Raw genomic sequence first — 115,343 nt, 5'->3', positions numbered from 1 at the left:
CCCGAAACCGGTCAAACAGAACGATTGAACGGTCAGGTGTTGCTCCCTGGAATGCCCGTTGAAGCGTTCATCGAAACGGATGCGCGAACGCCGTTGTCTTATCTGATCAAGCCGATGGCGGACTACTTCGTGCGGGCGTTCAGAGAGTAAGCTCGGATCAGTGGCGCAGTGACCGCGCGCAGGCGCGGTCGCGATGAGATATGGATCAGGCCGCAAACAGATTTTGCTTCAGATCCTGATCCAGTTGCGTATCGTTTTCGATCAATGCCTTGATCGCCGGGCGGGACAGAACGCGCTGACGGTAGGCCTCGATATTCGGATAAGTGGTGTGATCCACTTGCGCATAGCCGGACAGCACAAAGAACCAGGTCAGATAGGCGTCCGCTGCCGAAAATCTCTCACCCAGCAGATAAGCGCGCCCGTTCAGGTGGTTTTCCAGTACCTCGAACCGAAGCGGAGCAAGCGCGCGCACGCGGTCTTTTACCTCGTCGGTGGCCTCCTGATAGAACACGACACGGAACAGGCCTTTGTGCAGCTCGGTGGCGCAGAAAGCCAGCCAGCGCAGCATCTGGAAATACTCGGGGCTGGTCGGGTCGACGCGGAAATCCGTGTTCTGTGATTGCGCCTGAATCCAGGCAATCACGGTCGAGGTTTCAGTCAGCCTGGTGCCGTCTTCCAGTTCCAGAACCGAGACCTGACCCAGCGGGTTGATATCATACAGCGATCCGCCGGCTGCCAATTCCTTGGTGGCCAGATTGAGGGGGGCAATATCCAGATCGACCCCGCCCTCGGCCGCAGCAAAACGTGCGGCCAGAGAACAGGTGAGGGGGGCGTGGTAGAGGGTGGTCATGGTAATCTCCGTTACGTACTGCCGCTTATGCCGCAGCCAGATAGTCGGCGGTGGTCACAACTTTGGCATAGGCAAAGGACAGCGCAGACATATACGCCTTGTGCACCTGTTCCGCCGGGATCACTTCGCCATTGAACTCCAGATCGCGGGAAGAGCAGGCATCCTCGACCACCGTGACGTTCAGGCCGATATCGGCGGCGTTACGGGCGGCGGCGTCGATGCACATGTGGCTCATGTCGCCAGCGATGGTCACATCGCTCACCTCATGTTCTGCCAACAGTGCCTGCAGATTGGTATCGCGAAAGGCGTTGACGTAGTGCTTTAGCACCTTGTGTTCCCCCTCCTGCGGGGTGACCGAGCTGTGGATTTCGGCGCCCGGTGTGTTCGGCGCGAAGAAGGGTGGGTTGTCGATCTGGAACTCGTGATGCACATGCACGACCATCTGCCCGGCATCGCGGGCCTGCTGCAGCAACCGAGCGGCGTTGGCAGCGCTGTCTTCGATCTTGTGCAGCTCCCATTTGCCGCCCGGAAAATAGTCGTTCTGAATGTCGATCAGGATCAATGCGGATCTAGTCATCTTGGTCTCCGTTTCTCGGTCTGTATCCAGCGCTGATTTAAGGCACCGGTCGCCGTAAGTTGACTGGCGCATTGGACATAAAACGCGTTAAATCTGACAAATGACACAACCCGCTCTGACCATCGGCCTTGCCGCCTATCCCGAGGCTCAAAACGCCGCGATTCACGGGTTGCAGGACCTGTTTGCCGTGGCCAACCGGTTCCAGCAGAACCATTCCGTACGGCCACGCCTTGTGGAAACGCAAGTCATTCGAAATTTCAACAGGGATGACAGCCGGTTAGAGGCATTGATCCTGCCTCCTGCTCTGGGCCAGCGCATCAGCGGTGCGAAAGAACAAGCCCTGGTTAACTGGATTCAGCGCCATCATCGCCGGGGTACATTGATCTGTTCGATTTGCGCTGGCGCATTCCCGCTGGCAGCCACCGGCCTGTTGGACGGACGGCAGGCAACAACCCACTGGGCACTGGCGACAGACTTTGCCAATCAATACCCTCAAGTGCAGCTGCAGGCAGACCGGCTGCTGATCGACGATGGCGATATCATCACCGCCGGAGGCTTGATGGCCTGGACCGATCTGGGCCTGCGTCTGATCGCACGCTTTATGGGACCTGCTGTGATGCTGCAGGTCGCACGGTTCTTCCTGATCGACCCGGGCGAACGAGCCCAAAGCTTCTACAGCTCATTCTCGCCCAACCTGACCCATGGGGACGATGCCATACTTCGCGTGCAACATTGGCTTCAGATGCGATATGCAAGTTCGGTTACCGTGTCCGAAATGGCCCGTACCGCGCGCCTTGAACCGCGCACTTTCGGACGTCGGTTTCAATCCGCGACCGGGCTCAGCCCATCGGAATACCTTCAGCAGCTGCGTGTCGCCAAAGCCCGCGAACGGTTGGAGCTGTCGCAGGCCAGCATCGAAACCATTGCACGGGCGGTGGGTTACATGGATATCTCGGCCTTCCGCCGCATGTTCCACAAGATTGTAGGGCTGTCGCCGGGAGAGTACCGAAAACGGTTCTCACCGGCGAAAGCCTGACCTGACGTCAACGCCAGGGACAATCATCAGGCCAATAGCGAATGTATGGCCGTTAATCGCAACATGTTTGAGCGTTCAGACATGTGGCCGAACACTCAAACTGCAATCATCGGGACTGCTTAGGAGCGCAAACGCTTACCTTCGGGATCGAAAGGCGCATCCTTCAATATACGTGCAGTATGCGGTTTACCCAGAACCTGGATCACCACCTCATCCCCGGGTTGCGCGACATTCGGGTCGGCATAACCGATCGCCAATGACTTACCAACGGAATAGCCATAGGCACCCGAAGTCACCCGGCCAACTGGCTTACCATCTGACGTGAAGATCGGCTCACCTCCGGTCGCGTCCGCATCCTCGCTCACATCTAGCTCGAACAGTGACAGGAGTTCGCGCGGGGCGTTGTCTTTGACCGCCAGATAGGCCTCCTTATGCAGGAACCCCTTGTCCAACTTGATCAGGCTGGCCAAACCGACCTCTTGTGGCCAGTATTCCTGAGAATACTCCCTGCCCCAGGAGCCATAACCTTTTTCAATGCGCAGCGATCCCAGCGCGCGACCGCCAACCGGCCCGCCGCCACAGTCTTTTGCCACTTCGAGAAGGGCGGTGTAGAGGGCGACCTGATCCTCTTGCGCGCAATGCAGCTCCCACCCCAGATCACCGGTAAAGCTGACCCGGATGGCCACACAGTCCACTCCAGCAACGGCTATTTTCCGGGACCTCATGAAGCGAAACGCCTCGTTGGACAGATCGGCATTGGTCAGGCGCGCCAGCCCCTCGCGCGATTTGGGTCCTGCAATGTTGAAGCCCGCGATACGATCGGTCGCGATTTCGAGCGTGGTGCCTTCGGGCAGCGGCACCATGTTGAAGAAACGTTGATGATAACGCTCGGCCATACCAGAACCGATCATCATGTATTCATCATCATCCAGTTTGGTGATCGTAAAGTCGCCCGCAACGCCGCCGCGTACCGAGATCAGCGGCGTCAGGCAGCTGCGCCCCACTTCGGTAGGCACGCGATTGGCCACGAGACGGTCCAGCCAATCATAGGCGCCCGGCCCCTTGATGACGTAATTTGCGAAGTTCGAGATGTCGATGACACCTACATTTTCGCGTAGCATCCGCACCTCGCATCCAACCGGATCAAACCAATTCTGGCGCGTAAAGCCGTTAGTCTCTTCTGTGCCAGGTTCATCAGCAAACCAAAGCGGATGTTCCCAGCCGCAGTTCAGGCCAAAGACGCAGCCCATTTCCTTCTGCATTTCATAGGCCGGGCGCACACGGGCCGGGCGACCAGCGCTGCGCTCCTCGTTCGGGAAATGGATCTTGAAACGGTGGGTATAGGCGTCCTCGACCCGTGCCTTGGTGAACTTCTTGTCAGCCCAGTCACCAAAGCGGGCGAGATCCCAGGCGAACATGTCGTATTGAGGCTCGCCTTCGATCATCCATTGCGCGGCCAGCAGGCCCAGCCCCCCCGATTGTGAGAAGCCAGGGATCAGCCCCCCGCACAGGAAGTAATTCTTCAGCTCGGGCACCGGCCCCCACAGCATATTGGCATCTGGCGACCAGATCATGGGCCCGTTGATCACCCGTTTGACCCCTGCCGTTGCAGCAACCGGCACACGTTCGGTGGCGCGAATGACATTCTCCATGATCCGGTCCAGATCATCGGGGAACAAATCATGAGCGAAGTCCAACGGCGTGCCCTCTTCCGCCCAAAACTTCATGTTTTTCTCATAGGCACCGATCAGCAGCCCGTTGCCTTCCTGACGGAAGTAATACTCGCCATCCCGGTCGGCGATTGAGGGCAGACGACGGCCCAGATTGGCCACCTCGTCGATGGTTTCGGTCACAAAATACTGGTGCTCAGTCGGTTGCAGCGGCAACGTCAGCCCCGCCAGAGCCGCTACCTCTCGACCCCAGAGACCGGCAGCATTGACCACCCATTGAGTGTGAATGTCGCCCTTGGGCGTGCGCACGATCCAGCTACCATCAGGTTGTTGTTCGGTCGCGATCACCGGGCAAAACCGTTCAATGGTCGCACCCATGGCCCGAGCTCCGGCGGCATAGGCATGAGGCACGCCTGACGGGTCCACGTTGCCGCCATCTGGTTCGTACATGATGCAACGAATGTCATCGAACTGCGCCAGCGGGTGAAGTTCCTTCGCCTCTTCACGGCTGACCTCATGGAAATTCAGGCCATAGAAACGCGCCTTGGCCTCCTGAAGACGCAGCTGGTGTTCCCGTTCTTCGGTCTGAGCAAGATAAAGCGATCCGGGCTGGAACACGCCGCAGCTTTGACCGGTTTCCTTCTCCAGCTCTTTATACAAGTTCATCGTATAGTGCTGAATGCGCGTAATGTTGTTGTTGTCGTGTAACCCGTGGATATTCGCCGCCGCGTGCCAGGTCGAACCGGATGTCAGTTCGTCGCGCTCCAACAACACAACATCGGTCCAGCCGAGCTTGGCCAGATGGTACAGGATCGAGCAGCCGGCCAGCCCGCCACCGATAACAACAGCTTGTGCATGAGTTTTCATGAGTGTTTGTCCTTTGGCACACCGCTGCTCAAGCGGCGATCTCTTTCATGACAGCTAGGAACTTGGCGACTTCACCGATCGAGTTGTAGTGGCACATCGAAACGCGCACACAGGCGTCAAAGCCCAGCGGCGTCAGGATGTTGCCGGAGTAATGGTCCGCCTTGCGCAGATGCGTGCGGATCCCTTGTTCGTTCAGCTTTTTAACAACCTCAGCCGAGTCCACACCTTCAACGCGCAGCGATACCAGACCCTCGCGCGCTGGATTGTCGACACCCCCCAGAATGGTGACCTTTTCCATCTCGGCCAGACCACTAAGGTTCCCGGTGCCGTGGATCATGGCATCGGTCAGCGCCTTTTCCTGAGCGTGAATGGCATCGCCTGCCGCCAGAAACTTGCCGCGCCGATCGGTGGCATCGCTCACCTGACTGCCCAGCCATTCGAAATAGGACACGACGTCGGACATGGTGGCATAAGCTCCGGTGTCGCGCGTGCCCATTTCCCAATTGCCTGCGGGACCATCCAGCAAAGCATTGTGCTCGAGTTGGGTCAGACGGTCAGAAATCCACGCCACGCCGTATCCATGGCGAGAAAAGACTTTGTACGGAGAGATCACGTATCCATCGATATCGTAGGCAGTCAGATCAATCCGGCCATGAGCTGCATGCTGAATACCATCCACGATGATGAAGCAGTCCGGCGCGACAGCGCGAATGGCCTGCGATACAGCAGCCACATCCACCCCCATTCCCGTTACGGGCGAGGTGTGTAAAATCGTAGCCACCTTGGTATCCGGCGTCACAGCAGTGGCATAAGCCTCGGCGGTTATGGTGCCCGTGGCGTCATCATGGCGTATCAGTACATGTTCCTGCCCTGCAATACGGGCCCAGCGGTCACAAGCCGACCGCGTCGCCGGATGCTCCAGAGTCGATCCCAGCACAATACCGGAATCAGTTCCCAGGCAGGCGTTCATGATCAACCGAAACAACAGTTCGGTTCCGCTTTCGCCTACAAAAAACTGCCCGCCGGGCGCGTTCATGAAATCCCGCATATCCGCCTTGGCTGCATTGATCGTTGCAACCAGCGCATGAGACCCCGGGTTGTCACGCCCCTGATTGTCCGGGATCGCGGCATAACGAACAGAACTATCCAGCACGGAATTCAACGTCAGCGCCCCTCCGGCGTTTTCGAAGAAAACCCGCTCACCCTGTTCGGGACAATGATCGATCTGAGCGAAACGGTTACGGACCTGTTCCTGCAGGCTTTCAGAAAATTGGCTCATGTAGTTGTGCCCGTGCGTGGTGGATGTGGTGTTGCTTTCGCCAAACTTAGTGTGGTTCGCGACCTAAGACTTGCAAAATAATACAGGCCAATGCATCCGAAAACTCTGTGCAAGAGCTTCGACAATTCCGATGCACCTTTCAAACGTGGCTTTACATTTGGCTTGTCCTTCAAAGTGAACAAAGCAGGTCCGGCGACTGAACCGCGCCAGCGCACCATTGGATTTCGTGTTCGTTCTGGCGCCGGAATATGCTGATCATCCATGTCGGGCATTGGTCTCCGAAGCAGCCTTCACCAGCCAATCCTGAAACAGGCGAACTGGGGGTGTTACGGATTTTCCCCTGAGCTTGACGTAGTAGGCCCAAGGGCTATCCAGATCAAATTCCAGGGGCTCGATCAGCAACCCACGCTCCAGGTAGGGTCGCACAAGTGATTTAGGCAAGGCCACGCAGCCCAGCGATTTGGCGGCGAGTTCCATCGCGAGATTGGAGGCATTGGTCCGAGGGCCCTCTTTCTGATTGAGATCCTGAAGTCCAAACTCTGCCGCGATCTTTTCCCAATATGCGGGCCTGCCCAGAATGTGGATCAAACGCGCATCCTGCAATTGCTGCGGCTCGGTGAGCGCGCTGCCCCTCACCTCGAAACCGGGCGCACAGACTACGGTCAACTTGTCCAACCACAATCGCGTCAATCCGTCTGCCACGTCATCAACATGATTGAGCGTGATGGATAAGTCCGAGACATTTGGTTCGACATCAGTCCAGATCGTGCCATGTACGGTCAAAGCGATATCAGGGTGGACCTCTGCGAACCCTTGAATGACGTCAGGCAGCCAGTTCTCTGCCAGACTGACCGGGCATGAAACGACCACGGTTCGATTGTGCGAGCGCTGGACAATCGACTGCGTCGCTGCATCGATCTCCTGCAGCGCATGACGCACCGATGGCAAATAGGCTTTCCCCACATCCGTCAGCGACAGTGACCGCGGATGCCTCACGAATAGCGGGCGTTTTATGAACTCTTCCAACGAACGCACATGATTGCTTACGGCTGACTGGGTACAGTTCAACTCTTCAGCCGCACTGGTGAAACTCAAATGCCGCGCGGCAGCCTCGAATGAGCGCAAGAAGGAGAGGTGAGGCAGAGTCATCATAGCGGGCACATCCGAGACAGGTATCAGGCCAATTAGGCCGCATAATCCGAAGCATTTCGCCCATTTGCGACCTCAGAACTGGTTCGTTCGCGACACGACTGTTCGATAGTCACAAAAAATCCGGTGCCATAGCCCGCAGTTTGTTTTCGTGCCGCATACCGAAAAGAGGTCTAAATTGGCCAGAGACATCCGAATTCCAAACCTCAACGCATGCAGGCAAGCCGTGACGGACACTTTTGATAAGGTTGCAAGTTTTACCCTTGCCAGCAAGGTCGAGGATTTCCCCGATACAACACTGCAAGCGGCAGCGCTCATGCTGCTGGACACGCTGGGCATCACAATCGGGTCTGGTCCCATGGCCGCCGGAACAATTGCCCGGGATACGGCTCGGGCACTCTATGGTGCGGGCGAAGACGCACTTGGCGCGCGAATGGTTTTCGACGGCCGCCGTGTCAGCGTGGCCGGTGCAGCCTATGCCGCGGCCACCCAGACAGACAATCTGGATGGGCATGACGGGTACAATCCTACCAAGGGGCATATCGGCGTTGTGATCGTCCCCGCTCTGATGGCGCTTGCCGAGACGGTCGATGATTTCTCGGGTCCCGAAGCACTGGCCGCAGTCACCATCGGCTATGAAATCGCCGGACGTGCGGGCATCGCTCTGCACGATACTGTAAGCGATTATCATACTTCGGGAGCGTGGAACGCCTTGGGGGTTGTTGCGCTTGCCGCACGGATGCGCGGCCTTGATGCAAATCAGATGCGTCAAGCAATGGGCATTGCAGAATATCACGGCCCCCGCAGCCAGATGATGCGCGAGATCGCCAATCCAACCATGCTGCATGATGGCTCAGGCTGGGGCGCGCTGGTGGGCGTATCTTCGGCCATTTTGGCCGAGAAAGGTTTCACCGGAGCGCCTGCAATCACCATCGAAGCTGACGATGTCGCCCCGCATTGGCAGGACCTTGGTCAGTTCTGGCAGATGGAGCGTCAGTACGTAAAACCCTATCCGATCTGTCGCTGGGCACATGCTGCCATTGATGCAACGCGCGCATTGATGCGCGAACACGACCTGAGCCACCACGACATCGCGTCCATTCAGGTCAACACGTTCCATGAAAGCGCCTGTCTGTTCCAGGGCATGCCCGACGACACCTCAAAAGCACAATATTCCCTACCCTTTGCGGTCGCCACGATGGTCGCCCACGGGCGTATCGGGGTCGAACATATCACCGGAGCTGGCCTCTCGGACCCGCTGGTGGCCTCGATTGTTGATCGCATTTCCATAGCCGAGACGGCGCGCCATTCGGACCGTTTTCCCAAAAGCCGCTTCGCCGATGTCAGCATCGTGCTGAAAGACGGAGGTCAGCTGGACTCGGGCGATGTACATGCCCGCGGCGGTCCCGAAGCTCCGATGGATCGAGACGAGGTTATCGGCAAGTACATGGAATTTGCCGCACCATCGCTGGGCGAGGCCCGGGCTGCCGCCATTCGTGAGGCGGTGCTGGGGCTGACCGATCCGACCTCAAAGTTCTCGGATCTGGGCGCATTGATCTACGACGCGCCTGACAGGGCGTAAGCGGAACCAATGCAATGCCTTTGAGTCTGTTGAAATACACGCTGTCGGACACGTACCCAGAGACCGAAGATATCCCGGCCACGCTCGATCTGAAGCCCAGCCATGATGCCTTGATCAACAGTGGTGGCATCCACAATCTGGCCTATGCCCAAAGCCAGATCGCCCAGATCCGCGTCGGCCGTGTTGAAGCGACCTCATGGCGCTCTGAGCATCAGGGACAGGACAGGTTCTGCATCTTCGTCGACATCTCATCCACTGCTTTTCACCCAGACGACTGAAACCGCTGCTCAGGAATTCAACAAAGAGGTCGCGTTGTGAAATCCCCCGTTACCATTCTGCACACAGACAACCCCGAGGCATCAAAGGCCGTGCTCACCCAACAGCATCCGGATCTGGAAATCCACACCTGCGACAGCTACGAGGCTCTGCCCCAAATGATCGCGGATACGCAAGCCGAGGTGGTCTATTCCGTCCGCTTCGCGGGCACGCCCGACTTCCCCCGTCAGGCGTTGATTGATGCCCCCAGCGTAAGATGGGTCTCGGTGGGTGGATCAGGAACGGATCATATGAACCCGTGGGATACAGAGACGTTCACCGTGACCAACGCCGCAGGCGTCGCAGCGGATATGATGGCGCAATATGCGTTGGGGGCAATGCTCCATTTCTCGCTGGACATTCCCGGGTTCCGAGACGCTCAAGCACGACGGGACTGGATTCCGGGCAAGGTCGAACCGATCGACGGTAAGACCGTGTTGATCCTGGGCCTTGGTCAAACCGGTATGGCCGTCGCAGCCCGGTGCAAAGCGATGGGTTTTTCCACGATCGGCGTGCGTGCGCATCCCAAAGATACTCTGAATGTTGACGAGGTGCATGGCATGGACGCCCTGCCCGACCTTTGGCCGCGGGCCGATTTTATCGTTGCCTGCGTGCCATTACTGGACAGCACCAAGGGTCTGGTCAACGCCTGTGCTTTCGCCAGGATGAAACCCAGCGCGGTGATCATTGACGTCTCACGCGGGGGCGTGATTGACGAGGCTCCACTGGTCCACGCGTTGGAGACCGGCGCCTTGAAAGGGGCTGCTCTGGATGTCTTCGCCATCGAACCTCTGCCTGCAGAGCATGTGCTGTGGGGGTTCAGTAACGTGATCATTACCCCGCATTGCTCATCGGTTTACGAGGGCTGGGATCTCAAATCCGTTGAGATGTTTTCAGACAACCTCTGGCGATATCGCAAGGGCGAAGCGCTGACAAATATCGTCAACCCGAAACGAGGATACTGACATGGCACGAGAAAGACGCAGCGCCCGTTGCGGTGGTCGGCGGGGCAAAAGTGATCGCAGCAGTGCAAGCATCCAGCAGCTGCCCTGGCAAAATGTAGTCAACACACCCCCCAAAATGGAACTGCTGAGCGAAGAGCAGTTGGATCAGCTGCACGCGACCTCGATGCGTATCCTGTCCGAGGCCGGAATTCGCGTTATGGGCGACAATGTGATGGACCTGTTCGAGAAGGCCGGAGCATTGGTGGACCGTGATACCAAGACCATCCGCATTGACGAAAGCATCGTTACCGAGGCGCTGAAAACCGCCCCCGAAACCTTTACGCTGACAGGCCGTAACCCGGATAAGCGTATCACGATGGGAGGCAACCATGTCAATTTCGGCCTCGTCGCGGGCCCGCCGAATGTACATGACTGCGTCAACGGTCGGCGGCCGGGCAACTATGAAGATTACTGCAACTTCATCAGACTGGCCCATCACTTCAACGCCATCCACCTGATCGGCAATCAGGTGACCGCACCGCTTGAGATGCCCGCCAACAACCGGCATCTGGACACCTATGACGCCAACCTGAGCTATAGCGACCTCAGCTTTCACTCCACGGCGATTGGACGGGGCCGTGCAATTGACGGCATCAACATGATGGCGATAGCACGCGGCATGACGCTGGAAGAGATGCGTACCGATCCGGGACTCATTACGATCATCTCGGTCAACTCTCCGCGCCTGTTCGACGACGCGATGGGTGACGGTTTGATCGCCATGGCCGAGCATGGCCAACCGGTTACGATCACACCGTTCACTTTGATGGGGGCAATGACCCCGGTCACCCTTCCCGCCGCGCTGGCGCAACAGAATGCTGAGGCGCTGTTTGGCGTCACCCTGACCCAGCTGGTCAATCCCGGCACGCCGGTGATGTATGGGGCTTTTACCTCGAATGTAGACATGCGCTCGGGTGCGCCTGCCTTCGGTACACCGGAAAACACCAAGGCCAACATGATCAGCGGCCAGCTAACGCGGCGATATGGCATTCCGTACCGGACCTCGAACGCCAACGCCTCGAACGTGGTTGATCTGCAGGCAGCGTATGAGACGATGATGGCCACATGGGGTGCCGTTCTGGGCGGGGCAAATCTGGTCTATCACGCGGCCGGATGGCTCGAAGGTGGACTGACCGCATCCTATGAGAAACTCGTTATGGATGTGGAAATCCTGCAGAACATGATCGAGTATCTGAAGCCGCTGAAATTCGACGAAAGCGAGCTTGGATTTGATGCGATCAAAGACGTGCCTACCGGCGGCCATTTCTTCGGCACCGAACACACGATGGAGCGTTACGAGACCGCGTTCTACGCTCCGATGCTGTCCGACTGGCAAAACCACGGCGCGTGGGAGGCCGCAGGATCAAAAACTGCACTGAACCGGGCAACCGAAATCTGGCAACAAGCGCTGCGGGAGTATGAAGAACCCGTGATGGACCCCGCGATCCGCGAGGAGTTGGACGCCTATATCGCCAAGCGCAAAGAAGAGATTGGCGGGGACGAACCGTAGGAACAAAAAAAAGGCCGGGTCATCAGCCCGGCCTTTGTTTACAGAAGGTCGAACAAACGCCCCGGCACATTACCCTGCCGAGGCAAGTCCAAGGCTCGCATCAACGCAAACATCATCGCTTGGTTCGAGGTCACAACCGGTTTGTTCAATGTCGCCTCAATCCGGTCGACGGCTTCGACGGCACGCATATCGGTGCAACTGAGTACAATGGCCTCGGCCTCGGGGTGGTCGGCCTGACAGGCCAGATCGAACACCTCGTCAGGGGTCAGCTCACCCTGACCATAGTTTCCCAGCTCGCGGCCAATATCGGCGCATTTAACCGTTGTGATCTGGTTTTGAGCCAGAAAGTCCACCGCTTGCATGTTTATCTCGCCAAGATAAGGCGAAGAAAAGCCAACCTTGGTCACACCCAGCGTCTTGATGGCGTCCACCAAAGCCCCAGCCGCCGTGAACGACAGCGCGCCCGATCCGGCCTTGATGTCTTGTGCCAGTTGCTCGTCGAACGACGGACCATGGGTCAGCGTCGCAGAGGTACAACCATACAGCACCACATCGGGCCGCACGCCCGAGATCATCTTCAGGTCATGGCTGATATCAGATGCCCCAAGGCCAGCCATCTGATCCGAGCCGGGGATCTCGTCCACGTCATATCCACCCATGCGCTGGAAATGCACCGTTGTATCCGGGCAACGCATCAGCATCATATCCGCTTCGAGATTGGTGTTGGTGAAGGGCACCAACACGCCGATCTTAGCCCGTGTGCGGGTCTCATGTGTCATGACGTCACCTCTTTCAGAACGGCCAGACAGCGGTCCATGATGTCCTGCTCGCATATCGTGGCGCGCAAACAATCACCCAGACCATAGCCCCCCATGCCGCGCATCAGCAGCCCTTCGGCCCGCAGGGCAGCGTCCGCCCTTTGCGCGGTTTCAACATCTGCAAATCGGATCAATACGAAATTGGTATGGCTGGGTGCAACAGACAGCCCCAGCGCCCGGCACCCGTCGGCAAAGCGATCCCGAATGGCAGCAGTTTTCGCCACCGTTTCGCGCATATGTGCCTGATCGCGCATCGCTGCCGTGGCCATGGCTTGCGACGGGGTCGAGACATTGTTGGGGTTCAGCAACTTGCGCACCTCATCCGCAACCGCAGGTGGGAACAGACCCCAACCCGCGCGCGCGCCTGCCAGTCCATAAGCCTTGGAGAAGGTGCGCATGACCACAGTATCTCCACGATCCACCAACGCGAATATCTCGGCGGGGTCCTGAGACTGATCGGCGAACTCGGCATAGGCTTGGTCGACCACCAGCAAAACATCTTCCGGCAGGGCATCGCGCAGACGGATAATGTCTGCATTCGGGATCAGAGTACCGGTCGGATTTCCCGGGTTGCAAACGAAGACGATCCGCGTCTCGGGTACGACAACTGCCAGAATGTCATCGACCGAAACGGTCAGACCCACCTCGTGCGCTTTCACATAGTCCGCCCGCACCTGCGCCGTCGCCGAGGCCACATAGGCATAACCGTAATCCGTGCCCAGCACGCGGTCACCCGGCCCGGCAAAAGCGCGGATAAGGCAGCCGATCAGTTCCATCGACCCGGCCCCGCACAGGATATGCTCAGCCGTCACATCATGCGTTTCGGCAATCGCCGTGCGAAGCTCGGGCCAGTCGGGATCGGGATAGAGCGGCATCTGCTGCAGTGTCGACTGCCCCGCCGCGATTGCTGCGGGGCTTACCGGAAAGGCACTTTCGTTCTGGGCCAGAGAAACGGTGTCCGGACCGCCCAGATCAGCCAAGGCGTAGGCAGCCATCTGCCGGACATGATCAACCGCCCGGATCATGACGCACCCCCATAGACCTTCGCGCCTTCATCCGTGACCAATCCGCGCTTAAGATCCAGCGCCAGAGCCTCTGGATCTCTCTTGACTGGATCGCCGAATCCGCCGCCGCCGGGCGTATCGAAGATCAGATAGTCATCACCTTCCACACGCAACTCGCCCTTGCCAGGGATGTCGCTATCACCATCGCGGAACCGGATGCGCCCCGGCGCACCGGGTTGTCCGCCCATGCGACCAAGGGCCGGGAATTTCAGACGTTCGACAGAAAGGAACACAATGAACGGGGCATTGTTGGACGAGGTCATCTCAATCCTCTGACCCAATCCACCGCGATACTGACCGGCACCACCGGAATCAGGCAGCAGTTCGCGCCGCCACATGATCACAGGGGCCACACTTTCGGTGATCTCGACCTGAGAACCGAAGACCCCCGATGGATAAGCAGTCGCCGACAACCCGTCAGCATGGGGCCGCGCGCCAGTGCCACCGTTGTGCACGGGTTCGATTGCAAACTCGCGCCCACCATTTGCCGCGACTTCGGGCGCATGGCGCATAGGTAGGTCGAACATGCACGAGGCACCTTCGGCAGGAACCTGATCCGGCAGTGCCCGATGCAAACAGCCCAACACCAGATCGGGGGTCACCTGCCCCAGCGTATGACGCATCGCCACCGGCACCGGGCGCTGCGCATTCAGGATGCAACCTTTGGGGCCATCGACGGTAAATGGTTCCAACGAACCCGCGTTGTTGGGAATATCCGGCCCGACGATGCAGCGCAGGGCAAAGACCGTGTACGCCGTGGCATAGTTCAGCGGCACGTTGATGCCCTTTTTCGAACAGCCCGACGTGCCGGTGAAATCCACATGCATCCCGTCCTTGGTGACGGTCAGAGTGGCGTGCAATTCCAACTCGTTCTCGTAGCCATCCATGCGAAGAACGTTCTTGTAAACGCCCTCGGGCACTTCGGCGATGGCCTCCAACGCGCCCTTACGCGAGGTGTCGATGATGTAGTTGCCCAGCGTGTCCAGATCATCGATCCCGAATTCGTCCATCATCGCAACCAGACGGGTCACCCCGGCCTCACAACAAGCGATCAGGGCGTAGATATCACCCTCGTTGGCGATCGGCTCGCGCGAGTTGGCGCGGATGATGTCCATCAGCAGCGCGTTGGGCGCCCCTTCTTCGACCAGTTTGCAGGGCGGGATCAACAGCCCTTCGTCGTAGATATCCGAACCTTCGGGACCCATACCAAGACCGCCCAAATCCACCAGATGCGAGGTGCAGGAGGTGAAGCCAACCACTTTACCATCCTTGAAGGCGGGCATCATCAGCAGGAAGTCATTCAGATGCCCCGACGCCAACCAGGGGTCATTGGTCATATAGATGTCGCCGGGTTTCATGTCCTGCAATGCAAAGCGCGCGCGCAGATGCAGCACGGCTTCGGCCATCGTATTGATATGGCCCGGTGTACCAGTCACGGCCTGAGCCAACATCCGGCCGTTGACGTCAAATATCCCGGCAGAGATGTCACCGCATTCGCGTACGATGGGCGAGAAAGCAGCGCGGATCAGGGTCTGACCCTGTTCTTCGACCACCGCCAACAGGCGGTTCCACATCACTTGCAGGCGGGCGGTGGAAAGTTCGGCAGTCATCATGCGCCTCCTTTCTGGTCTTGAACAAGGACAAGGTTGCCGATGGCATCCATATGTGCCGAGAAATCGGCGGATACGAGCGTGGTGGTTTGTGGTTCGTGGATCAATGCAGGGCCCGAGACGTGATCGCCGGGTTTCAGATCAGCACGAGCCACAAAAGCCGCGTCTTTTGCTTTACCATCGACATCACAAGTGATGGGGCGTGTTTCAGTCACGACGAACACCGACCTATCAGGCGTTCCCGGCACCGGCGGCACTGCGCTATCGGGGGTGGCGACGCGCACCGCCCAGTTCAGAATCTCAATCTTCATCCCCGGCACGGGGCGCGAGAATTGTTTGCGATACTCTTTCTCGAATGCAGCGGTCAGAGGGGTGATATCCTCGACCGACAGTGCCCGATCAGGGAGGGTGATCTCGATCTCGTGCCCCTGCCCGTTGTAACGCATGAAGGCGGTGCGTTGGATCTCGGTCGGCGCATCGCCTGCGCCTTGGGCCACGACTTCCTTTGCCTCCGCAATCATAACGTCGAACAGACGGTTCACGCCGTCCATATCCATACTGTCCAGCAGTGAATAGCGCGAGCGGACGATCTCGAACGAAACCGGCGCAAACAGGAAGCCCACCGCAGACCCGACGCCCGGATTAGGTGGGACCACGATGCGCGACACACCGGCAGAGCGTGCCACCCGACTGGCATGCAGAGGGCCGTTGCCGCCAAAAGCGATCATCGTGCGCGGTCCAAGGTCCTTGCCGCTTTCCACTGCATGCATCCGCCCGGCGCTGGCCATGCTCTCGTCCACGATACGGCTGACTCCGTCGGCGGAGCCCACAGCATCAAGGTTCAGCTTTTCACCAATCACACGGGTCAGTGCAGCCTTGGACCCTTCGGGATCGAGTTGGATATGCCCCTCGGCGAAGGTATCTGGCACAATGTACCCGAGGGTGATGTCGCTATCGGTCACGGTGGGATCGGTGCCTCCGCGCATGAACGCCACTGGCCCCGGTTCAGACCCGGCCGATTTCGGGCCAACGGTCAGGCGGCCCAAGCGATCCACACCCGCGATCGAGCCACCGCCAGCGCCGATCTCGATCATCTCGATCACCGGGATGCGCACGGGCATGCCCGACCCCTTGATAAACCTTGCGGCACGCGCGATTTCGAATGACCGCGAGGTTTGCGGGCGTGCGTTGTCGATCAGGCAGAGCTTCGCCGTGGTGCCCCCCACATCAAAGGACAGAACCTCGTCCAAACCAGCCCGTGCGGCGATGCGCGCGGCCAGAATGGCCCCACCCGCCGGACCGGATTCGACCAAACGGATGGGAAACCGGGCAGCCGTCTCGACCGTACACATGCCACCACCTGCAGTCATCATCAGGATCGGACAGGTGATCCCTTCGGCCTCGAACTGGTCGACAAAACGGGCCAGATAACTCTCCATCAACGGCTGAATATAAGCGTTGGCCACGGTGGTGCAGAGCCTGTCAAATTCGCGCGCTTCCGGACTGACATCAGAAGAAATCGAAATCGTCAGATTGGGGCGATGCTCGCTCAGGATTTCTCGCAATCGCCGTTCGTGAGCAGGGTTGGCATAAGCATGCATCAAACAGATGGCGATGGCCTCGGCCCCGCTTGCATCAATCTCGGCAAGCAGGCCATCGACCTGCGTTTCATCAAGGGGGATCAGCACCTCACCCTCGACAGACATCCGTTCACTTATGGTCAGGGATCGTTCCCGCGGGACCAGCAGGTCCGGATTTTCCAAGTTGATATCGTATTGGGAATACCGCCGCTCGTACCCGATATCGAGGATATCGCGAAAACCTTCGGTGCAGATGGTCGCCACAACGGCCCCGCGCCGTTCGATCAGCGCGTTGGTTGCCAGGGTGGTTCCATGGATGAACCCAGTCACCTCAGCCAGAGACCGGCCAGATTGCGCCATGACACGAAGTGCGCCCTCCATAGCGCCTTCAGCAGGGTTTTGATGAGTAGTCAGGGTCTTGGTCGAGGCCAACATGGTCTCGTTACCGGAAACCAGAACTGTGTCGGTAAATGTGCCGCCAATATCAATGGCCAGGCGCAGCGCAGTCGTCATGTATCATCCCGTGTTCTTGTGAGTGTAAGCAACAAAAGCACCCTTGCGGGTGGTTACCAACACATCGGCACAAGGTCACAACCGGTTGCACGGCGGCCCAAGCAGCTGGGGATGATCTGACAAGTCATGCAGGCATAATGCGTGCTGACGCGTTGGCTACTAGCGAGTTTGCGACAAAGCGGCCTGCAAGCGACAAAATTCTCGCTATCGGGCAGAATAGGCTACCAGGTCTAGCCTGTAGATTTACGGGAACTTGTCCCGCGAACCATCATCGACCGGGGTTTGGCCTGGAATAAACGCTGTTCGCCATGCTCCAGACCGTATCAACCCATTTCGTATAGTTGAGACGCCCAAGCGAGCACGCTCTCCCCGCGATAGCGTCGCTTGGCTGCCATACTCCTCCCTTGCCCTCGCGTTTCACCTGATGCAGACTTTTACGTAGAGGAGGAATGCCTGTTTCACCGCTGCGCCTACTCGTGAACAGCCCAGCACGGTTTCATGCTTTGGGAGGACTCTATCATGACATCCAAGACCGCGGGTCCCACGCCACCCGACAATCTGTCGCCGCAGCAGCAAGCCATGCCTGAAGTCAACAGGCTGACGGTGGATGATATCACCGCATCGCTGAAGGATGGCTTTTCTGACTTCCTCGCGCGCCCCTTGATGAGTGGTTTTTTCGGCCTGTTCTATGCGGTTTTCGGCATCCTGTTTGTGTGGTGTCTGGTCTGGCTCGGAAAGATCTGGATGATCATTCCTGCAGCGGTAGGCTTTCCGCTGGTGGCACCATTCGCTGCCGCCGGGCTTTATGAAATGTCCCGTCGGTTGCAGAAGGGTGAGAGTTTCGGCTGGTCCGAAATCCTCACTGTCATGGCCAATCAACGCAAGCGTGAAATGGGCTGGATGGCCTTTGTCACGCTGTTCATTTTCTGGGTATGGACCTACCAGATCCGCCTTTGGCTGGCGATCACCCTGCAGAAATCATCCTTCTCGGATTTTGAAGGGTTTTTGAACATCGTATTCTTCACACCGCAGGGCTGGACCTTTCTGGCGATCGGCACCTGTGTCGGTGCCTTTCTGTCGGCTGTCCTGTTCTCGGTGACCGTTGTTGCCATGCCCATGCTGCTCGACCGGGAAACCAATTTCGTATCCGCCATGTTAACTTCCATCCGCGTCGTCACCGAGAGCCCCGTGGTCATGCTGAGCTGGGCGGCGATCATCTCGGTCACCATGCTGTTGTCGTTGGTTCCGGCATTTCTTGGCCTGATCTTCACCCTGCCAATCCTCGGCCACACCACATGGCATCTCTATCAGCGGGCTGTGTCACCGGCAGAGGTGTGATCACTAGATTCCCAACCTATAACAACTGGTTGCGGGGCTATGTACGATACGTGCCGCGAAATCTCTGTTCACGACATCGCGAACACGATCTCAAACCGTGCTCCGCTCTCTGAAGGTATCAACGAGATCTGCGCGCCATGTGCCCTCAGAAGATTTTCCGCGATTGCCAGACCCATGCCTGTGCCCCCTTGTTCGCGAGCCGTCGTGAAGAAAGGCGCAAAAATCCGGTCCCGGTTGCCCTCGGAGATCCCCGGACCATCATCCTGTACGATCAATTGTCCCGGCGCCGCGCTGAGCACCACCTGACCCGCCCCGTGGCGGCAGGCATTGTCCAACAATTGCTGTAAAACCACTTGCAGGCCTGATGCGGCCAGCGGCAGACGTTCGTCAACGCTTTCAAACCGAAGGGGCAGGTCCGGGAAACGTGCACGCAGATCTTCTGCAAGCTCTGCCAGCGTACATGTTCCGTGATGCTCTGGTGCCCGTGCGGCAGCGACACGGTTGAGGGCGCTGAGCTGGGTTTGCATCTGATCGCTGGCACCCAGAATCTGTTGCAGCAACGCACGGTCTTGATCCGTTAGCCCCTTGGCCTCCTCCAGCAACTCCGCCGCTGCGCGGATCGAGGTTACCGGTGTTTTCAGCTCATGCGTGACATGGTCGGCGAAACTGCGGATCGAGGTTTCACGTCGTTGCAGAGTTTGAGCCATACCGAGAACCGAGCCGGCCAGACGGGACAGTTCCTGCGTGCCATAGTGCCGAGGCGGGTCCGTGCGTTGACCACGCTCGACCGCCCCGGAATAGGCGGCTAATGCCGAAATCGGCCGAAGCAACAAGCGCACCAACAGATATCCCAGTACGCCGGTGGCCAGTCCAATCAGGCCCGCCAACAAGACTGCCGCGTTGCGAAAGCCGACCTCGGGGCCAAGATAGCGCAACGCGATGAGGCCCAGCAACGACAGAACCAGCGTTCCCGCCAGTGCGCCGCCAAGCACAAAGCCCAACGATGGGCGCCACTTGCGCCTCAGCTCGGCCATGCGCCCATCCGTAGGCCGATGCCATGCACGGTTTCGATGGCGCTGGCCCAACCGTTTTCGCCCAGTTTGCGGCGCAAGTTGCGCAGATGGCTATCCAGCGTTCGGTCCGCAATCGCGCTGCCCGCACCGTAGATCGCATCAATCAATTGCGGGCGCGAGACGATTGCCTCGGGCGTTTGCATCAGGCGGCGCAGGATCGATAGCTCGGTCGCGGTCAGGGTCAGCGGTGCCCCATCGAGCTTGGCGGAATGACCTGAAGCATCCAGTTCGACCGGACCATGGCGCAGAATGGCCATCACACCTCGGGTCGTGCTGCGTTTCAGGATCGCCTTGATCCGCGCCACCAATTCGCGCGGACTAAAGGGTTTGGTGACGTAGTCATCCGCCCCAAGCTCGAGACCCAGAATCCGATCAACCTCATCATCGCGAGCCGTCAGGAACAGGATCGGCACTTCTGAGCGCGCGCGTAGCTTGCGACAGACCTCAAGGCCATCCAACTCGGGCAACCCGACATCCAGCACCACCAGATCGGGGGCTTCGCGCATGGCATGGGTCAGCGCCATTTGCCCGTCGCGGGCGGTGACAACCTGATAGCCCGCGCGTTCCAGCGTAATCGAGACCAGCTCGCGCAGGCGCGGGTCGTCATCCACGACGAGGATTTTCATCAGATGCCTCCGGCTTCGCTTCGGTGGTCAGATTACGGATCACTCGATCCGCGCGAAACCCCCATTCCCGCCAATTGGTGATCTGTGGGGTCCATGCGGAACAGCCTGTTGGGCGCGGAGAGCGCGCGAGCTCTGCGGCGGCCATTGGGCCAAGCCGACAGACATAATATGCGTCGTAACGCTGCGGATGGTTCAGGTTCTCGCGCGCGATCAGCGCTGCAAAGTTCACGAAACAGCAGGCATAGAGCACACCGAACCCCAACCCGGCGGATCGCACCAGCAGCCATCGGTTCGATTTGCCCCGCAAGATTTGCCAGCCAGTCAAACACAGCCCGGCGGCCACCAATGCCATCCAGATCGCTGCATGTACCCGCAGATAGGTCAGCCCGTAAGCCTCGACATAGAGGGATAAGCGCATGAGGGACGAGATCACCAGCAACACGTTCTGACCTAACCACAGCATCATCCAACGGGTCAGACCCTGCCGCTCAGCTAGAAACGGGCGGGCGGCCAATGCGAAGGCTCCAGCCAACAATGCGGTCGCCAGCAGGGGATAAGCGCCGCGATGGGCATATTCCGCGTGGCCCATACCCTCGGGAAGCTCTGCATTTCCCCAAAGAAACGCCACATCCATGATCGTTTGAACCGCCAGGAGCAGATTGAACGTTATCAGCGCATTGGCGACGGACCCGGCATTCAAACCAAACCCGGGCAGAGACCGGCTGCGTTGAGGTCCAACACGCGGGGCCAGCAAGCCGGGCTGTATTGCCACGGCCAGAAACGGCCAGATCACCATCGAAGCCCCGAGCCAGAACAGAACCCGGTCAAACCGGAGGTCGAAGCGCCACAGCCTATCAAGCCAATCTGACAATACCGGATTTGCCGAGACCATGAGAGAGATCAGGATCAAAGCTCCGCCAACCGGGAAACCCCAAGCCCGCAGCAATCTCAAAATCGCTCCGTCAGCACGCGATACCGTCTGACTATGCCGGATCGCTTCAATTGCCTGCCGGATGGCGAGAAACGGGACTTGCGACAGAAATCTTCGATAAGACGCGCCACTCCATTGGCCCAAAACAGCCCAACACAACGCAACAGTCGAACCGCCCAACAGGAAAGCAACCGATAGGGCCTGCACATATTCCACGACCGGCAGAACGCTCAGGACCAACAAAACCGCAGGCCCGATCAGCCCGGTGCGCCTGCCCAGAAGCAGCCATACGACGCCCGCCACAGCCAGCGCGAATATGGCCAGCGACACCCCCGGTGCATAATCCAGAAACAATACATCCGCCAACGCGACAAGAATTGCCAAACCTCCAACAGCGTGGCGTTTGCCCGGCCCCAAGCTGCCGTCGCTCCTGTTGCCTTTCTGCTCGGGCGCATCAAACCACCAGCTGTCCTGCAAAACCGACGCGGGAACTCCGCGCACGATGAACTGTCCCATATCACTGCTCCTTTTTGTTATGGTGCGGCCTTTGTCTGGTGGCCTTAGGTGCAGATCACCGCACAGCACTCGTGCAGTTTTCGTGCAGAGCGGGGTTTATGGCTGAAACCCCCTTCCCCTCGCCTGTCCCTCTGGCTAAGACGGTCCCCCAACCGTCTGTCAGGAGGCCCCTTTGGACCGCATCGCCCGCACCATCGCCACCGAGATCAATGCCCGCCCGGAACAGGTAGGGGCCGCGGTCAAATTGCTGGATGAGGGGGCAACGGTGCCCTTTGTCGCGCGCTACCGCAAAGAGGCGACCGGCGGGTTGGATGACACACAGTTGCGTACCCTGTCCGACCGGCTGACCTATCTGCGCGAGCTTGAGGCCCGGCGCGAAGCGATTGTGAACTCGATCAAGGATCAAGGAAAGCTGACCGATGATCTGATCAAATCCATCGCGCAGGCCGAGACCAAGGCGCAGCTGGAAGACATCTACCTGCCTTACAAGCCCAAACGTCGAACCAAAGCTATGATCGCCCGTGAAAATGGCCTTGAACCGCTTGCCGATGCCATTCTGGCAGAGCGCTCGGCAGATCCCGAAGCATTGGCCGAAGGGTATTTGGGCGACGCCGTCCCGACCACCAGGGACGCCCTGAACGGAGCACGCGACATCATCACCGAGCGGCTGACCGAGAATGCTGCACTTTTGGGAGAGCTGCGCAATTTCATGCAGCGCGAGGCATTGTTGACCGCCAAGGTGATCGAAGGGAAAGAACAGGAAGGCGCGAAGTTCAGCGACTATTTCGATCATACCGAGCTTTGGGCCAAAACCCCTTCGCATCGGGCGCTGGCGATGCTGCGCGCTTCGAAAGAGGGGATTGTAACGCTGGATATCGCGCCCGAGCCCGAAGCCGGTGCCGCGCGGGCTGAGGCGATGGTCGCTGCCCATCTGCATACAAGCGGTGATGGCCCCGGTGACAAATGGTTGCGCAAAGTTGCCGGCTGGACCTGGCGCGTGAAACTGTCGCTTTCGATGATGGTCGAACTGATGGCCGATCTGCGCAGCCGCGCGCAGGATGAGGCGATTCAGGTGTTTTCGCGCAATCTTAAGGATTTGCTGTTTGCCGCCCCTGCAGGCGCGCGCGCGACGCTGGGTCTGGACCCGGGCATTCGCACCGGCGTCAAGGCCGCTGTTGTGGATGAAACTGGAAAGGTCGTGGCAACTGATACGCTTTATCCGTTCCAACCCAAGAACGACCTGCGCGGAGCCCAAGCCGCCATCCTAAACCTGATTGCCGCCCACAAGATCGAGCTGATCGCCATCGGCAACGGCACCGCCAGCCGCGAGACCGAGCGGATGGTGGCTGACACACTCGCGCTGCTGCCCAAAACGGTCAAGGCACCCACCAAAGTTGTCGTGTCCGAAGCCGGGGCCTCGGTCTATTCGGCCTCGGAACTGGCGGCACGTGAGTTCCCGGATCTCGATGTCTCGCTGCGCGGCGCGGTCTCGATTGCCCGCCGTCTGCAAGACCCACTCGCCGAGCTGGTGAAGATCGAACCCAAAAGCATCGGTGTAGGCCAATACCAGCACGATGTGGACCAGCACCGCCTGTCTCAATCGCTGGAGTCGGTGATCGAAGACGTCGTGAACGCAGTGGGCGTCGATCTGAACACCGCCTCAGCGCCCCTGCTGTCGCACGTTTCGGGCCTCGGGCCCGGTCTGGCCGAAGCCATCGTGACCCATCGCGACATCAACGGGGCCTTCACCGCGCGCAAGGACCTGCTGAAGGTGGCGCGGCTTGGTCCCCGTGCCTTTGAGCAATGTGCAGGCTTCTTGCGTATCCGCGAAGGGGCGGAACCGCTGGACGCCTCATCCGTCCACCCCGAGGCTTATGACGTCGCCCGCCGCGTTGTCGCCGCATGTGGGCGCGATATTCGACAGATCATGGGCCATGACGGAGCCTTGAAGGGGCTGCGGGCCGAACAGTTTGTTGATGATACATTCGGCCTGCCGACCGTGCGCGATATCTTTGCCGAACTGGAAAAACCGGGCCGGGATCCGCGGCCCAGCTTCAAGACCGCTTCGTTCACGGACGGGGTCGAGGAAATCACCGATTTGAAACCCGGCATGGTTCTTGAAGGCACCGTCACAAATGTCGCCGCTTTCGGCGCATTCGTAGATATCGGCGTGCATCAGGACGGATTGGTACACGTTAGTCAGTTGGCCGACCGTTTCGTCAAAGACCCGCATGAAGTGGTCAAGACCGGTCAGGTCGTCAAAGTGCGAGTGGTTGAGGTGGACGTACCCCGCAAACGCATCGGGTTGACGATGCGCAAGGATGGTGGTGCCTCGGCGCGCGAAGATAAAGCCGCGCGCGGGCCGCGCAAACCCGCGCCTCATGGCAAACCCAAGAGCGTTCGGAGTGGAAAGCCAGACCACAGCACGCAAAACAGCGCCTTTGGCGACGCACTTCGGGATGCGCTGAAATCCAAGTAGCCATTGCGGCTGAACATCAGGCGCTGCACTCACGCTGTATCGTCGATTGATGAAACCGGGCCGCTGTTGTTCCAAAACGGCCCGCGCATCTCTGCCATACTCAGCTCAAATCAACCATTTGCAAGCCAGTCTCCCATATGTAAAATCTCCAATATCAAGCAAAACATAAGAAATTCTTATAGCTATACCCACGAGGATCCGATGCGCCACAGTCAGCTCAAAGCCTTCCACAATGTTGCGCTCCATGGTGGGTTCTCGACTGCGGCCGAAGCGCTATTTCTGACCCAGCCCGCAGTTTCTGAGCAGGTGCGAAAGCTGGAACAGGATCACGATCTGCTGCTGTTTCAGCGCGAACGCAGACGCGTTTCTTTGACACCTGAGGGCGAGAAGTTGTTTCGCTTTACCAAGCAATACTTTGAAATCGAAAGTCAGATCGAGGACTATCTGTCGGAATCGAAAGCGTCGATTGACGGCGAATTACGGATCATCGCTGACTCGGCCCATCATCTGACGGATTACCTGGGCCCATTTCGTGCGATGTACCCCAACATCACGATCATGGTTCGATCCGGAAATACGAATGAAATTCTGGAAGAACTGCGAGCTTACAATGCCGAAATCGGTATTGTGGGCAGCCCTTCACCGGGCAGCGACATGACGATGCTCAATCTGGGTGCCACCAACATCGTAGCCTTTGCCGGGCGCGGAGTGCTGCCACTTTCAAAAACATCACTGTCGTTCAAAGAGCTCAAGACGCTGCCACTTATCTTTCGCGAACAAGGTTCCAAAACCCGTCAGAAACTTGAGGAAGAGGCACGTCGCAGAAAAGTCACTCTGAAACCCGCCATCGTCGCCGAAGGGCGCGAAGCAGTCCGCGAACTGGTGGCCTCGGGGGCGGGCATCGGCTTTGTCTCACGCGCGGAGTTCGGGCGCGATGACCGATTGCGCCAGATCGAACTGGCAGATGTCGATCTGCAAATGGGCGAAAGCATGATCTATATGACCCAGCGCCACGAGGTGAAGGTCATCCGCGCGTTCATGGACTTCGTCCGACGCGTTCAGGATGAAAAGCATTCGGAAACAACCGGATAAAACCGGGGCCCGACACGCGCGAACCCTCATTCGTCGCCTTTGTAATACCCGATCACATCGTTTTCTGTTGTCGCCCCTAGGCCGTTCAACAAACGGTTTGAGTAGTTGAAATAAGCACAGACCTGATTGACTTCGAGGGTCCTCGATATCCGTCTTTGCACCGGTGCAAACGTAGGGGTATCGGGCATGGTCATGCAGGACGGATTTTTGCTTGGAACCAGCTCGAAATTCTACGAACTCTATGGGTGGGAGCTGCGCGAGCCCTTGGCAGTTCAGTTCGAAAGCAGCCGCCCGCTGGGTTTCCCGGGCCACCCGATGGATGTGCATAGCGCCGAGATGCATTATGCAAAAAATCGGTAAGATGTTCGAGCTCGACCCGCTGACCATGCATTCTTGGCATGCCGGGATTCATCCGAGCCGTGCCTATTCTGCCTCCACGCATCAGAATTTCGATAAGTGGAGCGGCTCGACCTTTGGCAACCCGCGACCACTGCACTTCCACACCCGCGGGCATTACGCGCTGGGTGAGATTTCGCTGAACATTCTGGACCCAACCATCCGCGTTGAAGGGATCGTGATATGGGGCTGAATCCAGAATGCATCCCGGGTGGCGCCCAGATCCAGAGACATACCCCGGCGTCAAAACGGTTTTTGATGCAACGGCGCGGACTATGGGACAGGGTTCCCATGGCAGGCTCAGCGTGTCCTGATCAGCCTGCCGCTTCTGTAATGGTCCCGCGAGACAAAGGCAGCTTATGGTGCGAGCAGGCATCCTTGAGCGTAATAGCCATGCCCTCAGCGTCGCGATAGATCACGATCTCATCGTCGAATATCCGCACAGCGCTGAGTTCGCGGCCAAAGTCCTCAGACCGGCCAGCGACGTACCTGCTGTCTCGGATAATCCCCTCAGCACCGGCCAGATCAGGAGGCATTAGGCTTACTCCGAAAACACGTCATAGGCCTTTAGCGCCTTGGCGCTGTAGGCATAGGACGGCCCTCCGCCCATATAAGTCGCCATCGCCAGCGCCTCGCACAGCTCGTCACGCGTCGCGCCCAGCCGGACCAGCGATTTAACATGAAACCCGATGCAACTGTCGCAGCGAGTGGCGATCGCGATGCCAAGCGCCATGAACTCCTTGGTCTTTTCGCTCAGCGCACCATCGGTCTTGGCCGCCTTGCCCATGATGCCGAACCCGCGCACGGTTTCGGGTACCTCTTTCGAGAAAGCCCCGATATTGGCCTCGGTCTCGGCCATGAAATCTTTCCAGTCCATCACTTGCTCCTTATCCGCGCTCATCCGCGCCCATGCGGCGTTCCAACCAGCGCACGCCTGCACTGATGATCAGAACCAGGACCAGGTATTCAAAGATCAGCAGTGTATAGATTTCCAGCGGGCGGTATTCCGTCACCACCAGCTCGTTCGCTCGTCGGGTCAGTTCCTGCATTCCGATGACGCTGGCAAAGGCACTCATCTTCACGATGTAGATAAACTGGTTCGCCAGCGGTGGCAGGATACGCCGTATCGCCTGCGGCAGGATCACGTAACGCATGGTCTGCACATAGTTCAGCCCGACGGTCTGCGCCGCCTCGCGCTGTCCGCGGGCGATGGATTGAATACCTGCGCGATAAATCTCGGCCGTGAACGCGCTGTCAGAGATCGCCAGAGTGATAATCGCGCCCCAGAACGGATCGATGGGCACGTTCATCCCCATCGACTGGAACACGATGGGCAAACCATAAAACACCCAGAACAACATCGGCAGCAGGGGAATGGCGCGAATGAATTCGACATAGACCCGGTTGACCAGCCGCCAACCCCGTTTCTCGGACAACCCTGGCAAAGCTACCAACAGGCCAATCACGATCGAAAGGACCGCGGCGATCAACGAGATCAGGATCGTCGAGCCCATCCCGGAAATCAGGAATTTGACATTCGTCCAGCCCGAGTCCGTTGTCGGATTGATGACATACCAGCCCCAGGTCTGGGAAGATGAGCAGCCTGCCAGCAACAGCAGCGGCGATATCAGAAATAGTTTTCTCATCGGCCCCACCTAATGCTGCAGAATTTGACTGAGGAATTTACGGCACCGCTCGGATTGCGGATTGATAAAGAAGTGCTCGGGGTGCCCTTCCTCTACAATCTCGCCCGCATCCATGAAGATCATCTTGTCGGCCACCTTCCGGGCGAAGCCCATCTCATGGGTGACGACGACCATGGTCATACCTTCCTGCGCCAGTTCGACCATCACATCCAGAACCTCCGAGATCATCTCGGGGTCAAGTGCCGAAGTCGGCTCATCAAACAGCAGCACACGGGGTTCCATGCACAACGAGCGTGCTATGGCGACACGCTGCTGCTGGCCGCCCGACAATTGGATGGGCCGCTTGTCTGCCTGATCCGGAATATGTACCCGTTCAAGGTAATGGCGGGCTTTTTCTTCCGCCTCTTTCCGGCTTAACCCCCTAGCCTTGATCGGGCCCAGCGTTAGGTTCTCCAGCACGCTCAGGTGCGGAAAAAGGTTGAATTGCTGAAAGACCATGCCGACTTCGGAACTGATCGCAGCAACCGACTTGGGGTCATTCGTCAGCTCGACACCATCAACCCGGATCGTGCCTTTCTGATGCTTTTCCAATTGGTTGATGCAACGGACAACGGTCGACTTACCCGATCCGGAGGGTCCGCAGATCACCACCTTTTCGCCGCTTCCGACCGTCAGGTTGATATCCTTGAGAACATGAAAGGTGTCGAACCATTTGTTCACATTCACAAGTTCGATGGCGGCGTCTGGCATTGGCTGGCCTGCCCCTATTTCAGTCTTAGTTGAATATTTTCTTGAGGTTATCTTTCTCTTTGCGCTTAAATCAACAAAGAACACGGCATCAAGGCCGAAACGCCACCAACAGGAGAGATTGATGAACACTTTTTTGAAAGCTGCGGCAGCAGCCGCGCTTGGACTGGTATTGTCCGGCGCAGCACAGGCACAATCAGCTCTGAACGAAGTTCTGGATTCCGGCGTTCTGAAGGTCGGCACAACTGGCGACTGGAACCCGATGTCACTGCGTGATCCCGCAACCAACAGCTACAAAGGTTACGACATCGACATTATGAACGAGCTCGCGGCTGATCTGGGTGTTGAGGTCGAATATGTACCCACCGACTGGAAAACACTGGTGAATGGTGTGGTGGCGGGGAAGTATCACCTGACCGGCTCGGCCTCGATCTCACCGCCGCGGATGAAGGTCGCCGGTTTCTCAGACAGCTACATCGCGGTGGAGTTGTTCCCCTATACGACCAAAGACAAGGCGGACAAGTTTGACGGGTACGAGTCGATCAACCAACCGGGTGTGACCGTTGCCACAACCTTGGGCACCACCTTCGAGAAACGGGTGCGCGAGTGGTTCCCAAATGCCGAGATCAAAGTGGTCGAAGCCCCGGCCCGCGGTTTTCAGGAAGTGATCGCCGGGCGCGCGGACGTGTTCATCACTTCGAACATCGAAGGGTCGACGCTGGAACAAAAGTTCCCTGTCGTTCGCGTAAAGAACGCCGGTCCCCGCTCTCCGTCGCCTATCGCGATGATCCTTCCGCAGGCTGATCAGGTTTGGATCAACTACGTTAACAACTGGATCGAGGTGAAGAAGGCGCAGGGATTCTTCGAAGAAAACCGCAAGAAATGGGGTCTCTGATTGCATTGGGCGCCCGGTCAGTTTGCCGGGCGCTTTTCACTCAGACTGCCGTCAGGGCAGATTGATCGCGGGCAAACAAGACATCTCCGACAAATGCAGCACCCGCCAGAGGTACGAGGTCGACCATGCGACCTTGCTCCACAAGGAAAGTCGAATGCTGAGTGGCTTTTAGCTTCACCTAAACCTTAATTTGATGCGCATCGATAGCAGTGTCGAGCAACTCGGGATGCACCGCCCGCGACAAGCGCTCAATCTTGTCCCAAGATTTCATGGGCCTCCCTGCCGACCGGCAATCTTCTTTCGCTAAGTTACGCCCATGATCCGACTTTGTCAGACGATCTGAATTTTAGCTCTTTGCATGCGTGGTGCGCGGTGTCGAAAGCAAAAAGCTTGTGATCTACAGACTCGACAGGCGCGCAGTCTACACGCCATCTTACAGAGGTGTTGAGAACCAATTCTATGGGATAACGCACTGATGTCTAAAGCGCTGCGGAGATGGACAATGCTAATGGGGTTGGTCGCCATTTTTTCGTTGTGGTCCCTTCCCGGGTCAGAAGCCCGCGCCCAAACACAGGCCACCAACGATTGGACCGATGTGCGTACTGTTCTGGATCGACGCTGCGTGGTTTGTCACAGCTGCTATGACGCGCCTTGTCAGCTGAAACTAACCTCGGATGAAGGTCTGTTGCGTGGCGGCAGCAAACAGGCGGTTTATCACACCGAACGCCTCTCGGATGCGCAGCCCACGCGGCTGGGGATAGATGCGCAGTCCGCTTCGGAATGGCGCGGGCTCGGGTTTCACCCGGTCACGCCCGGACTGCTTGAACGGTATCTCGATCTCGGGCGCAACAGCAGCCTGTCGCCAAACGAACCGGTCCCGGATGCGCTCGGCCTCGCGTTGGACCGGCCCCTTGTTTGTCCGACACCAGACGAGTTCGATGATTTCCGCAAGGCCCACCCGCTGGCTGGAATGCCGTATGCAACCGCCCCGTTGAGTGACCAAGACTACGCCCTGCTGACATCATGGATACGCGTCGGCGCACCAGCGACCGCGATCCCCGAGAACATCCCCCACGACATCCAAGGGCAAGTCACCGAATGGGAGGGCTTTCTGAACGCTCCCGATCTGCGCAGTCAATTGATGAGCCGGTATATATACGAGCACCTCTTTCTGGCTCGACTGCACTTTGAAGGGGACAGCGCAAGCAGGTTTTTCCAGCTCGTACGCTCGCGCACGCCCACAGGTGACGAGATTGACGTGATCGCGACCCGCCGCCCGTTCGATGATCCTGGTACTGCGACCTTCTATTACCGGCTTCAGCCCATTACGGAAACGATCGTGCACAAAGAGCACCTGGTCTATCCCCTGAGCCCGGCGCGCATGACGCGATACCAAAGCTTGTTCCTTCAGCCCGACTGGGCTCCCTCGAGCCTGCCCGGATACGGCGAAAGCGAGGGCGGGAATCCATTCACCACATTTGCCGATATTCCACCGCGCAGTCGCTATCAGTTCCTGCTCGACGACGCGCTGTTTTTTGTACGCAGCTTCATTCGCGGCCCGGTCTGTCACGGCGAAACGGCGGTCGATGTCATTGAAGATCGTTTCTGGGTCAGCTTTCTGGACCCTGATGCAGACCTGTCTGTTACGGACCCAAGCTATCTAGCGGATGGTGCCGGATATCTCGAATTGCCTGTCTCAACCAGTGAAGGTGGAACACTGGATCAGTTGCAGGGGTTCTCGCACAAAAATCAGGTGCAATACCTCAAGTTCCGCGACGCACGCTATGGGAAAAGTGAGGCGCACAGAACCGGCTTGGGTTATGATGCGATCTGGGACGGCGGCGGCACCAATCCGAACGCCCTGATCACCGTATTCCGCCATTTCGACAACGCCTCGGCAATGACCGGACTTCATGGCTCAATCCCCGAGACTGCGTGGGTGATCGACTATCCGATTTTTGAGCGTATCTACTACAATCTGGTGGCTGGCTACGATGTCTTCGGCCGTGTCGAGCATCAGTTGACAACGCGGCTTTATATGGATGAACTGCGTATGGAGAGCGAAGACACTTTCCTAACCTTCCTGCCAAGAGCTGTACGGCCCCGGATACACCGAAGCTGGTATAAGGGCGCGCTCAGTGAGATTCATACCTATTGGCACCGCCGCCATGTCGACGGCAGTTTTCCGACGGGGATCACCTTTGACACGGAAAGCCCAAAGCAAGAATTTCTTCTGGCGTTGCTTGATCGTGGTGCCGGGCTTTGGCCCCTGACCGACCCGATCAATAGATGCGATAGCCCTAACTGCGCGCCTTCGGATAGCGCCTCGGATCTGGAACGCCAGCTGCGTCCGCTTGCCGATCAGTCGGGGAACTGGGTGCAATTCCTGCCCGATCTTTCGATTTTGTTAGTCGAAGATGGCGCGGACACACCACAGGTTTTCTCGCTGATCCACGACAAAGCGCATGACAACGTGGCGTTTCTGTTTAACGAGGCACACCGGCGCGATCCGCAATCCGATCGGCTGACAATCCTGCCGGGATTAATCGGCAGCTATCCGAACTTCTTTTTCAACGTCGAACTGGCTCAGATCGACAGTTTTGTCGACACCCTGCTGGCTGTGAAATCCGACGCCGATTGGATGCAACTGATTGAAACCTTCGGCATACGCCGAACGAGCCCCGATTTCTGGGCGCTGAGCGATCAGGTACAAGATGCTATGGTTCGGCAGGATGCGGTTCAGGCGGGAATACTGGACCTCAATCGCTATAAGGACCCCCAGCCGAGCGACGATCCAACCTGATCTCAGATCGACGCAACACACGCACACACTACACCCGAACGTGAACCAAGAGGAGCGCTCGACCAGAATACATCTGTCGCCACACGTGTTTACTTCAGCGGCGATCGAAAACCGCTGAATCAGAGGACGGGCGCGGCAGATGGCGTTCAATCGCAGGGATATCAAAGCCAATGGTCGGGGGAGCGTGGCGCAGCAGGTGCGGCTTTGGTCCGGTCTGATTTTGCTGGTCTATGCAACCGTCCATTTCATCAATCACGGGCTTGGGCTGGTCTCATTGCGCTGGATGGACAGCATGCTGTCCGTCATGTCCGCGATCTGGAGCTCGTTCCCCGGAACAATCCTGCTCTATGGAGCGTTCGCGGTTCATATCTTACTGGGCGCGTGGAGCATTCTGAGCATCCGCAGTCTGAAAATGCCGTTCTGGCGCTGGTTCCAGATCGCGCTGGGGCTGGCCATCCCCTACTGGCTGGTCAGCCACATCATCGTCACGCGCGGCTCTGAACTGGTGACAGGTGTCCCGGTGACCTATCTGCAAGAGCTGTCGCTGCTCTGGCCTGTCTCCGCCATCAAACAGAACGCACTTTTGCTGCTGGTCTGGGTTCATGGCCTTATCGGTATTCATTTCTGGTTGCGACCGAAACCTTGGTACAAGGACGGGCTGTTAATCCTTCTGCCCTTCGCCATCGCTGTACCTATCGTCGCCGTGGCCGGATGGATGACCGCCGCCAAACGCGAGGCATTGCGGCTGAGCCTGACACCTGAAGGACCCGAAGCCGTCGATTTGGCCGCGCGGGTGGCTACAGTGCGTGACGCGGTGTCAGAGTATCAGGCCATCGCGCAAGGTTGGGTTGCCATTATCCTCAGCTGCTTGCTGCTGTTCTTCGTGATCCTGTACATCGCACAAGGCCTTCGCCGTCAGGTGCAGGTCACCTATGGAAACGGACTAACCGTGAATACGGCCCCCGGCAAAACCCTGCTGGATGTCAGCCGAGACAATCGCATCACCCATATGTCTGTCTGCGGTGGGCGTGCGCGCTGCTCGACCTGCAGGGTCGTCGTGATGTCCGATCAGGGCGGGCTCAGCCCCATAGGTCCAGCCGAGCGCAAGCTGCTGGACAAGATCAATGCCGAGCCGAACATGCGGCTGGCCTGTCAGGCCCGCGTGGTTGGCGATGTCAGTATCCGTCCAATCATTCAACCTCGACGCGCCGTGTCGACCCCGCTGCAATCGGACCCCTTCGGCTGGGGCATCGAGCGTGAAGTCTGCGTACTGCAACTCAAGATCAAAGACTTCCGCCCATTTGTGGACAAGACTCTGCCCTATGACGTCGTTTTCGTGCTCAACCAGTTGCTTGATCTGATGGTTGAGCAGATCGAGGCCCAGAACGGACATATCGACAAGTTCACCAATGATGGGCTGACGGCAGTTTTCGGGCTTGAGACCCATAAAGCCGAAGCTGCACGATCCGCGCTTTACGCTGCCGCGCGATGTCAGGAATTGGTTGAGGGCACCGATGGCAAGCTCCCCAGGAACCTCTCTGCACCGCTGAAGATCGGCATCGGCATCCATTCCGGGCGCGCCGTGATTGGGCGCGTGGGCAAAAGCTCGGACCAGATTGCGCCCAGCCCGGTCACCGCGATTGGGACCGTTTCACTGGTCGCCGATGCATTCGAGACCATTACCCGCACCTCGGAGGCCGTTATCGTATATTCGATATACGTGCATGAGCTGTGCGGCCTAGGCATCCCCAACATGCTAGGTCAGACCGGGGGGATCACGATCAAGGGTCTGGCAGGGAAAGTTGATGCCGTTATCGTGAAAAACAGCAGCCCGCTGCGCAAGAAACTGGAGCTGACCCAACGCCAAAGGACGTAGCCGACAAGGTTACGTGCTTTGCCCTGTTGGCCCGAATACTTCGAACTGGATGTTCTGCGCTGGAATGCCCAGCGCCTCCAACCCGGTCTTGATCTCCGACAGGAACGGCCCCGGTCCGCACAGCAGATAGAGCGCATCCGGCCCGGCGTTCAGATCCACAAGCGTTTGCGGCGTGATACGTCCATGAACCTGATAGTCACTACCGAGAATGTCGGTCGCATCTGGCTGACTATAGAAGATCAGCGCCTGCGCATTCGGCAATTGATCAACCAGTTGCCCGGTCTCTTTTCGCAGCGCATGTTCAGAACTATTTCTGGCACCATGCACAAACCACAACGGTCGATCATGCCCGTCGGCAAAATCTCCGTGTAGCATTGCCATCATTGGCGTCATCCCAACCCCTGCACTGACCAAAACCAATGGCTGATCACCTGAGGGAGCGATGAAATCACCAGAAGGTTCGGACGCGATGATCTCGGCCCCCTCGGCCAAATCATCGTGCAAGAAACGCGAAACCAAGCCTTTGGGCTCTCGTTTGATCGTCAGTCGATAACTGTCCGCGGCACTCGGATCGCCGGATAATGAATAGCTGCGCTTCACCGCCTCAGGCTGGCCGGGGATTTCGACGGATATGGGCAGATGCTGCCCAGCGACGAACGGCCAGACCGGTTTGCCGTCAGACGGGCTCAGGTGGAAAGACGTGATGCCCTGAGCCTCGGGAACACGTCGTGTGACCGTGAACCGGCGGGTCTGATCTTGCTTCGACCAACGCAGAGCCAATGCATTCGGGCGCTCGATGACGGCCTTGACTGTGACGTCGATCATCCGCCATGCGTCATCATCATTGGCGTCGGTCGGGTGCCAATCGATACTTGCGCGACCGGTAATATGCAGCAAGCTGCCGGTTTCGAAATCGACAAAGACCAGCCCGATCCGCGGATCGGCGATTAGATTGCCAATCGTATTGAAGAAATTGTTCCCCGCGTAATCCGGTATCCGCAGGCGCTGCGGGCCTTTGACCTGAACAAACCCGGGCGCACCACCACGGTGCGATGCATCAAAGCCACGCGAAGGCTTGTCCGCCCCTTGCTGATGCCCGGACCCGATAAACATCGTTTCGGACCTGGCAATCAGGGCGATCTGATCCGGGGTCAATATTGCTGAATGCCGGGCTTCGCCCGGTTGGTTTTCGACGCGCCGCCAGACGCGCTCGTGGATATATTGCGGGCAATTGCCGAAGGTCTGCCGGATATCGATAGCATAGCCGCCATCGGATCGGCGCAGATGACCGCTGAGCCGATTGCGCCGACGGTTGGAGAGTTCGATCCCGATAAGTCCCACATCCGTTCCTGCCGCAAAGGCACTGAACATAGGATCTTGCGCTTGGGCTATGGTGCCCAAGGTCAGGCCTTGTGGGTCTGGCGAGCGGATGAAACCCTCGGGCCCATCAATCAGGGTAATCCATGTCGAGCCGGTCAAATCCTGGCCGGACAAGACCAGAAACGGCAGCGAGGCGTAGAATTCCCGATGTTGTTCGGGCATGTAATCCCGGATGAACCCACCAGCCCATTTCGAGATATCGCCAACGCCTGCACGCTCTTGCGCGGCGCGTTCTCCTGCATGAAAGGGAGTGTCTGCGGTTTTCTGGTTCATTTCACCGATCCTCCGGGAATAAGAGGCCAGTGCCTTGGCACCGGCCTCAACGCGTCAAGCAAGTTCAGGGATGGGCGAGGTCGCCATGCCGACGAAACCGGGCTGCGATTCAATCCGGGCCAGCCAATTGCGAATGTTAGGATAAGGCGTCAGATCCACACCTCCTTCGGGGGCATGCGCGATATAGCTGTAGCCTGCCACATCCGCGATGGTGATCGTATCGGCAGCCAGCCAGTCACGGCCAGCCAAATGTGCCTCCATCACCTTGAACAAGGCATGGGCCTTGGCCACCGCCGCGTCGTGATCCAACGGCGCACCGAACACCTTGACAAGACGCGCGGCGCAAGGGCCGGAATAGACATTGTCCGCTGCAACAGTCAGCCAGCGCTGAACCTCGGCTGCGATTTTTGCATCCGTAGGCATCCAATGCGCGCCCGCCGCATATGTTTGAACCAGATACACGAGGATCGCGTTGGAATCCGCCAGGGTATAGCCGCCATCGTCAATCGCAGGCACCAGGCCAAACGGGCTGATCTTCAGATAGTCCGGTGCTTTATGCGCACCATTGGCCATGTCGAGGTCAATAGTTTCATAAGGCAGGCCCAACAGCGCCAGCATCAGTTCAACCCGGTGGCAATGGCCTGATTTGGCATTACGGTAGAGTTTGATAGGTGTCATCGTAGTATCCTGTTCTGGTTAAAGTCCAAGGTCGCTGAGACCCGGGTGATCGTCAGGGCGACGACCCAGAGGCCAGCGGAATTTGCGGTCTTCTTCGGCGATGGGAAGCTCGTTGATCGATGCATGGCGATGAGCCATGTAACCATTGGCGTCGAACTCCCAATTCTCGTTCCCATAGGCACGAAACCAGTTGCCGCTGTCATCGTGGTATTCATAGGCATAGCGCACCGCGATCCTGTTACCCGAATAAGCCCACAGCTCTTTGATCAGGCGGTAATCCAGTTCCTTGTTCCACTTGCGGGTCAGAAACTCCTGAACCTGTTCGCGCCCCTTCGGGAATTCTGCGCGGTTGCGCCAAACGGTGTCCGGCGTATAGGCCAGCGCAACCTTGGCCGGGTCACGACCATTCCAGCCATCCTCGGCCAAGCGAACCTTCTGCTTGGCGGTTTCCTCGGTAAAGGGCGGGACGGGTTGGCGTGGGGGTTCTGTGCTCATGATCCAATCCATTTTGGTGTGAACGGGTTGCCAAACAGCTAGTTTACGTCGCCAATCAAAGGAATATACTGCTTTGGAAAGTCATTATTTTGGAATTTGATAGCAATGGACCGCCTTCAAACCCTAGAGATGTTCATCGCTGTTGCCGATGCTGAAAGCTTCGCAGGCGGCGCGCGCAAATTGGGCCTCAGTGCGCCCTCGGCCACCCGCGGGGTCAATGCGCTTGAAGAACGGCTGGGCGCACGTCTGTTCACCCGCACAACCCGCCGGGTGCGCCTGACTGAGGTCGGGCAAGCCTATTTGGAAGACGCAAGGCACATTCTGGCGCAGTTGCAGGCCGCCGACGACGCCGCCCGAGGTGCCGCTTCAAACCCGGTGGGCCAACTGCGCATCACCTGCCCGAATGAATTCGGGCGCATTCATGTAGCACCCATTCTGACAGATTTTCTTGATCAGCATCCAGGTATGACCGCTGATGTCCTGATGCTTGATCGCGTGGTGGATCTGGTCGAAGAGGGCATCGATCTGGCTGTACGGATTGGTGAGCTGCCGCCCTCTGGATTAACCGCCGTCCGGGTCGGTCATGTGCGCCGGGTCATTTGCGGTGCACCTTCCTATTTCCAGGCGCACGGCTCCCCGAAAACCCCATCCGATCTGCAATCACACCAGATCGTGTCGGCTGCCGGCGTTAGCCCGGTGACCGATTGGCGGTTCGGCGCTGATCTGCAAGAGACAGTGCGCATCAAACCCCGGCTCATGGTGAGCAGTGTCGCAGCGGCGATTTCGGTGGCGCGTCAGGGATGGGGCCTCTGTCGGGTGTTATCCTACCAGATCGGACCGGACCTTGAGGCCGGCACATTGCAATCGGTGCTGGATGCCTACGAACCGTCCCCACTGCCCGTCCATCTGGTCCATGTCGAGGGGCGACGAGCCCCCGCAAAGACCCGCGCCTTCATAGATTTTGCCAAGAACAGGCTCAGATCCGTACCGGTACTAAGATAATCCTGCCGACACCGTTTGCTTCAGTTCTTTTCCGTGTTGGTAACAGGACGCCAGTCCTGTGCGGGGGGGGAATCCAACAAGGCCTTGGCACGCGCGCCCATCGCGACCGAGGCCGGGTCTCCGTTTCGCGCCCGGTCGGCGGTTTCAAATGCTTCAACGGCCTGCTCAAACCGCCGTGCCCGGTAATCTTCCAGTCCCTGCTCATACGCTTCGATCCACGCCAATGATCCGTCAAAATCATCGGACATTGCGATCAGCTCATAAACCACAAGTTCTTCACTGCGCCCAAACACCGTCAGCGTATCCAGCTCGCGCACGATGATTGTATCGCCAGCCTCGCGCCGGGTCTCGGGGCCAATCAGGATCATGGTGCCGTATTCCTTGTTCGCTCCCTCCAAACGACTGGCGACATTCACCACATCGCCAATCGCGGTGTAGTTCAGCCGCTGCTCGGACCCGATGTTTCCGACCAGCGCCTCACCGCTATTCAATCCAATCCGAACCCGCAGAGGGTTACCCGCCTCATCCTTGATGCCCGCCGCCTCGACTTTGGCGACAAGATCCAGCGCCGCGCAGCAGGCATTTTCGGCATGGCAGGCATCCTTGCGGGGTGCGCCCCAGAACGCCATCACGGCATCACCCATGAACTTGTCAATGGTGCCATCATGGCGCGCAATCGCTGCCGAGGCTGCGCTGAAAAAGGGCTCCATCAACTCAACGATCTGAGGGCCGAGTTTCTCGGACAGGCCGGTAAATCCGGTAACGTCACAGAACAGAACCGAGATGGGTTTGATGTCACCCCCGGGCTCGGTCTTGATACCTTCAGCAACCAGCATCCGAACCAGATCAGTGGGCACATATTTTCTGAAAGCCGACAGACCCGCCGCCATGCTGGCCGTGGCTGCGGACAGGTTTGCCAACTCGGACAGTCTGGAGGGTCTGCGCGAGATACGTTCGACATCAAACCGCTCGATCTTACTCAAGTCCTCGGCAATACGTGCTAATGGGTTTGCGACAACCCTTCGGACCAGCCAGATTGCCAGCCCGGTTGCAACAACCACAACGCCGATCAGGATATAGATCAGGTTGATCAGGGTTTTATCGATTCCCGACAGGAAGGCCGCTTCCGGAATAACGGTTGCCACGCGCCAGCCATAGAACCCCAGCGGCGTCAGAGCCACCGCGTAGGGCACGCCATCGATCACGACCCGCGTTGTCTGGCTGCCCGGTGTGTTTTCATCCGGGTCGCCCAGCAGTTTCTCGCCCGAGATCATGGCGACTTCGTACAATTCCCCTTCGCCCATACGCGCCGGGGTTGTCTCATCCGCTTCTGCGTCGGGAATGGCAATCACCTTGCCATCGGCATCGAGGATGAAGGCCGCCCCAAACTCCCCGGGATGGAGCGTCGCCAGAAAGCGCGACAGCCGGTCTGTCTCGATCGCGACGGCCAGAACACCCTGCCGCCTCCGGTTGACGTCGATCGGGCCCGCAAAGGCATAAACGGTCTTTTCACTGCCCGGCAGGTCACGCGCTTCGATCCAGCCTTGCGATTGCAGACCTATGAAGTTTCCGAACCAGGCATGATTGCGCGGGTCATAAGTTGTCTCGGCAAAGCTCCGCTCTTCGAACTGGATGTCGCCGGGAATGAATATATAGCGATCCTTTCGCAACATCCGGTCCCGGATGTTCTTGTCGATCTCGATCATCTCAAGCCCGCCGTCGCCAAGACGGTGCGATGCGAAGAAATTCCCGTCAGGCCACCCGAAGAAGATCCACGATATGTTGGGCTGCGCCTGCAATTGCGACAGAAAGACGAACTCGCGCTTGTCCGCCTGCCGAGTCTCGATGACGTTTTGAACGAAGATCGTCCGTACGGCAGCCCAGGCGGCCTCGGCCGATTGGAGGGTCACACCGACCTCGATGCGGACCGTATTCGCGATTTGGCTGTTGATCTCCGCTGCGAGCATACGGCTGTTATCACGCGCCGTCGTCCACCAAAGGGAGTGGACGAGGAACGTCGATACTCCGATGGACACGGCAACCAGCATTGAAACAGCAACGCCAACGCTAATCCGCATGAAAGCTCCGCAAATGACGACAGGTAGTGCAGTATTGGAGTGAGACGGTCAACAGCGCAAAGGTTACTTTGCTGCAACGCCAAAATCTCACGCAAGTGTTAGGCACGTGTTAACAAAAGCGCTTCTACAAACGGAATATAACCATCCGGCGCAGTAAGAAACAGTGATCAATCAACGGATTCGGAAGGCCAAACAAAGAGATATGAAAGCCGCTAGATAAGCTGTACCGCAGGCCGACCCCCACGATACAGCTGTCTTTGATTAAACGAACGCGACCCCATTTTCGTTCATCGGCAGCTCTGCGACTCGCAGATCCAGTTCAGCGATAGCATTTGCCAGGGCCGGAGCAGCAGGGGGCGTTCCGGGTTCTCCGACACCCGTCGGGGCCTCGGCTGACGGGATGATATGGGTCTCAATCGACTGGATGTCCGAGATCCTCAGGGGCTCGTAGTCCGGGAAGTTGGACTGCTCGACTGCGCCACCATCCAGAGTGATTTGATCCCTCATCGCGTGACCGATGCCATAGCCGATACCGCCTTCGATCTGGGCCCTGACAACATCCGGGTTGACCGCGATACCACAATCAACCGCAGCAGTGATCTTTTCAATGCGAATACCGTCTTCAAGGTTGCCAGAGATCTCGACCACCTCGGCCACGTAAGACCCGAACGATTTGTGCACAGCAACACCCTGAACATTGCCCGGTTCCGGGTTGCCCCAATTTCCTTTCTCGGCCGCCAGTTTCAGAACACCCGCTTTGCGCACCTGGTCCTTGTCATCACCGTTCAGATAGGCCAGTCGGAATGCGACCGGGTCTTGCCCAACGGCCTTGGCTGCCATGTCCATCATGACCTCCATGACATAGCCAGTGTGAGTATGCCCGACCGAGCGCCACCACAGAACCGAGGTTGCTTTTTCCGTATCGGACAGACCCACCGCCATACCGGGGATGGCATACGGGCTGTCCGCAAGACCCTCGATGCTTGAGTGGTCAATTCCGTCATGCACCAAAGCGGCCTCAAACGGAGTACCCTTCACAACGGGCTGACCGGCAACCTGATGCAACCAACCTACTATGGCGCCGGTTTCGTCCAGACCCACTCGCACTTTATGCCCAAAGGCCGGTCGGTAGTAGCCGCCCCGGATATCGTCTTCGCGGTCCCAGACCAATTTGACCGGGCGTGACCGGTCGGTCAGCACAAAGGCCAGCGCGGCCTCGACCTGGTAATCTGCATTGGGCGTCGCGCGGCGCCCGAATGAGCCACCGGCCAGCATGGTGTTGATGTGAATTTTCTCTGCGGGCAGCTCGAAAATCTGCTGATAGGCCATGTGCGGCCCTGTCGGCATCTGCGCACCATCATGCAGCACGATGTCACCGTCAGCGGTCTGCTCAATCGTGCAATTCAAAGGTTCCATCGGGGCATGCGCGAGCAGCGGGAAGTAGAAGGTCTTCTCCACTACAGTGGTGGCCCCATCCACAGCAGCTGCGACCGCAGCCTGATCGGCCTTGTTGACATTGTAGGTCGGAGCGGCATCCAGCGCGGCCATGATCTCATCGCGGATTTCCTGCGACGAGCGGTTCTCGGCAGCGGATAGATCCCAATCGACCTCTAGCGCTTCACGTGCCTGCATGGCAGCCCATGTGTTTTCTGCATAGACAGCGACACCATGCTTGGTGGGCAGGGTCTGGGCCATGATGAAGCCTTTGACCTCTTTGGCCGCGTTGTCATCAAAACCGGCGACGGTGCCCCCGCGTTGAGGTGTGCGCTTGACCATCACAACCATCTGGTTGTCCAAATGCACGTCCATCGCGAATTTCGCGGTGCCGTTGACCTTGATCGGGCTGTCCTTTCGGCGGGTCTCAGCATTGCCGATGATCTTCCATTCGGACGGATCACGCAAACGCGGCGTCTCGGACGGTGCGATAGCAGCAGCGGCAGCAACGAATTCACCCAAAGGCGCGGATTTGCCTGCCCCGGTGATCAAACCCTCCTGAATATCCAAGGACGATGGCTCGACACCCCAGGTCTCGGCTGCGGCTTTGATCAGCATCTCACGCGCATTCGCACCGGCAGTGCGGTATTGCACCCAGGAGTTCGCGATCGCAGTGGATCCGCCCGTGCCTTGGAACGGACCAAACAGAGTGTTGTTGTAGACGGTCGGATCAGACGGGGCGAACTCATAGTCGATCTGATCCATGGTGACGCCCAGTTCCTCGGCAATCAACGAGGTCAGGCCGGTGGCGGGCCCCTGCCCTTTTTCAAAATGCTTCACGATCGCAATGACATTGCCATTGCTGTCGATCTTGACGAAGGGATTCAGCATCGCGTCGGCCTGACCGGATGCGGCCATGGCACCATCTGCGTTTGCCCCAACATACAGAACTGCACCGGCTGCAGCGGCTGTTTTAAGGAATCCGCGGCGGGAAAGTTTAGCTGTCATGGACTCAGGCCTCCAGAATCTCGGATGCGCGCAGAACACCGGCGCGGATGCGTTGATAGGTGGCGCAGCGGCAGGCGTTGCCGTGCATGTAATTATCGACCTCTTCAGCCGTGGGCTTGGCATTCTCGCGCAGCAGGCCCACTGCATTCATGATCTGTCCGGACTGACAATAACCGCACTGGACCACGTCCAGCTCAAGCCACGCCTGCTGCACGGCAGCACCGATCTTGTCCTGCTCCATCACCTCGATGGTGGTGATTTCTGCGTCTTCGACATCTTCGATATAGGTCTGACAAGACCGGACCGGTTCGCCATTCATATGCACGGTGCACGCTCCGCAGGATGCGACACCGCAGCCGAATTTGGTACCGGTCAGCTTCAACTCGTCCCGGATCACCCACAGGAGCGGGGTGCCCGGTTCGGCCTCGACGCTATGCGTTTGACCATTCAATTTCAGTTCGATTGCCATGGCTTCAAGGTCTCCCTTTTGGCGAGTGGTTAGTTTGATTGTTCGTATTCAGAGAAGGCATCCGCATAATCCGGGTGCCAGCGTGACAAGGCAGGACGGTTCTCAAGGATATCGCCCAAAGCCCAGGACACCCGGCGCTTGTCCCGCTCGGACGAGACGTCATTGTCCGGGCACAGGATGTAGAAATCGCCTTCGGACACCCGCGCGATAAGATGATCTATGGTTTGCTCCGAGGTCCAGGCTGCGGCAGGCTTCTCGGGGATATGCCGCGCAATCATGCCGGTATAAGTGAAACCCGGCACAAAGAGATGAGCCGAGATGGGCGCGTTAGCCTCACGCAGATCGTGCGCCAGCATCTCGGTCAAAACCTTAACCCCGGCCTTTGAAACATTATAGGCCGGGTTGCCGGGCGGTGTGGTGATGCCTTGTTTCGATCCGGTGTTGATCACAACGGCCGGGCGTCCAGCTTCGATCATACGCGGCAGAAAAGCCTGAACCCCGTTGATGACACCAAACAGATTAACCTCGATCAGCTTGCGCCAGGCATCAGGGCGATCCCAACTGCCGCTGGGTCGAGCGATACCAGCGTTGTTCATCAACACAGCCACCTCGCCGACTGCATAAGCAGCGTCGGCCAGATTTTGCACGGCATCCACATCACTGACATCCGTTGGAACCGCTTGCACCTGCGCGCCACCTGTCGCGATAGCTTCGAGCTGAGATGTTGCCTGCTCCAACGCCTCTCCGGGCAGATCCGCAAGCAAGACGCTGAGACCCGATTGCGCAAAACGTTCAGCCGCTGCAAAACCAACGCCGCTGGCAGCACCGGTCACAACGGCAAGGCCACCTTTCTCAATCGCCTGATTGTACATGCCACCCTCCTGCCTTTGGCTTTGCATAAGGGTAGTGTGCTGAGAGGCGATTGCGCTGCCTTATCCTCCGAATGATCTGCCTATTCCTCCGACAAGCGGCGGAAGATTGTTTTCAGACCGTGTGAAACCTCTATATTTCCAAAGGACAGGAGGGTTCTCGATGGTGTCAAAAAGTCTGGTGGCAGACGTTTTCGAACAGGTGCGTTCGAAAGGCGCAATGGGCGTCGGGTGCAAGACAGGCGTTGAAGGGTTGTTTGCGTTCTGCAATCACGAAACTACCGAATGCGCCGCCGGATTCTACGAACCGATCATGTGCCTGGTCCTGCAAGGTGCTAAAGAGGCATATATTGGCGGACGTGTGATCCGTTACAGTGCAGGCGATACGCTGATCGTCAGCCATGCGGTACCCGTCGAAGCCGCCGTCATCAAGGCCAGCGCCGATGAACCCTATGCCGCGCTGGCTTTGAAGCTGGATCTCGCCCTCGTCCGTAGCCTGGTGGATGAGATCGGAGACTTCGAAGATGGAGACCTTCAAACGCTGAATGTCGCTGCCTCGGATCAGGCGTTGATTGATGCGGTCGCACGCCTTTACCGCCTTTCACACGACCCGGTTGAAGCCCACGCCCTGGCACCGTTGGTTCTGAAGGAGATACATTTCCGCTTGCTGCGCGCCCGCCACGGAGGGATGCTGCGCCAGCTGTTGCGGCATGAAAGCCCTGCCAGCCGCATCTCAAAGACGATCGCTCTGATCCGGCGCAACTACAAAACCAGCATCCCGGTCTCTGATCTGGCGCTTGAATCCGGGATGAGCTTGTCGGCCTTTCATGAACATTTCAAAACCGTAACCTCGACGACACCGTTGCAGTATCAAAAGGACCTGCGCCTGCTTGAGGCGCGGCGGTTGCTTCAATCGGGAAACACTTCGGTCGCTTCAGCGGCGTATGAAGTAGGATACGAAAGCCCGACGCAGTTCAGCCGCGAGTATTCGCGCAAGTTCGGGCTGTCACCGAGTGATCAGAAATCCAATCCAGCCCTATTGGCTGGATAGGGTCTTACGCTCGTCCATCTCATACTTCGGTAAAACCATCAGCCATCCTTCGCCATTTTTGGCGACAGTTGGCGCAATCGTCGATGGCCAAGGCAATATCACCTTGAATACCGCCCCACTAAGCGCTTATTCGGTCTCAACGAAAGAACGGTTTTGAATATCCGTCGGGTTCGCGAACACGATAGGATGTGCCGGGCGGCAGCTCGTCAAGGAAAGGGATTCGAAGAATGCGTATTGCAATGATTGGCACCGGCTATGTCGGTCTGGTTTCGGGTGTGTGCTTTTCCGATTTCGGCCATGATGTGATCTGCGTCGACAAATCCGAACGCAAGATCGAGATGCTGCAGTCCGGAGAGGTGCCGATCTACGAGCCCGGTCTTGATGTGTTGATGGCCAAAAACGTGGCTGCCGGACGTTTGAGTTTCACCACAGATCTGGTCAGCGCTGTCGATGGTGCCGATGCGGTTTTCATCGCCGTAGGCACTCCGACACGGCGTGGTGACGGGCACGCGGACCTGACCTATGTCATGGCTGCGGCGGAAGAAATCGCGCAAGCCATCACCGACTACACCGTCGTCGTCACTAAATCGACCGTCCCGGTTGGCACTAACCGCAAGGTTCATTCGGTGGTTGCCGCGGCCAACCCGAAGGCCGAGTTCGACGTCGCCTCGAACCCCGAATTCCTGCGTGAAGGCGCTGCAATTGATGATTTCATGCGTCCGGACCGGGTGGTTGTCGGCGTCGAAAGCGAACGCGCCGCCGAGGTGATGGCTGAGATCTATCGCCCTCTCTACCTGCGTGACTTCCCGATCCTGACGACCGATCTGGAAAGTGCCGAGATGATCAAATACGCAGCCAACGCCTTTCTTGCGACCAAGATCACCTTCATCAATGAGATCGCGGGCCTCTGCGAACGCGCCGGAGGCGACGTCAAAGAAGTCGCACGCGGGATTGGTCTGGATGGGCGCATCGGCAACAAGTTTCTGCATGCCGGTCCGGGCTATGGCGGATCGTGCTTCCCGAAAGACACCGCGGCTTTGGCTCGGATCGGTCAGGATCACGCTTATCCGATGCAGATTACCGAAACTGTCATGCGTGTGAATGATGAAGTAAAAAAGCGGATGATCGACAAAATCCGCGACGTCTGCGACGACAGCTTCAACGGCAAGACGGTTGCCGTCCTTGGAGTTACTTTCAAACCCAATACTGATGACATGCGCGATGCACCTTCGCTGACCATCGTTCCTGCTTTGATCGGCGGTGGTGCGCGTGTACGTGTGGTCGACCCTCAGGGCCGGTCAGAGGGGGAAGCACTGCTGCCCGGCGTCAGCTGGATGGACGATCCATATGAAGCCGCTAAAGATGCAGATGCGGTAGTTCTGCTGACCGAATGGAACGAATTCCGCGCCCTCAACCTGAGCGAATTGGCCGAGACGATGAAATCCGCTCGAATGGTCGATCTGCGCAACATCTACTCGTCAGCGATGGTACTGAATGCAGGCTTTGACAGTTATGTGGGTGTGGGCGCCGGCGACTGATTGAGGTAGGCACTGCCCCTGGGGTCACGGAAGGCGACTAACCTCGCGCAGATGTTCGACGCGCCGCAGGAAGGTCTTTTCAAACGAATGCTCGGCTGCAAAGCGTGCCGCATTGCAGGCTTTGCTCAGAATGTCTTCGCGATTTTCGTGCAGACCGGCAACGACCTCAGCCATCTTGTCTGGCTTGCCCACCGGCACAGACCAGCCGCCGTCAGAGCGCGTCAGCACCCCCGCAAACGCCTCGTTATCGTATCCGACGATGGGAACCCCGCAAGACATCACCTCTGGGTAAGTGCTTGAAGGATCGCCCTGAACATGGGTGCACAAAAACAGATCCACGTTTTCACGCAGGAACGGAATCCAACCGTGACGGAAATCCATCGGCGGTAACAGAGACACTTTGTCCTGTAGCCCCAACTGCTGGATGTCACGGGCGATTTCTGCCTCCTGCGGTCCGCTGCCGACGATACTCATCTCAAAAGGCACGTCCTGTCGACGCAGCTCAGCGGCAACTTCGGGCAACCCAGCAGCGCCTTTCATTGGGATCAGCCGCCCGCCAAACGCCAGCCGAAGTGGGCGGCCCGAAAGTAGTGCAGCTGAACGCTCCGTCACCTCGTCAACCGAAATCACATCCTTGGACAGAACGCGATTATCAAAGAACAAAACCGCCGATGGGACGTGTTGCGCATAAAGGTCATAAGTCGGCGCCCCGCTGCATTGCAAACCGGCCAATCGACGTAGCAGCTGCTGTCGGCGACGTTCTTCACCGCGGAGCCACAATAAACGTCGGGCATGGCGAAACGGTGCACCGGTCAATTCCGCCGCTGCGATTTGCCGTTCCGTTTTGGGCGAATATTCCGTGGTGCAAACAAAAGGCACACCCACCGCCGAACAAGCGTCCGCAATCGTGCCATGCCAACTGGACAAAAAACCCAACGCCACAGCTGCCGTCTTCAGGCGTGTTTCCAATGCTGCTTTCTCTTGCGGGCGAACCTCAAGGGTAAAGCCCATTTTCTCGGGCTGCACCACAATGCGGTCCATATCATCTGTAGGCGTCTCATCAAGATCAACCAGCACACAAACTGGGCCCGGCCAGTGATCGGCAAAGCGCTGCGTACCCTCCAGATACTTCTGCGTCATGATCAGCCCACCATCCGGCGCGCGCTGCGCTTTCAAGCTGGGGAATAACAAAAGTTCATTCGCTGCTGTCATAATTCGCGACCCAAGACACCTGCTACCCGAGTTCAGCATATCTGAACCAATCGCGATGCCAGATTGTATAAATGCGTGAAAACAATACGCTCTCTAATCGAGCCAAAAGCAAGATGAAATACGCAAACTAGTGAACTCGAGCTTCAAACCGATTTTTCAGACAGACAGTGAATATTCTGGGTATGAAATCGGACAGTTGCGCCGCTTGTCAGATATTGGCGTGCCACATCGATCACTCGGTCAACTTCGGCGTTCATTCCGAAATATAGCGGCAGGCGAACTAATCTTGACGATGCGGAATCGGTCACTGCCAGACTACCCGAAACGCGGCCGTGAAGCCGTCCTGCAGGGGCAGAATGAAGCGGAACGTAATGAAACGGCGTTTCTATTCCGTGTTCGCGCATGTGAGCGATGAAAGCTTTCTGATCCTGAGCGTCTCGTAACAGCAAAAAGAACAGATGCCCATTGCCACGACAGTGTTCGGGAATGAATGGTAATTCAATCCGTCCGGTGCGCTCGAGATCGGCGAACCCGGCGCGATAACGGTCGCAAGTAGCAAGTCGATCTGCGCTCACCCGTTCAACCTGCTCAAGCTGCGCGAACAGCATGGCGGCAACAAGCTCGGAGGGTGTGTATGACGATCCGATATCAACCCAGGTATATTTATCGACAGCGCCTTCGAGGAACCGGGCGCGATTTGTACCTTTGTCGCGAATGATATCAGCCCGCTCGACAAGATCAGGTCGATTGACGGTCAATGCACCGCCCTCTCCCGAGGTGATATTCTTTGTTTCGTGAAAACTGAAAGTTGCCAAGTCAGCAAGGCTGCCACAAGGACGTCCATAATAAGACGACCCCAGCGCTTGCGCCGCATCTTCGACCAGAATTAACCCGTGGCTACGCGCAATCTCGGCCAGCGACACCATATCTGCTGGCACACCCGCGTAATGCACGGCGAAAATTGCTTTGGTGCGTTTGGTGACAGCAGCAGCAACGGCACTGGGATCAAGATTGAGCGTCCGAGGGTCGACATCAACGAATACCGGAACTGCCCCACGCAACACCACTGCATTGGCCGTGGATACAAAAGTGAACGATGGCATAATGACCTCGTCCCCGGGCACGAGATCGCACAGAATTGCAGCCATCTCCAGCGCGCCGGTACAGGAGTGAACCAAGAATGCCTCGAGAGAGCCGGTCAGTTCACGCAGACGCGCTTCGCATGCAACCGTGAATTGATCACCACCTGCAAGATGCCCATTTGCCAGAACCGTTTGAAGATAGTCAAATTCCCTGCCTGCCAAAGCAGGCACATTGAACCTTAGCGTCCTATCTTCTGCCAGTTTCTGATCCGCTTGAATGTTGGCATCTTTTGGCATCCGGACGACTGGTTATCCTACTCCATAGTATACTTAGGCTCATCAGAACCAGCTTCAGAGAAGCATAGAGTTTTTGACGCACACGCCAAAATCAACATAACGTTTGATAACATGTAAAACGAACAGCGTGACCAAAAAACTTCACAAAATCGACACAACGTGTGATTGTTCACATTCAGAGTGCACGATTAAAATACAATCCAACATCTCTGCGCCCACTGTTCACGATACAGAATTGATAAATTAGTCGTTTACAACTGAGCCTAGTGTATCGATTCCATCACTCTCGATCTATCGACGAAGAGATCATGGACGCCAGACAAAGCTCTTTCCGATACCGAAGAAAACCAGCGGGCTGGTTGCGCGATCAAGGCCGTCTTCATCGCGTACGCGATAGTCGATACCCGTATTCAGGCTCCAATCCTGACCAATATCATGACTGTAAACCGCACTGATCGCCGAAAACTCTACCCCAGTCGATGAATCCGTCGCTTCCGAAACAGCATAGAGGGCACGCAGCGAAAACTGCGAAAATGGTGTCAGACCCCAGATATAGCCCACATCGATCACCGTCGCAGCGAAGTATTCATCTTCGTCATCAGACAAGATTTCGCGACTCAAACGGACACGCAGAGTGTTTGGGCCATACTCCCTGTCAAAGGCGAGCGAACCAATTGCATCAATCGTGCCACTGGGGCGCCGCGCCGCGCCTAAAGTCGCAGCAAAGTCCCCGTCTGGCACCGCAAAACTACGACCCAGAAGGAATCGATCGAGACGGCCGGAAATTGTTCGGCTGGTATCAAGAAGCGCAGATGCAGAGCCGTTGGCAACATCATGTACCACTCCAACGCTACCGATTAGGCCGGATTCGCTGGAGTCGCCAGAAATCACCTGTCGTTCGTCAATATCCGTGTATCCGATCGAGGCCTCAAGTCGGGTGAGAGCTGAAAATTCATGACGCAGACCCAAAGACACTGCATCGGTATCGCGCTCGGTCTCTTCATCGTCATCTTCTTCAAACCGTTCGATCGCATAATCAACACTGACCGTTGTGACCGGCGATAACGCGAGGGACAACCCAACATCACCACCAATCTGGTCGTTATCCACAAGCCCAGCATCTGTCGCATCCGTATATCGTAGGCCTGAACCGGCCAAACCGAAGCTGTACCCTACCAGATTCTGCCGCCCGCCATCGAACGAAAAGCCATAGGAATATTCGCTGCGCGTCCCTTCGCCCGTCAGATCCGAGAAATCTGAAGGCAATACAATAAAACCATCCTCATCCTCGAAATCGGACAATGACCGCAGCAATCCGATGTCAAACCGCAAGTAGTCGGCTTCCAATTCCAAGCCAGCATTTGCAGCCTCGCGAGTATATCCAAAACCCAGACGCGCATCGCCTATATCGAAACTGTCTTCCCTGTCTGGCAGATCCTGCAAGCGCAGGCCGGTGACTGCATCCAGCTCAATCGTTTGAGAGCGCGTTTCGCTGGAGAGACCAAAGGACAGTATCGTTGACGCAATGAAGCCGTTTCCCGGATCAGGTACATCAAGCGCAAGGTTGCGGCCATATTCAAAGCGTTCGGCGATGCCAAAACGCAGCTCCAGGCCACCTGGCTCAACCGGAATTTCCTGACCTTGTACTCCGCTCGCGGTCAAGGACGCTGCAATTATGACAACCGCACCTGACCGGTGGATCCTTTCGTCTTTAGTCACTGCCCCAACTTTCGCGTATTATTCAAACAAGCGTCGTTGCGGTACGACGACCACATCACCATCCACCAGACGTGTCGACGCACCCTGTCCGGTACCGTCCAAGATGGCATCGTAGTTGAACCGGAAAACCCGTTCGTTGCCTGCTTTATCGGTACGCCGCAACATGACGCGCTTGGTCGCGGCAAAGCGTGAGAATCCGCCCATTTCAGCAAAAAACTGCAACAGTGTCGTACCGGGTGGCACTTCGTAGCGCCCAGGCGAACCCGCTTCGCCCACCGCGTAAACCAGAATCGGATCGGGATCTTCGGCTTCGCCGATGGTAGCGATCGACACCGTCACAGTGGGCCGCGATGCAAAATTTGGCTCAAGCTGGGTGGCCAGAGAATCTTCGACCTGACCAACGCTTCGTCCGGCAACTGCAAGCTGACCGGCAAGGGGCAAGTTTATCCGACCATCAGGAAGAACAAGCACTTCATCGTTCAGGCTTGAGTCTTCCAATACGTTAATACTGAGGACATCTCCGGGCTGAATACGATAGCTGCTTTGCGCGAGTGCGGGTACGGCAACCAATGCACCGGCGATAAATGAAAAAAGCAGCGTAAATACGGGCCTCATAAGCCAAGTTCTCCCTAATACTATTCCTGCGCACACGTTCCCTCGACGCCATGTGTCTGACGAGCTGGACGGACCTTACCCCTGTGGCAATGCCACATTGCACGTGATTCGAGTCAAACGCTACAATTCGATTAAGAAAATGGTCACTTTCCCCCGCTACTACTTCCAAAAAGGCAACACTTGACCCCAGGGCAAGCCACGATGTTCTGCTTGAGGCATAATTTTGCCTCTTTTCCTGTGTTGAGTGTCAGAAATCGTCACTTGACTGACTCGCTATATCCGAAAAGAGGTTGACGCTTCGATGAGTGCAGGACTGATCTTCTCTGGAATTCTGCTCGGTGCATTGGCCGGATTTATCGGTCTTATTAGCGGCATGCCCATTTGGACCGCTTTTTTGATCTATAGCGGATTTGGGGCCCTTTGCGTTTTGACCGGCGCGATGATCCTTGCGACCAAAGCCCATGGCAATTCGGATCCCGAACGCGCGCTACCCATCGCACAACCGGATCGGTAGATAGCCAGAATTCGGTCAAGGGACTTAATATCGGTCCAATAGACCTGAATATTTTTTTGATAACGCGACCTCTGGAGCCAATTTAAGGGGGAAACAATAGAGGGTTAACGTCAGGATTGGACAAATATTGGACGGCCCTTCACCCAACAGCCTTGAAGAAGTTACGGGGAAATTGTTTAAGGTCCATGGATATGTTCAGAGTAAGTTTGATTTAAGTTTTATAGGTAGGAGATCATAGAAAATGTTCGCCGATCTCGGCGTTTGTTCAGTCGGTGCGCAATGTAGCCACAAATTATTCGTTTGGCACCGATCTAGTACTTCGTATTTTGTTCCCGATTGAAAAGGCCATGTATACATGGACAGGAATCTGAAAATTGCCGTTGTTGGCCTGGGTAAGATGGGCCTTTCCCATTATGCGCTCGTCAACGCCCATCCTGACACAGAAACCATTGCATGTGACGCCAGCGGATTCATGGTGGATGTTCTCAGCAAAAACACCACCGCAAAAATCTACAAGGATTATGACAGATTGCTGTCAGACGAAGCACTGGACGCCGTCGTAATCGCCACGCCCTCTCGCGCCCATGGGCCGATGGTACGGGCAGCACTTGATAAAGGCTTACACGTCTTCTGCGAAAAACCCTTCTGTCTGGACTGGGAAGAAGGGCAACAGCTGTCCGATGTGGCACGCGCAAAGGGCTTGATCAACCAGGTCGGCTATCATTATCGCTATGTCGGTGCCTTTCGGGAACTGCATCGTATTCTGCAAAGTGGCGCCCTTGGAACGGTCACGCATGTGTTGGCCGAAGCCTACGGCCCTGTCGTGTTACGTCCGAAACGTCAAACCTGGCGCACCAAAAAATCTGAGGGTGGCGGATGCCTTTATGACTATGCGGCACATCCAATCAATCTGTTGAACTGGTGTTTCGGTGTCCCCGACACAGTCAGCGGCTCGGCAATGAATTCAGTCTTTTCGACCGATGTAGATGATGAGGTATTTAGTACGCTGCGCTGGACAGATGGACCGACAGCTCAGCTATCAGTAAACTGGTGCGATGAAAGTCATCGCAAGATGTCGACCAAAATCAGCGTCATAGGTACCAACGGGCGCGTGAATGCGGATCGTCAGGAATGCCAGCTTTACCTGCGCCAACCGGTCGATGCATTACCCGAGTACGAGGCTGGTTGGACCGTCCGCTATACCACCGGGTTGACCGATGAGGTCTGGTTCTACCTGCGAGGTGAAGAATATTCGGCGCAACTGGATGCTTTCATCAGCGCTATTCGGGACGGTGCTCCTAAAACCCACGAGAATGACTTTCAGTCTGGCGTCGAAACCGACCGAACTATGGCAATGATCATTCACAACAACGAAACCGGTGCGTCCGTGGGCGAGCCTCCCAAACCACGCGCCGCCGAACCGGCCAAGCGCGGCTGGTTCCGTCGGACGGGAGCGTGATCATGGATAAACTGCTGTTCGGCGACAATCAGTTCTTCGGCATCAACCACATGTCCGAAGAAAAAGCCCGCGCCCAAGCAATGCGGTTTCAGAAAACCGACGCGATCATGGACGTTCTGGATATCGCATATGATGCGGGCGTGCGCACCTTCATGTGCACCACTCACGACAGGATCTCTGAGATTGCAGATCGTGTTCGGGCCAATCCCTCCCGATACTCGGATTTCACGTTTTATCCATGCATGCCATATGCGCACAAATACGCAAATGCTGTCACCGAACATGGTATGATCGGCGCTTTGCGGCAGTTTATGCCCGATGACGGATTGTTTTCGACTGCACTGGCCGGAGGTAAAGCGCTGGCCACAAAAGAAGTCGATGGAATGGCAAAGGTTCTGATCGACATGGAGATGAAGATGTTTGCCGGGCTAAAAACCCCGGTCATCTTCGTTCAAAACGTTTTCACTGATCTACTGCTGGGGATGGGATTTACCCGCGCCTTGCGCATTTTCGACGATCACATCCGTGAAAAACACGGGGCCGAACCCGCCTATATAACGATGAACATGCCGATGTTGCTTCAGGCCCTGGAATCTGAAGGTATCAAGCGCCCGATCATATGTTCGAACATCAACAAGATCGGCTTTCGCATGTCGGGCGGTTATGATGCCTATCTCGAAGCGCTCAAATCAGGCCGGGTCCGGGCCATCGCCATGTCTGTCTATGCGTCTGGAGCCATCCCTGCCGAAGAAGCGATTGAGTGGATCGCGGGCCTTCCGGGGGTTGAAGCACTGGTCTTCGGAGCGTCCAGCGCAGGCAACATCCGCCATACGAAACAGTTGGTGGATCACTACATGGGAGAGGTCGAGTGATGGCTGACGGAACATCGATCGGTATGACCGAAGGGGCCACTGGCCACGATTATCCTCGGGTCGACGTGCTGAATGTCTACGTCCATGACATTTCCATGGACGATCTCGTCAAGAACTTCAACGAAGGCACGATCCTGACCTTGCACGTCGACATGATCATGAAGCTGCAAAAGGATCGCGAGTTTCTTGAGATTTTCGACAAGTTCGACGTAATCACTTGCGACAGCCAGATTCTGTATTTCGCAACCAAATTTCTTGGAACCCCGGTGTCTGAGCGGGTCTCGGGGTCAGACTATTTTCCAAAATTCTATATGCACCACAAGGACAACCCGGACGTGACCGTGTTCCTGTGCGGCGGCAAGCCAGGGATCGCTGACATCGCGGCCGAACGCATAAACGCCAAGACAGGGCGTCAGTTTGTTGTGGGAACAGATGCCCCGCCCTTTGATTATGAAAACGACCCCGCCGAAATCGATCGAATGATCGAACGGATCAACGACTCCGGCGCGAGTGTTCTATTGGTGGGCCTTGGCGGTGGGCGTCAGGAAAAGTTTATCATGAAATACCGCGACCGAATGCCCAACATACGGCTGTTTTTGCCGTTGGGCGGAACCATTGACTATGAGGCGGGCACCTTCCAGCGCCCACCATCATGGATCACCGAATGGGGATTCGAATGGCTCTATCGTCTAGTCAAAGAACCACGGCAGCGTTGGCATCGGTATGTCGTGCACGAACCACCTGTGTTGTGGGCACTGCTCAAACAAAAACTCGGGGTCTATCGTGATCCTTTTGGCGACAAGTAGCGATGCCTTCCGAGCAAATCATATTGTCCGGCGAGGATTGGAGCACGACTGACCCAGACGCCATCCTGAGCGTCAATATCGCTGCCCATAATGAAGAGGGGTATATCGGCGACTGCCTGAACGCTCTGTTGCAACAGGATCAAACCGCTGGGCGTGTTGAGGTCATAGTCGCCGCAAACGCCTGCACTGACCGGACTGTCGAGATTGTCTCGAACTATGGAGCACGTTTCGAGGATCGCAACTGGCGGCTGGTGCTGCTCAAAATCGACGAGCCGGGCAAGCCCAACGCATTCAATCAGGGTGACATGGTCAAGACAGGTTGCTCGACAATCTATCTGGATGCCGATGTGCGCTGCGATCCGGAGTTATTGGGACAGTTGCGCGCGGTTCTGGATCAGCCGCGACCGCTCTACGCGACGGGCACTTTGCAGGTAGCCCCGCCGACAACATGGGTCACGCGTCGATATTCAGATTTCTGGGTTCGTCTGCCATTCGTGCGCGGGGGGGCCGTTGGGGCCGGCGTCTTCTCGGTAAACGCGGAAGGCAGGAAATGTTGGGGGCAATTCCCTGACATAATTTCGGATGATACGTTTGTACGGCTGAGCTTTTCACCCGACCAACGGGTCGAAGTGCCTGCCAAATATCACTGGCCCATGGTCGAAGGCTTTCGCAACCTTATCCGTGTCCGACGCCGACAGGATGCAGGTGTGGAAGAAATCCGCCGCCTATACCCCGAACTCATGCGCAATGACACCAAACAACCACTGACCATAGCGGAACTTCTGCGTTTGATATTCGAAGCGCCTATTAGCTTTATGGTCTATTTGACGTTACAAATCTTTGTTCGCATGGGACCCAGCACTATGGAATGGACCCGTGGACGATGACTGAAGCCAACAAAAAACGTGTTCTGTTGACTGGTGGTGCAGGCTTCATCGGGTCGCACACTTATGTGGCCCTAAACGAGGCTGGCTATGACGTCTGGATTCTGGACAACTTCGCAAATGCGCGCAGGGACGTACCCGACAGGCTGGCGAAGATCACCGAAAACCCCACGCGCGTTTTTGATTGTGATATTCGAAACGCCGCCGAGGTAACGCAGGTATTTGCAGCCGGTAGGTTCGATGCGGTCGTACATTTCGCCGCTCTCAAAAGCGTACCTGAGAGTCAAAGCAACCCGATGGGCTATTTTGAGACGAATTGCATCGGTCTCTACAACATTGCGTCTGCAATGAAGGCGCATAACGTTAAGCACATAGTGTTCTCATCCAGCGCAGCGATTTACGGCAACCCGGAAACGATGCCCATCGCCGAGGAAACTCCAGCCTCACCTCAGAGCGTCTATGCGCAGACAAAATGTGTGGGTGAGGAGTTTCTAACAAGCCTTGCCAATGCATCGCCCGAACTGCGGATTGGCATCCTGCGCTATTTCAACCCAGTAGGTGCACATCCATCGGGCTTGATCGGCGAAGACCCAAGCCAGCCGCCAACCAACCTGGTGCCGGTCATCGCGCAGGTCGCGCTAGGACAGATGATCGAGCTCAAGATCTTTGGCGGCGATTACCCGACCCCTGACGGCACAGGAATCCGCGATTACATACACGTCCTCGATCTGGCGCGGGGTCATGTTCTGTCGCTTGACGCATTGTTCGGTGAAACTGGCAATCACTGTGTCAATCTGGGGACAGGTATGGGTTACAGTGTGTTGGATGTCGTCAAGACCTATGAACAGGTGTCTGGCCGCCCTATTGCTTATCAAATCACGGAACGTCGCGATGGTGATCCTGCGATCTCCTGCGCCGCAATCGAACGAGCCAAGGCAATCCTTGGCTTCAAAGCACAACTTGATCTCGAAGATATGTGCACCGGCAATTGGCGCTTTTTGACGGAGGCGGATTAGATGACAAGTCAGGCGGCTCTCTCGAACAGCGAAGGAACCTAGTCTGTCGATCCGGTTCGGGTTGTCGATCTGGATGGAACCCTGATCGCATCAGATATGCTGCACGAAACTTTCTGGTCTGCACTCTCGCAGGACTCGAGCACATTGTTCGCAGGCCCCTTGCATTGATCAAAGGTCAGGCTGCATTGAAAGCGGCTCTGCAAGACAAAGGTCAGGTTCAGGTCGATGCTTTGCCCTACGATCGAGAAGTCATGGACTATATCAAATCCTGGCGCGACGCGGGAAAGAAGGTGGCATTGGTGACCGCCTCGGACTAGCGCATCGCAGACCAGATTGCGACCCCTATCGGCCTGTTAGATTAGGTTTACGGCTCGGAAGGGGAAGTAAGTCTGAAGGGCTGCAACAAGGCCAGCTTTCTTCAACAAAAAATATGGGGCGAACGGCTTTGCCTATATTGGCGACAGCAGCGCCGATCTGGCGGCCACAGTAAACGCCTCGGATGCGGCAGGTGGCAAAGTGGCTCGTCTAGGCTGCACCATTGAACATCTGATAACCGGTACCGTTTCACGCAGGGCCCATCTCAAAGCGCTACGCTCGCATCAATGGCTCAAGAGTATCCTAGTGTTTCTGCCGATGATCGCCGCGCATAATTTTGCGCCCGAGATAATCGGCGACAGCCTGCTCGCCTTTATGTCCTTTTGTCTGATCGCTTCGAGCGTCTATGTCGTAAATGATCTACTGGACCTCAAGGCCGATCGCGCGCATCCCCGAAAGCGCAATCGCCCCTTTGCGTCGGGTGCAATCCCGGTTTCGCATGGGCTTTGGATGGCTTGTTGTTTGGTGGTTTTTTTCTGGCCGCCTTGACCAATCTGGCGTTCTTCGGGGTGATGCTGATCTATTTCGGGATCACCACCGCATATTCCATCACGCTGAAACGCAAACTTATTGTTGGTGTTTGTATGCTTGCCGGTCTCTATACCGTACGGATCGTCGCAGGCGGGGTTGCTATTGGAACCGTATTGTCGATGTTGCTGCTCGCATTTTGATCTTTCTCTTTTTCTCTCTGGCGGCTGTCAAACGACAGGCAGATCCGCTTTCTGTTGATTGCCGCGCTGGCGTTAGGAGGCACCGTATTGTGAGTTTGCGAACGCTCATTCTACGTTATTCCTTCTTTGCTGTCCTCGCGACGCTCGCCAACCTTGGAGCACAACGGGTCGTTTTCGCCACTATCGGCGATAACGCGTTGATCCCCGCGATTCTGGTTGGAACCGCAGTAGGGCTGGTGCTGAAGTACGTTCTGGACAAGCGTTGGATCTTCTACGACCTGGGTGCAGGCGTGTCCGACCACAGCAAGAAGTTTTCGGCCTATACCGCGATGGGGATTGTCACCACCGCAATCTTCTGGGGTATGGAAACGGCATTCTGGTTGATCTGGCAAACCGACCTCATGCGAGAGCTTGGGGCCGTTCTGGGTTTGGCGATTGGGTACGTTGTGAAATTCAATCTGGATCGTCGGTTTGTCTTCACCGATTCTTCGCTTTCGATCGGAGCTTCCAGATGAAGCTTTCTGGATGGGGAAACTACCCGGTGGTCGACTGCGATATCAGTAAACCCCGCAACGAAGACGAGGTGCGACAGGCCGTGATGGCATCAAACGCCATCGCCAGAGGAAACGGACGCGCATATGGCGACAGCGCGCTAAGCCGCACCAATACGATCGAAATGCGCAAGCTCAATCACATGCTGTCATTCGATCCCAAGAGCGGCCAGTTGATTGCCGAAGCTGGTGTCTTGCTGTCCGATATCATCGCAGCTTTCTTGCCCCGCGGTTGGTTTCCGGCGGTGACACCGGGCACCCGTTTCGTAAGTTTGGGCGGGATGGTGGCTGCCGATGTGCACGGTAAGAACCACCATATCTATGGATCATTCGGGAACTGTATTGACTGGCTCGACGTGATGATCGCCGATGGTACGGTGACGCGATGTTCCCGCAACGAGAATTCCGAGCTGTTCGAGTGGACGATTGGCGGGATGGGCCTGACAGGCGTGATCCTACGCGTCGCATTGCGGCTGCGACCCGTGGAGACCGGCTGGATCCGGCAAACAACCCACGTCGCGCAGAACCTCGATGCGGCGATTGATCTTTTCGAGGGATCTCTCGATGCCACCTATTCGGTCGCATGGATCGATTGCCTAAGCACTGGCGACGCTTTGGGGCGGTCTCTGGTTATGCTGGGGAAACGTGCAACGTGGGATGAATTACCCGGCAAGCACAGCACGAACCCCTTCCCTTCCGTTGCCGCCCAAAAACTGAGGGTTCCATTCAACTTCCCGGGCTTTTGTTTGAACAAGTATTCTGTCCGGGCGTTTAACGCGCTTTATTACTGGAACGGTCAACGTGGCAGCGCGACCAGCTATGTGAACTGGAACAGCTACTTTTACCCGCTGGACTCGATCATGGATTGGAACCGGATATATGGGCGCAAAGGCTTTGCCTCGGTACAATCAGAAAGGCTGAAACTATGAGCAATGGTCCGGTCCTAATCCTTGGCGCGCGCTCCGATATCGCCCTTGCGACTGCCCACAGCTACGCGGCGCTTGGACATCCCATTCAACTGGCCGCCCGTAATTCGGAATCCCTGATCACCGCCAAAGAAGACCTTGAGATCAGGTATCAAGTTCAAGTCACTCTGCACGATTTCGATGTGCTTAACCTCGGCCATCGTCCGCGCGACCGCAAAACGCAAGAACGTGATTTATTTGAAACCCATTTGGGCGCTGGTCATGACCGTGATACGTTGCATTCCCGAACTATTGTCAAGAAGATGTGCATCTAAATCCGGCACCTCACTAGCCGCCCAACAGCCCTAGCAGCGTATCAGCTCGCGAAAGACAGAACTCCAATGCCAAATCTATTCGCACATTTTGTTCTGTACTCGTTCCCAGTTGTGGCTTTGATCTTGTTCCTGAATTTGGAACGAAACAAAGCCATCATCCTGACCATCATTGCCGGTTACCTATTCCTGCCGAACGAGGTTGAGTTGGACCTGCCGCTTTTGCCCGTGATCGACAAATCGCTTCTGCCTGCGCTGACCGCTCTTGTTTTGTCTGTCGTTCTGAAAGACAGGCCAACCAATTCTTCTGGTGCAACAATCACTGCCGATGACAAATATGTTGCGCATTCGACATCTAAGTTTGGCACGAACACCGTCCTAGCCCTGATAATCGTTATGTGTTTAGCTGCGTTCGGCACCGTTCTGACCAATCAAGCGCCTGTGCAAATCGGGCCAATATTCTTACCTGCACTACGCATCTATGATGCGTTTTCGATCATCCTAAGCTCACTGACGATGGTTATACCTTATGTATTGGGTTGGAGATATCTTAGATCAGCAACAGATCATCGGTTGCTGCTTGGTCTGCTGGCGTTTGCCGGGCTGCTCTACTCACTGCCATCACTTTTTGAAGTTCGTATGAGCCCGCAATTGAATGTATGGATCTACGGCTTCTTCCCACATGCCTTTGACCAACACATTAGAGCCGGAGGGTTTCGCCCACTTGTCTTTCTTACCCATGGACTGGTTTTGGGCATATATTTCTCTGTGGCCACCATTGCCTGTGCGGCAATGTTAAGGCGTTCAAAACTTGCTGCGTCCAACTCGCTCATCTGGTCTCTGGCATTGGTCTGGATGTTGATGGCGTTGTTTTTTGTGAAATCCTTGGGTGCGCTGATGATTACACTGGTGTTGCTACCGTTTGTTCTGTTGGCAAGCAGCCGCACCATGATGCGAGTGGCAACCACTATCGGAGTCATTGTGTTGATTTTCCCAATGCTGCGCAGTCTGGGTTGGATACCCATCGAGCATATATCAGAGCTCGCAAACACTATTGATCCCGAACGTGCAGCCTCTTTTGATTTTCGCATCGCAAACGAAAATCTCCTCTTAGATCGCGCACAAGAAAAACCGCTTCTCGGATGGGGCGGCTATGACCGAAACGCGTTATTTGATCCCGAGACTGGTCGAAACATCGTCATAATTGACGGTATATGGGTGGCGTTTTTCGGGCATTTTGGCTGGCTTGGTTACATAACTCGCTTCGGATTGTTAACATTCCCCTTGTTCTTCTGGATGTCAAAAGGACTTCCAAGGCCGATACCTTATGCCACTGCGGGTCTGAGCCTCGCGTTGGCTGCAAACCTCGTTGATCTTATTCCGAACTCAGGCCTTACGCCTATTACGTGGCTGATAGCCGGTTCTTTGACCGGATACGTTACCAGCAGGCAATTTCAGACTGAGCAGGTTGCTGACACAGCAGATATCGCCTCACAGCACGCCGCGTCGCAATATCCGCTCAACATCCGTAAGAAACGCGTCTGAGATAAGAATGAACCAAGAACTTTGACATGCGATACCGCGCAACCGAATCTTTGTGCCCATCAGCTTTATGGCGATTTCAGGCCCACCAAGAGGAATAAAGCACGGGTTTCCAGCATGCTTGGATCAACCATAACACGAGGCAAGCCATCTATCTGGAAACAATGCGGCAGTTCGGACAAAACTTACTACCTATGAAGACAAGAATTCACCTTTTTTGTGGCAATGCACATTTGTAGAGTTCGTTAAGATAGTGTAAACATGAATCGTGAGCAATCATGCTGGCTTGATCCGGATACGAATGCTCATATATGTGTAAGTGTTGCTGGGTCACGTTGTTTTGAATGGCTTGGTGTGTGTCAGGTAGGTGAGGCCATATTTCGGCTTTGGTTTGAAAGTTAAAAAAATGACTATTCAGGATACGAGTATTCCCGGTAAGCGTGGTCACCGGAAAGTTGTTCAACAGACGGGTCGGAATTCGACCAACCCCACGCGAATTTACAAAAACCTGTTCAAGCGCGTCCTTGATGTGGCAATCGTGCTGCTCGCAATGCCGATTGTGCTGCCCATCGTTCTGGTGCTTGCAGCAATCGTCGCGACGGATGGCGCCAACCCGTTCTATGGGCAACGCCGTGTTGGCAAGAATGGGCGTATCTTCACCATGTGGAAGCTGCGCAGCATGGTCCCGAACGCACATGCTCTTCTGGAAGATTACCTGGCCAAGAACACCTTGGCGCGGCTGGAATGGGAACAGACTCAGAAGCTCAAGGATGATCCTCGGATCACGTCGTTTGGTCATATTCTGCGCAAAACATCCCTCGATGAGCTGCCGCAATTGTGGAACATACTCATCGGTGAGATGAGCTTAGTGGGTCCGCGCCCGATGATGCCGGAGCAGCGTGCTCTGTATCCGGGCAAAGCCTATTTCTCGCTACGCCCGGGTTTGACCGGCTCGTGGCAGGTATCCGAACGCAATGCGAGCACCTTCGCCAGCCGTGCCGACTTCGATACGTCGTATGCCGAAGACCTGACCCTAAAAACCGACATTGGTATTCTCTACGCAACCGTTGGTGTTGTCGTACGGGCAACGGGCTACTGACACGCCCCCCAAGAACCAGTGATCAAGTATTCCGTCGGGCTACCTGGTGACGGAATACTTTTTCGGATTTGATCACAGAAATCGGTGGGTCATGATCAAGAACCCGAACAATTACAAGCAAAGTGCTCATATCATTGAGCGTTATCAAGATCACACCTTCGCGTTTCGGGGTGTAGTCTTTGGCGAATGCCACGTTTTAGCCAACGATTAGAGCCCCTCTGGCGACTTTCTCGCTTTGCGTCACCAGGGGCGTTTCAATTTAATTGCAGCACATTTATTACCGCGCCCATGTCAAAAAAATAGTTTTGTCAGGATCAGCGAGCAAACCTATATCCGAAAAGTAATACAGGCTCGATACTTCTAAATTAGGGTATGTGATGTTTAAGAGTTTCAAACGGTTTATGTCCCCCGGCCTTCTGTTGACGCTTGCCGCCTGCGGCAGCCTTGGCAAATGCGGCAGCCCCAAACCCATCGAGAAATCAGAATTCAACGAACTCTACCAAACCCCCGTTCATGTTTCGCCCGGGCCTCAGGCGGTATTCCACATCGGTCACAGCCTCGTTGCTCGCAACATGCCGTTCATGCTCGAACAGCTTGCTGATGAAGGTCACAGCTATAACAGTCAGTTGGGCTGGGGCACAGCGCTCAAGGCGCATTGGGAACCTGATGAGGTGATCAACGGGTTCGATGTCGAAAACGACCATCCTCGGTACCGCGATGCGCATGAGGCCGTCGCGACAGGTGATTATGACGCGCTGGTTTTGACCGAGATGGTCGAAATTCGCGATGCAATCAAATACATGGACAGCGGCGATTATCTGCATCGCTGGGCACAGGCCGGTTGGAAAGCCAATCCCGATACGCGCGTTTATCTTTACGAGACCTGGCATCCGTTGGACGATCAGGAAGGTTGGCTCGAACGATTGGATCTGGACCTTGACCGCTATTGGGAGACGGAAATCCTACAGCGCGCAATGGCCTATGACGACATGCCCAACCCGATCTATGTGATCCCGGCCGGTCAGGTCTTTGCCCGTTTCGTACGTGAGGTCGAAGATCGGGGCGGCGTCGGCCCGATCCAGCGCCGCGAGGACCTTTTTGCCAAAAACGATGACGGTACGCAGGATAGCATCCACTACAACGATCTTGGGGCTTATCTGGTGGCCTTGACCCACTACGCGGTGCTCTACCAGAAATCACCTGTGGGACTGCCGCATCAATTGAAACGGGCTGACGGAAGCGACGCGGATGACCCCGGGCCTGAAGTCGCGCTCCTGATGCAGGAAATCGTCTGGGATGTTGTCACCAACTATGCCCCAACCGGCGTTCCACAAGGATAAGGCCGGGCAGGCTCAACCCGCGATCAGATTGGCAAGATACTGACCGTAACCATTTTTCGCGAGCGCTTCGGCCCGTTCGGCCAAATGTTCGCGCGTAATCCAGCCTTTTTGATAGCTAATCTCCTCGGGGCATCCGGTCTGCAACCCCTGCCGTTCCTGCAGCGTGCGAACGAAATTTCCTGCGTCCAGCAGGCTGCCATGTGTTCCAGTATCAAGCCAGGCATATCCACGACCCATGCGGATGAGTTCGAGTTGATCCTCAAGCAGGTATTGTTCCAGAAGGCTGGTGATCTCCAATTCACCCCGACCAGACGGCACCACCTTCCGTGCACGTTCGGGCGCTGATCCATCCAGGAAGTAAAGCCCCGTCACGGCATAATTCGATGGCGGAGACTCAGGCTTTTCGATGATCGCACGCACGCGGTCCTGATCATCGAAATCGACCACACCATAACGCTGCGGATCATTCACGTGATACCCGAACACCGTTGCGCCGGACGCAGACTGATCGGCCTTCAGCAACAACTCGGGCAAACCGTGACCAAAGAAGATGTTATCACCCAGCACCATTGCACTTGGGGCACCGCTTAGGAACGTATCTGCCAAAATATAGGCTTGTGCCAACCCGTCCGGGCTGGGTTGCACAACATAGCTGAGCGATATGCCCCATTGGCTGCCGTCACCCAGCGCGCGCTGAAACTGCTCTTGATCCTGAGGCGTCGTGATGATGCAGATCTCACGGATATCCGCCAACATCAAAACGCTGAGCGGATAATAGACCATCGGTTTATCATATATTGGCAAAAGCTGCTTCGACACACCTTCGGTGATTGGATAAAGGCGCGTGCCCGATCCTCCGGCCAAGATGATCCCTTTGCGTTCCGTCACTGGTACTATCCCTTCAGGTCACTCAAAATATCGGCCAGCCCGTATCGCCAATCTGGAGGGCTGATGAAAAAAACCCGCTCAGTATCCGCACAGTCCAATCGCGAATTCAAGGGGCGGCGCGCCGGTGTGGGGTAATCAGAGCTAGGGATATCAATCACATCACAATCGAGTTGCGCCTGATCAAAAATCTCGCGCGCAAAATCAGCCCAACTGACGGAGGGATATCCTGCGTAGTGATAAAGGCCACGCTTTTGAGGATCTGCACGCATTTGACATGCGATCTGGTGGCAAGCCTGTGCCAGATCCCGTGCCGGAGTTGGACCACCGATCTGATCTGCAACCACCGCCAAGTGGTCGCGCGCCTCTCCCAAGCGCAGCATGGTCTTGACGAAGTTGTTCCCATGCGATGACACCACCCAGGACGTACGTAAAACTGTGGCCTGAGCGTTTGTTGCAGCGACCGCCCGCTCACCGGCCAGCTTAGATCGCCCATAGGCCGCAAGAGGATTGACTGGATCAGCCGGGTTCCAGGGTTTTTGCCCGCTGCCGTCAAAAACATAGTCCGTCGAGATCGTGACAAAAGGAATGCCCAGCACAGCGCATGCACCTGCCATCGCCCCTGGCGCGGCGGCGTTGATTGTGGTGGCAAGTTCTTCTTCCTCTTCTGCCCGGTCCACGGCTGTATATGCGGCCGCGTTGATCACCGCGGTGGGATTTCTGTTTGCGATGATTCCAGAACATGCATCGGGATCCGTCAGATCGGCATCAGACCGCGACACACATTCGACCTCTGACAACGGCGCCAGTTCGCACGCCAGCTGACCAGAGCTGCCAAAGACCAAAATCACGTCGCGACCCCCAACCTGCCGCTGACATTGTGCCGGTCCAGCAGCGCCTGCCACCATTCTTCGTTGGCAAGATACCACTCGACCGTTCGGCGCAGCCCTTCTTCAAGCGTTACGGACGGGCTCCAGCCCAACTCATCGCAGATCCGAGACGCATCGATTGCATAACGCGCATCATGACCGGGCCGGTCAGGCACAAATGTAATCTGCTCGGCATAGCTGCCCTGCGGTTTTGGACGCAACTCATCCAGGATGGCGCACAGGCCACGCACCAGCTCAAGATTAGAGCGTTCGTTGTTGCCGCCAATATTGTAGGATCGACCGTTCTGCCCCCTGTCGGCCACCAGCAGCAACGCATCCGCATGATCTTCGACATAGAGCCAGTCACGCACATTCGAGCCAGTGCCATAGATTGGTAGCGCTTTACCCGCCAAGGCGTTCAGGATCACCACCGGGATTAGTTTCTCAGGAAAATGATAAGGCCCGTAATTGTTGCTGCAATTCGTCAGCACGATAGGCAAGCCATATGTCTCATGCCAAGCACGCACCAGATGGTCCGACGCCGCTTTGGAGGCAGAATAGGGACTGCGGGGATCATAAGGAGTATCTTCCGTGAACAACCCGTGCGGACCAAGACTGCCAAACACCTCATCCGTCGAGATATGGTGAAACCGGAACCCTTCAGGTTTGCCACGAGCGATCCAGTTCTTCCGAGCAGCTTCCAACAACGTGTAAGTCCCGGAAATATTGGAATCGATGAAATTTCCGGGGCCATCGATGGATCGGTCCACATGGCTTTCCGCCGCGAGATGCATGATTACGTCAGGCTGGTGCGTTTCAAGCGCTTTATCCATAGCACTGCGATCCCGGATATCGGCGTGAACGAAACTGTACCTGGGGTCATCGGCAACGCTGGCCACATTCTCCAGACATGCCGCGTAGGTCAGAGCGTCTATGTTCACCACCTCGTGCCCACGCGCTATGGCCAACCGCACCACTGCAGACCCGATGAATCCGGCCCCACCAGTAACCAACAACTTCATAACTTATCCTTCCCACGCGAAGGGGCTTTTGAACTCCGCAAAACGCTGCGCACTTTCGTCCTTCGCCGACAAGATCGCAGGTCCACCGAGGTTCCAATCGATCCCGATCTCGGGGTCATCAAACCGAACCGTACCATCGCACTCAGGCGCATAGTAGTCACTGCACTTGTAACAGATTTCCGTATCCGGTTCGCATGTGGCAAACCCATGCAGGAATCCCTGTGGCACCAGCATCTGGCGCCCGTTTTCTGCACTCAGCTCGGCACCGAACCACTGACCATATGTCGGGCTTCCCTTTCGGATATCGACGGCAACATCGAACAACCTTCCCCGGCTGCACCGAACCAGCTTGTCCTGTGCATGAGGAGGTGATTGAAAATGAAGGCCGCGCACCGTACCCGACTGGCGCGACAGTGAGTGATTATCCTGCACAAAATCCACATTGATCCCGTGTTCGCGTAACCGCGCAGAATTCCAGCTTTCGCTGAAGAACCCGCGCTCATCGGCAAAGCGATCAGGCGTCAGGATCACAAGCCCGGCCAGCGGCGTCAATTCCACCTTCATTATTCAACCCTTTCTCAATGATCCGATGGCGGCGGCGTCGAGGCCGGAAATTCCCTTCGGTGAGATAAACAAATACAAAACACTCTTGTTGCGATGTTACTGATAAATCGAACAATTCAGAACATATTGAACCCAAAAAACCAGTCATGTTGCAAAAGCGACGGCAGCTTTCAAACGCTGGTAATAGATAATCTGGTTCAAACCAAGGCAAAGCCCGAATTCAATCTCGTGCCGTATCGTTGATGTATAGATCACAAGGGGTTGTTTGCTCGAACTGAGGGAGAAGTTGAACTTCTACTTTACGTTGATCATCGCCTCAGTCTTTTGACAAAGTGTAGGCGGAGCTGAACAAGGACAGGAACGGCAAAGACTCGCCGCTCACCGGCGGTTCATTGCGCGTATGAAGTCCCATCTAACTTGACTCTGTTCGTGGTCAAGGTAGGTGCATCTACTCAAGATAGACATGTTTCAAAGGCCGGAGCGCAGGTTACTACGTGGTTGGGGCACTGGGAATTGCCATTTGCTTTGCTTTGCTGGCGGGTATCACCGCACTAGCGATGGGCTTTGGTGTGTGGGTCGCTTTGGTGATCTATTCTGCTACCGGAATAGTTGTATTTCTTGCCATCGCCGCCATTCGAGTTTTGCGACCAAGAATTGCAGTTTCACCCCGTATAGCCTCTGCCTCGAGAACAGAAAAACCTCAATACAAACGTTGAACCATAAAAAAGCGGGCCCTGAGAAACCAGAGCCCGCTATTATTTTGTCTGATGCAAGTTTTGAAAAGCCCGGTCGAAATCATGTACCGGGCTCTTCTTCAATTACATATCGAAGACCTCGACCGTAACGGTCGCGCGGGTAAAGTCCCCATCATCATCGCCGGCCCAATAGTCGAATGTATCAACTCCGACAAAATCCGGGTTCGGGACGTAAAGCAACTGCCCGTCATCCTGAACATAAACATTGCCGTTCGGTGTCGTGGACAGGCCATCGACGCGCAGGTCATCGCCACCAGCATGCGAGTCATTCGACAGAACGTCGATCAAAACCGCCATACCAGCATTCGTTGACGCCGAGTCATCCTGTGCAGTGGGGTTCACATTGTCGAACGACACGACGCCGTTATACTGCGCGCCGCCCCAATCATTGATGGACCAGGAATTCGCGATCTGCTGATCCGTCATATCGAGCGTGATGACGTGGGTCATCTTATGAAGCTCACCGGTCGCACGATCTGATACGAAGTCTTCTAGCAACAGAACATTCTCGCCCGATTCAGTCTTGTAGTACCCCTCGGTTGCAATGAACTGAGCGATATCCCAGTGCCACCATAGAATATGCTGATCACCCTCGAAGTCACGATCCCGGCTACCGATCGAATCTGTTTTTGTACCGCTGAGATGGAGGTTCTCGCCTTCAGAGATTACGGTATCCGTTTCCAGAACAAAGCCAAGCCGGCCTTCAACCAGATCATCTGAACTCAGGATCGAATGGCGATCCTCGTTGTACCCGACAAAGTTGGTCCCGTTGTTTGCCATGACCAGATCGATAAACACATCGTCGTAGTCTTCGCCATTCGAACCGAAATGGAAGGGTTGATCCAGGTTCGCTCCAGTTGCAAAGCCGTCAATAGTCATACCGTTAGAGACGATATCGAATGCGTTTCCGCCCAATTGGAAGCCGATTTCAGGATATTGACCAGGTTGTTGAGTGGCCAAGAGGTCAAAATCGATCAACGTGTAGTGGGAGCTATAAGACAAGTCGACGCCACGAGTAGTTTCCCAATTCGTGAAACCATCCATAACCGATCGGACATCATGACTCTGATCCGGGCCATTTTTGATCACGATCAGGCCAACTTCAGTGCCGAAGGCCTCGTTGTTCTCGAACCCTTGGATCGGTGCTTGGTCAAGGCGCAAATACTCGTTGCCATAGGCAAGTTCAGGTTGATCTAGGTTCGCACTGAGCGGATCGCTGGGCTGGCCGCGAGTCATCCAGACAAATCCATGCGTGGTATTTGCAGCCACGTTATCTGATGCTTCAACCAGACGCCCAGCGAAGAAGAAGCCTTCGCCAGTCCGCCCATTGTCATGCCGCTCAACATCGCTTTGCAGCTTTACCTGGGATTCGCCGTAGGACACGCCTTCGGTCCTGATTGCGATATTGCGTGACCAGACACCTGTCTCATTACCATTCTCTGCAACAAAGGCGGCACCAAAGATATCCCAGGCCACGTTGTCCGTGAAGGTCGCATTGCTGTCGTGATGCACATAACCCCAGCCCGGAGATCCGCTGACCGAGTTGCCAATGGCAATCGCGGGGTCATCCCGGTCTTCGGTTCCAGTCCGATGGAAGTGGAAAGAGTAGCGGCCCTGAACGTTCGAATCTGGCTGTACAGTGCCAATCGAGTCGATACTGAACGCCGGTTCCGACTTATCGGTCCGTCCCAGATCGTCAAAGGCGGCATAGCGTACATCTACATCATCCGAGTGCATGAACATCGTATGCCCGCGATGGTGAACAGCAGTATCTTCGCCATCCTCACTGGAGAACGTGATATTGCGCGAAGTGTTCGCAACATAAGCGGAAAGATCGTCACGCGGCGTATCGTGGTCGTGTTCCAACGGGCGATCAATAGTGATCGTATTTCCACTGATGCCAGTGATAACGACTTCTTCATCCTGGCTTTCGTGGTGAATTACCGATCCAGCCGACTGATCCCAGTACCAGCCTTCCTTGTGCGTACCCGTCAGAACGATGGTATCACCAACCTGCCAGCCTTCGGGAATATCACTCAGCGTGATTTCAGTGTCGCCAGCCATCGGCGCATCATCAACCGTCAGGAAGCTGGTTTTTTCAGCGCCATGAATCTCGACCTGTCCGTGCGAGATTACGCCACGGGACAACAGCATCGGATCCCAGCCGACATCGATATCACCGTTGTTGGCAATCACGATCTCAACATCCACATCGTCGGCAATCGGATTTTCTTCGGTTCCGATCTCCAGACGACCCGTCCCGGAGACAACCATGGTATCAACCAGGATCTTCGAGTCCGCGTCATGCGCAAAGGAAAGCTCACCATCCACACGTACGGTGAAAAGGGACTCTTCACTTTCTCCGGCATAAACGACCGAGATACCTTCTGGGATCAGCGCCTGAGCACCCGCGTCCGGAATCCGGCCTTCATGCCATGTATTCGGGTCGAACCAGTCACCGTCGCTAATCGCGACATGAGTGGCCTCTGAACGCGGTACGAGATCCATGAGCGCCACGTGCTCAACCGCACGGCTTTCATCCCCGCCATGTGGATGCGCGTCGGGCTGTGCCATCACTGCGGCTACGTAGTCGTCAACCTCATCAGGGCTTGTAGGTGGTGGAATGTATCCGTCACTATGACCACCATGCGAGCCGCCGCCGGTGTGACTGTCATCACCCGAGCTTTGGTCGTCGCCACCAGCGTGGTCGCCATCATCCGTACCATGATCGCCGCCGGTGTGGCCATCATCGCCTGAGCTTTGGTCATCACCGCCAGTGTGATCGCCATCATCCGTGCCATGATCTCCGCCGGTGTGGCCGTCATCGCCTGAGCTTTGATCATCACCGCCAGTGTGATCGCCATCATCCGTACCATGATCGCCGCCGGTGTGGCCATCATCGCCCGAGCTGTGGTCATCACCGCCAGTGTGATCGCCATCATCCGTGCCATGATCTCCGCCGGTGTGGCCGTCATCGCCTGAGCTTTGATCATCACCGCCAGTGTGATCGCCATCATCCGTGCCATGATCTCCGCCGGTGTGGCCGTCATCGCCTGAGCTTTGATCATCACCGCCAGTGTGATCGCCATCATCCGTACCATGATCGCCGCCGGTGTGGCCGTCATCGCCTGAACTTTGGTCATCACCGCCGGTATGATCACCAGCATCCGTGTCATGATCTCCACCCGTGTGACTACCATCACTCGTGCTTTCGGAATAGCTCAACGAGTCGCCACCGATCACTTCGCGGCGACCATCGCTATCTGGACCAGCCCACTCCAACTGAAGTGTCGCATCGCCATAAGCTTCAAAATAACGGATTTCTATGTCATGCGAACCCGCCGACAACTCCAGTGTCACGCGCTGTTCACGTGTTGCATGCAAGCCGTCATTGTCGATTACAGGCTCACCATTGATATAAAGCGCTGAGCCATCATCCGAGTTCAGGTAGAACGTATAGGTCCCCGCCTTCTGCACATTCAGGTTGCCCGAGTAACGTACTGCAAACAAGTCGCCCGGACCGCCTTCCCAAAACGGCTCTTGACCATTCATGAAGCTCAGGTTTTCCACCGCACCCGTTCCATAAGGTGTCGCCTCAAAATCGATCTCTTGAATGCTATCTACCGACTTTGAAAGTAGGAAATAGTGGCCCAGCAAGCCCTGACGACCTGCGCCCGTGCCATCGCTAGAATCGGAATCGTCATCGCCCGTGCTGTGGTCACCATCACCAGTGTGGTCATCATCACCCGCATCTTGGTCACCACTGTCAGCGTCGTCATCATCACCTGCGCCGTGGTCACCGCTGTCGGAATCTCCGTCATCGCTGGTGCTTTCAGGGTAACCCAGCGCTTCGCCACCAATCACTTCGCGCTGGCCATCGCTGTCCGGACCGACCCATTCCAGTTGGAGTGTCGCTTCACCATAGGCTTCGAAATAGCGGATTTCGATGTCGTGCACACCGGCCGACAGGTCCAGCGACACGCGCTGCTCAAGCGTCCCATGCAATCCATCATTGTCGATTACAGGCTCGCCATCGATATACAGAACCGAACCGTCATCCGATGTCAGATAGATCGTATACGTCCCGGCCTCTTGCACGTTGAGTTGGCCTGCATATCGCGCCGCAAACAAATCGTTTGGGCCGCCTTCCCAGAACGGGTCCTGCCCTCCCATGAAACTCAGGCTTTCGACGGATCCTTCTCCGTCGGGCGTTGCATCAAAATCAACTTCGTTCAGGTTGCTGATGAAGTCGGGCAAAATAAAGTAATCGCCCCGCAGCCCCTGACGCCCCGTCTGGGTTCCGGTATCTGTATCTTGATCACCGTCGCCAGTGTGGCCATCATCGCCAGTATCGTGGTCGCCGTTATCGGTGTCTGCGTCGTCGCCCGCGCCTTGGTCACCGGTGTCGGTACCCGTATCGTCACCTGCGCCCTGATCGCCGGTATCAGTGCCCGTATCGTCACCTGCGTCTTGGTCGCCGGCATCAGTGTCCGTGTCGTCGCCCGCATCTTGGTCACCGGTGTCGGTACCCGTGTCGTCGCCTGCGCCTTGGTCACCGGTATCGGTATCCGTATCATCGCCTGCGTCTTGGTCGCCGGTATCAGTGCCGGTATCCTGGTCGCCCGTGTCGTCACCCGCACCTTGGTCGCCACTATCTGTGTCACCATTGTCGCCCGCATCGCCATCGGTCTGATCCACGTCTACGGGTTTCTCGCCCTTCGACAGTGCATCACCGGTGATGGTCTCGCGCTTCCCATCGCTGTCAGGGCCTTCCCATTCCAGCTGCAGGGTCGACCGACCGCGGCCATCGAAGTACCGAATCTCGATGTCATGAGCGCCAGCATCCAGATCCAAGGTAATCTCACTGTTGCGACCACCCCGTCCACCGGCGTTTTCAGCAACCAACTCACCGTTGATATAGAGCATCGCGTTGCTGTCGGATTTCAGATAAAACGTGTACCGGCCAGCTTCGATCACGTTGAGATCACCGAAATAGCGCGCCGCGAAGTAGTTCTTCGCACCACCCTCCCAGAATGCTCCGCGCATCCGCTGGATGTCCAAGGCATCGACCGTCGATGTCGCCGTTGGCTCTGCATCAAAATCGACATCCGCCAGCCCGGTATATCCCGAGTTCAGGGTGAAATATTCTGCGTTCAGACTCATAGCTACGCCCGTTTGCTCAAATCCCGATGTTTCGGGATGATTGTTTCCACTTGCTGGCCTCAGCGAGGCTCAAGTGCGGCAAAACTATGTCGGGCGACAGCTGCCGCGGTCTTCGCCCACATACTAGGAACAACATGCGTACTGTGTTTGAAGCCCTTTTTCAGGCCTTCTGGACGACCATTCAGGCACAATATTCCACGCGCGCACTCAAGCCGCTGCATGGCGCTAATGCCCCAATGATTCCACATAGTTACTGCTCGCCCATCATACTGCGGTACAACCGCAATCCTTAACCCTGAACTGTTTCAATTTGCTTGACAGTGCAAGTTAAGGATCGGCACAACGTTGACGACAAGCAATTTGCAGCGCAATTTTTTGCCATATGGGCACAAACACGCCGATTTTATTTGGTTTTCCCTACGTCCGGAGACGCTATGGATGAGATTTCAGGCATTGGTGCCGTCGTAATCGGGCGAAATGAAGGCAGCAGATTGGTGTCCTGCCTAGATTCGATTCCCGTAAATATCGGAAAAATCGTCTATGTTGATTCGGGATCGACCGATGACAGCCTCGCAAACGCACAAAAAGCTGGTGCTGAGGTGGTTGAGCTCGATCTGGATCAGCCCTTTACAGCTGCGCGCGCACGTAACACCGGGTTCCGCACATTAATCGCTGATAAGAACATCCATTTCGTTCAGTTCGTCGATGGAGATTGTGTCGTTCAGCCAGGGTGGTTCCAATCCGCCGCGCAATTTCTGACAGAAAATCCCAGAACCGCCGTGGTCTGCGGTCGACGGCGCGAGCGGTTTCCTGATGGCACGGTGTATAATCGGCTCTGCGATATGGAATGGGACACCCCAGTGGGCCAATCCGATGCCTGCGGCGGGGACGCGATGATGCGTGTAGAAGCCCTGAGCCAGGTCGGTGGCTACCGCGACACCATGATCGCCGGAGAAGAGCCAGAGCTTTGCGTGCGGTTGCGGGCCGAAGGATGGCGAGTCTGGCGATTGGATGAAGAGATGACGCTGCACGATGCAGATATGACCCGGCTGAGCCAATGGTGGAAACGGGCCCGACGCAGCGGCCATGCGTTTGCCGAAGGCGCCGCACTGCATGGCGCCCCTCCGGAGCGCCACAGCGTCCGAGCGGTCAAACGCATTCTGGCCTGGGGGGTAGTGCTCCCCCTGGCGTTATTGCTGGCGGCTGCTTTGATATCGCCCTGGGCACTGCTGGGATTTGGGCTCTATCCCTTGCAGGTGTTGCGCATCGCTTTGCGCCAGAACCCTGGAAACAGAACCGCGTGGGAGTATGCGTTCTTTCTCGTGCTGGGCAATTTCCCTGAGGCCATGGGCGTTCTGGAATATCAACTCAGGCAATGGCGCGGGAAACCAGCGGGGATTATCGAATACAAATAGCCTATTTCGGTACGTTGAAATCTGGATCATATCTCAAAATTCAGCATTCTGCCCTTATGCCGCCACAGAATGATGATCTGAACTCGATCCTATTCCCTCGGTCCCGAGCAGCGGCTTTGAAGAGTTAGTGTTAAGGTGTTTCAAATGCGTGTGGCCTATCTGACAAACCAATATCCAAAAGTAAGTCACACCTTCATTCGGCGTGAAATTAACGAACTCGAAAAGCAGGGCGTTGAGGTCGAGCGTTTTGCCTTTCGCGGCTGGGATGCCGAAGTCGCCGACCCTCAGGACGAAACCGAGCGCCATAAAACGCGCTATACGTTAGGAAATGGCGCAGGCAGGTTGCTGCTGACCGCAATCAAGTATGCCCAACGCAATCCCCGGCCATTCTGGCGTGCTTTGAAATCTGCGCTGTCCATGTCGCGCAACGCGATGCGCCCTTGGCCTTATCACCTGATCTATCTCGCCCATGCCTGCCAGATCAAACTCTGGCTGGACGAAAACCCGGTCTCGCACCTGCATGCACATTTCGGCACAAACCCTGCAGAGGTCGCCTTGCTGATCCGCCAATTAGGCGGCCCCGAGTACAGCTTTACCATCCACGGCATGGATGAAGCGGACAACGCACCTAAACTGGCCTTTGACCGCAAGGTCGCAAATGCACGTTTTACCGTTGCGATCAGCGCCTTCAGCCGCAGCCAGTTGATGCGCCATGTCGCGTCCGAAGACTGGTCAAAACTCAAAGTTGTTCATTGCGGATTGGAATCTGACGCCTTTGCCGATCCTGCCTTGATCAAAGTGGTCGACGATCCTGTCCTGTTGTGCATTGGCCGTCTCAGCCCCGAGAAAGCCCATCTGATTTTGCTTGATGCCTTCGCTAAAGTTCTGAAACTGCATCCTCAGGCGCGGCTGGTATTGGCTGGGGATGGTGAACTTCGCGCGCCCATCGAACATAAAATCGCAGCACTGGGTCTTGGAGACGCGGTGCGGATCACGGGCTGGATCTCTTCAGAGCAGGTTCGGGACGAGATTCTAAACTGCCACACTCTGGTGCAGCCCAGCCTGATCGAAGGGCTTCCCGTGGTCATCATGGAAGCGATGGCACAAGCCCGACCCGTCATATCAACCTATGTTGGCGGCATACCCGAACTGGTTCAGCCAGAAAAGACCGGATGGCTGGTACCGGCCGGAGATGTTGGCTCTCTGGTAGAAGCCATGTGCAACACCCTGTCCGTTTCGGCGGAAGACCGAAAGCGAATAGGCCAAGATGCGCTAGATCGGGTCACGGCGCGTCACAGCATTACCCACGAGGTCGAAAAACTGCGCGCCTTGTATCAGGGTCAGGTCTGATCGATGGGAGTGTTGAAACAAACGGCACTGTCAGTCCTTAGCACCGGACCAGCCTATACATTAATGCGTTCACATGCCCTGCGCACCAATCCAACACTGGTTTTGTGCTATCACACGCTTGGCTTGGATACCGAGGTGATGGATGCGTGGACCGTTGCGCGCGCACGGGACTTTCAGCAGCAGATCGCTTTCTTGCGTCAGTACTTCGATATTGTCAGCCTCGATCAAGCGCTTGATCCAGCTGCCCCGGCATCGCGCCCCCGGGTGGTAATCACCTTCGATGATGGAGATGTGGGGCTGTTCACTCATCTGTTGCCAATTGTCGAAGCCGAGGCGCTGCCCGTCACGCTCTATATTGCGACCGCGCAAATCGAAAGCCGACAACCCTACTGGTTTGACCGGATCATGAACGCCTTGCAAAACCCAGGGGTCACGACCATCCGCGTCGAAGCCGACGGGCCAAAAACTTGGCAGATCGGCCCTGAAACAGGTGCTACAAGATGGATGGTGATCTCGGATATCCTAGAGACGCTAAAAACTGTCGCCCCGGACTTGCGCGAAGCTTTGACCCTTGAAATTCTGCAACAGGCCGGACCATCTCAGGTCGATGTCACACCTCTTGCGCCGCTTACGCGCGAGCAGCTGCGAGAGTTGGCGCAATCGCCATACGTGACCATCGGTGCGCACAGTCACTGCCACAACCTGTTGGACCAAATTCCGCTGGATGAAGCCATGCAAAGTATACAAGACTCCCGGAAGCTGTTGCAGAAGTGGACGGAACAACCCATCAACCATTTTGCGTATCCAAACGGCAACCACAGCCCAGCGCTGCAAGACGCGGTGAAACAGGCCGGTTTCACATCGGCAACAGCGCTCGGATCAGAGCTATGCGATCCTCTGCAGGTTAACCCTTATGCGATCCCGCGCGTGCTGGTGGGACGTTATGACAGCCTCGCCCGTATGCGCCTTCGATTTATCGGGTATTGAGGCCCCATCTGGATGACGGGGCTGAATTGCGTTTCAAAACACCCAGATTAGCCGCTTCGTCTTTCACCAAAACCTCGAAGACGCTCGCAAATGGCTTGTCGCGATCATCCTCAGCCACCGGCCAGTCAGCTATCCCGCTCCAATCCGCGATATACTGGATGTCGCTGGCAAGGACATAATCGAATACATCACCCTCTTCCTGAAGCGCACGCAAGGCATTTGGGCTTACCTTCCGGATGTCGAATGGTTACTCGGAGACTGCAGGTATGGCGCCAATTGGCTCCGGGAAGCGTTGAAAGACAAAGGGATACGTGCCCGTATCCCTCGCCGGAAACAGCGAAAGAAAGCGGTGAAGTATGACAAGCGCCGATACAAACGCCGCAACCGGATGGAGAACATGTTTGGTAGGCTCAAAGACTGGAGGCGTGTGGCAACAGATGCCCGAAGGACTTCCTGTCAGCCATCGCGCTCGCGGCTCTCGTCAGTTATTGGTTATGAGCCCTGAGCCTATTCATATACAATTCTAGTCCCGGCCAAACCCAAGCGGTCCTATAATGATTGGAAGCGGAGTTAATATGAACCAAATTCCGCTCATTTGAACCTGCACCATTACTTGATCTGAATAAATCCAAGCATTGTTTCACAAACAGGAATATTCAGCGATCAAGTTCAGGTTGTCGTCTCCAGCTCAATGACGTCCATAAACTTCAAAGACAGCGCCTTTTCATATTTCCGTGCGTCCGCGGACGTCACAGCCCCGGCGTAAAGCATCATCCAGTCTGAAAATGTCAGTTCATTCCGAATCCAGCGCAGATCATAGCGGTTAACAAATTCCCGCAAGGTACCTGTCTGTACCTTCGACCAGAAGAAATCAGTTGTACCGTAATCGGCGACCGCGAAACAATCGCGATAGGCAGCCCAGCTATCCTCGACGCTCCAGTCCAGCTTTCGTCCGATCCGCGTCAGAAAGCTTGACGCGATATAGCTTTCCGCAACCGCGTGTTTGCACATCTCTACAATTGGGATCTCATCCCACATGTCAGAGACCGCCTCGGGGAAGTGGTCTGGCGGTGGAGCACTGACCAAGTCCGGTGTCCAGTATTTCAGCATATCCTCAGCATGGCCGAAAACAGTCTGATCGCCCCAATGATAGGGTGCGTATTTCAGCGTGCCATGTCCGACGCCAATTATGCGGTGCTTCTGATCAAAGCCCCCGCTGGGAGGAAAAGTCAGCGCCATGCTGGCCAAAAAACCCATCACGTTGTGACGATACAGTCTCTGGTCCGTGCGCGTTTTCAGAATCCACTCCGCCCCGTCCTCATGCGCTTTGCGAACCCCCGCTCCGGCGCTGACCAGTTGCATGTTCACATTGGAAAAACCCGGCATATCAGGTTTGGCCGACAGGACAATCTTGACCCCTTCCTGCCGCAGCGCGTTTAGCAAACGTTCAGGGGTGTCATCCCATGTCGACAGATAAAGCCGGACCTGAGGCATTGTCCGCCTATAAATGCGCATTGTTTCCAGCGTGACATCATCGTCTTCGGCAATAGGTCCCTGCATAACAATCGCCATCGGCCCAAGATCTTTTTCAGGCTCGGCCATCGGCGCGATCTGAGCGCTGAATTTCGGGCGACTTGTATAGGTCAAAAAGGCCTGTCCACGATGATTCATTTGGCGCATCGTCCACATCAAAATCCGTCGACAAACCTTAAAAAACAGGCTGTTATCAGATTGTGGGTCGTTATTCATCAACCAACCCCTTGATGGCCTTCTGCGACACCGGAGATGTGAGGAACGCATCCAGATCAACCGGCACACCGATCCCGTGCATTCCAGCGCCGACCTTACCGATCGTATGACATACGATTTGCGCACCGGCATCCGCCATGGCGGTATAAACGGGAGCCACATAAAACTCGCCATTCACCCGGATATCCTCCGCTATCATGCGATCCGCCGCCGCAACGAAATCCGAACCTTTCGCAAAGTTGTAGATGCCCACGGTCGCCTCGTCTGAGACGACAACCTTTTCGATCACTTCGACCACGCGCCCGCTATCGTCCCGGCGCACGAAGGACCATTTATCGTCATCGGCCCACATCGTCATGATCAACCCATCAGCATCGCCAATATCAGACAGATATGCATCAATACTTGCATCAATGTACTGATCGCAGTTGGCAATCATCAGCGGGTTATCATTATCAATCACCTCGCGTGCCAGCAACACGGTGCACGCCGCGCCCTCGGTCACTTCATCCACATAGATGATACCACAGCCTGGTGCCCAGCTTTGCAGTTTGTCAGCTAGACCATACTCGGTATCGTGGTCTCGCAAGATCAAAAACGTAAAACGATGCGGAGTGCTCGGTGTCAGATTTTTGATCACCACTTGGATCATCGGGAACCCGTGAACCGGGATCAGTGGTTTGGGCAAATCATAACCAGCAGTCGCAAACCGGCTGCCACGACCCGCCATCGGCACAACGATGTTCAACATAGATATTTGTCCCCTGCTATGCTGGGTAGTTTCACGACAACGGTCGTGGTATCGGTCAGAGCTTCAAAATCAGTGGCTTCACCTGGTTCAATCAGAATGATATCGCCATCCGAATATTCCTGATCATTCATCCGCACGCGGCCCGAAACAATCAATGTCACTTCGGGTGCAATCTTGTGCATGTGGCGTGGTTCGAGAGTGCCTGCATCATAGCTTTTCACAGCGACCTCCGCGGCTTCAGTCCGCAGCACAGCCGGGTCGAAATCTCCGACAAACCAACCTTTAGTCATGTCATTCAGGCGGAAGGTTTTCATTGCCGCACCGCCTTTCGGCGCGCCACCAGCTCTTGCTCATATTCTTCAACCGCCTGCGGTGTGGCCAATGAAATATACTGGTCACGATCAATCCGATGAATCCCGATCTGTTTCTGCGACAAGATCATCTCATTGAAGGACGGACAAACAAAAAACCCGCCATTCACATCAGCCCCTTTCAGGATCATGGTTTTCGCCGCTTCGACAAAGTCCGCACCCTTTCGGAAATAGTAAATCCCTGCAGTCGCGTCGCGGCTGATCGGGCGTTTTTCGGCGGCTTCGATCACCAGCCCGTCTTTGTCGGTCTTGACGAAAGACCAGCGTGGGTGAACGCTGTCAAAGACAACCGTTCCTGCGTCCAGATCACGCGCGCGAAATTCGTCGATTACCGAGCCAACATCAAAGGCCAAAACCTGATCGGAATTGGTAATCAATAGCTCTTCGTCATTGTCCATATGCGCAACGGCTAAAAGCGCAGTGCAAGCTGCACCTGCCGTCTTGCCATCCGCGCGCACGACTGAGCATCCTGGGATCAGCAAACGCAGGACATCTCCAAGGTGAAACCGAAGGTCATCTTCCTTGCGCACGATAAATACAAACTCGACCCCGGCGATACTGGTCAACGGCACGGTCGTATGATCAATCAAAGGACGGCCGTCGATCTCGATAATCGGCTTTGCAAAAGGAAAGCCATGTTTGCGGAACAGATCATCTCCGCCTGCCATGGGAATCACAATTTTCATGCGGCGCGCTCCTCTACCTGAGCAATGGCATCAAGAATACGATCCAATTGCACATCAAATACGGTCTGAACGACTAGCAAGGGGCATCCTGCTTCTTCCGCAGCTTTGATCCCGTTCGGATTGTCTTCGACCACCAAGCACTGCTCAGGCTTCAAACCCAGCTTCTCGGCGGCGGTCAGGTAAATCTCGGGATGCGGCTTCGCCTTCTTCACATCCTCATTGCTGAGCATCACATCGAGGTACTTGGACAGCGCAGCCTGATCCATCATCAGCTCGACACTACTGCGCACCGCATTCGAGGCTAGGCCCAGCTTGTAACCACGCGCCTTGAGGTTGGAGAGGGCATATTCATGCACGAAGATCGGATTACAGTTCAGATGTACCTGATCGATCGTAAACTTCTGCTTCAACGTGTTCAGAAACCCATGCAATTCACGCGGCAAACCGCGCTCTTTCGACAACATCTCCAGCTTCACACGCGTTGGCAGCCCGTCAAAAGTGGATAGATGGTCGGCGCGCGAAATCTCATATCCAAAGTGCTCCAGCGCTCGGTTCAGAGCGTGGAAATGCCACTCTTTAGCGTCAATCAGCACGCCGTCCATGTCAAATACTACGGCTTCAATCGTCATTGAAAAACTCTCTGGCTTGTTCAGGATAATCGGTGCAAATCAGGGCATTTTCATGACCCAGCACATCCGAGCCGCGCAGCATCTCCCATACCGGGCGATGATCACGACCATGCAGTTCAGGCGACACGATGCAGACCCGCTTTCCCGCATCCAAGTGGCGTGCGATGATAGCTGTATCCCACCAGTCCGAGCGGAACGCATCCAGCCAAACCCCTTCCGCGCGATCATAAAAACTGGGGTCCATTTCTTCGTCGCTATGCCGCGTAAAAACGGGGATACCCGAGTCTAGCCAGCGCAAGGCGTCTGGGACGGACATGTCAAAGACAAAGGCATCGCGAATGGAATAAGCGTCCAGAAAATCGCGCACCATGTCGGTCAGACCGTCGGCCTTTATGTTTAGTGCTAACGTCAAATTGGGCCCCAGATCGCGATAGATTTCGGCCATATCAGAGGCGAGCATACAACCATCAACTGGAGGATCATGAGACACCACCAGAGCCCCGGCAAGATCACGAAAATCCGTCTCTGTCCCGAAACCCAGTTCAAATGAACGCCTGAAAGCAACCGGTAGGTTTTTCTCTTCCGGTGATTTCCAATAACCCCTGTGGCTAAGTACCTGCATGACCATGACTACTCACTAAAACAATTCTACCTTAGGATTAACACATGACAGCCTCAAGAAATTAACCGGCTGCGTAAAAACTGATCTTCTTTTTGCAACACTGTGGAGATTACACCATCACTGTTGCTGAATTTATTGCTCCGAAATGTAATGAAAACAGGTCTCACCCTCCACCCTGCATGATGGTGATGCCTCCTTCAATCCGACTGACGACAGCCATCGCTGCATCGCCCGGCGACTGGGATAAATCGGTCGCGAGGTCGAGAATTCGCCGCGCGGTACAAGGAGGCGCTTTCCCATAGTCATGTAATTAAGTGTATTCACCACGGTGATAACATAAGCCTTTGCCTGACCCATGCCGCGCAGAAGGTCCGGTAGGTTTTCTTGGCAATATACACCAAGCGTTCCCCCAATGATGATCAATTCACCTCCTGGCCGCAGGACACGCTTGATCTCACTCAGAGCAGGGTGAATATCAAAATATTGATGCGTCGAAACGCACAGAACCAAATCTGCGTGGTCGTCGGCGAACGGTATTTGCTCTGCCTGACCATCATGAACTGTGGCTATTGGCAGACCTTCGCGTTCCGAGAAAATCGCACCCATCTGGCGATAGGCCGCAACCGGTTCGATCCCGAATGCCCCAGCGCCAACAGCCGACAGAGACAACAGGTTGGCACCCATCCCCGAGCCAATCTCCATCACGTTGCGATCGCGAAAGTATTCTGCCGTCAAATGTGGCGCGAACCCCTCAAAGGGTAAGGCCTTGTTCCGATCCAGCCAGAACGCATACTCGCGACATGAATCCGATGCCAAACGGCCCATAGTCGTCAAGCTACCTGACGATGCATCAAGCCACTCAAGTTCCTCGGCAACGCGAACTGCATCAGACAGCTCTGAATCCGGTTCGGCCATCAGGCTTTTCTGCAGCATGAGCTGGATCAGCTTATCTGAGTCCTTACCCAACAACTGGGCCCGAATGCGGTGCAAATGATCATCGGACCACATCATCAGGCTTCTACCTCCTGGCTTACCACGCCGCGTTTCCGGATTGGATCTGACGTCACTCTCAGTAGCCGTAGGTATAGGGCTTTTCCAGATAGCGGCACTTGTTCAGCACCACACCCAGAAGATTGCTTTTTTCGCGAATCTCATGTTCGCATTTCTTCATCTCTTCGACCGTAGAAGTCTCAGCTGCTGCGACCAGTAGCACACAATCGATCTGGTCCAAAAAGGCGTTTGTGTCATCGCATGTCAGCAGAGGTGCCGTATCAAAGATCATGACATCCGGATTATAGCGCGCCTCGAGCCCGTCAATCACCCGCGCCGCATCCTTGCCTTGCAGCAGTTCAGATGGGTCCTGCGCAGGGCTACGATTGGTGGCGAAGGCCAGCTTGTTCTTATAGCAGAACATATGCTCTTCAGGATCTGACGTACCTGCCAAGGCCAGAGCAAAAGCATGTTTCTCAGGCAGATTAAGCATCTTTTCAATGGACGGTCTGCGCAGATCGAGATCGATCAACATTGTTCGCATATCGCGCTGTCGGGCCAACCCGAATGCCAGATTGAGGCTCAATGTTGACTTACCGCAAGCGCTGCCAGGTGAGGTGATCGCAACGCGACGCCAACCGTTTTTGCGCATTTCATGAAGCAGTTTGGTTCTCATGCCGTCGAATACACTGGAATCATCGCCCGGCTGATCCGTGACGACGCGGGCGCGTCTCAAGGCTTTGGCACTGAATTCCTGCCGGGGCAAATCGGCCCAAGCCTTGTCGGTATCCTTGACAGGGTTGGGTTCGGCAATCTCGCTTTGGGGAACCGCGACATTCACGGGCTCGGCGGTTGCGACATCAGACAACGTCTTTTCGCGCGCCGCCCTGGCTTTTTGAATTGCGGATTGAATGCGTTCCATAATAAATACCTTTTCAGCCGTTGCCGGACTGTTCGGATGCTGCACCGATGCCCAATTTGTCAGTTACAATCGATATGATCTGATCCAGCGGCTCATAGTCTATCTGCATCAGGTAGATCAGCAGACAACCCCCAATAACAGGCACCAGAACGGTCACCGCGATCACACCTTTACGCATCGCGACCTGTTCGTTTGTCTTGATATATGGAACTGAACCAAAGACGGGTCCGCCGAGCTTTGCCTCCAACTCCTTTGGCCGTCGTATCGTGTTGTTGAGCACTTCCAGCAGAAGGAACAATGCGGCAGCCGAGCCGATACCGGCCACCAGCCCCAGGAAGGCGATCAGTTTGCGGTTCGGGTCAGCCGGATGCAATGGGATCGTAGCCAATTCGGTTACAGTTATGCGCTGCCCCTGCGACTGGGCTTCAATCTGGTCGCCTGTTCTGGCCTCGGCAAGGCTGGCTGTAGCCTGAGCGTATTGATCCCGCAGGTTGTCATAGTCACGTTCAAGCGTTCCAAGTGTAATCGCGTTTCTTGGTGTCGCTTCGATCGAAACCGCCAGTTTTTCGATATCTTGTTCATTGATGGCGCGTTCTTGTTCGATAAACGCAATTTGCCCGTCGATATCCGAAAGCTGCAATTCGAACGCCGTAATGTTTGGAGCCGTCTCAGTCCCAAGTCCCAGCTGAATATTGGCTGCTTCTAATGCGGCAATCTGGGCATCAAGAGATTTGATCCGAGGATGGTCATCCGAATAAATGGTACGTGCCGAAGCCCGCTGATCCTGAAGCTGCCGCAACTGACGCTGCTCGGGAGTCAAACTTTCACCCAGTATATCCGGACGGCCCGTGCGCTCATAGACCTCAACCAAACGCGCCCTGCGATCTCTGAGGCCCGACAATTCCCGATCCAGCTGAAGCACGCGCGCTTGAAGCGATGATTGACGGTTACGTCGATATTCCAGATTTTCCGGCAAGGCGTCCTTGTGGGTTTCCTGATACTCGAGAATGCGCGCGCCCTGCTCGCCCAACTCCTTATCCAATCGCGCGACTTCGCTCACAAAAAACGCCAGCGTCTGACTGGTTGCACTGGTACGCATCTCGATGTTCTGCTCAAGAATCTGGTCGACCAGCTCATTGGTGACGACCGCAGAAATCTCACCGGTTGGCGCAGCGAAGGAAACCCGAACAAAGGAAGCACGATTGTTGAAATCGAACAGAGGAAGATCAATGGTGATGCGTTCGATCATGTCGGCGACGATTACATCATCTGGCAGGTCGGGTTGATCAGCGTGGACTCCGAATTTGTCCGACAATTCCAGCAATTTCGAACGCGTCAGGAGACGCTGCTGGATCACTTCAAGGATTTCAATTCCGCTCGCCTGAACGGTAGAGGAAGCGAGCTCACCGGGGATTTGCGGCGATTCAACAACCAGGCGCGCCTGTGCGCGATAAACCGGCGGCAAGGTGAACGCCAGCACGAGACCAGCGACCGTGCAGCCAATCACTATCAAAGCCAGATAGTGAAAGCGCCGAAAGAAAAGCGACAAATAAAACCGAAACTCACTCATCATAGCTGAAAGTCGCCTGTTTGCTCTGGTTGGCGCGCTGCGAAAAAGGCACCGTCATCCAGAACCTTCTGCACAGTGTGCCCAATGATACTCTTGTTGCCGCGTGTGAACGCGTAAACCATCGATAGATCGCACAATTGGTTGACCAGCCGCGGGACGCCTCCGGTGGCTTCATGTACCAGATCAGTGGCCGCCCGGCTGAACAGATTGCGCTTGGCACCCGCTATCGCCAGCCGATGCCCAACATATTTTCGAACCGTTTTGGAATCCATCGCCGTCAAATGAAAGCTCGAAGCCACCCGCTGGGCAAACTGACGCATCTCGGGACGTCGGATCATATCCAGAAGTTCCGGCTGCCCAACCAGAACCAATTGCAACAACTCATCTTTGTTCGAGTTGATATTGGTGAACATTCGAAGCTCTTCCAGCGACTCGACACTCAAATTCTGAGCCTCGTCGAAAATCAGGATCACACGGCGCCCGCTTGCGTACTGATCAATCAGATAGGCCTGAAAAGCCGCGAAGAGGTCGACATACGTACCCCCGGCAGGCGCAGGTTGGTCCAGTGACATAAGAACCCAACGCAAAAGCTCACCCCGGTCACCATGCGCATTGGAAATCAATCCGATCTTGACGTCATCACCCACCGACTTGAGTAGATGGTGCACAAGCGTCGTTTTGCCCGAGCCTACCTCGCCCGTAATCAGGGTTATCGGCGCGCGAGTCAAAATTCCGTATTCCAGCATGGTAAACGCACGTTGATGAGACGCAGACCAGAACATGAACTCGGGATCAGGCACGAGCGAAAACGGCCGCTCGGTCAACCCGAAGTGGTCCGTGTAAATATCCAATGAGCTGCCGGTCGTATGATTACCGGACGTATGGCCAGTACGTATGTTCAACGTGATCACTCTTTCACTTACGGCGTAGACACAAACTAAAACACCGCTTGCACCATGTTACACCAAAAAACGGCGAGTTTGAGGCATCTTCTTCCAGATTCGCTATCTCGTTGCTATGTTCTAAGTCACAATAACTCGGCCTAATGATTGGCCTCGGTGATTACGCTGCTGAAATAAAGTTAGAAGCCGCAATTCCACTTCCTTGGATGAAGCGGACTAAACCCTGGTCATGGTCATATTTTGAACACTCAATACGTAACACTATTTAGCGGCGCATTCGAGTTCGCCAGCACGCTCTCCCATACCGAGTCCACTAATGATACACAACTGGCCCCACGATTGTTCAAGAATCGCAAGATCATCAAAAAAATGCCAGATTGATATTTTAAGGGTAGTTTCGAGCAAAAAAATTGCTAAGCGAGTTGAAATCTATTCGTACAGTAGTGTTCAGGTTATATTAGGTTCAATATGTTAACGCGATACAAGCAAGGGCTCTTCAGTGAGGGTCTGAATGCGCGAGCATTGCGCAGTTCTTTGTGGACGTTATTTTCATTCGGAGGCACTCAGGCAGTTCGGCTTGCGTCGAACCTGATCCTGACACGCCTACTTTTCCCCGAAGCTTTCGGCATAATGGCACTGATTGTCGCAGTGATGATTGGTCTATCCATGGTGTCGGACGCGGGGATCAGCCCTTCAATCCAACAAAATAAGCGCGGCGACGACCCGGATTTTCTGAATACAGCTTGGACTATGCAGGTCGCTCGCGGTGCGATTTTGTGGCTGGCAAGCTGCGCGCTCGCCTACCCACTAGCAAAGTTTTACAATGAACCCGCGCTCGCACTGATGCTACCGGTCGCGGGACTCTCATTGTTAATCGATGGGCTTAAACCCACGACCGTGGAAACCGCAGGTCGCCACCTGATGATCGGTCGGGTCATGCTGCTGGACTTCCTCGGCCAGACCATCGGCGTTATCGTAATGGTTGTTCTGGCGCTGGTGTTCCAGTCAATCTGGGTTCTTGTCGTCGGCATAATCGTCGCCAGCGCCTCTAAGGTCACACTTTATACCCTATTCCTTGTCGGCGAGCGCAATCATTTCCGCTGGGAAAATCAATCGGTTAGCGAGCTCTTTCACTTTGGAAAATGGATCTATGTGAGTACGATTGCTGGTTTCATCGCCACTCAGGGTGATCGTATCATTCTCGGGAAGTTTCTGACCATCGAAATGCTCGGTCTGTACAGTATCGGCTTCTTCATCGCCAGCTTCCCGTTTCTTCTGGGAGACGCGATACTGGGGCGTATTTTGATCCCACTGTACCGCGAAAAGCCGCCATCAGAATCAGCCCAAAACTTTCGCGAGCTGCGAAAAATGCGCTTCTTGGTCACTGGCGCGCTCCTAAGCATAACTCTGATCCTCGCTATGCTGGCACCGATCATCGTTTCGTTTCTATATGACCCCCGGTACTCCCATGCTGGCGGTATCGCCACGCTTATTGCGGTCGCAATGACTCCACTCGTGATTCTTCAGACCTATGACCGGGTAGCTCTGGCAGCTGGCGATTCCCGTGGTTTCTGCCTGTATGTCGTCGCAAGATCGACCACACAGATCACGTTCTTTCTTGTCGGCGTAAGCCAGTTTGGAATTATCGGCGCGTTGGCGGGACAATTTATCGCCAATATTGCCGTTTCTCCGATGTTGGCCCTGCTGGCGCGACGGCACAAAGCATGGGACCCACTACATGACGTGGTCTTTGGCGTTATCGGGATTGGCCTTGGCCTATGCGCCGTCTGGCAGAACGCAGACGCGATAGCCAAGCTTCTCTGAAAACCTAGATCGTTGGGTTGAGCTCGCGACGCTCTTTTTTCCGCGTTGCCATGAAGGGTTTTTCGGCAGTCGAAAACATCAGCGCAGAAAACCCTATGGGCAGAACGGCAGCCAGCGCCAGAAACGGCGAGCTTCCGAATGTGCCGGTCTGGTTATAGGCGAGCGCTTCATGCAATGTCGTCTTGACTCAATGCAGGTCGCGAAACATGTCGCCATCAGCAGGTTTTTAAGCGGGGCACTCACCAAAAAGGCCTCGACAATCTGTGGTCAATTGGAAAACTGTTTCCTATATAGGCACCTGCTGGTTGACAGATTGGGAAAGCTTGAAGAAACCGCCGGATTGGCCATATTTCAGGCTATTTCGTTCGCTAAGCTGGGATTATTGGTTCAGCTTCAGATCTGGGAAGGGCTAACTGATCGGAAACCACCGCAAGTTCCGTGATACTGTTCATAGATATCCAGGCAACAAGTGCATTATGCGGTACAGGAATTAATACGTTCAAAGGTTACTCGGTTAAGGTTATGGACGGTTCAAAAGTGAATAACTCAGCCAGAGATGGTGATATCGCGATCGTTGGCATGGCGGCGCATTTGCCCGGTGCCGACTCGATTGAAACATTCTGGTCCAATCTGCGGGGCGGCATTGAATCGATACAGCGCCTGAGCGCGGAAGACCTTTTGGCCTCGGGCGAGGCACCTCATCTTCTGAAACGGCCCGACTATGTGCCTTTTGCCGCACCGCTCGACGGGTTCGATCGGTTTGATGCAGAATTCTTTGGCCTCTCACCCAAGGAAGCGGCCATCATGGACCCGCAACACCGGCAGCTGCTGGAATGCGCATGGGAAGCTTTGGAGAACGCAGGCCACCCGCCCGAGACCTTTCCCGGACCCATCGGTGTGTTCGCGGGCTGCGGAATGGGCAGCTATTTCTATTTCAACGTCTGCTCAAACCCGGATCTGGTCGATGATGTGGGTATGTTCCTGTTGCGCCATACCGGCAATGACAAGGATTTCCTGTCCACCCGTGTCAGTCATGTGCTGGACCTGAAGGGGCCCAGCGTCAATGTGCAGACCGCATGCTCAACCTCGTTGGTTGCGGCGCATTATGCCGTGCAGGCGCTGATGACCGGCGAATGCGATATGGCGCTGGCGGGCGGTGTCACCATAGAACTGCCTCAGAACCGAGGATACATCTATAAAGAGGGCGAGGTGCTGTCGCCCGACGGCCAATGCCATGCATTCGATCACCGTGCGCAGGGAACCGTCTTTGGTTCGGGCGCTGGTGTCGTCGTGCTGCGCAGATTGGCGGATGCGCTGGAGGACGGGGACCATATCTGGGCCGTCATCCGCGGTACGGCGATCAACAATGACGGGGCCGCCAAGGCTGGTTATCTCGCACCCTCGGTCGACGGCCAATCCGCCGCGATTTCCGAGGCCCATATGATGGCGGACGTGACCGCCGACACGATCGACTATGTCGAGTGCCATGGCACGGGCACCTATCTGGGCGACCCGATCGAAGTGGCGGCGCTGACCAAAGCGTTCTCGGAAACCACGCAGGAAACCGGGTTCTGCCGTCTGGGGTCGGTGAAGACCAATATCGGCCACCTCGATACAGCCGCCGGTGTGGCCAGCCTGATCAAGGCGTCACTGTCGTTGCATCACCGTCAGTTGCCGCCCAGCCTTGGTTATGAAAAGCCCAACCCGGCAATTGATTTTGAAACCAGCCCCTTCCGCGTCAACGACACGCTGACTGACTGGGTGCCGCAGAAAGGCCCGCGCCGGGCCGGTGTGAACTCGTTGGGTGTTGGGGGCACCAACGCGCATGCGATCTTACAGGAGGCACCGGTACGGCAGGAGTCTGATCCTTCGGACTGGCCGTTCCAGTTGCTGACCGTCTCGGCCCGCAGCAAGAAGGCGCTGGATCAGGGGGCCGAAGCGCTGGCTGCGCATTTGCGCGCGAACCCCGGTCAAAACCTCGCAGATGTGGCTTGGACCCTGAAACAGGGTCGGCGCGCGTTTGAAAAACGCCGGGTTGTGGTGGCTGAAACGCACGAACAAGCCGCAGCGATTCTGGAAGAAAACGACCCGCGTCGCGTGTTCACTCATACGGTGATCTCGGACAACCCCGACCATGTATTCATGTTCCCCGGCGGCGGGGCGCAATACGCGGGCATGGCGCGCGATCTCTATGAGACCGAACCGGTCTTTGCCGACTGGATGGACAAGGGTCTGGATATCCTTCAGCCCAAGCTTGACTACGACATCCGCGCCATCTGGCTGCCCGAGCCGGATCAGATGGCCGAGGCGGATGAGCGGTTGAAGACCCCTTCGGTGCAACTGCCACTGATCATGATCACCGAATACGCGCTTGCGCAGCTTTGGATGTCATGGGGCGTGGAACCGGCGGCCCTTGTGGGTCATTCGATGGGAGAGAACACGGCGGCCTGTGTCGCAGGCGTGATGTCGTTTGAGGATTGCATCGGGCTGGTCCATCTGCGCGGCAAGCTGTTCGATACGGTGCCTGCGGGCGGGATGCTCAGCGTGCCGCTGCCAGCGGATGAGCTGCGCCCGCTGCTAGGGGATGACCTTGATCTGGGTGCGGTGAATGCGCCGGGCCTGACAGTCGCCACCGGCCCACAAGCCGCACTGGATGACCTGCAGCAGAGACTGGCGAAACAGGATGTCGACTGTCAGCGCATCCCGATCGATATCGCCGCCCATTCGCGGATGCTGGAACCGATCCTGAAGGATTTCGGTGATTATCTGCGGTCGATCAAGCTCAACGCACCACAGATTCCCTTCCCTTCGAACCGCAGCGGCACCTGGATCACCGAAACCGAGGCTACCGATCCCGAATACTGGGTCGGTCACTTGCGCGGCACCGTCCATTTTGCTGATTGCATCGGCACTCTGGCTGAAAACCCTGAGCGTATCTTTATCGAGGTTGGCCCTGGCAAAGCGCTGGCCTCTCTAACAGGACAGCATGACAAGGTTGACGCCAATCAAGTGATCGGCAGCCTGCGCCACCCGGATGATAGCGTCGCTGATGACGCCTATTTCATGGCGATGCTGGGCCGTGTCTGGGCGCTTGGCGGAACGTTTGATTGGGCACAAATCTGGGGCGAGGCACGGCGCAACCGGGTGCCGCTGCCGACCTATCGGTTCCAGCGCTCTCCCTATTTCATCGAGCCGGGCAAGGTGCAGTCTGACAGCGCGCAAAAATGGCTGATGCGGACCGAAAACCCCGAAGACTGGGGCTATCGCGTGGCATGGTCGCCCAAATATGCCGAATGTGATGTGGATGTCTCGGGCGATCTGTCGGATAGCACACAGGAAAACTGGCTGATCTTCGCGGATGAGGCCGGGCTGTGCGGCGGGTTGGCCGAACGCCTGCGCAAAGCCGGACATACGGTGACCCTCGTCACCGCCGGCGATGCGTTTGCACGCATTGATGCTGATACCTATCGACTTGCCCCCGAACGCGGGCGCGAAGGGTATCAGGCGCTGCTTGCCGATCTGGCAGCTAATGACCGCGTTCCCGACCGGATCGTGCACGGCTGGCTGCTGACACAGGACGAGAGCTTCCGTCCCGGCAGCAGCTTCTTCCATCGCAATCTTGAGCAGGGCTTTTTCAGCCTGTTCTTCCTTGCGCAGGCCATCGGGGAAGAGGACCTCTCGGGCCCGATGCATATCAGCATCCTAAGCTCTGGCGCGTTTCAGGTCCGGGACGAAGGCCTGCCCCATCCCGAAAAGGCCACGCTGACTGGCCCTGCCCGCGTGATCCCCCGCGAATATCCGGGTATCACCTGCGGGGTTTTGGACATCGACCTGCCGCAGCAAAACGGCAAACGCAAAGCTCCTGCCCCGTCGCCCGAACTGGCCGATCAGGTACTCGAAGACCTGCTGGCCACTCCCGGAAATTGGACGGCTGCCCTGCGCGGCGGCAAGCGGATGGAGCAGCAATACCGTACTCAAACCCTGCCCGATCCGATGCCTCAGGATCTGCCACTGCGCGATGGCGGCACCTATCTGATCACCGGCGGTTTTGGCGGCATTGGTCTGACGCTGGCCGAGTCACTCATCAATCGCTGCAAGGCAAATATCGTTCTGGTCTCGCGCGGCGCTCTACCGCCCCGTGACCAGTGGCCCCGCATCCTGCAAAACAGCGCGCCACAAGATGGCACAGCCCGCCGTATCCGCGCGATTGAGGCGTTGGAGGCTGCTGGCGGCAAAGTCCTGTCGATCAGCGCCGATGTCTCGAATGTCGAAGATATGCGTGCAGCAATCGATCAGGTGACAGCCGAGTTTGGCCAGATCAATGGCGTCATCCACGCAGCCGGTCTGATCGACGACGCCCCCATCATGACCAAGTCCATGATGGAGATCGAAGACGTCTTTACCCCAAAACTCCACGGCACGCAGGTCATAGACCAGTTGTTCCCTGATGGCACACTTGACTGGTTGGTGCTGTTCTCCTCGACCTCGACAGCGACTGCCTCGATTGGTCAGGTCGATTACGTGGCGGCGAATGAATACCTTAACGCTTACGCCCGCGCGCGCGCCGGGGACAAAACGCAAGTGCTGGCGATCAACTGGGGCATCTGGTCCGATGTCGGCATGGCTGCCGACGCGATGGAGGCGCGCACGGGCGGCACCCCACCCCCGACCGAGCCTGCTTCTGTTCCGATGCTGGATGAGGCCACATTCGATCCCTCGGGCAACCGGCTCTTCACCGCGACCTATTCTGCCAAAGACCGCTGGTTCTTGAACGATCACCGTACCAAGGCAGGTGACGCGCTGATCCCCGGCACCGGCTATCTTGAACTGGCGGCCGAGGCGATGGACGCGCAGGGTGAGATCACTCCGTTTGAGATCAGGGATCTGTACTTCCTGCGCCCGCTCGCGGTTTCCGATAGCAAAGATCAGCAGGTTAAGCTGCGCCTGCCGCGCAGTGATGTTGGTTATGATCTGGTCGTCGAAAGCGCTGCCGAAGGTGACGGCTTTGAAATGAACGCGCAGGCCAGCCTGTCTCTGCTGCCGCTACCCACGCCCGATCCTATCGATATCGCCGCGATTGCCGCGCGCTGCTCCGATCCGCGGCAAGCGCCCGAAGGTGGGCGCCTGCGGTCCAGCCAAGAGGCGCATCTGGCCTTTGGTCCGCGTTGGCGTGTTTTGACCTCGACCGCGCTTGGACAGAGTGAGGGGATTGCACATCTGGCCCTGACGGATGATCTGCGCAGCGATCTTGATACAGGGTATCGCCTGCATCCCGGCCTGATGGATCTGGCAACCGGTTGGGCCATGGCGCTGATCGAAGGCTATGAGCCGACCCACCTGTGGGTGCCTGTTTCATACCGATCAGTCCGTGTTCACCGACCCTTGCCTGCGGAAATCGTCAGTTGGGTGCGCAATGCGGGCGATAACCGGGCTGATGGTGAAACCGCCAGTTTCGACGTCACGATCACTGCCCCAGACGGCACCGTCTGCGTTGAGGTCGAGGGCTTTTCGATCCGCCGCATGGAAGAGGCCGCCGGTTTTGCTGCGTCCGAGGCTCCGACCGCGCAGACAAGCGAATTGGACACTCCGGCCCCGCTGTCGCCAGCCGAGGAACGTCTGCGCCACAACCTGTCGCAGGGTATTCTGGCCAGCGAAGGGGCCGATCTGTTCTTCCGGGCGCTGGCAGCAAAGCAATCGCAGGTCATCCTGTCCTCGCTTGATCTGAATGGCCTTGTGGCGCAGGCGGGTGAAAGCAATGCCGATGCCGCCGGGTCGGAACAGAAGTTTGAACGGCCCGAGCTAGACTCGGATTACGTGGCCCCTGAAAATGATATCGAAATCCGGCTGGCCGGCTTCTGGCAGGAACTGCTGGGCGTCGATCAGATCGGGGTCGAAGACAGTTTCTTCGATCTTGGCGGCCATTCTTTGATCGCCGTGCGTCTCTTCGCGCAAATCCGCAAAACCTACAACGTGGATTTCCCGATCTCGGTCCTCTTCGAAGCTCCGACAATCCGCAAATGTGCGGAACTGATCGCCGCACGCGGTGTTCCGACCGAAGGAGGTGGTGGCGAAGCACCAGCGGCTGCCCCGGCCACTCCGGAACGGAGGTTCACTCATCTTGTGCCGATGCACACCGGCGAGGGCGGACCAAAGACGCCGTTCTTCCTTGTCGCAGGTATGTTCGGCAACGTGCTGAACCTGCGTCACCTGGCGCATCTGATCGGCACCGACCGGCCCTTCTATGGTCTACAGGCGCGTGGACTGTTCGGGGATGAAGACCCCCATCGCGACCTGTGCGAGGCCGCGCGTGATTATATTGCCGAGATGCGGCAGGTTCAGCCAAAAGGACCGTACATGCTGGGCGGCTTCTCGGGCGGTGGCATCACAGCCTATGAGATCGCGCAGCAATTGACCGCGGCGGGCGAAGAAGTCAGCGCGCTGGTAATGCTCGACACCCCGCTGCCGGTGCGGCCCTCAATCAGCAAACGCGACCGGATCATGATCCAGCTTCTGGAACTGCGCGAACGCGGCCCAAGCTACCCTGTTGAATGGGCCAAGAACCGCATCGCGTGGGAGATGGAGAAACGCAAATCTGATGAAGAACCGGAAGCCGAAGGCCAGCAATTCCACAACGCTGCCATAGAAGAGGCGTTTCTGGAAAGCGTTGGCTCTTATCCGCTGAAACCGTGGTCCGGCCCGCTAACCTTATTCCGTCCACCGCTGGTGGCGAAATGGAAGGTGGCCCCGGATCGCCTGATCAACCACGAACGCGACTACATCACCCCGGACAATGACTGGACCCCATGGGCTCCGAAAATCGAGGTGTTCGAGGTGCCCGGAGACCATGACTCGATGGTACTGGAACCAAATGTACGCGTTCTGGCCTCACGTATGAAACGATGCCTGGATGAGGCGGAGAGAAAATGTCTGACCCCAGCCTCCTGACCGTTCTGCTGAATTACAAAACCGCGGAAATGACCCTGCGCGCGGCCGAAGCCGTGCGTACCGCGATGGAAGGTATCAAGGGTGAGATCATTATCGTCGACAACGACTCGCAGGATGGGTCTTACGAGACGATTCTGACCCATGTGACTGAACAAGGCTGGGACAAGGACGGGCAGGTTCGGGTGATCCAATCCGGCCATAATGGCGGCTTCGGTGCTGGCAACAATGTGGGCATCCGCGCTGGGCTAAGCGACGGATCGCGGCCCGATTATTGCTATATCGTCAACTCGGATGCCTTCCCTGCGCCGGATGCAATCCGCATCCTGCTGAGCCATCTTGAAACCACGCCCGAGGCCGGGCTCGCGGGCAGCTATATCTACGGCGACGATGGAGAGCCGCATCTGACCAGCTTCCGCTTTCCTTCGATCGCCAGCGAGTTTGAGGGCTCGATCAATTTCGGGCCCGTCAGCAAGCTGCTGGGCCACAGGGCCGTTCCCATCCCGATCCCGACGGAAACGCAGCCTGTGGACTGGCTGGCCGGGGCCAGCCTGATGATGCGTGACAGCGTGTTGGCCAAGATCGGACTGTTTGACGAAACCTTCTTTCTTTATTTTGAGGAAACCGACCTTTGCCGTCGGGCCGCCCTTGCCGGGTATCGCACCGATTATGTGCGCAACAGTGAGGTCATGCATATCGGCTCGGCCTCGACGGGTATGAAAACGTGGAGGCGCGTGCCCGGATACTGGTACGATTCAAGGCTGCACTATTTTGTCAAAAACCACGGCGCGCTTTACGCGGCTGGTGCCACTCTGGCCCATCTTGCAGGTGGGTTCCTGCATTGGCTACGGTGCCTGATCACCCGCAAGGAACGCGGCGTTTCACCCTATTTTCTGCTGACCCTACTCTGGCATGATACACGTGCGCTATTTCGCGCGGCGCTGGGCCGTAACAGGAAGGTCGGCGCCCCAGAACCTGTTGTTGGAGAGTAATGATGTCGTTTACCACGCTTTTGATCGGCCACGAATCCCTTGTGATTCAATGTGGAACCATGCTGCGCGAGGCGGGTCACGGCATTCAGGGCGTAGTGACCCGAAACGACGACGTTCGCGCATGGGCTGAGGCTGAGGGCCTACCCGTTCATGCCCCTGGTAAAGATTTGCAGGACCGGCTGGGTGAGACCTCATTCGACTGGTTACTCAGCATTGCCAATCTGGATCTTCTGCCGCAATCGCTGCTGGATCGAGCGGGCAAAGGCGCGGTCAACTTTCACGACGGCCCATTGCCGCGTTATGCAGGGCTGAACGCTCCGGTATGGTCGATTTTGAACGGCGAGACCCGGCACGGCATCACATGGCACATGATTTCAGGTGGCGTGGACGAAGGCGACATTATCGCCCAGCGCATGTTCGATATCGACACCAATGAGACGGCGCTGACGCTGAACACCAAATGCTATGCCGCTGCGATCGACAGCTTTCCCGAAGTGATTGGGACACTGGCAAGTGACCATCCCACGCTGACCAAACAGGACCTGAGCCTGCGCAGCTATTTTGCCAAAGACGCGCGCCCTTCGGCAGCAGGACGGCTGGATTTCATCAAATCGGCACAAGAAGTTGCGACATTGGTCCGTGCGCTGGATCACGGCGAATACTGGAACCCGCTGAGTTGCGCCAAGCTGGAACGCGGCGGTCGCATCTGGCTGGTTGGCAAGGCTGACGTGGCTGAGGCCGATGCCATCGAAACCCCCGGCACCATCCTGTCGCGCACCGAAGACAGCCTGACCATCGCCACTGCTGACGGCGCGGTCGCGCTGAGTGGATTCCGCGATTGCTTTGGTGCGACCGTTTCGGCTGATACGGTCACGAATGGCAGCAAAGCCCTAGCGTCTCCCTCGGTTGAAGAGGCTGAAGCGTTGAGCAAAGAGCTGACCTCGACGCTCGCCTCGGAGCCCGCGTGGCGGGCTGATCTGGAGCAGCTCAGCCATCCCGACATTCCGATGATCGACGCCTCCGCAGCGTCAGGCGCGCCGCGGATGCAAACGCTGCACGTTCCTGCGGGCGTAACCGAAGCACAGATCAACGGCGCGCTGGCCGCGTTGTTCTGCCGTCTGGCCGACAGCGATACGCTCGATCTGGCGCAACAGATGCCGGGCGACAGCGCCCATCTGTCGCCTTGGGTTCCGGTGCGGTTCAGCACGGGCAGCAGCTTTGCCGCCTCTTGCGCCAAATTCGATGCCGAGCGCGCCAACGCTCAGGTGCGCGGACCGTTTGCCTGTGATCTGCCCGCCCGTGTCCCGGCGCCGGTTCAAACGCCGCAGATCGGCATCACCAACTCCGTCGCTTCGGGGCTGGTTCCCGGTACCAGTCTGACTCTGGCACAAAACGGAGATCAGGTGATCCTGATCGCCGACGGTGGTCAAGTTGACGAGACCTCACAACGCCTGTTCTCGGCCCGGCTGGAAAGCTTACTAGCCGCGCTGGCCGAACCTGGCATAGCCGAGCGCCCCGTCGCCGACCTGCCCATTCTGCCCGATCCCGAGCGGCAGCAGATCGTTCTGGACTGGAACGCGACCGCAACCGACTACGACCAGACCTCATGCGTGCATCATTTGTTCGAGGCGCAAGCCACGCGCACCCCTGACGCCGAAGCACTGGTTTTTGAGAACACAGTCTACAGCTATGCCGACCTGAACGCCGCCGCGAACCGCGTGGCGCATGTGTTGCGAGATATGGGTGTCAAACCCGGAGTTCTGGTTGGCGTGCATACACGCCGCTCCCCCGCTCTGCTGATCGGCGCGCTGGCTGTCCTGAAAGCGGGCGGGGCTTACGTTCCCGTCGACCCGACCTATCCAGCAGATCGCGTCGCACTTTATCTGGAAGACAGCGGAGCGGCCGTTGTCGTCACCGATTCAAGCCTTGCCGGTAATCTGCCCCCGCATAGCGCTCAGGTTCTGGAACTGGACAGCGATCCCCGCATTGCCGCCGCCGGGGTTGAGAATATCGACAGCGGCGTCAGCGCTGATGATCTCGCCTATCTGATCTATACGTCCGGTTCGACAGGGCGGCCCAAAGGCGTGATGATCGAACATCGCAATGTGGCGAACTTTTTCACCGGCATGGACGGGCGCATCCGTCATGACCCCCCCGGCGTGTGGCTGGCCGTCACCAGCCTGTCCTTTGATATCTCGGTTCTGGAGCTGTTCTGGACGCTGGCGCGTGGGTTCAAGATCGTTCTCAGCGACGACGAAAACCGCACACTGGTTGCAGGCGACGCGGATTATTCCAAGGCCATCACGGGCCGCGGGATGGAGTTTAGCCTGTTCTATTGGGGCAATGATGACGGCGTCGGGCGCGACAAGTACAAACTGCTGCTAGAAGGCGCGCAGTTTGCCGATCAGAACGGTTTCTGCGCTGTCTGGACGCCCGAGCGCCATTTCCACGCTTTCGGTGGCCCCTACCCCAACCCGTCCGTGACCGGTGCCGCCGTGGCTGCCGTCACGCAGAATATCAGTGTGCGCGCAGGCAGCTGCGTGGCACCCCTGCACCACACCGCCCGGATTGCCGAAGAATGGGCCGTGATCGATAACCTGACCAACGGGCGCGCCGGGCTTGCCATTGCGTCGGGCTGGCAGCCCGATGATTTCGTCCTGCGTCCCGAAAACACTCCGCCCAACAACAAGCCTGCGATGTTGGAATCCATCGCCACCCTGCGCCAGCTTTGGGCCGGGGAAACGGTCGAGTTCCCTACCAAGTCCGGCGACATGCACGGCGTCGTCACCCAACCGCGCCCGGTGTCGAAGATCCTTCCGATCTGGGTCACCACAGCGGGCAACCCCGATACGTGGCGCGAGGCAGGCGCCATTGGCGCCAATGTTCTGACCCACCTTCTGGGCCAAAGCATCGAAGAGGTGTCGGAGAAGATCGGCATCTACCATGAGGCGCTGCGCGAGGCCGGGTACGACCCGAAAGACTTCAAAGTCACCCTGATGCTGCACACGTTCGTCGGCGAAGACCGCGAAGCGGTGCGAGAGGTCGCGCGCGAGCCGATGAAGGATTACCTGCGCGCAGCTGCTGGCCTGATCAAACAATACGCGTGGGCTTTCCCTGCGTTCAAGAAACCCAAAGGGGTAACCAACCCGTTCCAACTGGACCTTGGCAGCCTCTCCGAGGATGAGCTGGAAGGCATTCTGGACTTCGCCTTCCAGCGCTATTTCGAAGATTCCGGCCTGTTCGGCACGATTGAGGATTGTTTGCAACGGGTCGAGGAATTCAAGCGCATCGGCGTCGATGAGATCACATGCCTGATCGACTATGGCATCCCAGTCCCTCAAGTGCTGGACGGTTTGCGCCCACTGGCCGAGGTCCTGCGGCTGGCAAATCTGGAAACCGCGCTGGACGATAACGACTATTCCATCGCTGCGCAAATCATCCGCCATAAGGTCACGCATATGCAATGCACCCCCTCGATGGCGCAGATGCTGGTAATGAATGACGAGGCGCGCTATGCGCTGGGTCAGTTGAAACATATGATGGTCGGCGGTGAAGCCTTGCCCGGCGCGTTGGTGTCAGAGCTGAACAAGATCACGCAGGCGCAGATACAGAACATGTATGGCCCGACCGAAACCACCATATGGTCCACCACCGAAATGGCAGAACCTGTTGCCGGTGTGGTCAATGTCGGTACCCCGATTGCGAACACTCAGGTTTACGTTCTGAACGACGCCATGGACCCGGTTCCGATCGGCTCGGCCGGAGAGCTTTACATCGGTGGTGCCGGTGTTGCGCGTGGTTATTGGCAGCGCGAAGATTTGACGGCCGAACGGTTCGTGCCGGACCCATTCTCGGGCCTGCCCGGCGAGCGGCTCTATCGCACGGGCGATCTGGTTCGCTGGCGCGCCGATGGCAAATTGGACTTCCTGGGCCGTGCCGACCATCAGGTCAAGCTGCGCGGCTATCGCATCGAACTGGGCGAAATCGAAAGCTTGCTGGACGCCTGCCCGGGCATTCGCCAAACGGTCGTCATCGCCCGCGAAGATACGCCTTCGGTGGTTCAACTGGTCGCTTATCTGATCACCGATGCACCCATTGTGGAAACGGCGTTGAAAGAAGCACTTTCTGCGCAACTGCCGGATTTCATGGTCCCGGCGCATTTTGTGACGCTGGAGCAGTTCCCGCTAACGCCGAACAAGAAGATCGACCGCAAGGCCCTTCCCGCCCCGGCGCCACGACGGGTCAGCAGCCCCGTGGGCGCGGCTCAGCCCGCAGCAAGTGGCAGCAATCAGCAAAAAATCGCTGCGATCTGGGAACGTATTCTGGGCGTCACCGGTGTGACCGGGCGGGACAGCTTCTTTGATCTGGGCGGGCACTCGTTGCTGGCGGTTCAGGCGCATCGCGAGATCCGAACCGAGCTGGACGTGCCATCGCTCAGCATTACCGACATCTTCCGCTGCCCCACCCTATCCGCGCTTGCTGACGTCGTGGATCAGAAAACCGAAGGCACCGCCCCGGCAGAAAATGCGGAAGAGGTTGCCGCGGCCAAGGCAGAACGCGCTGCTGAGCGCAGCGATGCGATGGCCCGTCGTCGACAGATGCGATCCCGGCGCCAAACATCGGTATGATCGACCCGGATGCGATCATCGCCCCCCTGCGCCGGATTCTCGGTGCAGGTGTGGGGATCGCTGTCACCGACCCAGCCGTCTCAATCGGGCAGCTGTTGCCGGAGGAAGAACCCACAATCGCCCGCGCCGTAAAGGCCCGTCGAGTTGAGTTCACTGCCGGGCGCGTGGCAGCCCGGCAAGCCCTGGATCAGATCGGCCAACCTGCCGTGGCCATCCCCAGCGCACCTGACCGCAGCCCGATCTGGCCGCCGGGCATTATCGGTTCAATCACCCATTGCGCCGATCTTTGCATCGCCCTCGTCACCCGACCTCAGATTGCGCAGGGTATCGGCGTGGATGTCGAACCCAACACCCCTCTGGATCGTGAGATGCTCGATATCATCTGTACGCCCGCCGAACTATCTTGGCTGGCAGCTCAGCCAGCGGTCGAACAGAACCTGCGCGGCATAGAGATATTCTGCGCCAAAGAAAGTGCCTATAAGGCGGTCTATCCGTTGATGGGCAAAGTTCTTGCGTTTACCGATATGCGGCTCACCTTCGACCCCGACGGCACGCATTTTACCGCCATGATACCTGGCGCACCCGTCATCGAGGGCTCATTGATACGCCTGCCGCAGCACATCATCTGTGTATCGAAGGTGCCACCCGTGATCTAGGCGGGACGGGTTCAGCGATAATGATGCCCTGCCTGCAATCGGTCCGCAATCTGCAGCGATCCCTAAATTCAACGGCGCCTACGCCTGCGGAAACGTCAGCGACGCTTCGCGACGAAATCGAGACCGATGTCCAGGCAAGGCGCGCTATGAGTGATCCAACCCATTGAAATAAGATCGACCCCGGTTTCCGCCACGGCCCGCACGCTGTCAGGGGTGATCCCACCCGAGGCTTCGGCGATGGCTCGCCCGTCGATCATCTCCACCGCACTGCGCAGGGTTGCCGGATTCATGTTGTCGAGAAGCACCGCATCGGCACCGATCTCCAGCACTTGGGCCAGTTGCTCCAGCGTATCGACCTCGATCTCGATCTTGACCATATGGCCCACCGTATGCCTCGCTCTGGTCAGGGCCGGGCCAACGCCCCCGGCAATGGCGATGTGATTGTCCTTGATCAGCACTGCGTCACTCAGGGAGTAGCGGTGGTTCATGCCACCGCCTGCACGCACCGCATATTTTTCAAGCGCGCGCAGACCGGGGGTGGTCTTGCGGGTGCAGGCGATGGCGGCATGTGTACCTTCGATGCGGTGCACCAGATCGGCGGTTACGCTGGCGATACCCGACAGGTGTCCCATGAAGTTGAGTGCGGTGCGCTCGGCGATCAGAAGGCTGCGCGATGGACCTTCGAACGTGGCGATGATCGTGCCCGGCGCGACGGGGTCGCCGTCCTCGACATGGCGGGTCATTGTGATAGCCGGATCAACCAGTGAGCAGGCAAGCTCTGCGCAATCCAATCCGGCAATGCATCCGGATTGCCGCACCCGGGCCACAACCTCCGAGAAATGATCATCCGGAATAACAGCGGTCGAAGTGATATCACCAGCCAGGCCCAGATCCTCATCCAGCGCGCGGCGGATCATTGGTTCAAGCATCAGCCGGGGCAACGGTGCAAGGGGCATGTGGGTCATGGTTCAGGCAGTCCTTGGCAAGGGGTGTTCGCTGACCGAGTTGGCACGGGCCAAAACCTCGGTCAATGTCATCAAGTTTGATTGCGCTGCAGTTGCTGGTTCGGGGAAATCACTGCGATAATGCCCGCCGCGCGATTCACAGCGTCGTTCGGCGAAAACCGCAATTGAAAGCGCGACGAGAGCTGCATCAGAGGCGCGTCCGCCCGCATGAACCAGCGGCAACAAGTCCGAGATGGCACGACGCAGCCCCACCCCGTTACGGATCACGCCCAGATGTTGCGAAGCCAGAGGCTGCACCGAGTTGAGATCTGTCCTAGGCAACCTCTCAGGTTCGGGCGCAGTCAGAAGGGTTTGCATCTCTCGCCCGACAATGCTGCGCGCAGCGCGACGCCCCATCACCACCGCCTCCAGCAGTGAGTTGCTGGCGAGGCGATTGGCACCATGCAAGCCCGTGGCCGCGCATTCGCCAATAGCCCAGAGGCCCGGCAGCGTACTGCACCCGCCCTCGTCGACAGCAATACCGCCCATATGGTAGTGCGCTGCCGGTCGTATCGGGATCGGTTCGCGCACGGGGTCTATACCATGGGCGGCGCACAGGGCGTGAATGCTGGGGAAACGCTGTGCAAAACCAGAGCCAAGCGTTGCACGCGCATCGAGAAACGCCTTTCCACCTTCCGAAATCACCCGATGCACGGCACGGGCAACCACGTCACGTGGGGCCAGTTCCGCATCCGGAATATGCGCCATGAAGCGCGTGCCAGTCTGGTCGATCAGTGTGGCACCCTCACCTCGCACGGCTTCGCTGATCAAAGCCAAGGGTGTTCGCACGCTATCGAGTGCAGTGGGGTGAAACTGCACGAATTCCATATCCCGCAAAGCCGCTCCCGCACGTGCGGCCATCACGACGCCCTGACCGATATTGCCCGAAGGGTTGGTGCTGGCGTCAAACAGACCGCCACAGCCACCAGTTGCCATGATGACCTGAGCGGTGCGCAGAACCTCGGCATGATCACCATTTTGCAGATGAATGCCGCTGACGCGCCCGTCGGTTGTCATCAACCGCCGGACCTCGACACCGGTCAGGCAGGTGATCGACGGAGATCGTCGCACGGCACGCGTCAGGGCTGACGTGATTTCGGCTCCGGTGCGGTCGCCGCCAACATGCAGGATGCGGCGGCGCGAATGTGCTGCCTCTCGCCCAAATGCAAAGGCGCCGTCTGCGGCTCTGTCGAAGCGAACGCCATGGTTCTCCAATACGGCGATCGCCTCCCTTGCTTCCGACAGGATGCCGGAGACGACAGTTTGGTCACATAGACCGTCCCCGGCTCGCAAGGTATCGGACAGGTGTAATGCAGGATCGTCGTCCGACGCCAAGGCGGCAGCAATCCCCCCTTGCGCCCAAGCGCTGCTACATTCCTGCCCCAACCCATCGCGGGTGATCAGCACCACCGGTTGCGGTGCCAATTCCAGCGCGGCCATCAGCCCGGCGATGCCGCCACCGACGATGGCGGTTCGGCCATGAAGCCCTTCCAGCCGGATCATTTCACCGCCAGCATCCGTTCTACCGAGCGGCGCGCATCATTGGCGATTGCCGGATCAACGGTGACCTCGTGACGCCCAAACTCCAGCGCCTCGCGGATGTTGCGCAGGCTGATGCGCTTCATATGCGGGCACAGGTTGCAGGGACGCACAAACTCCACATCCGGGTGGTTCAGCGCCACATTGTCACTCATGGAGCATTCGGTCAGCAGACAAACCCGCGCCGGTTTCTTGTCGCCGACGAAATCCGACATTACCGCGGTAGAGCCCGAGAAATCCGCCTCGGCCACCACATCGGGCGGACATTCGGGATGGGCCAATACGGTGACGCCTGGCCACGCCTCGCGCATCGTGCGTACGTCTTCCGGGGTGAACAACTCGTGCACTTCGCAATGTCCGTGCCAGGCGATCAGTTCTACATCGGTTTCTTTGGCGACGTTTCTGGCAAGATATTCGTCCGGTATCATCAGCACGCGCGGCACCCCGAGGGATTCCACCACTTTCACCGCATTGCCCGAAGTACAGCAGATATCCGATGCTGCCTTCACAGCTGCCGACGTGTTGACATAGGTGATCACGGGCACACCGGGATGAGCTTCACGCAACAGGGCAATATCCTCGGGCGTGATCGAATCCGCCAATGAACAACCCGCACCCGTATCCGGGATCAGCACCGTTTTTTCAGGGTTTAGTAACTTGGCGGTTTCAGCCATGAAATGCACGCCCGCCAGCACGATAACATCGGCGTCGACCTCGACGGCTTCGCGCGCAAGGGCAAGGCTATCGCCTACGATATCAGCCACACCGTGGAAGATTTCCGGTGTTTGGTAGTTGTGGGCGAGGATAACCGCATTCTTCTCGCGCTTGAGTTCGAGGATGGCTTCCAGATCCTCTTCAAACAGCATCCATTCAGGTGGCGGAATGATCTGCTTGACCCGGTCATATAGCTCCGGAAGATGGAAATCTTTCATTGGCTTCTCCATTTATACTCGATTCGAGTACATCGAAGCTGTGATTATTCTCGATTCGAGATTATGTCAAGCAAGGCTCACGACCTTGAGAGCGGTAACCTTGCTGCTGATAACATACGAGCTTCGAGAATAGCTGGCCGATAGCGGAACAGACGCGCCGGTCGCCCGCCGGTACCGCTGGACATTTCACCGGTCTCTTCAACCAGCTCCTGCTGGTCGATCTGGCGGCGAAAATTCGGTTTGTGCAGGTGCAGACCTGACAGCGCTTCGACCGTGCGTTGCAGCTGCAACAATGTGAAGCTCTCAGGCATGAGCTCGAACACGACCGGAGAATACTTGATCTTGGCCCGCAGGCGCGAGATGCCGGTGGCGAGGATGCGACGGTTGTCGCCTGCCATGGGACGACCGAACTCTGCACCATCGACCAATCCGGCCTCGTACATCAATTCGTAACGCTGCAACGCCAGTTCTTCGTTCCAGGTCTTGCCATTAAGACCAAAAAGATAATCGACGCGCTGTATCAGCAATGGATCACTGCCCGCCCATTCGGTCAGACGCCGGGTGATATGCGGCAATACCTCGGGACTGCGATCACGGTGATCCTCCCAGGGGAAATACTGATACCAACTACGCCAGGCCGGACGTCCCGCACCGGCGGCGTCCTGCTCTCGCACCAAACCGAGATAGCTGATCGATATGCGCTGCGAAACATCGGCAGTGTCAGAACGCGGATCACGGTCCTTGTCGGCAAAAGTGTAGAGTTGTTCAAGATAGCCCACCGGATGACCAGTCTGCGCCTCAATCCAGGCGCGCAAACCACTCTGAAGGCTGCGATGCGAAGACTCGAAGGGACCAGACGGCAGCGCCTCGCCACCGCGCAACGTCATGACGCGTGGCTGATTGTCAGTCACGGCGGTCAGGATGGCGATCAGTTCTGCTGGGGCTAGTCCGCTGGGCAAGAAGATACCTGTATGTTGAATATCGCTGGGCGCTGGTCTTAAGATTACTTTCTAGCTTGTATCTCAAGCCTTTGCTTGCGGAAATGCCAAAGCGGATCGGCCTCTTTGTTTGAAGCGTGTTTAACGGGTTTTGTTGATCGTTTTCCACAAACCCTGAGCAGGTTTTTTTCTACAATGCGCGATGATCACCGAAGTAGATTCGTAGCTGCAGCACCAACCAAACCTAAGCCCTCAGATTCGATTGCTTATAAATGCCTACCGAAACGACCGAGGCTGTTTACGATCTGGCTGTATGCGAAATACCGGTACACAACGCCATCGGATCAGCAAAGCAGTCAGCCCCCAATTCAGCGATTTCGCAATCCAATTACGATTACCACTAAAGGTGCTTCTATTCCCTTTTCGGCAACGTGAATTCTTTGGAATTGCAATAAGTTGGCAAAGTCATCGCAAACGGCCCTTTCCAACGAAAGCCTGCTCCGGCATTAAATAAAAAACATACATGCCTGTTTTTTATTTGACCAAGACGTGTACGCCGCCCTAACGTAAATCAACCTCGACCCCGAGGATGATTCGAAAGCCTATGACCCAAAGCAAACAACAACAGAAGAGTGAAGAGATGCGCGCCAGATTGCGGCGCGCAACATTGCTGACGTTGATGGAAAAAGGTTTCCGCAACGCAGGAACTCCCGAGATCTGCCGCCAGGCCGGCGTATCCCGTGGGGCGATGTTTCATCACTATCCCAACCGTAACGCCCTGCTGCTCGATGCAGCGATCGACCTATGGCAAAAAGTGCCTGAACGCCTGCGCGGGCTGGTCGCCGAATTCAAGGATGGCGCATTTGATGTCGATGCCTTTGTCGATGGCGCTTGGGAAAACATGTTTGCCGATGACGTCGTGCTCCCCTCTTTGGAACTGACATTGGCCGCGCGAAATGATGCAGAACTGGCCGAACCCGTGGCCAAGGGATTGCGGGATCTGTTCAACAGCTACTACGCCATCTTGCACGAAACCTTCGCCGCTCAAGGCTGGGAAGAAGAGGCTATTCGCGATTGTATCAACCTAGTGCTCTGTGCCCTGCGCGGCCTCAAAGTACAATCACTGGTCTATCACAGCCCACAATTCGAAACCGAGATGATGGCGTCGCTCAAGAACGCTTTCAGACACGCGATCCAGGCCATGGCCGAGGATAAGAGCTAGAGAAAACAGGAGAAAAATGGCGACAATTCGGAACGTGCTGCTGGTCATTGCTGACCAGTGGCGTGGGGATACTATTGCCGCATGGGGGCATCCGGATGTGAAAACGCCGCATCTGGACGCTTTCGCAGCCGAGGCGATGTCGTTCCGTCGGCATCACGCGCAGGCCGCACCCTGCGGGCCGTCGCGGGCCTCCCTGCTGACGGGCTTATATCTGATGAACCACCGGCAGGTCAGCAATGAAACTCCGCTGCCTGCCAGCGTTCCAACCCTTGCACATCTTGTGGCAGAAAGCGACCGCACGCCGGTTCTGTTCGGCTACACCGATACGCCCAACGATCCTGAGAACGCCGCGCAATTGCAGCCTTGGGTCTGCCCCGGCTTCGAAACTCGCGCCGGTTTCTTCTACCACGACGGTTTTGCCGCGTGGCGCGATTGGCTGCAGGAGCACGGTGTCGAGATCGAACAGGACGACGATCCCGAAAGCGTCTTTCTGCCCAGGGGCGGCTATGACCCCGCGCAGCCGGACGCACCCTGCCAATACCCGGCGAAATTCAGCGACACAGCCTTCATGTTTGGCGCAGCGCGGGAATACATCACCGAGATGGGCACGCAACCGTGGTTCGTGAACCTCAACTGCCTGCGTCCGCACCCGCCGATGGTTGCGCCCGAACCATTCAATCGTTTGTTCGAACCCGCGAACTTGACGACTCCGGCACGACTCCATGCCCCCGCGCAAGTGGCGGAAAGCCACCCGTTTCTGGCCGCATCTCTTGCTGCCTACGGGGCCAAGCGCTATTTCCGCACCGACCTCACATCCGATCAGGTGACCGACGACCACGACCGTAAGATGCGTGCCGCCTATTACGGGAACATGGCCGAGGTGGATGAGAAATTCGGCACGCTGATCGCCGATCTCAAGGCCAGTGGGCAGTATGACGAAACGCTGATCATCTTCACCTCGGACCATGCTGACCAGTTGGGCGAAAACTGGATTTATGGGCGGCGCGGGCCGTTCCCTGGCCTGTTCCATGTGCCGCTGATGATCCGAGATCCGCGCCATCCGGCCAGCCACGGCACCGAGAGCGACGCATTCACCGAAACCATCGACATCCTGCCTACCATCGCTGATGCGATCGGCCAGCCCGCGCCGCAATGCGACGGGCGTTCCCTGACCCCGTTCCTGCAGGGCAAACCGCCCAAGAACTGGCGCTGGCATACGGTGTGGGAGACCGATTTCCGCGAGCTCCGCTTGAACCCTGATCTGAAGCGCTTGCTGCCGGATCACGTGGACGACTGCTGTTTCACCGCGCTGATGTCGCGGGATTGGCTTTACATCCATTTCCCGGCGCAACCCGCGCTGCTCTACGACCTGAATGCGGACCCGCATTGCCACGACAATCTGGCCCAAGACCCGACGCATGCCGCGCAGCTGGCCGCCTGCGCACAGGCGCTGCTGAGCCACCGCATCAAACACACACCCAAGCAATTGTCGGATTACTGGTTGACCTACGCGACCGACGGCAAGGCGCAGAAAACCTGGAACACGGGAGGAGACGCGTGCTGAAGATTTCAGGCCTGACAAAGAAATTCGGGGCCTTTCAGGCGCTGAACGTCGGGCAAATTGACATACCCACGGGACAGGTGACCGGGATTGTCGGCCCCAACGGGGCGGGCAAGACCACCCTGTTCAACACCATCGGCGGCGCTTTTCGCCCTGACGCGGGCAAGGTGGTGCTGGACGGCACCGACATCACCGGCCTTCCGCCGCACAAGCTGGCCGAACAGGGGCTGGTGCGTACCTTTCAGATCAGCCGCGATCTGGGCGCGCTGACCATTCTGGAAAACCTGCTGCTGGCACGCCCTGGACAACTGGGCGAAGGCATCGCCGCCTCGCTGTTTTCCCGCGCCCGCATCCGCGCCGAGGAAGAGAAAGCCATCGAACACGCCCGCGCCCTGCTGGAGCGGGTCGATCTGTGGCGACTGGCTGATCAGTCGGCGGCGAACCTGTCTGGCGGTCAGAAAAAGCTGCTGGAAGTGCTGCGCGCCATGATGCTGTCGCCCAAGGTCATCCTGCTGGACGAACCCGCCGCCGGTGTCGCGCCGACGATGGAGGGCGTGTTGGCCGACTTCATCCTGTCGCTCAAGGCCGAGGGCGTCACGTTTGCCATCGTCGAGCACGACATGGAGATGATCGAGCGTCTGTGCGACAGCGTCTACGTGATGACTGAAGGGCGCGAGATGATGCACGGCTCGTTCGCGCAGGTCACCACCGATCCGCGCGTGCTGGAAGCCTATCTGGGGAGCATGGTGTGATGAGCAATCCGATCCTGACAGTCGATGCCCTGCGCGCCGGATATGGCAGCGGCGGCGATATCATCAAGGGTGCAGGGTTCACCGTGTCCGAGGGGGCGATCTCGACCATCGTGGGCCCCAATGGGGCGGGCAAGTCCACACTGATCAAATCGCTGGTTGGCCTGCTGACGCCGCGCGCGGGCACGATCACGCTGAACGGCGCCAATGTGACCCGGCTGAACGCGCCGTCCAAGGCCCGCGCCGGGTTGGGGTATGTGCCACAGGAACACAACGTGTTCCGCAACATGTCTATCGGCGAGAACATGACGCTGGCCTATGAGTTCATCGCCAAAAACACCAAGGACCTGAAAGCCGCGCGCGAGCGGGTGTTCGACATCTTCCCCGACCTTGCTCACCGTGAGGGCGACATGGCAGGTAACCTGTCCGGCGGGCAGCGACAGATGCTAGCCTTTGGCTGCGCGCTGATGCCCGACCCCTCGCTACTGTTGTTGGATGAACCCAGCGCGGGCCTCAGCCCGAAATACGTGGCCGAGATGTTTCAAGCCGTGAAAGCCGTGAACGATGCGGGCGTGTCGGTCCTGATGATCGAACAAAACGTGAAAGAGGCGATGGTGATCTCGGAAACCGCCATCGTGCTTGTGTCGGGTCAGGTCCGGGCGCAGATGCCCGCCCCCGATTTCCTCAACCATCCGGATATCCACGCGCTCTATATGGGCACGGCGGATGCCACAGCGGCGGAGACCGTCTGATGTTGCATATCCTGCTGAACGGCGTGGTCTCGGGGCTTTTGGTGGCCCTGCCCGCCATCGCGCTATCGCTGACCTACGGCGTGCTGAACTTTCCCAATTTCGCCATCGGCTCGATGATCACAATGGGCGCTTACATCGCCTTGTTCTTCAACGTCGATATCGGCGCGCCGCTGCTGCTGGCCGCCGGGCTGGGGGCGGTCGGGCTGGCCTCGGTCGCGCTGCTGACGGATCGGCTGGTCTATAAACCGCTGCGCAATTCGGACCACGTGACGCTGTTGGTGGCGTCGATGGGGGTCTATTTCGTGCTGGAGAATGTGGTGCGGTTCCTGTGGGGGTCGGACATTCGCGGCTATGACATCGCCGTGGCGCGCCCGCATCGCTGGATGGGGATGCGCGTCAATAACGAACAGATCACCATCGTCATCGTCGCGCTTCTGGCCATGGTCGCGGTGTGGTTCATTCTGATGCGCACCCCGCTGGGCCGCGCCATGCGAGCCGTATCGGACAACCCTGATCTGGCGGGCGTGCGGGGCATCAATCGCAACTACGTCATCGCGGCGGTCTGGGCGATCTCGGGTGTGCTGGCGGGCTTTGCCGGAGTGCTGGTGGGTATGGACGGCGTGGTCGATCCGCTGATGGGCTGGAACTACATCCTGCCGGTCTTTGCCGCGGTCATTCTGGGCGGCATCGGCAACCCGCTGGGGGCCGTCGTCGGCGCGCTGCTGATCGGTGTAGCCGAAGAGCTGTCGACCCTGATCCTGCCTACCACCTACCGTCAGGCCGTGGCCTTCATGATTATCGTCCTGGTGCTGTTGCTGCGCCCGCATGGACTGTTTGGCAAAGCGAGGATCAGCAGATGATCGGCTATCTCACCGCAATTCTTATCTTCGTTATCATCTCGGCCCTGATCGGGCTGGCGCTGAACCTGCAATGGGGTCAGGCCGGGATGGTCAATTTCGGCATCTTCGGCTTCTTCGCTGTTGCCGCCTATGTCGCGGGTCTGTCGGCGCTGGCCGGGGTGCCCGCGCTGATCGCCGCCGGGCTGGCGGTGATCGTGACCGTAATCCTGTCGGCGCTGGTGGCGTTGGTCTCGGCCCGATTGCGCGAGGATTATCTGGCCATCGCCACGCTGGCCTTTGCCGAGGCCGTCCGCCTGTTCCTGCTGAACGAGACCTGGCTGACCGGTGGTGCCAACGGCTTGCCCGGCATCCCCCGACCGCTGTCCGGCGTTGCCTCGGGCCTGAACTATGAGTTGATGTTCCTCGCCATTTCGGTCGCGGTCTTCGCCTTGTGCTTTGTCTTCGCGCAACTGCTGACGGTTTCGCCTTTCGGGCGCGTCTTGCGGGCGCTGCGCGAGGATGATCTGGTCGCCGCGACGCTAGGAAAAACCACGCTGTCCTTCCGCGTCCGCGCCTTTGCCGCAGGCGGGGCCATCATCGGTGCGGCAGGCAGCCTGCACAGCTTTTACTTCAGCTATATCGACCCCACGCAGTTCGGCGCGTTCGTCACCGCCTATGCCTTTATGGCTGTGATTGCGGGCGGGCGCGGGTCGAACACCGGCCTGATGATCGGCGCGGTATCGGTGATGGTGCTGCTGGAAGGCACCCGTTTCCTGAAAGACCTCATGCCGTTTCTGGACGCAGGACAGGCCGCATCACTGCGCCTGATCCTGATCGGCGTGGGCCTCATCCTTCTTTTGATCTACCGCCCGCAGGGTTTCATGCGTGAATACCGCCTGCAGGCGAAAGACGGAGAACTGTCATGAGCCGGATTTCTCCCCTCTCGGCTGACACCCTTTCGGATGAGGCCCGCACCGTCTTTGACGAGATGGGCCGCTACGGTCCATTCGGCAATCTGGTCGGCGCGATGGCGCACCGTCCGGTGATCCTGAAACACCTGTTCGGTATGTTGCTGGACCTGCGGGACGAGGCGGTGCTGCCCCGCCGCGCGCTGGAACTGGCGCTGGTGACCGTGTCAAAGCTGAACGAATGCACCTATTGCATCTCGCACCACGCGCCGATGCTAGAGGTCTCGGGCCTCAGCGCCGAAGGCATCGCCCGATTGCCGGATGTGGTCGATCACCCCGAACTGGACGCAGTGGACAAGATGGTGGTGCGCTATGCCATGGCCGTCACCACCCGCGCCAACCGGATGCGGGATGCCGAGGTCACCGACCTGCGCGTCCATTTCACCGATGCGCAGATCGTCGAACTGACCTGGCGCATCGCGCTGTGCGGCGCGTTCAACCGTTTCAACGACGCATTGCAACTGACGCTGGAACCGGGGGTCGAGGAGGTCCCCGCCAGCACATGACCACTCAGAGGAGGACAGAGTGATGACAAAACTGATCATGAACCGCAGGCGGTTTCTGGGCACAACAGCGGCAGGACTTGCCGCCACGACCCTGCCGCTGCCCGCGCTGGCGCAGAACGCGCCGGTAAAGATCGGCATGATCTCGCCCCTGACCGGCGGCGGGGCATCTTACGGCCCCAACATCGTCAAGGCGGCGCAGGTCGTTGCAGGCCAGATCAACGACGCGGGCGGCATTCTGGATGGCCGCCAGATCGAGATCATCGCCGAAGACAGCGAAACCAACCCTACCGCCGCCGTGCGCGCCGCGCGCAAGCTGCTGGACGTGGATCAGGTCAGCGCCATTGTTGGCATGTGGGGCTCGGGTCCGACGCTGGCGGTCAAACCGCTGGCCATCGAAAAAGGTGTCTCGGTCAGCTGCCTGGGCGCGGCGGATGCGATCACCGAAGGTGATCATGGCGGTCTGATCTGGCGCTTTCAGGCCACAGGCCGCGAGTGGGGTGTGCCCCCGGCCAAGGCGATGCTGGCGGCGGGCTACAAGAAGGTCGGCATTCTGGCGGTGCAGACGGCGTTCACCCAGTCAATGATCGGCCCCTTCGTGGAAACCATCGAAGCAGGTGGTGGCGAAGTGGTGGTACAGGCCGAGGTCAAACCCGATCAGCCCAGCTTCCGCGCCGAGGTCGACAAGGTTATGAGCGAAGATGTCACCGCCGTCTTCCTGCCTGCCTATGTCACCCAGTTTACCTCGATCGCCAAGGAATGGTTCCGAGGTGGATACGAGGCCGAACTATACACCCTAACCATCGCCGCCAGCGCCGGTGTGAACGGCGGCGGTAAGTTCATTGAAGCCGTCGGCGCAGAAGTAGGCGAAGGCATCAACCACCTTCAAGCCACCAATGACAGCTCGTCGGCGGCCTACAAAGAATTCGAGGGCCTGATGGGCGTCGAACCCGGTACCTTCCTGCCCTTCTCGGCCCTGTGCGCGGATTCGATGGCCGTTCACGTGGCAGCGATGGAAAAGGCGGGCACGCCGGATGCCACGGTTTACACCAAGGAAATCCTGAGCATCACAAATGGCGGTGGGTCAGATGTCGGCGGTGCTGTTCCCCTGCTCGAAGCTGTTCGTGCAGGCACGGCAGTAAATTACACAGGTTACGGCATGGATGTCGCCTTCCACCCAGACGGCAACCTGAAAGACCGGCCCTTCGCACATTTCGTCATCAAAGGCGGCAAAGACGTTGAGCTCGGCACAATCTGATTTGCAATTACTGCTTGGTAGCATCTAGCCCTGTGGCATCCCTACAAACGGGGTGCCCGACCAAACCATACAAAATAGAACTTGGCCATACCGTACATGGATAATGTCACGAGTCTGCGATCCGGAATCGCGGGCATTTGTGACGCGCTCACGCTGATCAAACACGGCGACACTATCAATTTAGCGGATAACTACGCCTGATCCTCTCGCAGCAAGCATAGGCTTAGTTTGTATTCCCAATACCCACTAAGACCAATACCTTCAAGAAGCGAGGAACCGCGACAGTGGAAATCTGAACGTGTCCTCATGGCATTTCAGCGCGTTAAGCACTGCGGACCCGGTGAAATCACGCGTATCGTATTGGCAAACGCTGACCAAGGGATGACGATGCCCGATCTCGTGATTGAATTGTCGCTCGTAAGCAAACAACTCCTCATGGCTCATGCCCAGATCCAGACACCAGCTCATGTCGCCCAGCAACCTAAAGCTGCGCCATCCGGCGCGGGTGGCCGTAAAGATGCTGCGCTCGATAAAGCGACACATCTCTTCACCATCAGGCAGACCGCAGCTTTGGACGAGTTGGCCAGTTTCGATCGCATTAGGCAACCCGTCCCACGCCTGACCGATGTGACTCAAAATTTCGGTTCGCACCTTGTCCGTTGCGATTAAAAAGCACGCGTCGCCATTACGCAGACCATCGGCGAGAAACGGCACCGACCATTTCAGCCGCCCCAGATCGTTTTCGTAAAGCGTGCAGATGTGATTGCCGTATTCGATGGCCACACCTTCCAGCAGTACTTCGCTAGGGCGGCCATTCTGAGAGGTTTCGCCATCCGTCGTGACGTTACCGTCAAGGAAGGCCATCAAATCCTCGCGGCGAAAACGGCGCTCTTTCTTGACGCCAATGCGCTGACACACCAAACGTCCTGAATTGGTCCAGCGTCGCAATGACGCTTCGCTGACTTTCAGGATGGCGGCGGCTTCCTTGATGTTCAGAAGCTCTGCGCTTGGATCAGGTTGTATGGCCACGTTCGCTCCTTGTGACATATTTGCGGTATCTGACGCCGGGTTGCTGCAGGGGTGGGTAATTCCCGCAGCTTATTGAACTCACAGATAATTCCCGCGCCAAAACAATTGCTCCCACCTCCACTATATCCAACCGACTATGGTGAGCAAGGTCCATTAGCATTGGTTATACATAGTTATACTTTTATATCTTTTAATGGATTTTGTTGACATATTGCCGCACTCAACGCTAACGTTCAACATCAACAGCTTCCCGATGATGTCACCGCGCTGACCTTCATTCGGCAAACACGTTCGGTATCACAGCCCCGGTCAAACAGGGTGCGCAAAGCCGGACGTCCAACAGAGAGGAAACCCAAGATGACAGACAAAGTCCGGCTTTTGCACCACCCAGCCTCGCAACCCTGCCGAACGGCGCTGCAATTCCTGATCGAAAACAATATTCCGCACGAGGAAGAAGTCGTCGACATCACGACCAACATTAACGAAAGGCAGGAATTCAGGGATGAATACAACCCGACCGGTCAGGTGCCGATCCTGTGTGACGGCGATCTACGGGTCTGGGAAAATGTCGCCATCGGACGCTATCTGAACGAAAAATACGACTGCCCCGATCATTGGTTCGGTGGCAACCTGCTTGAGCGTACGCGGATCAACATGTTCGTACAGTGGTACGCATACACGCTGCGGTTAGGCGGGGGCGCCTTCCACTGGACGATCTTCGCGCCGATGATCTATGGCACTGACAAGGATTTCACCGCCGAGGTACGCAAGGGCAAACACCTGCTGTACGAGGCGATGGATTTGCTGGAAAACTACTGGTTGAAGGATACCGAATATCTGTGCGGCAACCAGATCAGCTATGGCGATCTGGCCGCATTCCATGAATTCGTGTCGCACGAGGCGGGTGGCATCATCCCCGATACCGTTTGGGCCAAGCATCCCAAAACACGCGCCTGGTTCGAGAAGATCTCGGAACGCCCGGCAGCGAAGCAGGTGAGTAAGTGGCAGTATGAAACGATCCGTCAGGTTCTGGGCGGTGAGTTGAAAGTAACGTTCACACGCCGAACCGCGGTTTTGAAAGGCACCGAGGCGCATGGCGGCCACAATACCGGTCTGGTTCACACCGGCGAGAAACGCGATTACATCGCCGAAGTTGAATCAGCGGGCTGATCCACTAGCCCTCTTGGACAGATGGGAATGCCGCCCTGCGAGATCGGGTGGCCTTCCTTCCGCTCCACTGGAACGTGGCCTTTGCGACGCTCCGGTTCAGAAACGAAAGCTCTGATCATGCGTACGCGTGCCGCCGTTGCCGTTCAGGCTGGCAAACCTTTGGAAGTTATGGATGTGAACCTTGAAGGCCCCAAGGCGGGCGAGGTTTTGGTGGAAATCAAGGCGAC

Annotated in this window: 99 protein-coding genes and 2 pseudogenes (1 of these 101 running past the window's edge); 50 read left to right on the top strand and 51 right to left on the bottom strand. The window is 57.0% G+C overall.

Annotation, left to right across the window (positions count from 1 at the left end; genetic code table 11):
- On the top strand, positions 1-150 hold the end of the coding sequence (locus ACR0NF_RS16225; RefSeq protein WP_480778585.1) for an HlyD family type I secretion periplasmic adaptor subunit. 1,155 nt of this gene lie to the left of the window's left edge; 150 of the gene's 1,305 nt are visible here — the last part of the coding sequence; its start codon lies off the left edge, out of view; the stop codon is at positions 148-150.
- Positions 151-205: 55 nt separating this feature from the next.
- On the opposite strand, the gene ACR0NF_RS16220 is transcribed toward ACR0NF_RS16225, so the two are convergent.
- Positions 206-850 (bottom strand): glutathione binding-like protein, encoded by a 645-nt coding sequence (locus tag ACR0NF_RS16220; protein WP_480667431.1) that lies wholly within the window; start codon positions 848-850, stop codon positions 206-208.
- A 25-nt stretch (positions 851-875) separates the two neighbouring features.
- A complete protein-coding gene (locus ACR0NF_RS16215; RefSeq protein ID WP_480667432.1) occupies positions 876-1,427 on the bottom strand; it encodes a cysteine hydrolase family protein in 552 nt (183 codons plus the stop codon).
- A gap of 100 nt (positions 1,428-1,527) precedes the next feature.
- Between ACR0NF_RS16215 and ACR0NF_RS16210 the strand changes: the two genes are divergently transcribed.
- Positions 1,528-2,463 carry a GlxA family transcriptional regulator gene (locus ACR0NF_RS16210; RefSeq protein WP_480667433.1) on the top strand — a complete coding sequence of 312 codons (936 nt, stop codon included), beginning with the start codon at positions 1,528-1,530 and terminating at the stop codon, positions 2,461-2,463.
- A 119-nt stretch (positions 2,464-2,582) separates the two neighbouring features.
- Here ACR0NF_RS16210 and ACR0NF_RS16205 read toward each other — a convergent pair whose 3' ends face one another.
- The 3 genes from ACR0NF_RS16205 to ACR0NF_RS16195 form a co-directional block, all read right to left on the bottom strand.
- A complete protein-coding gene (locus tag ACR0NF_RS16205; RefSeq protein ID WP_480778584.1) occupies positions 2,583-5,000 on the bottom strand; it encodes a GcvT family protein in 2,418 nt (805 codons plus the stop codon).
- Between the two features lie 28 nt (positions 5,001-5,028).
- Positions 5,029-6,279: an aminotransferase class V-fold PLP-dependent enzyme gene (locus ACR0NF_RS16200; RefSeq protein ID WP_480472450.1), complete on the bottom strand. Its 1,251-nt coding sequence runs from the start codon at positions 6,277-6,279 to the stop codon at positions 5,029-5,031.
- A gap of 255 nt (positions 6,280-6,534) precedes the next feature.
- Positions 6,535-7,428 (bottom strand): LysR substrate-binding domain-containing protein, encoded by an 894-nt coding sequence (locus tag ACR0NF_RS16195; protein WP_480472448.1) that lies wholly within the window; start codon positions 7,426-7,428, stop codon positions 6,535-6,537.
- Positions 7,429-7,654: 226 nt separating this feature from the next.
- On the opposite strand from ACR0NF_RS16195, the gene ACR0NF_RS16190 reads away from it, so the two are divergent.
- From ACR0NF_RS16190 to ACR0NF_RS16175, 4 genes are read left to right on the top strand one after another with little or no spacing between them, the layout of a single operon-like run.
- Positions 7,655-9,010: an MmgE/PrpD family protein gene (locus ACR0NF_RS16190; RefSeq protein ID WP_480472446.1), complete on the top strand. Its 1,356-nt coding sequence runs from the start codon at positions 7,655-7,657 to the stop codon at positions 9,008-9,010.
- Between the two features lie 14 nt (positions 9,011-9,024).
- The gene (locus ACR0NF_RS16185; RefSeq protein ID WP_480472444.1) at positions 9,025-9,288 is read left to right on the top strand and encodes a hypothetical protein; all 264 of its coding nucleotides are present in this window, start codon (positions 9,025-9,027) and stop codon (positions 9,286-9,288) included.
- A gap of 36 nt (positions 9,289-9,324) precedes the next feature.
- On the top strand, positions 9,325-10,290 hold the full coding sequence (locus tag ACR0NF_RS16180; RefSeq protein ID WP_480472442.1) for a D-2-hydroxyacid dehydrogenase: 966 nt from the start codon (positions 9,325-9,327) through the stop codon (positions 10,288-10,290).
- Position 10,291: 1 nt separating this feature from the next.
- The gene (locus ACR0NF_RS16175; protein ID WP_480778583.1) at positions 10,292-11,839 is read left to right on the top strand and encodes a trimethylamine methyltransferase family protein; all 1,548 of its coding nucleotides are present in this window, start codon (positions 10,292-10,294) and stop codon (positions 11,837-11,839) included.
- A 38-nt stretch (positions 11,840-11,877) separates the two neighbouring features.
- Here the strand turns inward: ACR0NF_RS16175 and ACR0NF_RS16170 are convergent, their stop codons facing one another.
- The 4 genes from ACR0NF_RS16170 to ACR0NF_RS16155 are packed head-to-tail and all read right to left on the bottom strand — an operon-like array spanning position 11,878 to position 17,424.
- Positions 11,878-12,618 (bottom strand): maleate cis-trans isomerase family protein, encoded by a 741-nt coding sequence (locus ACR0NF_RS16170; RefSeq protein WP_480778582.1) that lies wholly within the window; start codon positions 12,616-12,618, stop codon positions 11,878-11,880.
- Positions 12,615-13,682: a pyridoxal phosphate-dependent aminotransferase gene (locus ACR0NF_RS16165; protein ID WP_480778581.1), complete on the bottom strand. Its 1,068-nt coding sequence runs from the start codon at positions 13,680-13,682 to the stop codon at positions 12,615-12,617. Before ACR0NF_RS16165 ends, ACR0NF_RS16170 begins: the two co-directional genes overlap by 4 nt.
- Positions 13,679-15,331, bottom strand: a complete 1,653-nt coding sequence (locus ACR0NF_RS16160; RefSeq protein ID WP_480658890.1) for a hydantoinase B/oxoprolinase family protein — start codon at positions 15,329-15,331, stop codon at positions 13,679-13,681. The genes ACR0NF_RS16165 and ACR0NF_RS16160 overlap by 4 nt, the downstream gene beginning before the upstream one ends.
- Positions 15,331-17,424 carry a hydantoinase/oxoprolinase family protein gene (locus tag ACR0NF_RS16155; RefSeq protein WP_480778580.1) on the bottom strand — a complete coding sequence of 698 codons (2,094 nt, stop codon included), beginning with the start codon at positions 17,422-17,424 and terminating at the stop codon, positions 15,331-15,333. Before ACR0NF_RS16155 ends, ACR0NF_RS16160 begins: the two co-directional genes overlap by 1 nt.
- Positions 17,425-17,943: 519 nt before the next feature.
- Between ACR0NF_RS16155 and ACR0NF_RS16150 the strand changes: the two genes are divergently transcribed.
- Complete coding sequence (locus tag ACR0NF_RS16150; RefSeq protein ID WP_480472430.1) at positions 17,944-18,762, top strand: DUF2189 domain-containing protein; 819 nt, start codon at positions 17,944-17,946, stop codon at positions 18,760-18,762.
- Between the two features lie 68 nt (positions 18,763-18,830).
- Here the strand turns inward: ACR0NF_RS16150 and ACR0NF_RS16145 are convergent, their stop codons facing one another.
- From ACR0NF_RS16145 to ACR0NF_RS16135, 3 genes are read right to left on the bottom strand one after another with little or no spacing between them, the layout of a single operon-like run.
- On the bottom strand, positions 18,831-19,796 hold the full coding sequence (locus ACR0NF_RS16145) for a sensor histidine kinase (RefSeq protein WP_480778579.1): 966 nt from the start codon (positions 19,794-19,796) through the stop codon (positions 18,831-18,833).
- Complete coding sequence (locus ACR0NF_RS16140; protein WP_480472426.1) at positions 19,784-20,461, bottom strand: response regulator transcription factor; 678 nt, start codon at positions 20,459-20,461, stop codon at positions 19,784-19,786. The genes ACR0NF_RS16145 and ACR0NF_RS16140 overlap by 13 nt, the downstream gene beginning before the upstream one ends.
- Positions 20,439-21,908 carry a DUF4153 domain-containing protein gene (locus ACR0NF_RS16135; RefSeq protein ID WP_480472424.1) on the bottom strand — a complete coding sequence of 490 codons (1,470 nt, stop codon included), beginning with the start codon at positions 21,906-21,908 and terminating at the stop codon, positions 20,439-20,441. The genes ACR0NF_RS16140 and ACR0NF_RS16135 overlap by 23 nt, the downstream gene beginning before the upstream one ends.
- A 172-nt stretch (positions 21,909-22,080) precedes the next feature.
- On the opposite strand from ACR0NF_RS16135, the gene ACR0NF_RS16130 reads away from it, so the two are divergent.
- Positions 22,081-24,387, top strand: a complete 2,307-nt coding sequence (locus ACR0NF_RS16130; RefSeq protein WP_480472423.1) for a Tex family protein — start codon at positions 22,081-22,083, stop codon at positions 24,385-24,387.
- Positions 24,388-24,588: 201 nt separating this feature from the next.
- A complete protein-coding gene (locus ACR0NF_RS16125; RefSeq protein ID WP_480472421.1) occupies positions 24,589-25,479 on the top strand; it encodes a LysR substrate-binding domain-containing protein in 891 nt (296 codons plus the stop codon).
- Positions 25,480-25,505: 26 nt separating this feature from the next.
- Here the strand turns inward: ACR0NF_RS16125 and ACR0NF_RS16120 are convergent, their stop codons facing one another.
- A complete protein-coding gene (locus ACR0NF_RS16120) occupies positions 25,506-25,667 on the bottom strand; it encodes a hypothetical protein (protein WP_480778578.1) in 162 nt (53 codons plus the stop codon).
- Positions 25,668-25,671: 4 nt separating this feature from the next.
- Between ACR0NF_RS16120 and ACR0NF_RS16115 the strand changes: the two genes are divergently transcribed.
- Together ACR0NF_RS16115 and ACR0NF_RS16110 are read left to right on the top strand one after the other, a co-directional pair.
- The gene (locus ACR0NF_RS16115) at positions 25,672-25,839 is read left to right on the top strand and encodes a hypothetical protein (protein WP_480472419.1); all 168 of its coding nucleotides are present in this window, start codon (positions 25,672-25,674) and stop codon (positions 25,837-25,839) included.
- A 1-nt stretch (position 25,840) separates the two neighbouring features.
- Complete coding sequence (locus ACR0NF_RS16110) at positions 25,841-26,068, top strand: hypothetical protein (protein ID WP_480778577.1); 228 nt, start codon at positions 25,841-25,843, stop codon at positions 26,066-26,068.
- Positions 26,069-26,189: 121 nt separating this feature from the next.
- Here the strand turns inward: ACR0NF_RS16110 and ACR0NF_RS16105 are convergent, their stop codons facing one another.
- From ACR0NF_RS16105 to ACR0NF_RS16090, 4 genes are read right to left on the bottom strand one after another with little or no spacing between them, the layout of a single operon-like run.
- Positions 26,190-26,411, bottom strand: coding sequence for a Rieske 2Fe-2S domain-containing protein (locus tag ACR0NF_RS16105; protein ID WP_480472417.1), 222 nt, complete (start codon positions 26,409-26,411; stop codon positions 26,190-26,192).
- 5 nt (positions 26,412-26,416) lie between these two features.
- The gene (locus tag ACR0NF_RS16100; RefSeq protein WP_480778576.1) at positions 26,417-26,752 is read right to left on the bottom strand and encodes a carboxymuconolactone decarboxylase family protein; all 336 of its coding nucleotides are present in this window, start codon (positions 26,750-26,752) and stop codon (positions 26,417-26,419) included.
- 10 nt (positions 26,753-26,762) lie between these two features.
- Positions 26,763-27,521: an amino acid ABC transporter permease gene (locus ACR0NF_RS16095; protein WP_480472413.1), complete on the bottom strand. Its 759-nt coding sequence runs from the start codon at positions 27,519-27,521 to the stop codon at positions 26,763-26,765.
- Positions 27,522-27,530: 9 nt separating this feature from the next.
- Positions 27,531-28,271 (bottom strand): amino acid ABC transporter ATP-binding protein, encoded by a 741-nt coding sequence (locus ACR0NF_RS16090; protein ID WP_480778575.1) that lies wholly within the window; start codon positions 28,269-28,271, stop codon positions 27,531-27,533.
- A gap of 121 nt (positions 28,272-28,392) precedes the next feature.
- Here ACR0NF_RS16090 and ACR0NF_RS16085 point away from each other — a divergent pair, with 121 nt between their 5' ends.
- From ACR0NF_RS16085 to ACR0NF_RS16075, 3 genes are all read left to right on the top strand, one after another.
- Positions 28,393-29,163, top strand: a complete 771-nt coding sequence (locus tag ACR0NF_RS16085) for a transporter substrate-binding domain-containing protein (RefSeq protein ID WP_480472409.1) — start codon at positions 28,393-28,395, stop codon at positions 29,161-29,163.
- A gap of 502 nt (positions 29,164-29,665) precedes the next feature.
- On the top strand, positions 29,666-31,966 hold the full coding sequence (locus ACR0NF_RS16080; RefSeq protein ID WP_480778574.1) for a fatty acid cis/trans isomerase: 2,301 nt from the start codon (positions 29,666-29,668) through the stop codon (positions 31,964-31,966).
- A 139-nt stretch (positions 31,967-32,105) separates the two neighbouring features.
- Positions 32,106-33,842 (top strand): adenylate/guanylate cyclase domain-containing protein, encoded by a 1,737-nt coding sequence (locus tag ACR0NF_RS16075; protein ID WP_480778573.1) that lies wholly within the window; start codon positions 32,106-32,108, stop codon positions 33,840-33,842.
- 9 nt (positions 33,843-33,851) lie between these two features.
- Here ACR0NF_RS16075 and ACR0NF_RS16070 read toward each other — a convergent pair whose 3' ends face one another.
- The 3 genes from ACR0NF_RS16070 to ACR0NF_RS16060 are packed head-to-tail and all read right to left on the bottom strand — an operon-like array spanning position 33,852 to position 36,668.
- Positions 33,852-35,495, bottom strand: a complete 1,644-nt coding sequence (locus ACR0NF_RS16070; protein WP_480472402.1) for an FAD-binding oxidoreductase — start codon at positions 35,493-35,495, stop codon at positions 33,852-33,854.
- A 54-nt stretch (positions 35,496-35,549) separates the two neighbouring features.
- Positions 35,550-36,173 carry a glutathione S-transferase family protein gene (locus tag ACR0NF_RS16065; RefSeq protein ID WP_480472400.1) on the bottom strand — a complete coding sequence of 208 codons (624 nt, stop codon included), beginning with the start codon at positions 36,171-36,173 and terminating at the stop codon, positions 35,550-35,552.
- An 18-nt stretch (positions 36,174-36,191) separates the two neighbouring features.
- The gene (locus ACR0NF_RS16060) at positions 36,192-36,668 is read right to left on the bottom strand and encodes a nuclear transport factor 2 family protein (protein WP_480658910.1); all 477 of its coding nucleotides are present in this window, start codon (positions 36,666-36,668) and stop codon (positions 36,192-36,194) included.
- A gap of 105 nt (positions 36,669-36,773) precedes the next feature.
- Here ACR0NF_RS16060 and ACR0NF_RS16055 point away from each other — a divergent pair, with 105 nt between their 5' ends.
- Positions 36,774-37,670 (top strand): LysR family transcriptional regulator, encoded by an 897-nt coding sequence (locus ACR0NF_RS16055; RefSeq protein ID WP_480778572.1) that lies wholly within the window; start codon positions 36,774-36,776, stop codon positions 37,668-37,670.
- 20 nt (positions 37,671-37,690) lie between these two features.
- Here ACR0NF_RS16055 and ACR0NF_RS16050 read toward each other — a convergent pair whose 3' ends face one another.
- From ACR0NF_RS16050 to ACR0NF_RS16035, 4 genes are all read right to left on the bottom strand, one after another.
- Positions 37,691-39,748: an adenylate/guanylate cyclase domain-containing protein gene (locus ACR0NF_RS16050; protein ID WP_480658913.1), complete on the bottom strand. Its 2,058-nt coding sequence runs from the start codon at positions 39,746-39,748 to the stop codon at positions 37,691-37,693.
- Between the two features lie 261 nt (positions 39,749-40,009).
- Positions 40,010-42,190: a molybdopterin cofactor-binding domain-containing protein gene (locus ACR0NF_RS16045; RefSeq protein WP_480778571.1), complete on the bottom strand. Its 2,181-nt coding sequence runs from the start codon at positions 42,188-42,190 to the stop codon at positions 40,010-40,012.
- A gap of 4 nt (positions 42,191-42,194) precedes the next feature.
- Positions 42,195-42,659, bottom strand: a complete 465-nt coding sequence (locus ACR0NF_RS16040; RefSeq protein WP_480472390.1) for a (2Fe-2S)-binding protein — start codon at positions 42,657-42,659, stop codon at positions 42,195-42,197.
- A 29-nt stretch (positions 42,660-42,688) separates the two neighbouring features.
- Positions 42,689-43,531, bottom strand: coding sequence for an SDR family NAD(P)-dependent oxidoreductase (locus tag ACR0NF_RS16035; RefSeq protein ID WP_480778570.1), 843 nt, complete (start codon positions 43,529-43,531; stop codon positions 42,689-42,691).
- Between the two features lie 160 nt (positions 43,532-43,691).
- On the opposite strand from ACR0NF_RS16035, the gene ACR0NF_RS16030 reads away from it, so the two are divergent.
- The gene (locus ACR0NF_RS16030; protein ID WP_480778569.1) at positions 43,692-44,579 is read left to right on the top strand and encodes an AraC family transcriptional regulator; all 888 of its coding nucleotides are present in this window, start codon (positions 43,692-43,694) and stop codon (positions 44,577-44,579) included.
- Between the two features lie 227 nt (positions 44,580-44,806).
- Positions 44,807-46,117, top strand: a complete 1,311-nt coding sequence (locus ACR0NF_RS16025) for a UDP-glucose dehydrogenase family protein (RefSeq protein ID WP_480472384.1) — start codon at positions 44,807-44,809, stop codon at positions 46,115-46,117.
- A 24-nt stretch (positions 46,118-46,141) separates the two neighbouring features.
- Here ACR0NF_RS16025 and ACR0NF_RS16020 read toward each other — a convergent pair whose 3' ends face one another.
- The 4 genes from ACR0NF_RS16020 to ACR0NF_RS16005 all read right to left on the bottom strand — a co-directional run bounded on the left by ACR0NF_RS16020 (position 46,142) and on the right by ACR0NF_RS16005 (position 51,042).
- Complete coding sequence (locus tag ACR0NF_RS16020) at positions 46,142-47,257, bottom strand: glycosyltransferase (protein WP_480778568.1); 1,116 nt, start codon at positions 47,255-47,257, stop codon at positions 46,142-46,144.
- A 215-nt stretch (positions 47,258-47,472) separates the two neighbouring features.
- Positions 47,473-48,708 (bottom strand): dTDP-4-amino-4,6-dideoxygalactose transaminase, encoded by a 1,236-nt coding sequence (gene rffA / locus ACR0NF_RS16015; RefSeq protein ID WP_480778567.1) that lies wholly within the window; start codon positions 48,706-48,708, stop codon positions 47,473-47,475.
- A gap of 306 nt (positions 48,709-49,014) precedes the next feature.
- The gene (locus tag ACR0NF_RS16010; protein WP_480472378.1) at positions 49,015-50,370 is read right to left on the bottom strand and encodes a hypothetical protein; all 1,356 of its coding nucleotides are present in this window, start codon (positions 50,368-50,370) and stop codon (positions 49,015-49,017) included.
- A gap of 75 nt (positions 50,371-50,445) precedes the next feature.
- Positions 50,446-51,042, bottom strand: a complete 597-nt coding sequence (locus ACR0NF_RS16005; protein ID WP_480472376.1) for a polysaccharide biosynthesis/export family protein — start codon at positions 51,040-51,042, stop codon at positions 50,446-50,448.
- Positions 51,043-51,343: 301 nt separating this feature from the next.
- Here ACR0NF_RS16005 and ACR0NF_RS16000 point away from each other — a divergent pair, with 301 nt between their 5' ends.
- The 11 genes from ACR0NF_RS16000 (at position 51,344) to ACR0NF_RS15950 (ending at position 59,119) form a co-directional block, all read left to right on the top strand.
- Positions 51,344-51,556 (top strand): hypothetical protein, encoded by a 213-nt coding sequence (locus tag ACR0NF_RS16000; RefSeq protein ID WP_480472374.1) that lies wholly within the window; start codon positions 51,344-51,346, stop codon positions 51,554-51,556.
- Positions 51,557-51,911: 355 nt separating this feature from the next.
- Positions 51,912-53,015 (top strand): Gfo/Idh/MocA family protein, encoded by a 1,104-nt coding sequence (locus ACR0NF_RS15995; protein WP_480472372.1) that lies wholly within the window; start codon positions 51,912-51,914, stop codon positions 53,013-53,015.
- 2 nt (positions 53,016-53,017) lie between these two features.
- A complete protein-coding gene (locus ACR0NF_RS15990; protein ID WP_480472370.1) occupies positions 53,018-53,887 on the top strand; it encodes a hypothetical protein in 870 nt (289 codons plus the stop codon).
- The gene (locus ACR0NF_RS15985) at positions 53,887-54,693 is read left to right on the top strand and encodes a WecB/TagA/CpsF family glycosyltransferase (protein WP_480472368.1); all 807 of its coding nucleotides are present in this window, start codon (positions 53,887-53,889) and stop codon (positions 54,691-54,693) included. Before ACR0NF_RS15990 ends, ACR0NF_RS15985 begins: the two co-directional genes overlap by 1 nt.
- A 2-nt stretch (positions 54,694-54,695) precedes the next feature.
- Positions 54,696-55,580 carry a glycosyltransferase family 2 protein gene (locus tag ACR0NF_RS15980; RefSeq protein WP_480667456.1) on the top strand — a complete coding sequence of 295 codons (885 nt, stop codon included), beginning with the start codon at positions 54,696-54,698 and terminating at the stop codon, positions 55,578-55,580.
- Positions 55,577-56,593: a UDP-glucose 4-epimerase GalE gene (gene galE / locus ACR0NF_RS15975; RefSeq protein ID WP_480472364.1), complete on the top strand. Its 1,017-nt coding sequence runs from the start codon at positions 55,577-55,579 to the stop codon at positions 56,591-56,593. The genes ACR0NF_RS15980 and galE overlap by 4 nt, the downstream gene beginning before the upstream one ends.
- A gap of 164 nt (positions 56,594-56,757) precedes the next feature.
- Positions 56,758-56,910 (top strand): hypothetical protein, encoded by a 153-nt coding sequence (locus ACR0NF_RS15970; protein WP_480472362.1) that lies wholly within the window; start codon positions 56,758-56,760, stop codon positions 56,908-56,910.
- Positions 56,911-57,226: 316 nt separating this feature from the next.
- Positions 57,227-57,457, top strand: coding sequence for a UbiA family prenyltransferase (locus ACR0NF_RS15965; protein WP_480778602.1), 231 nt, complete (start codon positions 57,227-57,229; stop codon positions 57,455-57,457).
- Entirely contained in the window at positions 57,427-57,639 is a 213-nt protein-coding gene (locus ACR0NF_RS15960; protein ID WP_480472358.1) for a hypothetical protein, read from the top strand. The genes ACR0NF_RS15965 and ACR0NF_RS15960 overlap by 31 nt, the downstream gene beginning before the upstream one ends.
- 89 nt (positions 57,640-57,728) lie before the next feature.
- Positions 57,729-58,154 carry a GtrA family protein gene (locus ACR0NF_RS15955; protein ID WP_480472356.1) on the top strand — a complete coding sequence of 142 codons (426 nt, stop codon included), beginning with the start codon at positions 57,729-57,731 and terminating at the stop codon, positions 58,152-58,154.
- Positions 58,151-59,119 (top strand): FAD-binding oxidoreductase, encoded by a 969-nt coding sequence (locus ACR0NF_RS15950; RefSeq protein ID WP_480472354.1) that lies wholly within the window; start codon positions 58,151-58,153, stop codon positions 59,117-59,119. The genes ACR0NF_RS15955 and ACR0NF_RS15950 overlap by 4 nt, the downstream gene beginning before the upstream one ends.
- Positions 59,120-59,133: 14 nt before the next feature.
- On the opposite strand, the gene ACR0NF_RS15945 is transcribed toward ACR0NF_RS15950, so the two are convergent.
- Positions 59,134-59,340 (bottom strand): hypothetical protein, encoded by a 207-nt coding sequence (locus tag ACR0NF_RS15945; protein ID WP_480778566.1) that lies wholly within the window; start codon positions 59,338-59,340, stop codon positions 59,134-59,136.
- 156 nt (positions 59,341-59,496) lie between these two features.
- On the opposite strand from ACR0NF_RS15945, the gene ACR0NF_RS15940 reads away from it, so the two are divergent.
- The 3 genes from ACR0NF_RS15940 to ACR0NF_RS15930 all read left to right on the top strand — a co-directional run bounded on the left by ACR0NF_RS15940 (position 59,497) and on the right by ACR0NF_RS15930 (position 63,408).
- The gene (locus tag ACR0NF_RS15940) at positions 59,497-60,972 is read left to right on the top strand and encodes a hypothetical protein (RefSeq protein WP_480472350.1); all 1,476 of its coding nucleotides are present in this window, start codon (positions 59,497-59,499) and stop codon (positions 60,970-60,972) included.
- Between the two features lie 403 nt (positions 60,973-61,375).
- Positions 61,376-62,068 carry a sugar transferase gene (locus ACR0NF_RS15935; protein WP_480472348.1) on the top strand — a complete coding sequence of 231 codons (693 nt, stop codon included), beginning with the start codon at positions 61,376-61,378 and terminating at the stop codon, positions 62,066-62,068.
- A 377-nt stretch (positions 62,069-62,445) separates the two neighbouring features.
- Positions 62,446-63,408 carry a hypothetical protein gene (locus tag ACR0NF_RS15930; protein ID WP_480667461.1) on the top strand — a complete coding sequence of 321 codons (963 nt, stop codon included), beginning with the start codon at positions 62,446-62,448 and terminating at the stop codon, positions 63,406-63,408.
- Between the two features lie 12 nt (positions 63,409-63,420).
- Here the strand turns inward: ACR0NF_RS15930 and rfbA are convergent, their stop codons facing one another.
- The 5 genes from rfbA to ACR0NF_RS15905 all read right to left on the bottom strand — a co-directional run bounded on the left by rfbA (position 63,421) and on the right by ACR0NF_RS15905 (position 72,666).
- Positions 63,421-64,296, bottom strand: coding sequence for a glucose-1-phosphate thymidylyltransferase RfbA (gene rfbA, locus ACR0NF_RS15925; protein WP_480472344.1), 876 nt, complete (start codon positions 64,294-64,296; stop codon positions 63,421-63,423).
- A 5-nt stretch (positions 64,297-64,301) separates the two neighbouring features.
- Complete coding sequence (gene rfbD / locus ACR0NF_RS15920; protein ID WP_480472342.1) at positions 64,302-65,144, bottom strand: dTDP-4-dehydrorhamnose reductase; 843 nt, start codon at positions 65,142-65,144, stop codon at positions 64,302-64,304.
- A complete protein-coding gene (rfbB, locus tag ACR0NF_RS15915) occupies positions 65,141-66,184 on the bottom strand; it encodes a dTDP-glucose 4,6-dehydratase (RefSeq protein WP_480472340.1) in 1,044 nt (347 codons plus the stop codon). The genes rfbD and rfbB overlap by 4 nt, the downstream gene beginning before the upstream one ends.
- Before the next feature lie 3 nt (positions 66,185-66,187).
- Positions 66,188-66,748: a dTDP-4-dehydrorhamnose 3,5-epimerase gene (rfbC, locus tag ACR0NF_RS15910; protein WP_480472338.1), complete on the bottom strand. Its 561-nt coding sequence runs from the start codon at positions 66,746-66,748 to the stop codon at positions 66,188-66,190.
- A gap of 818 nt (positions 66,749-67,566) precedes the next feature.
- On the bottom strand, positions 67,567-72,666 hold the full coding sequence (locus ACR0NF_RS15905) for a PA14 domain-containing protein (RefSeq protein WP_480778565.1): 5,100 nt from the start codon (positions 72,664-72,666) through the stop codon (positions 67,567-67,569).
- A gap of 434 nt (positions 72,667-73,100) precedes the next feature.
- On the opposite strand from ACR0NF_RS15905, the gene ACR0NF_RS15900 reads away from it, so the two are divergent.
- The 3 genes from ACR0NF_RS15900 to ACR0NF_RS15890 all read left to right on the top strand — a co-directional run bounded on the left by ACR0NF_RS15900 (position 73,101) and on the right by ACR0NF_RS15890 (position 76,418).
- Positions 73,101-74,081 (top strand): glycosyltransferase family 2 protein, encoded by a 981-nt coding sequence (locus ACR0NF_RS15900; protein ID WP_480658953.1) that lies wholly within the window; start codon positions 73,101-73,103, stop codon positions 74,079-74,081.
- A 144-nt stretch (positions 74,082-74,225) separates the two neighbouring features.
- Positions 74,226-75,431: a glycosyltransferase family 4 protein gene (locus tag ACR0NF_RS15895; RefSeq protein WP_480472334.1), complete on the top strand. Its 1,206-nt coding sequence runs from the start codon at positions 74,226-74,228 to the stop codon at positions 75,429-75,431.
- A 63-nt stretch (positions 75,432-75,494) separates the two neighbouring features.
- Positions 75,495-76,418, top strand: coding sequence for a polysaccharide deacetylase family protein (locus ACR0NF_RS15890; RefSeq protein WP_480472333.1), 924 nt, complete (start codon positions 75,495-75,497; stop codon positions 76,416-76,418).
- Here ACR0NF_RS15890 and ACR0NF_RS15885 read toward each other — a convergent pair.
- On the bottom strand, positions 76,405-76,632 hold the full coding sequence (locus ACR0NF_RS15885; protein ID WP_480472332.1) for a hypothetical protein: 228 nt from the start codon (positions 76,630-76,632) through the stop codon (positions 76,405-76,407). The genes ACR0NF_RS15890 and ACR0NF_RS15885 overlap by 14 nt on opposite strands.
- Before the next feature lie 15 nt (positions 76,633-76,647).
- Between ACR0NF_RS15885 and ACR0NF_RS15880 the strand changes: the two are divergent.
- A pseudogene (locus tag ACR0NF_RS15880) lies at positions 76,648-76,916 on the top strand (transposase); the annotation flags it as partial.
- Positions 76,917-77,087: 171 nt separating this feature from the next.
- Here ACR0NF_RS15880 and ACR0NF_RS15875 read toward each other — a convergent pair.
- The 10 genes from ACR0NF_RS15875 to ACR0NF_RS15830 form a co-directional block, all read right to left on the bottom strand.
- A complete protein-coding gene (locus tag ACR0NF_RS15875) occupies positions 77,088-78,089 on the bottom strand; it encodes a WavE lipopolysaccharide synthesis family protein (RefSeq protein ID WP_480472331.1) in 1,002 nt (333 codons plus the stop codon).
- A 70-nt stretch (positions 78,090-78,159) separates the two neighbouring features.
- Positions 78,160-78,918: a glycosyltransferase family 2 protein gene (locus ACR0NF_RS15870; protein WP_480472330.1), complete on the bottom strand. Its 759-nt coding sequence runs from the start codon at positions 78,916-78,918 to the stop codon at positions 78,160-78,162.
- A complete protein-coding gene (locus tag ACR0NF_RS15865) occupies positions 78,912-79,232 on the bottom strand; it encodes a cupin domain-containing protein (RefSeq protein WP_480472329.1) in 321 nt (106 codons plus the stop codon). The genes ACR0NF_RS15870 and ACR0NF_RS15865 overlap by 7 nt, the downstream gene beginning before the upstream one ends.
- Positions 79,229-79,975 carry a glycosyltransferase family 2 protein gene (locus ACR0NF_RS15860; protein ID WP_480778564.1) on the bottom strand — a complete coding sequence of 249 codons (747 nt, stop codon included), beginning with the start codon at positions 79,973-79,975 and terminating at the stop codon, positions 79,229-79,231. Before ACR0NF_RS15860 ends, ACR0NF_RS15865 begins: the two co-directional genes overlap by 4 nt.
- Positions 79,972-80,604: an HAD family hydrolase gene (locus ACR0NF_RS15855; protein ID WP_480472327.1), complete on the bottom strand. Its 633-nt coding sequence runs from the start codon at positions 80,602-80,604 to the stop codon at positions 79,972-79,974. The genes ACR0NF_RS15860 and ACR0NF_RS15855 overlap by 4 nt, the downstream gene beginning before the upstream one ends.
- Positions 80,594-81,064 (bottom strand): PI-PLC domain-containing protein, encoded by a 471-nt coding sequence (locus tag ACR0NF_RS15850; RefSeq protein WP_480472326.1) that lies wholly within the window; start codon positions 81,062-81,064, stop codon positions 80,594-80,596. Before ACR0NF_RS15850 ends, ACR0NF_RS15855 begins: the two co-directional genes overlap by 11 nt.
- 294 nt (positions 81,065-81,358) lie before the next feature.
- Entirely contained in the window at positions 81,359-82,237 is an 879-nt protein-coding gene (locus ACR0NF_RS15845; protein ID WP_480472325.1) for a class I SAM-dependent methyltransferase, read from the bottom strand.
- A gap of 58 nt (positions 82,238-82,295) precedes the next feature.
- On the bottom strand, positions 82,296-83,138 hold the full coding sequence (locus ACR0NF_RS15840; protein WP_480472324.1) for a CpsD/CapB family tyrosine-protein kinase: 843 nt from the start codon (positions 83,136-83,138) through the stop codon (positions 82,296-82,298).
- Positions 83,139-83,151: 13 nt separating this feature from the next.
- On the bottom strand, positions 83,152-84,711 hold the full coding sequence (locus ACR0NF_RS15835) for a GumC family protein (protein ID WP_480667464.1): 1,560 nt from the start codon (positions 84,709-84,711) through the stop codon (positions 83,152-83,154).
- Positions 84,708-85,610, bottom strand: coding sequence for an ExeA family protein (locus ACR0NF_RS15830; protein ID WP_480472322.1), 903 nt, complete (start codon positions 85,608-85,610; stop codon positions 84,708-84,710). Before ACR0NF_RS15830 ends, ACR0NF_RS15835 begins: the two co-directional genes overlap by 4 nt.
- Before the next feature lie 468 nt (positions 85,611-86,078).
- On the opposite strand from ACR0NF_RS15830, the gene ACR0NF_RS15825 reads away from it, so the two are divergent.
- Positions 86,079-87,434: an oligosaccharide flippase family protein gene (locus ACR0NF_RS15825; protein ID WP_480778563.1), complete on the top strand. Its 1,356-nt coding sequence runs from the start codon at positions 86,079-86,081 to the stop codon at positions 87,432-87,434.
- A 4-nt stretch (positions 87,435-87,438) separates the two neighbouring features.
- Here ACR0NF_RS15825 and ACR0NF_RS15820 read toward each other — a convergent pair whose 3' ends face one another.
- The gene (locus ACR0NF_RS15820; protein WP_480667465.1) at positions 87,439-87,609 is read right to left on the bottom strand and encodes a hypothetical protein; all 171 of its coding nucleotides are present in this window, start codon (positions 87,607-87,609) and stop codon (positions 87,439-87,441) included.
- Between the two features lie 347 nt (positions 87,610-87,956).
- On the opposite strand from ACR0NF_RS15820, the gene ACR0NF_RS15815 reads away from it, so the two are divergent.
- Genes ACR0NF_RS15815 through ACR0NF_RS15800 form a run of 4 tightly spaced genes read left to right on the top strand, consistent with a single transcriptional unit; the run spans position 87,957 to position 100,652 of the window.
- Positions 87,957-94,379 carry a type I polyketide synthase gene (locus tag ACR0NF_RS15815; protein ID WP_480778562.1) on the top strand — a complete coding sequence of 2,141 codons (6,423 nt, stop codon included), beginning with the start codon at positions 87,957-87,959 and terminating at the stop codon, positions 94,377-94,379.
- A complete protein-coding gene (locus ACR0NF_RS15810) occupies positions 94,358-95,368 on the top strand; it encodes a glycosyltransferase family 2 protein (RefSeq protein ID WP_480472319.1) in 1,011 nt (336 codons plus the stop codon). Before ACR0NF_RS15815 ends, ACR0NF_RS15810 begins: the two co-directional genes overlap by 22 nt.
- Before the next feature lie 2 nt (positions 95,369-95,370).
- Complete coding sequence (locus ACR0NF_RS15805; RefSeq protein ID WP_480778561.1) at positions 95,371-99,996, top strand: MupA/Atu3671 family FMN-dependent luciferase-like monooxygenase; 4,626 nt, start codon at positions 95,371-95,373, stop codon at positions 99,994-99,996.
- Positions 99,993-100,652, top strand: coding sequence for a 4'-phosphopantetheinyl transferase family protein (locus ACR0NF_RS15800; protein ID WP_480472317.1), 660 nt, complete (start codon positions 99,993-99,995; stop codon positions 100,650-100,652). The genes ACR0NF_RS15805 and ACR0NF_RS15800 overlap by 4 nt, the downstream gene beginning before the upstream one ends.
- 95 nt (positions 100,653-100,747) lie before the next feature.
- Here the strand turns inward: ACR0NF_RS15800 and nadC are convergent, their stop codons facing one another.
- The 4 genes from nadC to ACR0NF_RS15780 all read right to left on the bottom strand — a co-directional run bounded on the left by nadC (position 100,748) and on the right by ACR0NF_RS15780 (position 105,086).
- Entirely contained in the window at positions 100,748-101,608 is an 861-nt protein-coding gene (nadC, locus tag ACR0NF_RS15795) for a carboxylating nicotinate-nucleotide diphosphorylase (protein ID WP_480472316.1), read from the bottom strand.
- A 12-nt stretch (positions 101,609-101,620) separates the two neighbouring features.
- The gene (locus tag ACR0NF_RS15790; protein ID WP_480778560.1) at positions 101,621-103,159 is read right to left on the bottom strand and encodes an L-aspartate oxidase; all 1,539 of its coding nucleotides are present in this window, start codon (positions 103,157-103,159) and stop codon (positions 101,621-101,623) included.
- Complete coding sequence (gene nadA / locus ACR0NF_RS15785) at positions 103,156-104,127, bottom strand: quinolinate synthase NadA (RefSeq protein ID WP_480472314.1); 972 nt, start codon at positions 104,125-104,127, stop codon at positions 103,156-103,158. Before nadA ends, ACR0NF_RS15790 begins: the two co-directional genes overlap by 4 nt.
- A gap of 77 nt (positions 104,128-104,204) precedes the next feature.
- On the bottom strand, positions 104,205-105,086 hold the full coding sequence (locus ACR0NF_RS15780; protein ID WP_480472313.1) for an NUDIX hydrolase: 882 nt from the start codon (positions 105,084-105,086) through the stop codon (positions 104,205-104,207).
- A 619-nt stretch (positions 105,087-105,705) separates the two neighbouring features.
- On the opposite strand from ACR0NF_RS15780, the gene ACR0NF_RS15775 reads away from it, so the two are divergent.
- The 8 genes from ACR0NF_RS15775 to ACR0NF_RS15740 are packed head-to-tail and all read left to right on the top strand — an operon-like array spanning position 105,706 to position 112,917.
- Positions 105,706-106,287, top strand: coding sequence for a TetR/AcrR family transcriptional regulator (locus ACR0NF_RS15775; RefSeq protein WP_480472312.1), 582 nt, complete (start codon positions 105,706-105,708; stop codon positions 106,285-106,287).
- Between the two features lie 16 nt (positions 106,288-106,303).
- Complete coding sequence (locus ACR0NF_RS15770) at positions 106,304-107,851, top strand: sulfatase-like hydrolase/transferase (protein WP_480472311.1); 1,548 nt, start codon at positions 106,304-106,306, stop codon at positions 107,849-107,851.
- Positions 107,845-108,600, top strand: coding sequence for an ABC transporter ATP-binding protein (locus ACR0NF_RS15765; protein WP_480472310.1), 756 nt, complete (start codon positions 107,845-107,847; stop codon positions 108,598-108,600). The genes ACR0NF_RS15770 and ACR0NF_RS15765 overlap by 7 nt, the downstream gene beginning before the upstream one ends.
- Complete coding sequence (locus ACR0NF_RS15760; protein WP_480472309.1) at positions 108,600-109,349, top strand: ABC transporter ATP-binding protein; 750 nt, start codon at positions 108,600-108,602, stop codon at positions 109,347-109,349. Before ACR0NF_RS15765 ends, ACR0NF_RS15760 begins: the two co-directional genes overlap by 1 nt.
- Positions 109,349-110,209 carry a branched-chain amino acid ABC transporter permease gene (locus tag ACR0NF_RS15755; RefSeq protein WP_480472308.1) on the top strand — a complete coding sequence of 287 codons (861 nt, stop codon included), beginning with the start codon at positions 109,349-109,351 and terminating at the stop codon, positions 110,207-110,209. The genes ACR0NF_RS15760 and ACR0NF_RS15755 overlap by 1 nt, the downstream gene beginning before the upstream one ends.
- Positions 110,206-111,114, top strand: a complete 909-nt coding sequence (locus ACR0NF_RS15750) for a branched-chain amino acid ABC transporter permease (protein ID WP_480472307.1) — start codon at positions 110,206-110,208, stop codon at positions 111,112-111,114. Before ACR0NF_RS15755 ends, ACR0NF_RS15750 begins: the two co-directional genes overlap by 4 nt.
- The gene (locus ACR0NF_RS15745) at positions 111,111-111,662 is read left to right on the top strand and encodes a carboxymuconolactone decarboxylase family protein (protein WP_480472306.1); all 552 of its coding nucleotides are present in this window, start codon (positions 111,111-111,113) and stop codon (positions 111,660-111,662) included. Before ACR0NF_RS15750 ends, ACR0NF_RS15745 begins: the two co-directional genes overlap by 4 nt.
- Before the next feature lie 22 nt (positions 111,663-111,684).
- Complete coding sequence (locus ACR0NF_RS15740; protein WP_480472305.1) at positions 111,685-112,917, top strand: ABC transporter substrate-binding protein; 1,233 nt, start codon at positions 111,685-111,687, stop codon at positions 112,915-112,917.
- Between the two features lie 261 nt (positions 112,918-113,178).
- Here ACR0NF_RS15740 and ACR0NF_RS15735 read toward each other — a convergent pair whose 3' ends face one another.
- Positions 113,179-113,946 carry an MEDS domain-containing protein gene (locus ACR0NF_RS15735; protein WP_480472304.1) on the bottom strand — a complete coding sequence of 256 codons (768 nt, stop codon included), beginning with the start codon at positions 113,944-113,946 and terminating at the stop codon, positions 113,179-113,181.
- A gap of 357 nt (positions 113,947-114,303) precedes the next feature.
- Between ACR0NF_RS15735 and ACR0NF_RS15730 the strand changes: the two genes are divergently transcribed.
- Positions 114,304-115,116: a glutathione binding-like protein gene (locus ACR0NF_RS15730; protein WP_480472303.1), complete on the top strand. Its 813-nt coding sequence runs from the start codon at positions 114,304-114,306 to the stop codon at positions 115,114-115,116.
- Between the two features lie 117 nt (positions 115,117-115,233).
- A pseudogene (locus tag ACR0NF_RS15725) lies at positions 115,234-115,343 on the top strand (S-(hydroxymethyl)glutathione dehydrogenase); the annotation flags it as partial.

It is taken from the genome of Ruegeria sp. CF4 (assembly GCF_056537345.1).
This window is presented reverse-complemented; position numbering and strand designations above follow the sequence as displayed.

Excerpts from the sequence above, each read along its gene's own strand:
- ACR0NF_RS15790 (WP_480778560.1), bottom strand. The coding sequence starts at position 103,159 with ATGATCCGGCTGGAAGGGCTTCATGGCCGAACCGCCATCGTCGGTGGC.
- rfbC (WP_480472338.1), bottom strand. The coding sequence starts at position 66,748 with ATGAAGGTGGAATTGACGCCGCTGGCCGGGCTTGTGATCCTGACGCCT.
- ACR0NF_RS16110 (WP_480778577.1), top strand. The coding sequence starts at position 25,841 with ATGTTCGAGCTCGACCCGCTGACCATGCATTCTTGGCATGCCGGGATT.
- ACR0NF_RS15875 (WP_480472331.1), bottom strand. The coding sequence starts at position 78,089 with ATGAATCATCGTGGACAGGCCTTTTTGACCTATACAAGTCGCCCGAAA.
- ACR0NF_RS16035 (WP_480778570.1), bottom strand. The coding sequence starts at position 43,531 with ATGTACAATCAGGCGATTGAGAAAGGTGGCCTTGCCGTTGTGACCGGT.
- ACR0NF_RS15805 (WP_480778561.1), top strand. The coding sequence starts at position 95,371 with ATGTCGTTTACCACGCTTTTGATCGGCCACGAATCCCTTGTGATTCAA.
- ACR0NF_RS16150 (WP_480472430.1), top strand. The coding sequence starts at position 17,944 with ATGACATCCAAGACCGCGGGTCCCACGCCACCCGACAATCTGTCGCCG.
- ACR0NF_RS15895 (WP_480472334.1), top strand. The coding sequence starts at position 74,226 with ATGCGTGTGGCCTATCTGACAAACCAATATCCAAAAGTAAGTCACACC.
- ACR0NF_RS15730 (WP_480472303.1), top strand. The coding sequence starts at position 114,304 with ATGACAGACAAAGTCCGGCTTTTGCACCACCCAGCCTCGCAACCCTGC.
- ACR0NF_RS16040 (WP_480472390.1), bottom strand. The coding sequence starts at position 42,659 with ATGGCAATCGAACTGAAATTGAATGGTCAAACGCATAGCGTCGAGGCC.
- ACR0NF_RS16215 (WP_480667432.1), bottom strand. The coding sequence starts at position 1,427 with ATGACTAGATCCGCATTGATCCTGATCGACATTCAGAACGACTATTTT.
- ACR0NF_RS15990 (WP_480472370.1), top strand. The coding sequence starts at position 53,018 with ATGGATAAACTGCTGTTCGGCGACAATCAGTTCTTCGGCATCAACCAC.
- ACR0NF_RS16020 (WP_480778568.1), bottom strand. The coding sequence starts at position 47,257 with ATGACGCAGAAGTATCTGGAGGGTACGCAGCGCTTTGCCGATCACTGG.
- ACR0NF_RS15825 (WP_480778563.1), top strand. The coding sequence starts at position 86,079 with ATGTTAACGCGATACAAGCAAGGGCTCTTCAGTGAGGGTCTGAATGCG.
- ACR0NF_RS16090 (WP_480778575.1), bottom strand. The coding sequence starts at position 28,271 with ATGCCAGACGCCGCCATCGAACTTGTGAATGTGAACAAATGGTTCGAC.
- ACR0NF_RS15930 (WP_480667461.1), top strand. The coding sequence starts at position 62,446 with ATGTTTAAGAGTTTCAAACGGTTTATGTCCCCCGGCCTTCTGTTGACG.
- ACR0NF_RS15985 (WP_480472368.1), top strand. The coding sequence starts at position 53,887 with ATGGCTGACGGAACATCGATCGGTATGACCGAAGGGGCCACTGGCCAC.
- ACR0NF_RS16080 (WP_480778574.1), top strand. The coding sequence starts at position 29,666 with ATGCTAATGGGGTTGGTCGCCATTTTTTCGTTGTGGTCCCTTCCCGGG.
- ACR0NF_RS16075 (WP_480778573.1), top strand. The coding sequence starts at position 32,106 with ATGGCGTTCAATCGCAGGGATATCAAAGCCAATGGTCGGGGGAGCGTG.
- ACR0NF_RS16140 (WP_480472426.1), bottom strand. The coding sequence starts at position 20,461 with ATGAAAATCCTCGTCGTGGATGACGACCCGCGCCTGCGCGAGCTGGTC.
- ACR0NF_RS15870 (WP_480472330.1), bottom strand. The coding sequence starts at position 78,918 with ATGTTGAACATCGTTGTGCCGATGGCGGGTCGTGGCAGCCGGTTTGCG.
- ACR0NF_RS16135 (WP_480472424.1), bottom strand. The coding sequence starts at position 21,908 with ATGGGACAGTTCATCGTGCGCGGAGTTCCCGCGTCGGTTTTGCAGGAC.
- ACR0NF_RS16000 (WP_480472374.1), top strand. The coding sequence starts at position 51,344 with ATGAGTGCAGGACTGATCTTCTCTGGAATTCTGCTCGGTGCATTGGCC.
- ACR0NF_RS16160 (WP_480658890.1), bottom strand. The coding sequence starts at position 15,331 with ATGACTGCCGAACTTTCCACCGCCCGCCTGCAAGTGATGTGGAACCGC.
- ACR0NF_RS15815 (WP_480778562.1), top strand. The coding sequence starts at position 87,957 with ATGGACGGTTCAAAAGTGAATAACTCAGCCAGAGATGGTGATATCGCG.
- ACR0NF_RS16070 (WP_480472402.1), bottom strand. The coding sequence starts at position 35,495 with ATGAACCAGAAAACCGCAGACACTCCCTTTCATGCAGGAGAACGCGCC.
- ACR0NF_RS16005 (WP_480472376.1), bottom strand. The coding sequence starts at position 51,042 with ATGAGGCCCGTATTTACGCTGCTTTTTTCATTTATCGCCGGTGCATTG.
- ACR0NF_RS15940 (WP_480472350.1), top strand. The coding sequence starts at position 59,497 with ATGCCAAATCTATTCGCACATTTTGTTCTGTACTCGTTCCCAGTTGTG.
- ACR0NF_RS15890 (WP_480472333.1), top strand. The coding sequence starts at position 75,495 with ATGCGTTCACATGCCCTGCGCACCAATCCAACACTGGTTTTGTGCTAT.
- ACR0NF_RS16185 (WP_480472444.1), top strand. The coding sequence starts at position 9,025 with ATGCCTTTGAGTCTGTTGAAATACACGCTGTCGGACACGTACCCAGAG.
- ACR0NF_RS15810 (WP_480472319.1), top strand. The coding sequence starts at position 94,358 with ATGTCTGACCCCAGCCTCCTGACCGTTCTGCTGAATTACAAAACCGCG.
- ACR0NF_RS16165 (WP_480778581.1), bottom strand. The coding sequence starts at position 13,682 with ATGATCCGGGCGGTTGATCATGTCCGGCAGATGGCTGCCTACGCCTTG.
- ACR0NF_RS15950 (WP_480472354.1), top strand. The coding sequence starts at position 58,151 with ATGAAGCTTTCTGGATGGGGAAACTACCCGGTGGTCGACTGCGATATC.
- ACR0NF_RS15900 (WP_480658953.1), top strand. The coding sequence starts at position 73,101 with ATGGATGAGATTTCAGGCATTGGTGCCGTCGTAATCGGGCGAAATGAA.
- ACR0NF_RS15850 (WP_480472326.1), bottom strand. The coding sequence starts at position 81,064 with ATGCTCGCCTCTGATATGGCCGAAATCTATCGCGATCTGGGGCCCAAT.
- ACR0NF_RS16195 (WP_480472448.1), bottom strand. The coding sequence starts at position 7,428 with ATGACTCTGCCTCACCTCTCCTTCTTGCGCTCATTCGAGGCTGCCGCG.
- ACR0NF_RS15770 (WP_480472311.1), top strand. The coding sequence starts at position 106,304 with ATGGCGACAATTCGGAACGTGCTGCTGGTCATTGCTGACCAGTGGCGT.
- galE (WP_480472364.1), top strand. The coding sequence starts at position 55,577 with ATGACTGAAGCCAACAAAAAACGTGTTCTGTTGACTGGTGGTGCAGGC.
- ACR0NF_RS16100 (WP_480778576.1), bottom strand. The coding sequence starts at position 26,752 with ATGGACTGGAAAGATTTCATGGCCGAGACCGAGGCCAATATCGGGGCT.
- ACR0NF_RS15840 (WP_480472324.1), bottom strand. The coding sequence starts at position 83,138 with ATGGAACGCATTCAATCCGCAATTCAAAAAGCCAGGGCGGCGCGCGAA.
- ACR0NF_RS16105 (WP_480472417.1), bottom strand. The coding sequence starts at position 26,411 with ATGCCTCCTGATCTGGCCGGTGCTGAGGGGATTATCCGAGACAGCAGG.
- ACR0NF_RS15995 (WP_480472372.1), top strand. The coding sequence starts at position 51,912 with ATGGACAGGAATCTGAAAATTGCCGTTGTTGGCCTGGGTAAGATGGGC.
- ACR0NF_RS16155 (WP_480778580.1), bottom strand. The coding sequence starts at position 17,424 with ATGACGACTGCGCTGCGCCTGGCCATTGATATTGGCGGCACATTTACC.
- ACR0NF_RS16060 (WP_480658910.1), bottom strand. The coding sequence starts at position 36,668 with ATGAGCACAGAACCCCCACGCCAACCCGTCCCGCCCTTTACCGAGGAA.
- ACR0NF_RS15800 (WP_480472317.1), top strand. The coding sequence starts at position 99,993 with ATGATCGACCCGGATGCGATCATCGCCCCCCTGCGCCGGATTCTCGGT.
- ACR0NF_RS16175 (WP_480778583.1), top strand. The coding sequence starts at position 10,292 with ATGGCACGAGAAAGACGCAGCGCCCGTTGCGGTGGTCGGCGGGGCAAA.
- ACR0NF_RS15865 (WP_480472329.1), bottom strand. The coding sequence starts at position 79,232 with ATGAAAACCTTCCGCCTGAATGACATGACTAAAGGTTGGTTTGTCGGA.
- ACR0NF_RS16030 (WP_480778569.1), top strand. The coding sequence starts at position 43,692 with ATGGTGTCAAAAAGTCTGGTGGCAGACGTTTTCGAACAGGTGCGTTCG.
- ACR0NF_RS15935 (WP_480472348.1), top strand. The coding sequence starts at position 61,376 with ATGACTATTCAGGATACGAGTATTCCCGGTAAGCGTGGTCACCGGAAA.
- ACR0NF_RS15760 (WP_480472309.1), top strand. The coding sequence starts at position 108,600 with ATGAGCAATCCGATCCTGACAGTCGATGCCCTGCGCGCCGGATATGGC.
- rffA (WP_480778567.1), bottom strand. The coding sequence starts at position 48,708 with ATGCCAAAAGATGCCAACATTCAAGCGGATCAGAAACTGGCAGAAGAT.
- ACR0NF_RS16085 (WP_480472409.1), top strand. The coding sequence starts at position 28,393 with ATGAACACTTTTTTGAAAGCTGCGGCAGCAGCCGCGCTTGGACTGGTA.
- ACR0NF_RS16200 (WP_480472450.1), bottom strand. The coding sequence starts at position 6,279 with ATGAGCCAATTTTCTGAAAGCCTGCAGGAACAGGTCCGTAACCGTTTC.
- ACR0NF_RS16205 (WP_480778584.1), bottom strand. The coding sequence starts at position 5,000 with ATGAAAACTCATGCACAAGCTGTTGTTATCGGTGGCGGGCTGGCCGGC.
- ACR0NF_RS16045 (WP_480778571.1), bottom strand. The coding sequence starts at position 42,190 with ATGACAGCTAAACTTTCCCGCCGCGGATTCCTTAAAACAGCCGCTGCA.
- ACR0NF_RS15750 (WP_480472307.1), top strand. The coding sequence starts at position 110,206 with ATGATCGGCTATCTCACCGCAATTCTTATCTTCGTTATCATCTCGGCC.
- ACR0NF_RS16210 (WP_480667433.1), top strand. The coding sequence starts at position 1,528 with ATGACACAACCCGCTCTGACCATCGGCCTTGCCGCCTATCCCGAGGCT.
- ACR0NF_RS15965 (WP_480778602.1), top strand. The coding sequence starts at position 57,227 with ATGATCGCCGCGCATAATTTTGCGCCCGAGATAATCGGCGACAGCCTG.
- ACR0NF_RS16115 (WP_480472419.1), top strand. The coding sequence starts at position 25,672 with ATGCAGGACGGATTTTTGCTTGGAACCAGCTCGAAATTCTACGAACTC.
- ACR0NF_RS15905 (WP_480778565.1), bottom strand. The coding sequence starts at position 72,666 with ATGAGTCTGAACGCAGAATATTTCACCCTGAACTCGGGATATACCGGG.
- ACR0NF_RS16145 (WP_480778579.1), bottom strand. The coding sequence starts at position 19,796 with ATGGCCGAGCTGAGGCGCAAGTGGCGCCCATCGTTGGGCTTTGTGCTT.
- ACR0NF_RS15745 (WP_480472306.1), top strand. The coding sequence starts at position 111,111 with ATGAGCCGGATTTCTCCCCTCTCGGCTGACACCCTTTCGGATGAGGCC.
- nadC (WP_480472316.1), bottom strand. The coding sequence starts at position 101,608 with ATGCCCCTTGCACCGTTGCCCCGGCTGATGCTTGAACCAATGATCCGC.
- ACR0NF_RS16220 (WP_480667431.1), bottom strand. The coding sequence starts at position 850 with ATGACCACCCTCTACCACGCCCCCCTCACCTGTTCTCTGGCCGCACGT.
- ACR0NF_RS16170 (WP_480778582.1), bottom strand. The coding sequence starts at position 12,618 with ATGACACATGAGACCCGCACACGGGCTAAGATCGGCGTGTTGGTGCCC.
- ACR0NF_RS15755 (WP_480472308.1), top strand. The coding sequence starts at position 109,349 with ATGTTGCATATCCTGCTGAACGGCGTGGTCTCGGGGCTTTTGGTGGCC.
- ACR0NF_RS15855 (WP_480472327.1), bottom strand. The coding sequence starts at position 80,604 with ATGACGATTGAAGCCGTAGTATTTGACATGGACGGCGTGCTGATTGAC.
- ACR0NF_RS16095 (WP_480472413.1), bottom strand. The coding sequence starts at position 27,521 with ATGAGAAAACTATTTCTGATATCGCCGCTGCTGTTGCTGGCAGGCTGC.
- ACR0NF_RS15860 (WP_480778564.1), bottom strand. The coding sequence starts at position 79,975 with ATGAAAATTGTGATTCCCATGGCAGGCGGAGATGATCTGTTCCGCAAA.
- ACR0NF_RS15775 (WP_480472312.1), top strand. The coding sequence starts at position 105,706 with ATGCGCGCCAGATTGCGGCGCGCAACATTGCTGACGTTGATGGAAAAA.
- nadA (WP_480472314.1), bottom strand. The coding sequence starts at position 104,127 with ATGAAAGATTTCCATCTTCCGGAGCTATATGACCGGGTCAAGCAGATC.
- ACR0NF_RS15740 (WP_480472305.1), top strand. The coding sequence starts at position 111,685 with ATGACAAAACTGATCATGAACCGCAGGCGGTTTCTGGGCACAACAGCG.
- ACR0NF_RS16055 (WP_480778572.1), top strand. The coding sequence starts at position 36,774 with ATGGACCGCCTTCAAACCCTAGAGATGTTCATCGCTGTTGCCGATGCT.
- ACR0NF_RS16025 (WP_480472384.1), top strand. The coding sequence starts at position 44,807 with ATGCGTATTGCAATGATTGGCACCGGCTATGTCGGTCTGGTTTCGGGT.
- ACR0NF_RS16125 (WP_480472421.1), top strand. The coding sequence starts at position 24,589 with ATGCGCCACAGTCAGCTCAAAGCCTTCCACAATGTTGCGCTCCATGGT.
- ACR0NF_RS15845 (WP_480472325.1), bottom strand. The coding sequence starts at position 82,237 with ATGATGTGGTCCGATGATCATTTGCACCGCATTCGGGCCCAGTTGTTG.
- ACR0NF_RS15980 (WP_480667456.1), top strand. The coding sequence starts at position 54,696 with ATGCCTTCCGAGCAAATCATATTGTCCGGCGAGGATTGGAGCACGACT.
- ACR0NF_RS16065 (WP_480472400.1), bottom strand. The coding sequence starts at position 36,173 with ATGACACCTATCAAACTCTACCGTAATGCCAAATCAGGCCATTGCCAC.
- ACR0NF_RS16050 (WP_480658913.1), bottom strand. The coding sequence starts at position 39,748 with ATGCGGATTAGCGTTGGCGTTGCTGTTTCAATGCTGGTTGCCGTGTCC.
- ACR0NF_RS16120 (WP_480778578.1), bottom strand. The coding sequence starts at position 25,667 with ATGCCCGATACCCCTACGTTTGCACCGGTGCAAAGACGGATATCGAGG.
- ACR0NF_RS15835 (WP_480667464.1), bottom strand. The coding sequence starts at position 84,711 with ATGATGAGTGAGTTTCGGTTTTATTTGTCGCTTTTCTTTCGGCGCTTT.
- rfbB (WP_480472340.1), bottom strand. The coding sequence starts at position 66,184 with ATGAAGTTGTTGGTTACTGGTGGGGCCGGATTCATCGGGTCTGCAGTG.